This window comes from Ruegeria sp. BI7, assembly GCF_056537925.1.
Map to the genome: position 1 here is coordinate 1 of NZ_JBQFSK010000003.1, position 110,856 is coordinate 110,856.

Here is a 110,856-nt window from a genome sequence, read left to right on the forward strand (position 1 = left end):
CACCCATAATCCCCAGCGGATACTGAACAGGCATCTCCCACCCAGCAAAATCAACCAGCTTGCCTCCCAACTCAACATGGAGATCGTAGAGAGGAGTGCGTTTCGGTTCGGTGCTCATAATCCGGGCCTTTCGAATGCCGTTTTGAAAGATCACCGTGCGGTCTGCAATGGCAACCCTTTTACAATCAACACCAAGGTTCCCGGGACGCTATTGCGAGTCAACAGGATTTGCCATGATAGCCGATACAAAGCGTATACAGCCGCATGCAGCGGCCTTGTATCGTATAGGAAACTATTTTCCGTTGGGCAACAATCACATCGCGAAATCGCGGGTCTGAAAACGAACACGCAAAACCTTTGACGAAGGTCGGTTTTTGCCCGCCCCCTGACAAACGCCTCTGGCCCCTATCCAAATCCTGCCCTAAGACTTCGCCCAAGAGGAATTGCAATGTCACATATTACACTGGTGCGTCACGGACAGGCCAACACCACCGCACGGGATGAAGAAAGCTATGACAGGCTCAGCGATCTGGGTCATCAGCAGGCCCGCTGGCTTGGGGCGCACCTGCAGGATACACGCGCCCATTACCCGCGGGTCTATTGCGGCACGTTGCAGCGACATGTGGAAACTGCGGCCAGCATGGGCTTGCCTGACCCAATCCAGGACGCACGCCTGAATGAGATCGAGTATTTCACCATCGCGCAGCTATATGAACAGCAGCACGGCGTGGCGATCCCCACCGACCGAGAGGGCTTTGTCGAACATCTGCCCCGCACCTTTGCCGCCTGGGCCCGGGGTGAGATCACGGATACGCCCGAAACCTTTGCCGAGTTCGAAACCCGTGTCTCGGACGCTTTGCGCGAGATTGGAACCGAGGGCGGGCCGGCCATCGTTGTGACCTCGGGCGGGTTGATTTCGATGGTGGTACGGCAAGCGATGGGTCTGGATATCCCGGCGATGGCACGGGTGGCGTTGGCCATCATGAACACGTCGCTGCATCGCCTGCACCCGATCGGCGCGCAGCTAAGCCCGGTTCTGTTCAATGCGGTGCCGCACCTGGACTCGCCCGACAGGCAATACGCGCAAACCCACCTTTGACCTCGGAGGCCTTTATGATGCAGCTATACTATGCCCCCCGCACAATCTCGGTCGCTGTTGCCATTGCGTTGGAAGAGGCCGAGCTGGAGTATGAAGCGATCCAACTGGACTTTGCCGGCGGTGAGCAGACAAAACCGGCTTATAAACAAATCAACCCAAAAGGCCGCGTTCCGGCATTGGTGGTTGATGGTGGTATACTGACGGAAACTGGCGCCTTGTTAGAATATATCGCCGTCAAAGCGCCCGAGGCTGGGTTGGTGCCCAAAGATCCGGTCATGGCCGCCCGGATGCGCGAGGTGATGTATTATCTGGCCTCGACCATGCATGTGAACCACGCGCACAAATTGCGCGGCGCCCGCTGGGCCGACAAGATATCCAGCTGGAAAGACATGACGGACAAGGTTCCACAGACGATGACCGCGTCCTGCGACTATATCTCTTCCAACGGGTTGCGCGGGCCGTTTGTATTGGGCGAGGCCGTCTCGCTGGCAGATGCTTATCTTTATGTGGTTTGCAGTTGGCTGGAAGTCGACGGCGTCGACGTCTCGGCCTTTCCCAAAATTCTGACCTTCCGTGCGGCGATGGAGGCACGTTCTTCGGTTCAGGCGGTGCGCGCCGCCGGAATGCTCTGACAAAAGGATAACGCATGACACATCTTTGGGTCCGGGCAGAACAGCGCCCGAATGAGGAACGGGTCGGGCTGACCCCCGAAGGCGCCGCTGATCTGATCGCAGCCGGCATCCGCGTGACGGTTGAGGAAAGTTCCGTGCGCGCAATCCCGATTGATGGCTACAGTGAGGTCGGATGCGAGATCGCGCCCGAAAACTCCTGGCCCCGGGCACCACTGGATGCGATCATCTTCGGCCTCAAGGAACTGCCTGAAGACGGTACGCCCCTGCCCCACCGCCACATCATGTTCGGCCACGCCTATAAGGGTCAGCATTCAGGCCGTGCGCTGCTTGCGCGGTTCAAGGCCGGCGGCGGAACGCTCTATGATCTGGAATATCTGGTGAACGAAGCCGGCCGCCGCGTCGCCGCCTTCGGCTATTGGGCTGGATATGCGGGCGCTGCAGTGACGCTCAAGACCTGGGCAGCGCAGCAACGAGGTCAGCAATGCCCGCCGGTCGGTGTGTATGCCAGCAAAGACGCGCTGAACGCAGAGTTGCTGACTGAATTGGATGCAACGGGCGCAACTCGCCCCCGCGCCATTGTCATTGGCGCTCTGGGCCGAGTGGGCACCGGGGCTGCAGACTTATGCGAGGCCATGGGGGTCAGCGTTACCAAATGGGACATGGCCGAAACGTCTAGCGGCGGACCGTTCCCGGAAATCCTTGACCACAATCTGTTCCTGAACTGCATCTTTGCGCGCCCCGGCACCCCGGTCTTCGTACCGCGTGAGGCTTTGACCGCGCCGCGCAAGCTGACCGCTATTGGCGATGTGGCCTGCGACCCCGATAGCGATTACAACCCGGTGCCCGTTTATGACCGTGCAACCTCCTGGGACGCCCCTGCCCTGCGTGTGGCGACTGATCCGGTGATGGACGTGATGGCCATCGACAACCTTCCGTCAATGCTGCCGGTCGAAAGCTCGCAAGATTATGCCGCGCAATTGCTGCCTTTGTTGCTGACCCTGACCAATCTGAACGCCGGTGTCTGGGGCCGGGCGGCGGCGACCTATAACACTCATATCGAAGGATTCTGAGCGATGACGATTCATTGGTGTGGCACCGGCCTGTCGGCCATCCCCGGCCTGCGCCGCCTGATTGAAGGCGGGCACAAGGTCACCGTCTGGAACCGGACCATCGAAAAAGCCAAGGCCGAGGTCGGTGACCTGACCGACGACATCCACGCCTTTGACATCGATGCGCTGGGTGCGGTGCTGGAAAAGGGCGACGTGATCGTCTCGATGCTGCCGGGTGACTGGCACGTGCCGCTGGCCGAACTGGCCATCGCGAAACAGGCCAATTTCGTCTCCTCGTCTTATATCGCGCCCGAGATGCGTGCGCTGGACGACAAGGCCCGCGAAGCCGGTGTGGCACTGGTGAATGAGGTCGGGCTGGACCCAGGCATAGACCACTTGATGGCGCATGCACTGGTCGATGACTACCGCGCCTCGGACGCGTTCGATGCACAGAACCACCTGAGTTTCATTTCGTATTGCGGTGGCATTCCGAAGAACCCCAACCCGTTCCGTTACAAATTCAGCTGGTCGCCGCTTGGTGTGCTCAAGGCGCTGCGTTCGCCGTCCAAGTCGATCCGCGATTACGCCCCGCTGGACGTGGCCCGCCCCTGGGACGCAATCACCAGCTATATCGCGCCGCTGCCGACGCCCGAAAGCTTTGAGGTCTACCCCAACCGCGACTCGATCCCGTTCATGCAGCAGTACCACTTTGAAAAGCACTGGCCGGTCAAGGAATTTGTCCGCGGCACCCTGCGCCTGAACGGCTGGGCCGATGCGTGGTCTGATGTATTCCGCGAAATCGAAACCCTCTCCGGCCCCGAAGGTGACGCGCGCTTGAAAGAGATGTCAGACCAGTTCTGGGAAGAAAACGCCTATGACGAGGGCGAACCCGACCGCGTGGTCCTTTGCGTCGGACTGAAGGCGGAAAAAGACGGCATACCGGTATGGCACAAGACCTATGTGATGGACGCCTGGGGTGATGCGCGTGGCACCGCCATGGCGCGACTGGTGTCGATCCCGGTGTCGCTTGCGGTCGAGGCGGTCCTGAACCGCGCCATCCCAGCCGGCGTCCACGCCGCCCCCAGTGACCCGAAACTGGTACAGGACTGGATGGCCGAGATCGACACGCTGGCTCAGCATCTGCAGATCGTAGACCAGTTGAAATGAACGGCTGACACCGCCCGTTCGAGAATGGGCCGCTTAAAGGTTAAAAAAGCCACCCCGAAATATCGGAATGGCTTTTGGTTTGTCTTGCATCGCGATCGGTCAGATGTAGCGCTCGATCACGGTGTCGATATCGCTGCGGTTGATGCCCAGTTCGGCGAGTTCAGAATCGTTCAGGCGGTTCAGATCTTGTGCGGCGCGTACGATGCTGGAACTGATCGCCTGCAACCGCATCGCCCGGTCGAACAACAACACGGAACTGGCATTTATCGACTGGTCGCGATTTGGGTTAAAATCAAACATTTTCTCCTCCAAGTATTTTACGGTATTCGGCGCGGCCCGTGGATCAGTGTGCGGTGCCCGAGTAAGGCTTCTTGTGATAAACGCTCTCATAGGCGCGTTGCTTGATCTCACTGCGTGGGATGCCGATGTCTGCCAATTGACGATCACTGAGGTTTTCCAGTGCCCGAACGGATTTGGCAAAGATATCGCGGCGAAAATGTTCGACCCGTGCTTCGGCGTAATTCGAGAACAGACCGAAGAAGAGCCCCTTTTGCGGCGTAACTGTTTGTGCGTATCCCATGACTTTCTCCTTTAACTCTGAATTGCGTTTGTCGTTGAAACAGAGAAAAGGGTTCGGGGTTAAAAGCGTCGGAGGGTTGGATTAAATCCGCTTAATCTTCGCAGGACCAGACGCCGACAACATGGCACGGTCAGGTGTAATCATCTGAAATAAAATAATTTAATCAAAATCACTAATATCCAGCGCGTTTTGAACCAGAAACAAAACCGCGGCATCAAGGTCTTCACGCGCCAAAACTTGTTTGAACGACGCCGTCAATGCATCCGTTTCCCATGTCCGTACAGACAAGGCGATCCAGCCTGCCAGTTCCGCGCTGCGTTCAAGCTCAAGCTTGTAAATCTCCAGTATTTGTTCTTGCAATTCCGGCCATGTGGAACCGCCAACGGCAAGAACCTGAATTAGCTTCTGCTTATCTTCTGGCGACCAGTTCGCCTGCGCTAACGCCTGCCCAATCGCTTCTACTGCGTCTGCGCCGTCCACCTCGATCCCGGCCAGCGCCCAATCCGCTATGTTCCGGTCACCGGCACGCAACGCGGGCTGATACCGCTGTCGAACGAATGCCTGCGCGGCAGGATCGGATTGCATACCCAACAATCGAATGACAGCCGGCGCATAAGCAAGGCGATTTACATCGCGCAACTCCTGCAACAAAGACGCGGTTGTCACAACGTCCCGCACCTGTCGGGCAGTCGGATACGGTGCGCGATGAACCTCTGCAAGCGCGGCATTGCGCAACAGCCTGTCTTCATGCGTCAGATATTGGCTAAAAAAAGTGACGCGTGCAGGGTTAGCCGTCTTTCCGACGATCCAGTGTTTACCCTGAAAACGCACCGCTTCCAGAAAAGCTGCCCGCTCTTGCGTCATCAGGAAACCTTTGGACCAGGCGCTTGCGAAGCTGCGGCCTGACTTGTCCACAGATCCGCTGCCGTAGATCATCAAAACAACTCTTTCAGGGTCGACGCGGAAGGCTGATCGCGTCACGCTGTCAACCAGGAATGGGATATCCGGCAGGGTCTCTAGCTGCGCGGGCGCGCCTTTCAGCACGGAAACCGAGGCGTACTTAAAGGGATTGGTCGGCGACGGCGCAGCCAGAACAATCACACGCGCAGACAGAATACGGTCTGCAAGAGAGTATTCCGGCAATGTTGTACAAACCGAACAGGCGTTCGAAACGCGCGGAGCGGCCATGCTGGCCACGGCAAACACAAGTCCCACTAGAATACGCCAATCGAGTCGCATGGTTCGAGCATCCACCGGTTTACGGCCCTGCTGCAACTGTTCTTTGCGCCGCCGAATTGGCGGTCGGATTTGATGACCACCAGGCATGGGGAAAAGGCGCTCCGTTCAAACCGGCCTACATCAGATCGTTTTCCACGTCCTCGGCTGAAATCCCCAGCGCATCCAGACCGTTTTCTAGGTGATCCGACAGGTGTGGTGTGCCGATCAGATAATCGGCGCAGGGGGTCGAGGCCTCGGATTTTGCGGTTGCGATGGCTTCGGCCAGATCCTCGGCGAAAAAGCTTTCACGTCCGATCCACATGACAGCAACCAACTCGGCCTGCTCGTCCTCACCCATACGGTCGATAAAGGCGCGCAGTTCGCCCTCGGCGCGGTTCAATTCACGCCCCATCATGGCGACCTGAGCGATTTTTCTTGCCGAGATTTCCAACATGACCCAACTCCTCGTGTTCGCGGTTTCATCCTAGCACAACCATCCCACGGCGCCTGCGTCTTTGATCTTACGCAAACTATGCCAGCTTAAGGCTCGCGAATGCGGGAAACCGGGTGGTCGGGAATGGGGGCTGTACGAAACGGGCGGAACCGGGCCTTTTTCGCCTTCAACTTCACCGCCTGCCACAGGATCAGGAAAAACGCGCGGCGCGCACCAAAAGGTCGGCGCAGCAAAGACCACAAGATCGTGCGATTGGTCAGCGGAGCCCGCCGTCCGGTCAGGGTTGCAATCAGCCCACCATCGTCGCGCCCGTAGTCGATCCAGACACCCACCCGTTCCGGGCGATAATCAAACCGGAAGGTATAAGACCCTTCGACCTTCTGAAACGGTGAGACATGCATCAGCTTGTCCGCCACGATCCGGTCCGAGGGTCGGATCGGCGCAAAGTTGGGGGTGTGGCACAGATAGCTGTGGCGCGTGCCATAGGTGTTTGTGACCTCGGCCACCACGGCGTAAAGCTGGCCGTCAACATCAAAGCAAAACCAGAAGCTGACCGGATTGAACACATGGCCGAACACTCGCGGCTGGGTCAGCAATGTCACGTGATCCGGTTGGGTCACGCCCATCTGGTCAAACTGCTCCCGCAGCCAGGCCGCACCGCGCCCCTGCCCTGGCTCACCCCCATGGTCGCGCTCCCGCCAGTTGGTGACATTAGTCCGGTTCAGGGAAAACAGCGCCGGAGTGGCCGGATGGCTTTCCGGATCCAGCAAGATGTAGTCGACGGAATACCGAAAGGCGTTCTGGATCGCGCCCTTGCGCCCGTGAAAGGTATGGCCTGCAATATGGTCGACCGTGTTCACGCAGTTTTCTCCGATCTCCGTGCAAACCGTTCCGGCGGCATTCTTTTCCTCATGTGTTTCTATCAGATAGTACGATATTTGACGCGACCCGGATCAAAAACAGCAAATAAAGTGATCCGTCTTTGGCTGGGCCGCGTAATGTGGTTATGTTTACCGAGATCGATACCGTGACCTTGGATGAACCGGCGGCCGAAAGGCCAGCACTGAAACCTCGGCGCGCAAGCAAACGCATCAGGGGCAAGCCGGTGAACAAAGCGGATGGCAGTTGCGACACCAGAACTGAGTGGGTGAGCCACGTCAGGCGCATTCGGGACGCGAAGGATCAGGCAGCCTTTGCCGAACTGTTCCAACACTTCGCGCCACGCATCAAGGCGTTCCTGATTAAGTCAGGGTCCGACGCCGCGCTGGCCGAGGAATGCGCGCAAGAGGTGATGGCGACCTTGTGGCACAAGGCGCATCTGTTCGATCCCACTCGCGCGACCGTGGCCACTTGGGTGTTCACGATTGCAAGGAACAAGCGCATCGACGTCCTGCGCAAACAACGCCGGCCCGAACCCGAGGAGCTAGGATGGGGCCCCGAGGCGGAACCGGATCAGGACGACGTGGTCGCGCTGCAACAGGAAACCGCGCAGCTGCGCGACGCCATGGCGGCGTTGCCCGAGGCGCAAAGACAACTGATCGAAAAGGCCTATTTCGGTGATCTGAGCCATCGAGAAATCGCATCTCAGACCGGGTTGCCCTTGGGTACGATCAAATCACGGATACGGCTGGCGCTGGACCGCTTGCGCCATGCGATGAATTGAGATGACGAAGATGAGCAACGATATCAAACATCACCTGACAGACGATCTGTTGATGGCCTACGCCGCGGGCAACCTGCCCGAAGCGTTCGACCTGATGGTGGCAACTCACCTGTCCCTGTGTGACCACTGCCGCGCCCGGTCCGAAAGCTTTGACGCTGTGGGCGGATGTGTTCTGCAAGAGCAGGACAGCCCTACCAGCATGAGCGATGGGTCTCTAGCCGCAACCATGGCGCTGATCGCTCAGGGAGCCCCGATTGCAAAACCCGCACGTCCGGGATGCACGGTTCTGCCCGCGCCCTTGCAGGATTATGTCGGCGGCGATGTGAATGACATCAAATGGCGATCCATCGGCATGGGTGTAAAACAGGCGATCCTACCCACCACGAGCGAGGCCACCGCCCGCCTGCTATTCATTCCGGCCGGTGCGGCCGTGCCCGATCACAGCCACAACGGCATGGAACTGACAATGGTTCTGCAAGGCGCGTTCTCGGACGAGGTCGACCATTTCGGTCGTGGAGATGTTGAGATCGCGGATGAAAGCCTGCACCACACGCCGACGGCCGATATCTCAGAGGATTGCATCTGTCTGGCCGTGACTGACGCGCCCTTGAAGTTTACCAAGTTGATGCCGCGCCTGTTCCAGCCCTTCCTGCGCATCTGAAGTTCCGGGAATTTTGTGCTACTCTGACCCTTCAGTCGATTTGGGAGAAGTTTCATGAGAAATCATTTATTTCTAGGTGCGTTAATAACGAGCCTTGCAAGCGCCGTCTGGGCACAGCGTGCAGCGGAAGTGAAATTTGAACCCGGCAATTTCGGCACGATGGTGAATGGGGCAATTACCGGCAACGAGTATTTCGATTACATGTTGGGCGCGCAGGCTGGTCAGGAAATGTTCGCCGATCTCAAGGTCAGCGACACCAATGGCAATGGCGTGATTTACTTCAACATCCTGCCACCCGGCAGTGACGGCGTTGCGATCTACAACGGCTCTATCGATGGCAACACCGCCCGCATCGACCTGCCCGAAGACGGAGATTATACGATCCGCGTCTATCTGATGGGCAATGATCGGGATACTGATAAGACAGTCGGCTACAATCTGGATCTGTCGATCCAGTAAAGCCTAGCCTTCGGATTTGCCCAGCGGTACCACATTATTGTGGTCGTCCGGGGCAAGCTCTTCGAAATCGAAGTTGTCCAACCGCTGTGCCCGACGCCCGGCTTTTTCGGCACTGATCTTGATTTCCGAGATATCCTTGGCTGCCTGTCCGAAATGGCGATCAAGATTCGAAACACGGTCCCCCAGACGCTCCACATCCTTGTGCAACAGGCCCAGTTCCTTGCGGATTGCCCCCGCCTGTTCTCGCATACGCGCGTCTTTCAAGATCGCCCGCATCGTGTTCAGCGTCGCCATGCAGGTGGTGGGGGAAACGATCCAGACTCGCTTGCTGAAACTCTCCTGCACCAGTTCCGGGAATTTGGCGTGCAACTCGGCATATACCGCCTCGGACGGAAGAAACATAAGCGCGCCGTCGGCGGTTTCGCCGTCCAGAATGTACTTCTCGGCAATGTCGTTGATGTGTTTGCGCACCGTGCTGCGAAACATCTGCACGGCTGCTTTAAGCTCGGCGTCATTGGTCGATCCAATCAGCGCTTCATAAGCCTCTAACGGGAATTTGCTGTCGATCACAATCGGCCCCGGCGGGTTTGGCAGGTGGATCAAGCAGTCCGCACGACGCCCGTTTGACAAAGTCGCCTGCAATTGGAAGCTATCCGACGGTAATGCCTTCGAGACGATATCGTTCAGCTGAATCTCCCCAAACGCGCCGCGTGTCTGCTTGTTCGACAAGATATCCTGCAGCGACAGCACATCGCCCGACAGCTTGGTGATATTGTCCTGCGCTTTGTCGATGGCGGCCAGACGTTCCTGCAATTGTGTCAGAGACGTCGCGGTCTGTTTCGACGAGCCATGCAGCGATTCCTTCATTCGCTCCTGCATCTCGGCCAAAGCCCGAGCGGATTTCATCGCATTGTCTGCCAACCGGTCATTCATCTGCTGCTGCACCGAGGACAGGCGCGATTCAACCGTCTGGATCACCTGCACCTGCGCATTGGCCTGTGTATCCGACACATGCTGCAAACCACCGCGCAACTGTTCCTGGCCCTGCCCCAGTTGCTGCACGTGTTGACCCAAATGCGCCATCTGCCGCACCAATGGTTCTGCCATTCGGGCGGAACGGTTGGCTGCCCGCAAGGACAGGAATAGCAGCAGCAGAATCAATGCCACCACTCCACCCGCGATCAGCACCACAGGGTCGTTCAAAGCCATTTCTGTGCCAGCAATCTCGATCATGTCGCCTCGGATGTTCTTGTTTTATTCTTCATAACCCGGCGAAGCGCCGGGATCAACTGCGCCCGAACAGGCGTTCGATGTCGCTCAGCTTCAGTTCCACATAAGTGGGTCGCCCGTGATTGCACTGGCCGGAATGGGGAGTCGCCTCCATCTCGCGCAGCAGGGCATTCATTTCCTCGGCCCGCATCCGGCGGCCAGACCGGACCGAGCCATGACAGGCCACCCGGCTGAGGATTGCTTCGATCCGCGCCTGCACCGTTTGGCTTTCGCCCTGATCGGCCAGTTCATCCAGAATATCCAGGATCATTGCACGGGCATCCACTTCGCCCAGAATGGCAGGTGTTTCACGCACGGCGATGGCGCCGCCGCCAAAGGGTTCCAACGTCAGCCCAAGGCGCGACAGGTCATCCGCAACCGCCATCAAACGCGCGCAGTCGCCTTCGGACAGCTCGACGATTTCCGGGATTAGCAATGCCTGCGCGGCGACGCCGTTTTTGGTCATCTGGGTTTTTAGCTTTTCATAAACCAGCCGTTCATGCGCGGCGTGCTGATCGACGATCACCATACCATCAGCGGTCTGGGCAATGATGTAGTTCTCATGTACTTGCCCGCGCGCCGCACCTAAGGGCAGGTCCTGCATCGGGGGCTCTTCTGCTGTGGTCGAAACTGGCGGAGCCGCCTCCACGATGCTACCGCTATAATCGCGGGACAGTTCGGCAAAACCCGGCGCCTGCGCGTGAAACGCGGCCTGCCGGGCTGCGGGCGAAGGACGATCCATCTGATACACCCGGGCGGGAGTGGGCTGTGCCGGTTCGGGCCGCATCGCACCCAGCGTTGCATTTGCCACGGTCGAGGACGCTCGGTGCCCCGCCTCGGCCAACGCATGCCGCAAGGCCGAGACGATTAGCCCCCGCGCCACGCCGGGATCGCGGAACCGAACCTCGGACTTTGCAGGGTGAACATTTACATCCACCAGCATCGGGTCACAGTCGACAAACAATGCGGCCGCCGGATGCCGGTCACGGCTGAGGAAATCGAAATAGGCCGCCCGCAGCGCACCGGCCAGCATCTTGTCACGCACGGGACGGCCGTTGACGAAGAGATACTGCGCCACTGCTGCGCCACGCGAATAGGTCGGCAAGGCAGCATAGCCATACAGGCGAATGCCTTCGCGCGTGGCATCGATCTGCAATGCGTTCTCGGCAAACTCGCGCCCGATCACGCGGGCCAGACGGGCGTGCAACGCATCAAACAGATCGCCATTTTCGCGATCGGCGCGAAAGGTCACGCGACCCTCACCCCCGCCCGAGACATCGCGCAGCGTAAAAGTGATGGCGGGCTCGGCCATGGCCAGACGTTTGACCGTATCGGTGATCGCCTGCGCCTCGGCCCGGTCGGTGCGCATGAATTTCAGCCGAGCGGGCGTGGCAAAGAACAAATCCCTCAGCTCGACCACCGTGCCTGCACGCAAGGCGGCGGGTTTCACCGCCTCCATCTTGCCACCAGATACATATATCTGGGCCGCATCTGACCCCGGCACCCGACTGGTGATGTTCAGCCGCCCAACCGCACCCAGCGACGGCAGCGCCTCGCCCCGGAAGCCGAACGTGTGAATGTTCAGCAGATCCGACCCGTCGATCTTGGATGTCGCGTGGCGCGAAAGGGCCAGCGGCAGATCATCCGCCGAAATCCCGCACCCATCATCCGTGACGCGAATCAACGTCTTGCCACCATCAGCGATATCGATGGCGATCCGAGTCGATCCGGCGTCGATGGCGTTTTCCACCAGTTCTTTAACAGCCGAGGCGGGGCGTTCCACCACCTCACCCGCAGCGATGCGGTTGATTGCAGCATCGTCAAGTTGACGGATTACGGGGCGGATTTCGCTGATATTGGGGTTTGCCTGCACCATACCACCAGACCTAGCATATGCGCACACGATTCTGCCACTGATTTGGCAGTCCTATTTTTAGGAGGGAGGGGGCGTTCGAACAATCGCGCTGTGCCGATGTCAACAGACGGCAAACCTTGCCACGATTGTCCGAACGATCCAAGTGAGTGGTGGTCATTCAGAAATTTATTGCGGCGGGCCTAACACGAAACGCGGCGCGACAATCATTAACTCTGTCCTCGCTGGGCGTCTGGGCGAATTTCAGCCGACCCCTCGCATTGACCAACAGCGGGAAAGCGCCGTGTCAAGTGGCTTGGGGCGCTCCGGCGCGGGAGCGGCACGGGCCCCACAATGCGGCGCAGGCCAGGATCAGGCCGGACATGGTTGCGATCATCCCCGCCGCGCTGACCGCATCCGTACTGCCCAACCAAAGCGGCCCGTAGCCCGCCAGCACATAGCCCGATATTGCCGACACGCTGGCGAAAATGACGCTCCAGGCGATTTGGGTTTCCAGCCGATTTGTCATCATCCGCGCCGCCGCCGGGGGGCAAATGAACATGGCGATCACGATAATTGACCCCACTGCATCAAAAGCGGCCACGGCCGATATTGCAGCCACGATCACCAACGCCATACCCAGCGCGCCGGTGCGAATGCCGATGGTGCGTGCGAAGCCTTCGTCGAAGGTCGAAATTTTCAGCGGGCGCCAAAACAGCCAGATGAACAGGACCACCCCGACCAGCGTCAGCGCAATCCGCGGCAGCTCCGGCGGCAGCCCGGCCAAAGCCGTCAGGTCCAACAGCGATGACCAGCCCACAGCATCCAGCCAGATCAGACTTTCCAGATTGCCATACAGCGCATGTTCCACGTCCAGATGCACGGTCGAGGTATCGGTCTGCTCCAGCAGCAGCACGCCGCCTGCGAACATGGTGGTGAAAACAACGCCCATCGCAGCACCGGGTTCAATCTGGCCCAGCCGCCGGATCGCCTCGATCATCACAACGGCAACAATGGCTGCACCCGCCGCGCCCAGCATCATGGGCCAGGTCGAGATCGCTCCGGTCAGCAGAAAGGCCACAACGATGCCGGGCAGCACCACGTGGCTGATTGCGTCCCCAATTAGGGCTTGTTTGCGAAGTACAAGAAAATTCCCCGGCAGGGCGCAGGCGATGGCGGCGAAGATCCCGATCAACAGAGGCGTCAGGGACAGGGGGACAAATTCTTCTCCGCTCATGGCTGGACCTCCTGCGGGCCACCGATCAGGCGGTCGATATCCGCGATCTGATCGCGGGTAAGCACCGTTTCGATATCGCGCAGCCCGTCATAAAGCGCCGCCGTCGCCTCATGCGCCTGATCCGCGCGCACGATTTCCCACCGTTTTTCGTCGCGCAACGCCTTGGCGGCACGGGCTTTACCAGCCTCGGTAGCAACGCCATCGGCGCGGGCAAAGCCAGCGCGTTTCAACAAGCGCAGAGTCAGCGGTTCATAGATTTTCTGACCTTGCGCCAGCGCCAGCAATCCTTGGCGGATATGCACCCGACGCTGGAATCTCAGATGTTGCAACACCGCCGCCAGAACACCGCGAACAGGTGCAAACAGTAGGGACAGCGCGAAAAAGCCAAAACTGACCAGCACAATGATCGGACCGGTTGGCAAGTTCGGCGCCGAGGCCGACAGGGCCGCGCCCAGATACCCGGCCAAGCCACCCGCCAAACCAGCGAGCAAAACAACTCGGTCCGAGCGGTCGGTCCAGAACCGCGCGGTCACGGGCGGTATGATCAGCAATGCCACAATCAGGATCAGCCCGACGATCTTCAACCCGACAACGGTGACGGCCATCACCAATCCCATCATCGCCAGATCAATCCGATGCACTGGCAGACCCCGTGCGGCGGCATATTCCGGGTCAAACGCCACCATGGTCATCGGACGGCGGATGATCATCACCAGAACAAGCGTCGATGCCCCGCCAATCGCAATGATCAGCGCATCCGCCCACAACATCCCGGCAGTGGAGCCCAGCAAGAACCCTTCGAGCCCCGCCTGACGACCAACGCCCATGGTTTGAATCACGGTCAGCAGTACGATGCCAAATCCGAAGAAAACGGACAGTACCGCCCCAATAGCTGCGTCTTCGGCCAGCCGCGTGCCCCGGGTCAGCCAATTCATACACAGCAGACCAATCCAGGCCGAGATCGCCGATCCGGCAAGCAGACCGATCAGATTGCGTCCATCGCCGCCAAAAGCTACCAGCACCATGAAGGCCAGGCACACGCCGGGCAGGGTCGCATGGCTGATCGCATCGCTGACCAGCGCGCGTTTGCGCAGAAACAGGAAAGTGCCGGTCACCCCGGCGGATACGCCCAGCAAGGTCGCACCAATAGCAACCAGCGTGGCGTTATAGCCAAGCTGCAGGCTCAGAGCATCCCAAAGCATGATTTACCCCAGCGCGCGTGAGATCTGGTCGATCTGCGCGGTGGCCAGACGGCCCCCATAGGCCGATTGCAGGGTTTCGGCGGTAAAGGCCTCGGCCACTGTTCCCTCGGCCACCTTACGGGTGTTGATCAGGAAGACGTGGTCGAAATAATCGGTAACGGTGGCCAGATCGTGATGCACGACAACGACGGTCTTGCCCGCCTCTTTCAGCGATTTCAAAACCGCGATGATGGCCTTTTCTGTGGCCGCATCGACCCCGGCAAAAGGTTCGTCCAACAGGTAAAGATCAGCCTCTTGCGCCAGGGCGCGGGCCAGAAACACCCTCTGTTGTTGCCCGCCCGAAAGCTGACCAATCTGACGATCCGCGAAATCGCGCATCCCAACGCGGTTCAGGCAATCCATGGCGCAGGCCCTATGCCGAGCGCGCACCCGGCCCAACAGGCCCAGTTGCCGCGACAGGCCCATCAGGACCACATCAATCACGCGAGTGGGAAAATCCCAATCCACACTTGCGCGCTGCGGCACATAGGCGATGCGGGCGCGCTGTTTCTCCAAAGGTTCACCAAAGACCGAGACCTGCCCGGACAAGGGTGAGACAATCCCCAGCGCCGCCTTGAGCAGGGTCGATTTTCCCGCGCCATTTGGCCCGATGATCGCTGTCATCGCGCCGGGCCGCACCGTCATATCAACGGAAAACACCGCCGGTTTCTGACCGTATGAGACGGTCAAGCCGCGAATGGCCAGGGGGCTTTCATCGATATCCTGCCCCGCAACCGAGACACCCTGATCAGCGGCCAGTTCCAGCATCATTTAAAACCCCGCCGACAGTTTGCCGCTCATGCCGCGATCCGGCACTTCCGCGCCCAGCGCCCCGGCGATGACGGTGATGTTGTGATCCAGCATCCCGATATATGTGCCCTCATAAGTGCCGGGCTCACCCATCGCGTCAGAATAGAGCTCTCCGCCGACACCGACCTCATGCCCCTTGGCTGCGGCCCCTTCAATCAGCGCCCGCATCGACCGGTCCGAAACCGAGCTTTCCACGAATACCGCCGTCAGTTGCTGATCCACCAGCGTATCGACCAACTCTCCGATCCGGTTCAGGCCGGCCTCGGACTGGGTTGAGATGCCCTGAATGCCCATCACCTCATAGCCGTAAGCCGCGCCGAAATAGCCAAAGGCGTCATGCGCGGTGACCAGCACGCGGTTATTTTCGGGAACAGCTGCAAGCGACTGATTGGCATAGGTGGTCAGCGCATCAAGCTCGGCCAAATGCGCTTCCGCATTAGCGGCAAAAATATCCGCCGCTTCGGGGCGCGCTGCGGTCAGGGCCTCTTGCACCTCAACCACCACATCACGCCACAGGGTCGGGCTCATCCACACATGCGGGTCGTATTTGTCGGCATAATCGTCATGCCCACGCAGTTTGGACTTGTCGATCCCTTCAGCCACGGCCACCACAGTGCGTTTGCGGCCGAGGTCATGGAAGAAATCTTCCATCTGCGCTTCCAGATATAGACCGTGCCACAGGATCAGGTCCGCACGGGTCATCGCAACGATATCGCTGCGGGTCTGGCGATAGGCATGCGGATCGACTCCTGGACCCATCAGGCCCTTCACCTCGACCTGGTCTCCGCCCACCTGACGCGCGGCGTCAGCAATCATACCGGTGGTTGCGACCACTTTCAGTGGTGTCTCGGCCAGTGGTGTCTCGGCCCAAGCCGTCAGAGGCAAAGCAGCCGCAAATGCCAGCGCTGCAAGAAAGCTGCGACGAATCATAGTCAGATCCCGATTTGGTGTCCTGTTGAGAATGAATATGCGAACCATTCGCAACTAAGTCAACGCTATTGCGAATTATTCGCAAGAAAATGCCTATTTTTGTCCATTTGGTCAAAAAATTTGCAGATCGAACCTTGCTGCACCTTCCCTTTACGTGCGGCTCGTGCGATTTTGGCGCAAACCTCCCAAAGGACGTGACTATGGATACGCAGAGCTCAGAAAGCCCCGTGCGCACGGCGCATCTGCCGCAAGTGACCGAACCCAGAAACCCCGGCATGGATCTTGATCTGGATTGGGTACGCGCCGTGCAGGCCAATACCTCGGCCATCGAACGCCGGGCCGCGACGCTGCCCGGTCGTCGCTCGGTTAAAAAAGAGTATCAGTCCGCGTGGCTGTTGAAGGCGATCACCATGATCGACCTGACCACCTTGTCCGGCGATGACACCGTGGGCCGGGTGCGACGCCTGTGCGCCAAGGCGCGTCAACCGGTGGCACCTTCGGTATTGCAGGCGCTGGACATGCCGCCGATCACCACCGGGGCTGTCTGCGTCTACCACGACATGATCGGCACGGCGGTTGAGGCGCTGAAAGGCACCGGCATTCCGGTTGCGGCTGTGTCAACCGGTTTCCCGGCGGGCCTTTCGCCGTTCCACCTGCGTGTAGCCGAAATCGAAGAAAGCGTAAAAGCTGGCGCCGAAGAGATCGACATCGTCATCTCGCGCCGCCACGTGCTGTCCGGAGATTGGCAGGCGCTGTATGATGAGATGAAAGCCTTTCGCGTGGCTTGCGGTGATGCGCATGTAAAGGCCATCCTTGCCACCGGAGAGCTGGGCAGCCTGCGCAACGTCGCGCGCGCCTCGCTGGTCTGCATGATGGCCGGGGCGGACTTCATCAAGACCTCAACCGGCAAGGAAAGCGTCAACGCCACCCTGCCCGTGTCGCTGGTGATGATCCGCGCGATCCGCGACTATTATGACCGCACCGGGTATCGCGTTGGCTATAAGCCTGCGGGTGGCATCTCGAAAGCAAAGGACGCGCTGGTTTACCTGTCGCTGATCAAGGATGAGCTGGGCGACCGCTGGTTGCAACCGGACCTGTACCGCTTTGGCGCGTCGTCCTTGTTGGGCGATATCGAACGGCAATTGGAACACTATGTGACCGGAGCCTATTCGGCCGGTTACCGTCACTCGATGGGCTGAGGACAGAACAATGACAGTCAAAGAGATTTTCGAGACCATGGACTACGGCCCCGCCCCCGAAAGCGCCGCCGAGGCACTGGCCTGGCTAGTCGATCAGGGTGATAAGTTCGGTCACTATATCGACGGCGCCTTCACCAAGCCCGGCAAAGGGTTCGAAAGCCGCAACCCCGCGACCGGAGAGGTGCTGGCCAAGCTGACCCAAGCCAAACAGGCCGATGTGGACGCAGCCGTTGCCGCCGCCCGCAAGGCGCAACCGAAATGGGAAAAGCTGGGCGGTGCGGGCCGTGCGCGATACCTCTATGCCATTGCGCGGCTGTTGCAGAAACACGCGCGCCTGTTTGCCGTGCTGGAAAGCCTCGACAACGGCAAGCCGATCCGGGAATCGCGCGACATCGACATCCCGTTGGCGCAGCGGCATTTCTACTACCACGCGGGCATGGCGCAGCTGATGGAAAGCGAGCTGCCCGATGTGCAGGCGTTGGGTGTGTGCGGGCAGATCATTCCGTGGAACTTCCCGCTTCTGATGTTGGCATGGAAAATCGCCCCTGCGATCGCGATGGGCAACACCGTGGTTCTGAAACCGGCTGAATACACCTCGCTGACCGCGCTGCTGTTCGCTGATATCTGCTCCCAGGCCGGTTTGCCGAAAGGCGTGGTCAACATCGTCACCGGCGACGGTGCCGTGGGCGAAATGATCGTTTCCGCAGACGTGGACAAGATCGCCTTTACCGGCTCGACCGTTGTGGGCCGTCGCATCCGCGAAGCCACTGCGGGCTCAGGCAAAGAACTGACTCTGGAGCTGGGAGGCAAGTCCGCTTACGTCGTCTTTGACGACGCCGATATCGATTCAGCCATTGAAGGTCTGGTCGACGCGATCTGGTTCAACCAAGGCCAAGTCTGCTGCGCAGGCTCGCGCCTGTTGGTGCAGGAAGGCATCGCCGACCGCTTCCACGAGAAACTGCGCGCGCGGATGGACAAGCTGCGCATTGGCGACCCGCTAGACAAATGTATCGACGTGGGCGCGGTGGTGGACCCGGTTCAGTTGCAGACCATCAAGAGCATGGTCGAAAGCAACACCGCCGGTCACGTTCATCAGGCGGCCTGCGACCTGCCCGCGAACGGGTGCTATTACCCACCGACGCTGATCTCGGGGCTCGAAACCTCGGACCCGCTGATGCAGGAAGAAATTTTTGGCCCGGTACTGGTATCGTCCACCTTCCGCACTCCGGAAGAGGCGGTCGAGCTGGCCAACAACACCCGCTACGGGCTAGCCGCGACGGTCTGGACCGAGAATGTGAACCTTGCACTGGATATTGCGCCCAAACTGGTCGCGGGCGTGGTTTGGGTCAATGCCACCAACCTGTTCGATGCTGCCGCCGGATTCGGCGGTGTACGCGAAAGCGGCTTTGGCCGTGAAGGCGGTTGGGAAGGTCTGGCGGCCTATACCAAGCCCAAGGGCAAGGTCAAACCGCTGGCCAAGGTTGAGGCGACCCTGGGCGAAGGTGCTCCGGTTGATCCCATCGACCGCACCGCCAAGATGTATGTCGGCGGCAAGCAGGCAAGACCCGATAGTGGCTATTCCAAGCCTGTCTGGGGTAAATCCGGCCTTTTGGGCCATGTGGGCCTGGCCAACCGCAAAGACGTCCGCAACGCGGTTGAGGCTGCGGCGGGCGCCAAGGGCTGGTCTAAAACCACCGGCCATCTACGGGCGCAGATCTTGTATTATATTGGTGAAAACCTGTCGGCCCGTGCTGATGAATTCGCGGCTCGTCTCGATGCCATGACCGGTAAGAAGGATGGTGCGAAAGAGGTCGAGGCCTCGATCCAGCGCCTGTTCACCGCTGCCGCCTGGGCGGACAAATATGACGGTCAAGTGCATGGCGTTCCGATCCGGGGCGTTGCCATTGCCATGAAAGAGTCCGTTGGCGTCATCGGCGCGCTGTGCGCGGATGAGGCACCTTTGCTGGGTCTGGTCTCGGCCATGGCCCCGGCGATCGCTATGGGTAACCGGACAGTTCTGGTCGCGTCCGAGCCCTATCCGCTGACAGCAACCGACTTCTACCAGATTCTTGAAACGTCCGACGTGCCCGCAGGTGTGGTCAACATCCTGACCGGCAGCCACGTGGAACTGGCGAAACCGCTGGCCTCACACCTGAACGTCGATGCGGTCTGGTCGTTCTCGTCAACTGATCTTTCACAAGAGATCGAAGTCGTTTCGGCCGGAAATTTGAAACGGACCTGGGTCAATAACGCGACGGCATTTGATTGGGGCGTGGACCATTCGCGCCGCTTCCTGCAGGCTGCAACCGAAGTGAAAAACATCTGGGTGCCCTACGGCGAGTAGGGCTCCCGTTTTAGGGAGGCCTACATGGACTTTTCAGGACAGACCGTCATCGTCATTGGCGGCACCAGCGGCATCAACCGCGGCATTGCCGAGGCGTTCGCGGCCTCGGGGGCCAATCTGGCCGTTGCCAGCCGGTCGCAGGACAAGGTGGATGACACGCTTGCCGCGCTAAAAGAGGCCGGCGCAGCCGAAGTAGTTGGCGCAGCCTTTGATGTGCGCGATGCGCAGGCAGTGGCGGACGGGCTGAAGCAATTCCATGACGCTTTGGGTGATTTCGACGTTCTGGTCTCTGGCGCGGCGGGGAATTTCCCGGCCCTGACCTCCGAGATGTCGGTCAATGCGTTCAAGACCGTGGTGGATATCGACCTGATGGGCACCGTTCATGTGATGAAGGGGGCCTATCCTTACCTCAAACGCCCCGGCGCCAGCATCATCAATATCTCGGCCCCACAGGCGTTTCTGCCCTACGAAGGGCAAGCCCATGTTTGCGCGGCCAAAGCCGGGGTCGATCAGATCACTCGCACCCTGTCGATGGAATGGGGGGGCGAAGGCATCCGCGTGAACTCGGTGGTTCCAGGATTTATTGAAGGAACTGAAGGCGCACGGCGTCTGGCACCAACGGAAAACGCCCACGAGGAACTGCGCCGCGATGTGCCGCTGGGGCGTTGGGGAAATACACAGGATGTAGCCAATGCCTGCCTGTTCCTCAGCTCGGACATGGCCAGCTATATCAGTGGCGCAGTTCTGTCCGTTGATGGCGCGCTGTATCAGCGCGGGTCCGGCAAGTTCGGGCAGATGATGGGGCAGATGCTGCGCAGCGCAGCGGGGAAAAAGGGCTGAGCGTTGTTCAGCCCCCTTTGATCAGTTTGTGGTTTCCAAACCTTCGGGTTTGCCGACAACAGTGAAATGCAGCCCCTGGGGGTCCAGCAATTCACTGGCCACGCGGTTCACCTCGTCCAACGTCACCGCGTTCACCTTGTCGTTGCGGGTGGCGATATAGTCGATGGGCAGGTTTTCCATCTGCATACCGACCATGATCCCGGCGATCGGGCCATTGCCATCGAACCGCAGCGGATAAGCTCCGGTCAAATAGGTCTTGGCGTCGTCCAGCTCTTTTTGAGTCACACCTTCGGTCGCGGCACGCGCCCACTGGTCGCGGATCACCTCGACCGCTTCGGCGATGCGGTCATTGGCCGAGGACACCGAGCCCAGATAGACCGAAGCCAGATCCTTGGGTACCAGATAGGTCGCGACGCCATAGGTCAGGCCACGCTTTTCGCGCACTTCCTGCATCAGGCGGCTCTCAAAACCACCGCCACCCAAAATGTGGTTCAGAACAAAAGCGGCAAAGAAATCCGGGTCGTCCCGGTCGATCCCCGCGTGGCCGAACAGGGCCACGGATTGCGGCGTATCAAACTCGACCACGCTGACGCCGCCGGGGATGTCCACGTCAGCTCGGCCCGGAATGGGTTTGCCCGCCTCGGGCAGATCCGCCAGCAACGTGTCCAGTAACGCGCCCAGCTCATCGGGGGTGATATCGCCCACCGCACCGACATAGAGGCGGTCCTTGGCGAACACATTGTCATAGGCGGTGACCACATCATCACGGCTCAAAGCGCTGACGCTTTCGATCGTGCCTTTGCCCTCGGACCCATAGGGGTGATCGCCATATGCCATCTGTGCAAAATTGCGCCCGGCAATGTCATTGGGGTCAGTTTGGTCCGAGCGCAGCCCGGACAGAATCTGCGCCTTCACGCGCTCAACCGCGTCTTCATCGAACCGAGGCTCGTGGATCGTGGTGCGCAACAAGTCGATGACTTCGCCCCGGTTCTCAGTCAGAAATTGCGCGGAAATCGAAACGGAATCATCCGACGCATTGTACCGGAACGAGGCCGCCAGTGATTCCAACTCGCGCGCGTAGGTGCGGGCGTCCATGTCACCTGCGCCTTCCTCGATCAGACCGCTCATCAGATAGATGGCGCCGCGTTTGCCGGGTTCGTCCAGCGACGTGCCACCGCGAAAACGTAGTTCCAGCGCGGTGAAGGGGATCGAGTGATCCTCGACCAGCCATGCGGTGATACCGCCGGGTGAGGTGACCTCTTCGATCTCGATCTCAGCCCATGCGGGCAGCGCGACGACAAAGGCGACCAAGGTTGCAAAAATCCGTTTCATTGCGTCACCTCATCGTCGCGCATCAGCCATCCGGTGACCGACGCCTCGGGCTGCAGAACTTCCCGGGCGGCGGCGATGATTTCTTCCCCGGTCACGGCCTGCAGGATATCGGGCCACGCCTGTACATCCTCGACCGTCAAGCCGCTGGTCAGGGCGCGGCCATAGCGGTTGCCGATCCCGTCCACATTATCGCGCGCATAAGTCTGGGCGGCGCGCAGCTGCATCTTGATCCGGTCAAGGTCTTCTTCGTTCACACCTTCAGCGATGAAGTCGGCGACGGCTTGATCCATGGCTTCTTCGGCTTCTTGCAGCGACACGCCCTGGGCCGGGACGACCAGCAGATCAAAGGTCGTGTCGTCCAGCGAGACGCCGCGATAGAAGGCACCCGTATAAACGACCTTTTGCTGTTCGAATTGCAGTTTTTCGTTCAGGTAGGACGTGGTGCTGCCCCCCAGCAATTCGGCCAGCAGGAACAGCGCGGCGGCTTTTTCCTGCGCACCGGCATCCCGTTCGGGCGCGAGATAGCTGCGCTGGACATAAGGCTGCGAAACACGCGCGTCCTTGAAGGTCAGGCGACGTTCGGCCGATTGTGGCGGTTCCTGCGAACGTACGCGTTCAGGCAAGTCCGGGTTGGCGGGGATAACGCCATAATACTGTTCGGCCAGAGTTTTGACCTCATCCGGCTCCACATCGCCGGTCACCACCAGAATGGCGTTATTGGGCGCGTAATGGGTCTGATAGAAGGACAGCGCATCCTCCATGTCCAGCGTCTCCATCTCGTGCTTCCAGCCGATGATCGGCACGCCGTAACGATGGTTAAGGTACTGAGACGCGCTCATCTGCTCGCCAAAAAGCGCCCGCGGGCTGTTTTCGGTACGCTGGTTGCGTTCTTCAAGGATCACGTCACGCTCGGTTGCGATATCCTCTTCGCTCAGGCGGATATTGCGCATCCGGTCCGCTTCCATCCGCATCATCAACTCCAACCGGTCGGCAGCTACGCGCTGAAAATAGGCAGTGTAGTCATACGAGGTGAAAGCATTGTCATTGCCACCATTGGCGGCGACGGTAGCGGAGAACTCGCCCGGTGCCAGCGTATCGGTACCCTTGAACAGCAGATGCTCCAGGAAATGCGCCACGCCGGACGAACCAACAGGCTCATCCGCAGATCCGGCGCGATACCAGACCATGTGCTGCACGACCGGGGCGCGGTGATCTTCGATCACAACGACATCCATGCCGTTATCCAGCGTGAAAGTGGTAACCGCCTCGTGCCCTTCCTTGGCAAGCAAAGGGGTGGCGGCGAACAGGGCGGCAGATAATGCCAGGGCCCGAACCATGGGGCGTCCTCCGTTTCGTTTGATGGTGTTCAAACTACGGTTGTGGTGCGCAGGTTCAAGGGTGATGACGGAAAGTTAAGATTTATTCATCAGCCGGTGGGGCCGAGGGCGTCTCAATCCCGGCCTGACGCGCTGCTTCGTTCTGTCGATTGGCATCAAGTGCTTCGCGACTGTAAACCTGCGAATAGCGGTCTATCTTGAACAGGCGCAGACGGGTCAAGCGGCCCTGCTTTCTGCGAAACTCGGCGTCTTCGGTGTCGACGACCTGGCGCGTGTTGGACGGTACGCCATAGCGGCTTGAGGCCGTCACCAGCGCGCCATCAGATGCAGGAATTGCAGCATTCGGGTTCAACGCCGCTTCGCTGCCGCCCAGCGCCACCACGGCATCCGCCTTGGGGTTTGGGTCGGTAAGGTTGGAACCGCCCGGTGTGGGCGCAGGCAGGAACTTATAGTCCTTGGGCTGGGTCAGCGGTTTGACCGGCATGACCGAAAACTCATCCGGTCCGTCCCCCGGTGCCTCAAGATGGCGCAAACCGATATCCGAGCACCCGGCAACCGCAAAGGCCAATGTCACAGCAAAAATGGAACGCGGCAACCGCATCAGAGTCTCCAGCCAGTTTCAGGCGCTTTTATCGCATATCACCCGGCGCGTCACGAGGGCTTTTTGCCATCGAACAACACAAGTCCGAAAGCACCCGCAAAGATGAACACATCGGCCAGGTTGAAAACAAACGGATTGTTGAGGCCGCAACAGGACATGTTCAAGAAATCCAGAACATAGCCGTACAGCACCCGATCCACCACATTCCCAAGCGCGCCACCAATCAGCAACCCGCCGCAAAACAACATCAGCTTGGACGGGGTTGTCCGCATCAGCCAGATCAGCACGCCAATCGCAACAGCCAGCGAGATGCCGATCAGCACCCAACGCGCGGTGTCGCTGTCGCCTTGGAACAGGCCGAAATTGATGCCCCGATTCTCACCGTATTTGAACACCAAGAGCGGCGGCAGCACATCGATATTGCCCTCGGCCACACGCATCACGTGAACGACCAGATACTTACTGATCTGGTCGATCGTAAACGCGGCCAGCGCGGCCCAGAGCAGAATACGAGAGCGCATCAGTGGCGGAAGTGGCGCATGCCGGTGAATACCATTGCCAATCCGGCCTCATCCGCGGCCGCGATCACCTCGTCATCACGCATTGAACCGCCCGGCTGGATGACACAGGTCGCACCAGCCTCAGCGGCTTCCATCAGCCCGTCAGGGAAGGGGAAGAATGCATCAGACGCAACGGCCGAGCCGATGGTGAGCGGCTGCGGCAAGCCGAGCGCGTCGGCCATGCGTTCGGCCTTCTTGGCGGCAATCATGGCAGAGTCCAAGCGGCTCATCTGGCCTGCACCAACGCCGACAGTCGCGCCATCTTTCACGTAAACGATGGCGTTGGACTTAACGTGTTTCGCCACTTTCCAGGCAAACAGCAGGTCGCGCATCTGCTCTTCGGTCGGCGCCTTTTTGGTGACGACCTTCAGATCGTCCATGCCGACAAAACCATTGTCCTTGTCCTGCACCAGCAGACCGCCTGCTACCTGACGCACGGTCTTGCCGCCTGCGGTCACGTCCGGCAGAGCTTCGGTGGTCAGCAGGCGCAGGTTCTTCTTGGCCGCGAAGATCGCTTTGGCCTCATCCGAAGCACCGGGGGCGATCACGACTTCGGTGAAAATCCCGGTGATTTCCTGTGCGGTTTCCGTGTCGAGCGGTTGGTTCAGCGCCACGATCCCACCAAATGCCGAAGTACGATCGCAATCGAATGCCGACTTATACGCGTCCAGCAAGGTCGCGCCTGTAGCTACGCCGCAAGGGTTGGCGTGTTTGATAATCGCACAGGCCGCACCTTTTGCAGGATCGAACTCAGCCACCAGTTCAAACGCTGCGTCGGTGTCGTTGATATTGTTATAGCTCAGCTCCTTGCCCTGGTGCTGAACGGCGGTCGCCACACCCGGACGGTTGGTTCCATCAGTGTAGAAAGCCGCCTGTTGATGACTGTTCTCACCATAGCGCAGGGTCTGTTTCAGTTCACCGGCAAAGGCGCGGCGCTTGGGCGCATCAAGCTGCAGTGCGTCGGCCATCCAATTCGAAACCGCGGTGTCGTACGCTGCGGTCCGGGCGTAAGCCTTTTGCGCCAGCCACTGGCGGAAACCGTAGGATGTCTTGCCGTAATTCTCTTCCAACTGGTCCAGGAGCGAAGAGTAATCCTCGACATCCACAACAACGTTCACAAAGGCATGGTTCTTGGAGGCCGCACGGATCATCGCAGGGCCGCCAATATCGATGTTCTCGATGCACTCGTCATAACCTGCGCCTTTGGCCACCGTCGCCTCGAACGGATAGAGGTTCACAACCAGCAAGTCGATCGCGCCAATACCATGTTCATTCATCGCAGCCACGTGGCCGTCGTTGTCGCGCAGCGCCAGCAGGCCGCCATGCACCATCGGGTGCAGAGTCTTGACCCGACCATCCATCATTTCGGGGAAACCGGTGATCTCGCTGACATCCTTCACCTCAAGCCCTGCATCACGCAGCGCCTTGGCCGTACCGCCGGTCGACAGGAGCTCGACCCCGCGCTCGGCCAGCGCCTTTCCCAGCTCGATCAATCCGGTCTTGTCGGAAACGGAAAGCAACGCGCGGCGCACGGGGTGAAGATCAGTCATGGGTCCAAAGGTCCTTTTGGCGTCAGTCAAACTCGGGCTCGTCCCGGTGCAGATCGCGCACGGCATAGGCTGTATCCTGTGCCTTGCTCAGCGTCCACCGGGTGCGGGTCGCATACTCCATTGCGCGCCCGGATAGAACGATCTGTTTTGTCGCGCGTGGCTTTAAACGGCCTTTTTCAAGGTAAACGCTTGGTTGAACAGATAATTTTCCAACGCCATCATGGCGGAAAATCCAAATTTCACCGCTTTTGAGCGCCATCGACACCGCCGCGCCACCCAAATCAATGGCCGCATCCACGTCTGGATGCAGGTGAAACCGGATATCAAACCCGATCCCGTTCAGGCCCGAAGCGTCCAGCGCCCGGTCAAACTGCCGCTTGGCCTTGTCGGTAGCAGTCAGCAGAATATCCTCGCCCGTCAGTTCTCGCCCATCAAATCGCAGCTCGAATGTACGCGCATGGGTCAGACCGAACACTTTGGTATAGCCGTCATGCCCGACCATAAAGCGGGTGCCTTCGAATGCCTCTTCGAAATCAATCGGCACGTCTTGCGGTGCATCGACCAAAGCCTCTCGTTCACTTCCATTCCCCGCTGGTGCCAAACGCGCGCTAGAATAGCCATCCAGGCACAGGGTCGAATGCGAAGGTGTTGCGCGCCCGGCTCGCCGCCATTCCGTTCCGAAACTTTCGCCTGATCCGCAATTCACAATCAGTGGCCGCCGCCCCGAAGTTAGCTCAAACGCTAGTGTCGAGGCATGGGCATTATAAGATGCAGCCCCCTTGGGCGGCACGTTAGCATCGACGATCACGCTGGTCCGGGCCGCGTAAAGCCGTGCAAACCCCATCGCCAACCCAGTTGCGTGTTGCGGGCGAACCCCGCTTTGAGCCAACGCCTGATCCAGCCGCCCTTCGATCCCGCGCCCGCCGCCATGAAAGCGGGCCAATGCGCCGTCTGAATGGCGCAGGCTGCGCAGCGTCGGCGCCATGCGTTTGATCGCATCGGCCTGCGCGCCGGGGGTGCCCCGCCCCTGATCGCTCAGCGCGGCCGAGGTCCAGGACAGCAGGGTAAACACCTCAAGCAACTCTTCAGGGTTGCGGGTGGAAATACCGCCCTGCGCGTCGATCTGCCGTTCGCATTCCTTTGCCAGGGCGCGCAGGGCCGGGTCAGCCATCTGCTCCAACCCTTTCAGCGCCAGTCCGGCCTGAACCAGACCGGCCAGAGCCTCGAACCGGGGCAGGCCTGGCGTGGCCGCTTTCCAGCGTTTGGACAGGAACCAGGTTTGCTGCGCCAACGCGCGAAAGAACACAGCGCTCTGCTTGTCATCCATTCCACGCAGAAGGAAGACGGCGTGGTTGATCCAGCGCATCACCCGTCGGCCGGTCAGATCGGGTGCCCAGCCAGGCCCTTGCCCGCGGCCATGCGCGTCGATCCAACCCCACACCCAACGCTGCGCCTTTTCCCGCGCCCGCATATCGCCGACGGCGGCCAGATCATCCAGCCAGGCAAAACCGTGGCGCTCATTGTCAAAGCCGGTGCTGGGCGCGGTCACGTCCCACAGGCCGGTATCCTGTGCCTCGACCAGATACCCGGCAAACAGCAGATTTCCAGCGACCAGCTGCCGCCCCCGGGCAAACGATCCTACAGTACGCGGTTCAGGCTCGGTGACGAAGCCAGCAGCGGCCTTGCGCCGCTGGCTGAGCCGCGCATACAGACGGTTCTGAAACCGCGTCCACCGGTTTGTCATGGTATCTGAGTTTGACATGACGCTCGTTACTCTGCCTCTCACGCTCTGCTGGCGCCTGAGACCCAACGATAGACCGGTGTGATCGTCAAGTCATCGAAAAGCGTGCCATCAGGCTGATTTGTTCAGGCAGGCGATATAGAACCCGTCCATGCCACCGCGATCCGCCCAATAATCGGGCCGCAGACGCAGGCCACCTTCTTCGGTGATCCAGCTTTGATCCACCCCGGTCACGTCCAGCGCGGTGCGGTCGATGCTCATGTCAGGATATTGTTCCAGCGCCTCTTCGATCTGCACCTCGCCTTCGTCAGGCAACAGGGAACAGGTGCAATAGACCAACCGTCCACCGGGTTTCAGCAGGGTCCAGACATGGGCCAGCATCTGCGCCTGCAATTCAATCAACCCGCCGAATTCCGAGCCGTCCTTGGCAAAGGGCAGGTCCGGGTGGCGCCGAATGGTTCCGGTGGCCGAACAGGGTGCGTCCAACAGAATCGCGTCATACTGGCCCTGATGCTCCAGCGCATCACCAGCGATGACTTGCGCTTGTAAGCCAGTGCGTTTGAGGTTCTCGCGTACTCGCTCCAGTCGGGGCTCCGAAATATCCAGAGCCGTCACCTTGGCCCCGGCTGCCGCCATTTGCAGCGTCTTGCCGCCGGGTGCAGCACACAGATCCAGCACGGATTCCCCGGGCTTTGGTGCCAATACACGCACCGGCAAAGCCGCCGCCGCGTCCTGCACCCACCAGTCGCCCCGATCAAACCCCGGCAGGTTTGAGACCTGCCCCGCATCCTGCATACGCATCGACCCGGTCGGCAGTGCCTCACCCGGTCCCGTGGCCCCCGGTTTCAGTGAGAGGTCCAGCGGTGCGCCAGTGAAATGCGCCTGCTCCATGCCTGCAACGGCATCAGTGCCCCAGGCCATGATCAGCGGCTCGCGCAGCCAGTCCGGCAGGCGCGGCACCCGCATCTTGGGCCAGGCTTCCGGCCCTTCGGCGGCAACCTTGCGCAGCACAGCGTTAACCAACCCCTTGAGCCGGCCATGTTTGCGCGACCGCCCCACAATTTCGACCATCGAGTTCACGACACCATGCGCGGCCTCACCCTGGCACAGCTCAACCGCGCCCAGGCGCAGCGCGTTATAGACGGTCAGAGCAGGCGTCCTATTAAGGTGATTGTCCAGAAGACGGTCAGCTCGTTCCAAACCGCGCAGGGTTTGCAAGGTCAAACGCTGCGCCCGCGCGCGATCCTCGGGGGCCAGTCGATCCAGCGCGCCTGCGGCCAGGCATTCGGACAACAGCCGCCCCTCACCCAATATCTGATCCAACAGATAGATCGCGCTGCGTCGCGCCGCTGTTGCGTTGTCGGACATGAAACCGCCTTTGATGTGACTCTCGTCCGCATTGCCAAAGGCGGACGGGGGCGTATATCAAGCCCGTGCCCGGAAAGGAACCCGATGTCATGCCCGACACCACGAATGACGACCACAAAGACCTGCCCCCCGCCGCCCTGCGCGCCCTGGCCGAGGCGGAAGAACGCCGCAGCAAGGCCGAGGCAGAAGAAAAAGAGATGCCCAAGGAACTGGGCGGGCGCGACGGCCTTGATCCGGCCCGCTATGGCGATTGGGAAAAAAAGGGCATCGCCGTCGATTTCTGATTGATCAGCCCTGAAGGGCCTGCAGAAAATCGGCAATCAGGGCACGCTGTTTTTTCGATTTGACCCGCTCTTCGGGCCAAGTCAGCCAATAGCCGTCTTTGGTCTGCAGATCGGGCAGATCCAGCCGACACAGCCGACCGGCCAGCAAATCCGCACTGGCCAGCGGCACCGAGCCTAGCACCACCCCAATCCCCTGCCGGGCCGCCGAAATGGCATGTTCCATCGAATCGAAACTGATCTGTGAAGGCGGCATCTCGCCATGCCCCGTCTTACGCGCCCAGTCCCGCCACGCCGGGCGCTCGCCACGCAGCTCAATCAGCGGCACCCCCCATTTTACACCGGGCGCGGCCATCGGCACCAGAACCTCGCGGGCGATCAGGGCCGCATCCCGACCGGGCCAGGCCCCACGCCCATAGCGGATTTGCAACCAGGTCCGCTCCTCATCCAAGGACGACCGGCGCGCCACCGAGTCGGTCATCACCCGCACATTGGGTCGCGTTTCCTGAAACCGGGCAAGCCCAGGCAGAACCAGCGCGTGGATGTTCGAAGACAGGCCCGCGACGCGCAGCTCTTGCGGGGATTTGCCAAACAAATCTTCGGTGTTGCGCTCCAACGCCTGCAGACTCTCTTGCACCAGCGGCAGATAGCTTTCGCCTTCAACCGTCAGTGACACACCTCGTGCCTCGCGCACGAACAGGGACCGGCCCAGCCAAGCCTCCAGGTTACCGATCCGCTGACTGACGGCTGCCTGTGTCAGCCCAAACTCTCGGGCGGCGGCGGAAAAACCACCCAACCGACCGGCGGCCTCGAACACGCGCAGCCAATCCAGCGGTGGCAATCCGATTTTTTTCTTTGCCATAAGATTTTCCAAGCCTCAGCCGAAAGAAGGATTAATTGTGTTAATGCCACAAGAGGCGTATCTGCTCAATCAAAGCCCGCGCTGAACAGGAGATCCCCATGCTGCGCACTGCCAATCACGATACTTCGGTTGTGACTGTTGAATTTGACACCGGAACGCAGGCCCGTTTCCACGCCATCTGGCTGCGTGATAACGCGCTGGACCCGGAAACACGTGCGCCCGGAAACGGTCAGCGTCTGATCACCATAAGCGACATTCCCGTCGATATTTCAGTCAGCTCCGCCGAGATCAGCAATGGCGATCTAACGGTCACTTTCCAGCCCGAAGACAAGACCGTGACCTTCCCCGCCGATTGGCTGGCCGATCACGTCTATGATTGCGCCCGGTCCTTAGAAACAGGCCGTGTCGCACATGGCATCACCACGTGGGAACGCGGCATCGAAGCGCCAAGTGCTGATTGGGGTGAAGTCCACGCCAATCCCGCCGCCAAGCGCGGCTGGCTGGCTGCAGTGGCTAAGTTCGGTTTTGCCAAGCTGACCGGCGGCCCGACTGAGCCGGAATCACTGCTGAAGGTGGCCGATCTGTTCGGCTACGTCCGCGAAACCAACTATGGCCCCTATTTTGAGGTTCGGACCGAGGTAAACCCGACCAACCTAGCCTATACTGGCCTTGGTCTTCAGGCGCATACCGACAACCCCTATCGTGACCCGGTGCCGACGCTGCAAATCCTCTATTGTCTGGAAAACAGCGCCGAAGGTGGCGATTCCATTGTAGTCGATGGTTTCCGTGCCGCCGAAAAACTGCGCGATCAGAACCCCGAAGGCTTCGCCCTGCTGGCAGGCTATCCCGCGCGATTTGAATACAAAGGTTCGGACGGCATCTGCCTGCGGTCTCGCCGCCCAATGATCGAGTTGTCGCCGGACGGTGAGCTAGTCGGCATCCGCTTCAACAATCGGTCTTCCGCCCCGTTTGTTGACGTGCCATTCGATCAGATGGAAGCCTACTATGCTGCCTATCGCCAACTTGGCGAGATCATCGACGATCCGGCCATGGGCGTGTCGTTCAAGCTGGAACCGGGTGAAAGTTTCATCGTCGACAACACCCGCGTCCTACACGCGCGGCTGGGCTATTCCGGCGCAGGATCGCGTTGGCTACAAGGCTGCTATGCCGACAAGGATGGATTGCTGTCGACGCTCGCGGCGATGGACATGGCGCAACCGGAGGCAGCGGAATGAAACCCGATTTCTCAACCCTCAACCGCGACAACATCGTGGCCTTTATCGGGGATATCTTCGACCGTCGTGGTGGCGAGGAATACCTGGGTGAACCGGTCACGATGGCAGAACACATGCTGCAAGGTGCCACAATTGCCGAACAGAACGGCCAGTCCGAGGAAATCATCGTTGGCGCGCTGCTGCACGATATCGGCCATTTCACATCCGAGTTCGGCACCTATCACCCCGACGATACCGAGGATCGCCACCACGAGGATGCGGGGGCCGAAGTTCTGGAACAGTTCTTCCCGTCAGTCATCACCGATTGCTGCCGCTATCATGTGGCGGCCAAACGGTATCTCTGTGCCACCAAGCCTGACTATTTCAACCGTCTGTCCACGGCTTCGGTCCATACACTGGAACTGCAGGGCGGACCAATGAACGCCAAAGAAGTCGCGGAATTCGAGGCGAACCCGAACTTGAAAGAGATCATTCAGGTCCGCTATCTGGACGAAGCGGGCAAGCGCGCAGACATGGAAACGCCCGATTTCATCCATTTCGCGCCGATGGTGCAACGCATGGTCGACAAACATCTGGGGGCGGCATGAACGCCCCCGAATATATCTTTGAGGCCAGTTCAAAGCCGTCCCTGCCCTGGCATGAGGTGCCCCTGATCCGGGCCACAGACGCGTCGGTCAAGGGCTATGGCTGTCTGGTCGATGACCCGGACGGCTTCAAGATCGAAATCTCTCGCTGGCCCCAACAGGGCTGGCGCCCCATCGACGAGGGCACCGGCGATGAAGGTGGCTGGGTTGAAGGCACGTTCAAATGCGACTGGCAGGGCGACGTGCTGTATGGTGAGAACGAGGCGGTTAAAGGCCACTATGTTCTGGGCTGGTCCGCCGACCCGCAACAGGCACAGACCGACCAGAAAACCGCGCCGCGTGATCAAGTGCTGCTGTGGCATATGAACTATCACCCAGACGGCGGACAGATGTTCTGGCCGTTGGACAACAAGCCCTTCATCGTTCCCGCTGCGCTGCCCGGGGACAATTTGACCCCCGAAAAGGTGGTCGCGTTCTGGTGTGACGGCTCGCGAGGCCTCTATATCCACCCCGGCATCTGGCATGAGGGGATTTTCCCCGTCGAAGACAATCAACGGTTCCTCGACCGCCAGGGCCGGGTCCACGCCCGTGTCAGCGCCGATATCGGCAAAGAATTCGGCGTTTATCTGGCCTGCCCACTGCGTGAAGATAAGGTGAAGGATCTGTAACTGCACCTCAGGAAGCCCGTCTTCAGAAACCCTTAACCCTTAGCCGAAACATCTGTGATACTCTGATGCCACGTCCAACAGGCACGGGAGGTATCCGATGGGATGGAACAGGCGCAAAGTTGTCCAGCTGGGAACCGCAGCAACGGTCGGAACCTTGTTGCCGCGCATGGCAACAGCAGCGGAAGACCAGAATGCGGCGTTCGAACAGGAATTCAGCACGACGCTCGATCATCTGAGAAAAACATTCTCGGGGCTTGGGCTCAACGAAGCGGCGCCACTGTCCATTGCTTCCGGGCACGATGACTATAACGCGGGGCTGCGGCACGATTTTGACCAATCCGCGCTGCCCTCGAACGCTTTTGTCATTCAACCGTTGGCTCGGGTTGCCGATGTCAGTGAGAAATCTCGTGCGGACGTGTTGCCACTATTTCATGAGGTCGGCTGCCATCCCTCAGACGCAGACGGTCAAGCCACGACGCGTCTGATGATGCGCATTCTGACCGAAGCCTTCGATCTTGACCCCGCCCGCATTGCCTTTGTCAGCGTGCCGCAGTCCGAGGATATGCGCACGGTGCTGGACGAGATGGCCCTACCCTTTACCGAAAAAGTGCTGCTGCGCGATGAGGCTGAGGCCCTGGCCGCCCGCGATGCCTCGGGCTTTTTCTTTCCTGATCCGTTTGGCGATGCCTACATCGTGACGATGGGCGTCTATTACCGCGTCGGTGATACGGATGAACTCGCCCCCACGGCCTATCCTCCGTCCGCCAACTGGACCGAGATCGGCGAGATCGTGATCGGAGGTGAGGCCGCGCCACTTGCCATTTCCATCGGGGCCGAGCGCCTGACCTATGCCCGGACCGGCCAGTACCCGACATGGGATCAACGATTGGGGCTGCTCTTTGCAACGGCAGAACAGGATGGTGCAGAACCGCCCGGTCTGGCCGCATTCCGCTAATCGGGGTTACAGCCCCAGCACATCCACCATGTCATACTGGCCGGGGGCCTTGCCCTGCCCCCATAGCGCTGCCTTTAGGGCACCGCGAGCAAAGATGGCGCGGTCGGTGGCCAGATGGCGCAGAACGATGCGTTCTCCGGGGGCGGCGAACAGCACGTCATGCTCGCCGACGATGTCGCCACCGCGAATGGCGTGGAATCCGATGTCTCCGCGTTTACGGGCCCCAGTGATCCCGTCGCGGCCCCGGTCGGACACGTCGGCCAGATTGACACCGCGCCCTTCGGCGGCGGCCTCACCCAGCATCAGCGCAGTGCCTGAGGGCGCATCGACCTTGTGGTGATGGTGCCCTTCAATCACTTCGATGTCGAAATCCTCATCCAGCGCGGCGGCAACTTTCTTGGTCAGTTGCACAAGCAAATTGACCCCAAGGCTCATGTTCCCGGCCCGCACGATAACGGCATGGCGCGAAGCTGGCTCCAGCGCTGCGATCTGCTCATCCGACATGCCGGTGGTGCCGATCACGTGCACGCAGCGCGCCTGCGCGGCCAGCGCGGCAAATTCCAGCGTCGCTTCGGGTGCTGTGAAATCGATCACCGCCTGCGCCTGCGCAAATGCCTCAAGCGGGTCATCGGTCACGGTGACGCCCAGCGCTTGACCGCCCATGGCCGTGCCCACGTCCTGACCGATCCAATCATGGCCTGTACGCTCGACCACACCGACCAAACGCGCCTGATCGCTGTCGGTGACGGTCTTGATCAGCATCTGCCCCATACGGCCCGAAGCCCCTGTGATTACGATCCCCGGAATATGGGTCATTGCGCTGGTCCTTTCTAAAGTCGGCTCAAAGCCTCCTACCCGGTTCGCGCCCGCTTGGCAAAGCCCAGCTTTGCGCTTAGATCGGGGATATGGCAAAGAACAAATTCCACGATGGCCCCGGCCCCTCCCAACGACAGCTGCGCGTCGGCGAACTGATCCGACGCACCCTGTCCGAGGTTCTGGCGCGCGGAGATGTCCACGACCCCGACCTTAACCGCATGTCGATCACTGTAGGTGAGGTGCGCACCTCGCCCGATCTGAAGATCGCCACCGCCTATGTGCTGCCCCTTGGAGGCAAAGGGCAGGAAGATGTGATCGAACTGCTCGCTCGCAACAAGGGCGAGTTGCGGCGCGTGATCGGCAAAAAGCTCAACCTTAAGTTTTCGCCCGATCTGCGGTTCCGTCTGGATGATACTTTCGATCGTCTGGACGACACCCGCCGCATGTTCAATCAGGACGCGGTGCGCCGCGATCTGGACGAGTGATCCGCACACTGGTCACGTTGGGCGCGGTTTTCTGGGCCGCGCAGGCCGGCGCGGTCACCTGCGAAAAGCTGACCCACGGGAATAAGCGGTATACCGTTTGCGAGGTGGACGCCGCCAATGAAGACCTGCGCCTGTTTCTGAACGACGAAAATGACGACCTGCTGGGGCATTTCTCATCGGTGAACGAGGCGCTTGAACCCAGTGGAAAGCGTCTGGCCTTTGGGATGAACGCCGGTATGTATCACGACGACCGCTCGCCCGTCGGCCACTATGTCGAAGAGGGCGAAGAGGTCATGCGCGTGATCCCGAATCCCGGCCCCGGCAATTTCGGCCTGCTGCCCAACGGCGTGTTCTGCATCCGCGACGGTCGTGCCGATGTGTTCGAGACGCTGGATTTCGTCGAACAGGCCCCCGACTGCCGGTTTGCCACCCAATCCGGCCCGATGCTGGTGATCGACGGAGAGCTGCATCCGCGCTTTCTGCCTGACTCGACCTCGCTCTATGTGCGCAACGGGGTGGGCACCAGCGCCGATGGCACGCGGGCGGTGTTCGCAATCTCGGATGACTACGTCACTTTTCATGAATTCGGCAGCCTTTTCCGCGACGTGCTGGAAACGCCGAATGCGCTGTTCTTCGATGGCAATATCTCACGCATGTACGACCGGGCCAGCAACCGCTCGGACGTTGGCTTTTCGCTGGGACCAATGGTGGGTGTGGTCGAAGACACACCGGGAAATTGACAGGACCCGGGTGATCCGTTAGGTCGCGCGCCTCAGCAAAGGGCAAGGTGCAAGATGGGACGTAAACGCAAGGGTCGCGACATTTCCGGCTGGCTGGTGGTGGACAAGCCTGCGGGCATGACCTCGACCGCAGTGGTCAACAAGGTACGCTGGGCGATGGACGCGAAAAAAGCGGGCCATGCAGGCACGCTGGACCCCGAAGCGACCGGTGTTCTGGCCGTGGCATTGGGGGAGGCGACCAAGACCGTTCCCTACATCACCGACGCGCTGAAAGCCTACACATTCACCGTGCGTCTGGGTCAGGCCACCAATACCGACGATGCCGAGGGCGAAGTGATTGCACAAAGCGATGCGCGCCCCTCGGATGAGGATATCAAACAGGCGCTGGCCCCTTTTTTGGGTGAGATCATGCAGGTTCCGCCCAAGTTCTCGGCCGTGAAAATCGACGGGCAGCGCGCTTATAAGCTGGCCCGCGATGGCGAGGATGTGGAGCTGACCGCCCGCCCCCTATGGGTTGAGGAACTGATCCTCGTCGACCGCCCCGATGAAGATCACGTCGTACTGGAAATGACCTGTGGCAAAGGCGGTTATGTCCGCTCGATCGCCCGCGATCTGGGGGCGGCACTGGGATGCCACGGCCACGTCAAGGTCCTCCGCCGCATCTGGTCCGGCCCGTTTGAGGCCGAGGACGGTTTGAGCATCGAACAAATCGACGAAATGGCCAAGACAACCGCGTTGGACGAGTATCTGCATCCGCTGGAAACCGGTCTGTCGGATCTGCCCGAACTGAAATGTACCCCCGAAGGGGCCACTCGCCTGCGCAACGGCAACCCGGGCATGGTTCTGGCCTCGGACGTGGAATACGGCGACGAGGCATGGGCCTCGCTGGATGGCAAGGCTGTGGCCGTGGGCATCTATAAATCCGGCGAATTGCACCCCAGCCGGGTGTTCGTCGCCTGAGCCACGTGTTAGGCGAAGGGCATGATCACCCGAACGCATACCAAGGGCGACGCGCCCTCGACCGCCATTTATTCCGATTGCGAGAAGTATCGCTATAGCCTGACCCGCATCTGGGACCCAGAGGGATGCAAGGCGCTGTTCGTGATGCTGAACCCCTCAACCGCGACCGAGGTGCAGAACGACCCCACCGTCGAACGCTGTGAACGGCGGGCGCGGGCGTTGGGGTTCGGGGCGTTTCAGGTCACCAACATCTTTGCGTGGCGCGACACAGATCCGCGCAAGATGCGCGCCGCCACCGATCCAGTGGGGCCTGCGAATGACGCGGCGATTCTGGACGGCGTCGAATGGGCCGATCAGGTCATTGCCGCCTGGGGCACCCATGGTGCGCATCTGGATCGCGGCCCAGCGGTGGAAACCTTGCTGCGCGGCACCGGCCAACCACTGTTTCACCTGGGGCTGACCAAGGGCGGACACCCGAAACACCCGCTCTATATCGCCTATACTCAACAACCCGAACCGTGGTGACAAAAGGTTAACCACGAGATCAGCTTGGCTTTGACCAAGTGCTTGACCGCATGAGACATTTACCCTCGGGGCAGTACGTTTACGGAGGGTTCCCATGTTTCTGATCGGATTCCTAAGTCTGGCCGCTGTCGGTGGCGCAGCCTTTGCCATGAGCGACGCGTTTGTCCCCGAAAACACGCCCGAAGATGAAGACAGCATTGACGATCAGCCTGACGAGGTCTCTGACGGCAAGTACCTTGAGATCGACGAAACCGACGAAGACCCGACCACGCCCCAAGACAACGCGGAAGAACAGGAACCATCGACCGGAACCATCCTGTCCGAATTCGAAGGCGATCTGGTCATTGCCGGAACCGAAGAGGCGGATGTGCTGACCGGTCAGGACGGGGACGACCAAGTCAATGGATATAGTGGGGATGACACCATCGACGGCGGTTCCGGCAATGACGTGCTGTTCGCCGGTGAAGGGGCGGATTTCGTGTCAGGAGGCGCGGGCGACGATATTCTGCATGGCGAGGATGAGGATGACCTGCTGACCGGGGGTGAAGACGATGACATGCTTTATGGTCATTCCGGCGCAGATCAGCTGGAAGGGAGCGAGGGTGAAGATACGCTCTATGGCGGGCAGGACGATGACACGTTGGACGGTGGTGAAGGCGATGATGCACTGCACGGCGGGTATGGCGACGACATACTGGACGGCGGCACGGGTGAGGATGTTCTTTTTGGCGGCGACGGCGACGACATATTGAACGGCGAAGAAGAAGTAGACGCTGTCGATTTCCTGAACGGCGGCGCTGGCGAGGATACGATTCTGGCCGATAGCGGCGACATCGTCACCGGCGGCGACGGCGCGGATGAGATTATCCTGACCCCCGAAGCCGAGGATGAAGCGGTGACCGTGATGGATTTCCAACCCGGTCAGGACAAGCTGTTTGTATCATGGGATGGTCAGGAAGACCCCGACATTCAGATCGAAACTGACGCTGAAAACGAGAATCTCACACATGTGCTGATCGACGGGCAGGATGTGGCGCAGCTGCTGGGGGCCGAAGGGATGACCGCCGACGACATTCAGCTAATCTCTGAGATCGATCTGGCACAGCTGACTGCATTGGGCTGAGCCCGAAGAATCTTTTTGCCATTCGTCAAAAATACGCTTATACGCGCGCATCCGCATCGGAATCGGTGCGGTTTTCTCCATGGGCCTGTGCTGGACGACATCCCGGCCTGCGCCATCAACTCTAACCTTTTAAAGGAGACCCCGATGTCGATTACTGCCGCTGAAAAAGCACGCGTTATGAAAGAATTCGCAACCAAGGACGGCGACACCGGTTCGCCAGAAGTTCAGGTTGCCATCCTGACCTCGCGCATCACCACCCTGACCGAGCACTTCAAGACCCATAAGAAAGACAACCACGGTCGTCGCGGTCTGCTGAAAATGGTCGCCCAGCGCCGTAAGCTGCTGGACTACCTGAAGGGTAAGGAAGAAGCACGCTATCAGGACCTGATCAAAAAGCTGGGCATCCGCCGCTAAGTTCGGACTGTACAGCTGGTACAATTCAGACGCCCGCCTTTTTGGCGGGCGTTTTTTATTTTACCCTTGCCAGTGATGGTAAAGCGCATGAATCGCGAACGTGCTGAAACGAATACAGTTTTTCTTTACACTTCGCCAACCTTAGCGTCGGAACACACTTTCCCGATGCCGCGAAATGACCTAATTGCGGCCTTGATTGAACCCCCGCACATGGATTTTGTGTCCGCGTAAGATTTTGGACCGAAAAAAATTAAATGACAGACTTCAGCATCAGTGGTGGTGGCTCCACCGACTTTACAGATACGTCCCCTGGTGGCGGATTCGTTATTGACTTCGATAGTCTGGACAACAGTTTCAGTCTTCAGATCAATGACGTCGATCTGTTTGTCGGCGGGCCTGCCGGAGCCCCAAATGAGCTTCAATTTCAGATACCTGGAACCGCGGGCCAAACGGTTCAGTTTGCTGACGGTGACAGGTATGAGATCGACACACCTGCCGTTTGGCAGCTGGGAAACACGAATGGGGAGCCCGTCGTCCGGTTAGAGGTAAATCCGGACGGAACCATCGCGCTGTTTGGTGTGAAGGTGAACAACGGGCCGCTGGAACCGCTGGCGCTGTTCAATGGATTGACCGTAAACACCGATGCAATTGCTGCGGCTTGGAATGATAGCGGGCAAAACGAAATTGACATCAACCAGTCACAAACGGGCCCAACAAACGCAAGCGGCGAGTTTGTGGACGTGCTATGCTTTGCGTCCGGAACCTTTATTGAAACGCTTCATGGTCCAAGGCGGGTCGAGGACCTGCAAGTGTCAGATCAGGTTCTGACCTATGATCATGGCCATAAACCTATCCGATGGATCGGGTCACGCTGTCTCAGCAACGCTGAACTTGAGGCCCAGCCGAGACTTAAACCGATTTTGATCCGCGCTGGTGCCTTGGGGCCAGGATACCCCAAGCAGGATCTTGTCGTCTCACCACAGCATCGTGTTCTTGTTTCCTCAACGGTCGCTCTGCGCATGTTTGATTGTAAGGATATCTTGATCCCGGCGAACAAGCTTCTTCCGCTTGACGGTGTTGAGACATTGGAAAACACATCAGACGGGGTGGTGTATTTCCATCTTCTGTTCGATACGCATGAAATCATCTGGTCCAACGGCACACCAACGGAAAGCCTTTTTACAGGGCCAGAAGCCATAAAATCAGTCTCGGAAGAGGCCCGGCAAGAGATAATGGATTTGTTTCCCGGATGCGGCGACCCGCAGGTTCAAGCGCTGTCGGCACGTTATATTCCCCAAAAGGGCAAACAAATGCGAAAGCTTGTCCAGCGGCATCAGAGCAATCAAAAACCTCTGTTCGGCGAATTCCCCGCTTAGAATTCTTCTGTTTGATAGCAAAACAAAGCTTTCAGATTTTAGGCCGAGAACCGACCTAAGGCGCAACAAAAAAACGCCCGCCTGATGGCGAGCGCTTCCGTTGTGTCAGGGATTACCTCACATCTTCGCCTTCTCCGACTTCAGTGCCAGCCACAGGCAGTAGCACATAATCAGAACCACCAGCGTGAAGGGGATACCTGTCGACACCGCTGCGCCTTGCAAGGCGGCAAGGCCACCGCCCAGCAGCAATGCGATGGCGACCAGACCTTCGAGCGTACACCAGAACACGCGCTGGATGACGGGGGCGTCCATCTTGCCGCCCGCCGTGATCGTGTCGATCACCAGCGAACCCGAGTCCGACGAGGTCACAAAGAACACCACGATCAGGACCAGCGCAATTGGGGCCACGATGCTATACAGTGGCAGCTCTTTCAGGAAGCCGAACAGCGCGCCTTCGGGGGCATAACTGTCGATCACCGTGGCGCGAACACCTTCCGCTCCGCCTGCGTTCAGCATGTCGATGGCTGCACCGCCAAATGTCGACATCCACAGGGCGCAAACCGCTGTCGGCGCAAGCAGGGCGCAGATGACGAATTCACGTACCGTGCGGCCCTTCGAGATACGGGCAATAAACATGCCCACAAACGGTGACCATGCGATCCACCACGCCCAGTAGAAGGTGGTCCAGCCATGGAAGTAGCTGGTATCCTCACGTCCGAACGGGTTGGACAGCGCTGGAAGGTGCAGCACATAATCCGTCATCACGTTGAAATACCGTGAGATGGCTGTGCCAATTCCAGTGACAACAATGACGAAAATGAACAGCCCTACGGCCATGATCATGTTGATCTCACTCAGCCGTTTGACGCCTGCATCCATACCCATCAGGACCGAGCCCAGTGCAATCATGGTGATGCCAATAATAAGCAGGACAACGACGGTCGGGCTGGATTCGATGCCGAACACTTCGTACAGCCCCGCCGCAACCTGCTGCGCGCCCAGACCCAATGATGTGGTCAGGCCGAACAGGGTGGCAAAGACGGCCAGCGTATCGATGAAATGGCCCCACCAGCCCCAGACTCGCTCACCCAGGATTGGGTAGAACGCAGACCGAAGGGTCAACGGCAGGCCCAGGTTGTAGCTGAAGATCGCAAGGCTAAGACCCACTGCGGCGTAAACCGCCCAACCTTCAAGACCCCAGTGGTGAATGGTACCAACGACACCAGCATATTCATTTCCGGGTACCGCGATATCAATGCCTAGTGGCACGGCATTACCGTCCTCGGCAAAGTTGTAATAGACCGGCTCCATCACTCCAAAGAACAGCAGACCGATGCCGATGCCAGCGGCGAACATCATCGCGATCCAACCTGCATAGGAATAATCGGGCTTGGCATCTTTGCCGCCGATCCGAACCTTGCCCACGGGCAGGATGATCAGCACCAGGCAGAACAGCGTGATCGCATCCACGGACAGGACCAGGAACCAATCAAACGTGCTTGTCAGCCAGGGCCGGAGCCAGCCAAAGAACGTCGCTGCGGCCTCTTGGTTGGCTAAGGCGATCAGAACAAAGGCAAAGATCAGGATACTTGAGATCAGAAAGACCGGGTTGTGGATATCCAGACCGAAGGGCCGGACGTTATCCTGTCCAAGCTCATATTCGGTCTCGAAATCGTAGATCCGTGGATCCGGATCCAGCATTTTCTTGGTTTGTGCCATTCGACTTTCCCTCAGTTTGCTGCGTGCAAACGCCAAGGTCTTCGGTCGGTGGACGGCAAGTTTTTTGGTTTTCCCTTGGCGCGTTTCCCGTCATGTCGACCGCGAGTCTTCTGGTAAGAGCTTACACGATCATCAAAATTTCGCAAAATCCACGCAATTTTAGGGGTTTTACTGCCAAAAACGAAAAAATCGGGCAATTAATCCTGTAACGGCGCCCCACGGGTTTTACGACTGCCCGCCGCGCGCAACCGGTCCTTGAGGGTTGGCGTCCAGGTGGATTGACCTTCTTTGTTTTCCAGCGTCTCGACTAGATCGGCATCCAACCGGAACGTGGCGCGCATCGACACCAACCCGTCAACAACGTTCATCACTTGATCCGTAGGATCAATGACTAGTTTCCCGGTCAGGCGCACCGGTTCATGCGTATAGGCCGGTGTCCAGCCGTTGCGCAATTTCACCCGGATCATCTGGTTCGGCGCGGGTGGTGGCAGGTGACTGCACATGCCGGGCTTAGGCACCAGATAAGCCACCGATTGGCCATCTTCATCCGATGGCGCAGGAATGGCATAACCCATCAGGGTCACCGTCTGACCGTCAAGACCCGGATTGCCGCTTGTGTTGGCCTTGTTTCGGCGCTCGGACACGTTTTCGCGCTGGGACAGCAGCCAGTCGACGTCAATCTGGTCGGCGGCAAGGGCATCTTCGGTTTCCATCAGAAGTGTTTGCCATTTCTGGCGGTCTTCCGCGCTGCCGACGTCTTGCTGCAATCTGCTGCGCAGGCGGACCGCGAATAACAGATCATCAAATTGCTCGGGGGTAAGCGCGCGAAACGGGTCGTCAAAGTTCTGGACCGACGGGTCCGGCAGCGCGGCCCAATCCAACGCAGCACCTGGCGCAGCCGAAACCGGGCCGATGAAACCCAGCAATGCCAGCGGTATAATCTTTAGCCAGGCCGTCATCTGCATTCTCCGCCCGAAACCCGAAATGCCCCCGTACCTTAGCGGCCTGTACCACCCCAGGTCCATGCCGGCATCATCACGAATTCAGCAGGGCGGCAGACCGCCAACCCGGTTCGGTTTCGCTTTCCTTTGGGCGCAATCTCATGTATGCGCGCGATATCTGAGACGTTGTGCCCTGACCCTGGCACTCAGACGAAAGTTAAAATGGGGTCGGCGGCAATGGGGCCGCCATGCAAACGGGAGACCCGGAGGGCCGGGAGCGCTCCCATCTAGGATACGCATATGTTTGATGTAACAAAGAAATCTATGCAGTGGGGCGAAGAGACGCTGACACTGGAAACCGGCAAAGTTGCCCGTCAGGCGGACGGCAGCGTGATTGCCACGCTGGGCGAGACCAGTGTCATGGCAAACGTGACCTTTGCGCGGGCACAAAAACCCGGTCAGGACTTTTTCCCGCTGACCGTGCATTATCAGGAAAAATACTATGCCGCCGGTAAGGTTCCGGGTGGCTTCTTCAAGCGCGAGGCGCGCCCGACCGAGAAAGAGACGCTGACCGCGCGTCTGATCGACCGTCCGATCCGCCCGCTGTTCGTTGACGGCTTCAAAAACGAAGTTCTGGTGATGTGCACCGTCCTCAGCCACGATCTGGTCAACGATCCCGACATCGTTGCGATGATCGCTGCCTCGGCTGCTCTGACCATTTCCGGCGCGCCGTTCCGCGGCCCGATCGCCGGTGCCCGCGTTGGTTTCGAGGATGGCGAATACGTTCTGAACCCGACCGTCGACGACATGCAGGACCTGCGCCTGAACCCTGAACAGCGTCTTGACCTGGTTGTTGCCGGCACCAAAGACGCCGTGATGATGGTGGAATCGGAAGCCTATGAGCTGTCCGAAGCGGAAATGCTGGGCGCGGTTAACTTCGCGCATGAGCAGATCCAGCCGGTCATCGACCTGATCATCTCGCTGGCTGAGGAAGCCGCGAAAGAGCCGTTCGATTTTCAAGCCCCGGACTACTCCGAGCTGTCCGCTGCCGTTAAGGCCGCCGGTGAAGAGCAGATGCGCGCTGCCTTCGCGATCACCGACAAGCAGGAGCGCACCGCTGCTGTTGCCGCTGCCCGTGAAGCGATCAAGGAAGCGCTGACCGAGGAACAGCTGGAAGACGGCAACCTCGGTTCCGCGATGAAAAAGCTGGAAGCAGGTATTCTGCGCGGCGACGTCGTCAAAGGCGGCAAGCGGATCGACGGTCGTTCGACCACCGATATCCGTTCGATCGTTGCGGAAACCTCGATGCTGCCGCGTACGCACGGTTCCGCCCTGTTCACCCGTGGTGAGACACAGGCGCTGGCCGTGACCACGCTGGGCACCGGCGACGACGAACAGTTCATCGACGCGCTGCACGGCAACTTCAAATCGAACTTCCTGCTGCACTACAACTTCCCTCCGTATTCGGTAGGTGAAGTCGGCCGCGTTGGTGGCCCCGGCCGTCGTGAGATTGGCCACGGCAAGCTGGCATGGCGCGCTTTGCAGGCGGTTCTGCCTGCGGCGACCGACTTCCCCTACACGATCCGCATCGTGTCGGAGATCACCGAATCCAACGGCTCCAGCTCGATGGCGTCGGTCTGCGGCGGTTCGCTGTCGATGATGGATGCGGGCGTTCCGCTGAAAGCACCGGTTGCCGGTGTGGCCATGGGTCTGATCCTGGAAGATGACGGCGAATACGCCATCCTGTCAGACATTCTGGGTGACGAAGACCACCTGGGCGACATGGACTTCAAAGTGGCGGGTACCGAAAACGGCATCACCTCGCTGCAGATGGACATCAAGGTTGCGGGCATCACACCCGAGATCATGGAGAAAGCCCTGGCGCAAGCCAAGGACGGCCGGATGCACATCCTGGGTGAGATGGGCAAAGCCCTGTCCGAGACCAACGAATTCTCGGTCCACGCCCCGCGCATCGAGACCATGAACATCCCGACCGACAAGATCCGTGAAGTGATCGGCTCGGGCGGTAAGGTCATCCGCGAAATCGTTGAGGTTTCAGGTGCCAAGGTCGACATCAACGATGACGGTGTGATCAAGATCGCCTCGCCCGATGGTGAATCGATCAAGAAGGCCTATGAGATGATCCACTCGATCGTCGCTGAGCCGGAAGAAGGTCAGATCTACACCGGTAAAGTGGTCAAGATCGTCGACTTCGGTGCCTTTGTAAACTTCTTTGGCAAGCGCGACGGTCTGGTCCACGTGTCCCAGATCGAAAACCGCCGCCTGAACCATCCGTCAGATGTTCTGAAGGAAGGTCAGGAAGTGAAAGTCAAGCTGCTGGGCTTTGACGATCGCGGCAAGGTGCGCCTGTCGATGAAAGTGGTCGATCAGGAAACCGGTGAAGAGATCGTTCCCGAGAAGAAAGAAAAGAAAGAAGAAAGCGCAGAGTAATCTGCCTTTCTATTTCGAACAGGAAAGACCCCGGTTTAAGCCGGGGTCTTTTTTTGTTTGGGCTGCCCTTGAAACGTCCTCGAACCATGGCGACAGTTAAAGAGTTCTTCTGTGAGGCAATGCAATGATCCTGGAAATTCGTCATTACACGCTGAAACCCGGCCTCCGGGAGGAATTTATTGCGTTTTTTGAAAAACATAACCGCTCTGCTCTGCGCGATGCAGGCATGCTTGTTTTTGGGCCACTCCGCGATCTGGAGGATGCCAACAAAGTACACTGGATGCGCGCTTTCCCCTCTTTGGAAGCAAGAGAGCGGTTAAAGAATGACTTCTACGAAGGGCCAGTCTGGCACGAGCAGATCGAGCCCATCGCAATGTCAATGATTGCCCATTACGAGGCAGAACTGACCGAGACAACCAACGGGTTCGAGACATTCAAAGGCGCTCGAACACTCGATATGTAGTGCGAACTGCGCCGCAATTCGGGTTTTGGACAAATGCGGCGCTGCTCGACAATCAGTGCGCCACCCCTGTCGGCCCGTGCTTCATGACATGCCACTGACCGTAGCTGTCGTTCAGGTCCAGTTTGATCGCCGCGTCTGCCTTGGTCGACGCGCTGCCGATCTCGGCCAGGGTGAATTCGATACCGCCGGGGATATCGATCCGTACGCGATGCGGGCCACCGCCATGCGGTGCCTGAATCGGTTCGCCGGAAGATTTCAGCACATCCCCGATGGTGACCTGGGCCGTACGCCCGTCCATGTCCATCTCAAAATCAATCGGCACATACAGAGTCTCGTGAACGTTGTCGCACATCGTACGGAAAACATGCCAGTGGGTCGCCATTTCCTCGGTCTCTTCGCCGTGAAAGACCTTTTCCAATGCGGCGCGTTGGGCGTCCGAGGCACTTGGATCGATGATCACCTGCATCTCACCGCCGCCCTCGAAAATGGGACCCGGCCAGGCATAGATAAGAGCGGCCTTCGTACCACTTAGATCCGTGTCGCCAAAATGCCCCTTTGAAACTTCCAACACTTCAAACCCGCGGCAATGGCCATGGGTTGGCAATTCTTCGAACTGGCAAGGGCATGCATACCCGCAGTTGCAGTTCCCAAAAGCATCGCCTTCAATGTACCAATCAGTAAAACCCATCGTCTTCTCCTGTTATGCACAGTCTGAAAATCCCGACGTCGTTGGTCGCATGCCTGTAGATTATTCCCCCGACAACACCCTACCACAAATTGGTTGCGTTCAGAACCGTAAGGCCTAAATGCCCTTGTTTCGTTGAAATTGCGGCGTAAACCTTGGTTTAAACCCGCCAGTTTCAACCAAAATCCAATCGCAGCAGCCGGGGGCCATCCCCAGTTCGATCGCATCGACGCAATGCACAAAAGGAGATGCGATATGGAAACCTTCAAGATGCTGACACTGACCGGCCTGATCGTAACTGCCCCGGCCCTGGCTCTGGCCAACGTAGGGCTTGGCGACAAACTGGGAACCAGCGAGGCCGAAATCCGGTCGACCCTAGAGGCGCAGGGGTACCAGATTGAAGAGATCGAATTCGAAGATGGTGAGATCGAGGTTGAACTCAGCAAGGATGGCGTGGAAACTGAACTGGTCCTGACCGAAACGGATGGCGAGGTGACCGCCATCGAAATCGAAAAAGACGACGACTGACCGCGCGATATCAAAGGAGCGCCATGAAGCTCTCACAGACGTCTTTACTCTGGCTCCTTCTGGTGGTGCAGGCCCTCTGCGCCGCCTTTTTCTTGACCGACGCAGTCCTGGATTGGACCGGAGGCGAAAGTGCCGGGTTCCGCCATCTGCACGGGTTTGAACTGGTCCTGTCGCTGGCGCTGATGGGGGGACTGGCCGCAACCATTACCCTGATACGCACGCAAAATCGGCGCGTGCGCGAAATGCAGCGTCAGCTTGGCGTGGCGCAGGGTGCCTTTGCCCAAATCATCGACAACCAGTTCAGCGAATGGCAACTCAGCGACGCTGAACGTGATGTCGCGCTGCTGTCCATCAAAGGGCTGTCCATCGCAGAAATCGCAGAACTCAGGCAGACCAAAGAAGGGACGATCAAGGCACAAAGCGCAGCGATTTATCGTAAGGCAGATGTCACGGGGCGGCTTCAACTGCTCAGTTTCTTTGTCGAAGAGCTTTTGACCGCCCCCCTGATGAACGAGGCCAAAGCGCCCAAGCCCAGAAAAGATCAAATCTGAAATTCAAGGCGGATTTATTCACTCACACCGTGCAAATAACCTGTGACTCAACGTGAAGCTCCCGCGCCTTCTTTTCGCGCCTCAATTGCCCACATGTGCCTTGTACCCAATTCGGAACAAAGGACATGGTTATGGTTTCTCGTCTCATTCTCGCCTCGGCGGCCCTGACGGTCAGCGCGTCGGCACTGGCTGCCCAAAGCCTGACTGATGGCCTTTATATTCAAGGCTTCGCAGGCTACAGCCAATTGCAAGACAGCGACTTCGGCGGCACGGTCAACGGATCGCCACAATCCGTGGACACCGATTTTGACGCGGGCTATGGGCTGGGTATCGCCGTTGGCAAGGAAATTCCACAATGGTCTAATGACCGCATCGGCACCCGGGTCGAACTGGAATTGTCCTACCGCGACAACGACGTGGACGGCGTCAATTTCTCGGGCAACGGTCCCGGAAATGAGGGGAATACATCGGGCGATATCACGCAGACCTCGCTGTTTGGCAATGTGCTATTCGACATCAAGCAAAACAGCGCTTTCACACCCTATGTGGGTCTGGGTCTTGGCGTAACCTATTCCGATATCGACATCTCTTACGGGCCGGGCGTGCGGCTGGACGACAGTGAGACGAACTTTGCAGCCCAAGTCATCGCCGGCGTGGCTTATGAGGTCAACGAAACCACTGCATTAACCCTCGATACCCGCTATTCTCGCACCTTCGGCGTCTCAACCAACCGCGTGGCACCCAACGGAGCCTCTACCGGCTCTGTCGAGGACGATATCGACACGTTCAGCGTCAATGTCGGCGTGCGCTACGGGTTCTGAGTGCGCACGGGGGCAGAGTTTCTATCCGGTTCCTCTTCCCCCGCATGGTCCCGTGTTCTATGCACGGGATCATGCGATCTTTTATAATCCATATGTCCTCAAGCACTGCCCGGCGACCCAATGCCGACAAGCTGTGCGCCGATCTGCCAAATGCCGAACTGTTCGAGGCCGTGAATGGCCGTGATCCTGAACAGATCGCCGGTGTTCAGCTTCATCCCGGCAATCTGCACCGCCCGCATTACCCCTTTCCCCTCCGTCCGGCTGAAATCGGCGTGTTCGAAAGCCATCGCCGCATCTGGCGCAAGCTGGTCGATGAAGAAATTGATCTGGCCATCATCACCGAAGATGACCTGCGTATCGACCCCGCCCGCATGGCCGAGACGCTCAAGGTTCTGGCCCCGATCGCCACACCCGACCATTATATCCGCATTCCGGTAAAGCAGCGCGAGGTCCCGGTTCAGACTCTGGCCGAACAGAACGGGCTTCGGCTGATCCTGCCCAAGGTGATCGGGTTGCAATGCGTCTGTCAGATGGTGGGTCGACACGCGGCCAAACGATTGCTTGCCGCCACCGAACAGATTGACCGCCCGGTAGATACCTTCATGCAAATGCACTGGCTGACCGGCCAACCCATCCACGCCCTGCTGGGCAGTGGTAATCAAGAGGTGGCGCGCGAAATCGGTGGGTCGACCATCCAAACCAAACCGCCGCTGTCGGATAAACTGACCCGCGAATTCAAACGCGCAGCTTATCGGGCAAAGCTGCACCTGCACCCGCAGCGCCCGTGTACTTCATCTGGCTGAAGATACCTTCGGGAGAAGTACGCCGTTAGGCGCGAGGGGGGCAGACAGCCCCCCGGACCCGGTGCCGCCTTACGACGGTGCCTTGGTCTTGCGCAGATAGGGAAAGATCGTTTCGAACTCGCCGAACTTTTCTTTCGCTTCGTCGTTGGACACGGCGGGAGGGATGATCACGTCTTCACCCGGCACCCAGTTGGCAGGCGTGGCAACGCCCTTGGCCGACATCTGCAATCCGTCCAGCGCGCGCAGAATCTCGGCAAAGTTCCGGCCCACGGTCATCGGATAGGTCATCGAAAGTTTCAGCTGCTTGTCCGGCCCGATAATAAAGACCGAGCGCACCGTGGCGCTGTCTGCAGGCGTGCGACCGTCGGGCAGATACGCCTCGGCTGGCAGCATGTCGAACGCCTTGGACACCGCCAGCCCGTCATCGGCGATGATCGGAAAGCCGGGGTTGGCGTTGCCGTAAGCCTCGATGTCTTTTTTCCACTTCTTGTGATCCTCGACCCCGTCGACCGACACGCCCAGAACCTTGGTATTGCGGGCCGCCCATTCGTCATTCAGCTGCGCCACAGCCGAAAACTCGGTGGTGCAAACAGGAGTAAAATCTTTGGGGTGCGAAAACAGGATCGCCCAGCTGTCACCGATCCAATCATGGAACTGAATGGTACCCTGATCCGTCTCTGCAGTGAAGTTTGGAACCGTGTCGTTGATGCGCAAACCCATGGCGAATCTCCTTTGTTGTGAAAAACCCGAGTCGATTGCCGTAAACCTAAACACTTTGCGCGATTGTTAAACCACATAAGGGCGTCAAATAATTTGATCAAATTTTTCCTTGCCGTGCCCTTGCCTCGGTGACAGAGTGGCCGCGATTCCCGGCTTCGGGCTGTTGGCACAGGAGGATGCGCCATGATCGAAAAACGCGATTTCTATATCAACGGTCAGTGGGTCGCCCCCTCGGCGGTCAATGACTTTCACGTGATCAACCCCTCGTCCGAGGAACCCTGCGCGGTGATCTCGTTGGGCGCGCAGGCCGATACGGATGCCGCAGTCGCTACGGCCAAGGCGGCTCTGCCCAGCTGGATGGCCACTCCTGTTGCGGAACGGATCGCACTGATGGAGAAGCTCGTTGAGGTCTACCAGACCCGCTCGGAAGATCTGGCGCAGGCCATGTCGCTTGAGATGGGCGCGCCACTGGATATGTCGCGCAGTTCGCAGACAGGTGCGGGAATCTATCACCTCAAGAACTTCATCCGCGCTGCAAAGGATTTCCAATTCGAACGCCCGCTGGGCGATCATGCCCCCAATGACCGCATCATTCACGAGGCAGTCGGCGTTGCGGCCCTGATCACACCGTGGAACTGGCCGATGAACCAGATCACGCTCAAGGTCGGCGCGGCGGCAATTGCGGGTTGCACAATGGTGCTGAAACCGTCCGAGCAAAGCCCGCTGAACGCGATGATCTTTGCCGAGATGATGGACGCTGCAGGATTCCCGCCCGGCGTGTTCAACCTGGTGAACGGCGATGGGATGGGCGTCGGCTCGCAACTTTCGGCACACCCAGATGTGGATATGGTCAGCTTTACCGGATCGACCCGTGCCGGAACCGCGATTTCCAAGGCTGCAGCCGAAACGCTGAAGAAAGTGCATCTGGAACTGGGCGGCAAAGGCGCGAACGTAATCTTTGCCGATGCCGATGAAAAGGCGGTCAAACGGGGTGTGCTGCACATGATGAACAACACCGGCCAAAGCTGCAACGCGCCCAGCCGCATGCTGGTCCAGCGCCCGATCTATGATCAGGCAGTGGAGATTGCGGCAGAGGTAGCCAACAAAGTCACCGTTGGTCCCGCGCTTGAGGAAGGTCGCCATATCGGCCCTGTGGTGAACGAGGTGCAATGGACCAAGATTCAGGACCTGATCCAACAGGGCATTGATGAGGGCGCGCGTCTGGTTGCTGGCGGCACCGGACGGCCCGAGGGTTTGAACAAGGGCTACTACGTCCGCCCCACCGTCTTTGCCGACGCCAATAATCAGATGACTATCGCGCGTGAAGAAATCTTTGGCCCGGTCCTGACCATGATGCCCTTCGACACCGAAGAAGAGGCCATCGAGATCGCCAATGACACGCCTTATGGTCTGACCAACTATGTCCAGACACAAGACCCCGCGCGCGCCAATCGTATGGCGCGGGTGCTGCGGTCGGGCATGGTTGAAATGAATGGCCAGTCACGCAGTGCCGGATCACCGTTTGGTGGGATGAAGCAATCCGGCAATGGGCGCGAAGGCGGCGTTTGGGGCTTGGAGGACTTTCTGGAAGTCAAATCCGTCGGTGGCTGGGCTACCGAGTAATCAAGTTTGATTAATCCAATTGTGAGGCACCTTACGGTGCCTCGCTCTGTTTTCAGGCTTCCGCCTGTGCAGCCTCATAGGCCAGCATGGCGCGTTTGACCGGCAGGCCCCAATGGTAGCCGCCCAAACCGCCAGATTTCCGCAGCGCCCGGTGGCAGGGGATCAGCCAGCTGACCGGGTTGCGCCCCACAGCCGTGCCAACCGCACGCACCGCTTGCGGGGACCCTACCCGCTGCGCGATCTCGGAATAGGTGGTGACCTGGCCTGATGGGATGTGCATCAAAGCCTCCCAAACTTTGATCTGCAGGGGTGAGCCGATCAGGTAGAGCGGTGTCGGCTCCAACCGATCACTGACCGATCCAAACGCGCTCAGTACCCAGGGGCGCAGGCGCATAGGGTCCTCGACAAAGTCCGCCTGTGGCCAGCGCGACAGCATATCCTCCATCGCGTCTTCTTCACCGGTCTCGGCGCCGAAGGCCATGCCGCAAATGCCTTTGTCGGTGCCCATCACCAGCGCCGGACCAAAGGGGCTTTCGAACCAGCCCCAATAAATCGTCAGTCCTGCCCCTTTGCGGGCATATTCGCCGGGGCTCATGGATTCCCATTTCAGGAACAGATCGTGCAGACGGCCAGAGCCGGACAGACCGACATTGTGGGCGGTTTCCAACGTCGTGAACCGTTCGCGCAGCAGCGCTTTGGCGTGGCCCAGTGTCAGGTATTGCTGATACCGTTTCGGCGATACCCCGGTCCAGCGCGAGAACAGGCGCTGGAAATGCGCCGGGCTCATGTCCATCTGGCGGGCCAGCTCATCCAGGCTGAGGGGCTCACCGCCCTGATCAATCAACTCAATCGCGCGCCGCATGACGTTATAATGATAGCCGGACTCAGCGTTCTGGATGTTCATATCGCACCTCCTTCGTTGCATTGATCTTAATCCCTCAGACGCAATCAGAGCGACCCGGAACATGCGCAACCGCCCATCAGTTTGTCGAAAAGGCCATGCTTTGGTAACTTGCGCCATTTCTGGAGCTTGCCAATGTCGTCAATTGATGCCTTTCGCCTGTCCGAAGCAGCAGCACGTAAATATCAGGATCACTCGGTACCCGCGATGTTCGCTCCATTGGCAGAAGCCACAGTAAAGCGGCTGGATTTGCCAACGGACGGACATGTACTGGACGTTGCCTGCGGAACCGGAGCGTTAACGCGGGTCATTATAGAGCATTTGCCCGGACAAGGCCGTGTTGTCGGGACGGATCTGAACCAATCAATGATTGATATCGCTCAATCCATGACCACGCAGACGGACCATAGGGTGGAATGGGTTGCGTCCGATGTTTCGGTACTGCCCTTTGACGCTCAGAGTTTTGATCTGGTTTGCGTCCAACAGGGGTTGCAATTCTTCCCGGATAAACCTGCGGCACTGTCCGAAATATTCCGGGTGCTCAAATCGGGCGGGCGCCTGAGCCTAACATGCTGGCGCGCTATCTCTCCCTTCAACGACGCGCTTGCCGAAGCATTGGCAACGCATGTCAGTGACGACGCGGCACAAAAGGCTCGCGCACCCTTTTCGTTCCGGGACGGAGACGTGATCACCTCTTTGCTGCGAGACGCCGGTTTCTCGATCACCTCGCATGACAGCATCGTTCTGCAACGTCGGTTTGAAGACCTGAGCGCTCAGGTACTCGCGTTACCGGTCGAGCTAGACATGCGTGCCAAAGGAGAGGCCGTGATTGACCAGGTATTAGAAGACATTGCCGCCCGGCTTGCGCCTTATGTGCAGGACGGCGTGTTTATCGTGCCGCAGGAGGCACATTTCTTTGTCGCAACCCGACCCTGACGCTCTTTACCCTGTGGCCCGCACACGGCATTAAGGCCCGGATGGCAAAACAACTCGATTATCACACGATCCGCGAGATCTTTACGCGTTTCCATGACGCCGACCCCGAACCCAAGGGCGAGCTGGAGCATGTGAACGTCTACACCTTGGTCGTAGCCGTAGCGCTGTCTGCGCAGGCGACGGACGCGGGCGTCAACAAAGCCACACGCGCGTTGTTCAAGGTTGCCGACACCCCGCAAAAGATGCTGGATCTGGGCGAAGACGGCCTGATCGAACATATCAAGACCATCGGCCTGTTCCGGCAAAAGGCCAAGAACGTCATCAAGCTCAGCCGTATTCTGGTTGAAGACTATGGCGGCGAGGTGCCCAATTCCCGTGCGGCACTGCAATCGCTGCCGGGGGTGGGGCGCAAGACGGCGAATGTGGTGCTGAACATGTGGTGGCGCTATCCGGCGCAGGCGGTGGACACCCATATCTTTCGTGTCGGCAATCGCAGCGGCATCTGCCCGGGCAAAAACGTGGACGCGGTCGAGCGTGCCATCGAAGACAACATTCCAACCGATTTCCAGCTGCATGCACATCACTGGCTGATCCTGCATGGCCGCTATCACTGTAAGGCGCGCAAACCCATGTGCGGCACCTGTATCATCCGCGATCTCTGCGAATTTGAGGACAAGAACCTATGAAAACCTACCAGCTTGTTGGCATCGGAAACGCCGTTGTGGACGTGATTTCCCAGGCCGATGACAGTTTCCTGGAACTGATGGGCATCGAAAAAGGCATCATGCAGCTGATCGAACAGGAACGCGGCGAGGTGCTGTATGCCTCGATGGAAGGTCGGGTTCAGACGCCGGGCGGGTCTGTGGCAAATACCATCGCCGGGGCCGGCGCACTGGGGCTGGATGCCGCGTTTATCGGACGAGTGCATGATGACGCGCTGGGCCGGTTCTATGCGGATGCGATGAACGAGGATGGCGTGGATTTCGTGAACCCGCCGGTGCCGGGTGGCGAACTGCCGACCTCGCGCTCAATGATCTTTGTCTCGCCCGATGGGGAACGGTCGATGAATACCTATTTGGGGATTTCGTCCGAGTTGTCCTCGGCGGACGTCTCTGCTGACGTGGCAGGCAACAGCCAGCTTATGTTCCTTGAGGGGTATCTGTTCGACAAGGAAAAGGGCAAGGCGGCGTTTCTTGAGGCTGCGCGAAACTGTCACAAAGGCGGCGGAATGGCGGGCATCGCTATTTCGGACCCGTTCTGTGTGGAACGTCACCGCGTCGATTTCCTGCTGCTGATCGAGAACGAGCTGGATTTCGTCATCGGCAACGAGGCCGAGATCAAGTCGCTGTTCGAAACCGACGATCTGGAGGAGGCGCTGGCAAAGACCGCCGCGATCTGCCCTCTGGTCGTGTGTACCCGGTCGGGTGACGGGGTAACGGTTCTGTATGACTGCCAACGCACCGATGTTCCGGTGGAAAAGGTGGTGCCGGTGGACGCGACCGGCGCGGGCGACCAGTTTGCCGCCGGATTCCTGTATGGCTTGGCCACCGGTCGCGATTATGAGACCTGCGCCCGCATCGGCAATGTCTGCGCCCGCGAAGTGATCAGCCATATCGGCCCAAGGCCCGAAGCAAATATGCAGGAACTGCTGCGCGCCGAAGGCTTGCTGTAAAAAGTCAGGACCGGACAGAGGGCATCGCATGAAAATAGCTGCGCTGACGATGGTGTACCGCGACTATGAAATGCTAGCGCGCTGGTGCAACTATTACGGCGACATGCTGGGCCGCGAAAACCTTTTTATCGTCTCTCATGGTGCCGACCCACGGCACCGTGAGATTGCCCAAGGGTGCAACTGCATCACTGTCCCAAGGGAGCCCGTTGCGAATTTCGACACGTGGCGGTTCGAAATGCTGCATCGCTTCGTTCAGTTTCTGTCCAGTTCTTATGATTGGGTCATTCGCACGGATTCGGATGAGTTCATTGTCGCGGACAGGGCATATGGAACCGTGCCCGAGATCCTGCAGCGTCAGGAGGTTCCGTTCGCCTTTGCCCTCGGCCTTGAGGTTTTCCAACACGAAAGCGAAAAGGAACTGACGCCAGACCCTATCACCACCCAGCGGCACTATGGTCTGGTTCTTGCCAGGTATTCCAAGGCGTTTGCGGTACGAAATGGCATGCGGCTGGAAAACCATGGGGTTCACATAAACCCTCGAGGGTCATCTTCCTACACTGTAAACATGCCTGAAGGGCTATATTTGCTGCACATGCGGATGTGTTCGAACGCCGTGCATCAGGCCCATCGTGACCGAAAGATCATGATGAAGAACGCGCCGCGTTCGTGGAAGAATCTGGACAAGTGGGAACGGATTATTCTTGACCACATTGCTTTGGGTCAGGTCGAAGATAGCGATGCTCATCTAAGTCACGTCCGGAACGTTCAAAGCAATCGCCACAGACCGGCCTGGTATCGGCGCGGTATCCTTTTGCCTGTTGTGACACCCGACATGAACCGCGTCGTGGAACTCCCGCAGGGTATTCTCGGCCAGGTGTGATCGGAAGATCGTGCTATGAACCGGCCGCGTCGTTCAGCCGCCAATCGTAATCATACGCCCTGACCCGCTGTGTTTGCTGCAGTCGGGCCCGCAAGTCGGGATCGGCGACCGTTCGAATATAGGACAGCACGGCCTGTTCATTTGGTCCAAAATCTTCGCGGAACCAGATGTAGATTTTTGACAGGACAGGCCTCCCGTGATCATTGAACCGCACTCCGCGCGGATCATTGACATAGGCACGCTCGGCCGCGGCAAAGTCCTGCTCCAAGGTCTCGGCCTGCCAAGCGCGGCTCATCAGATTGGGACAACCCACGGCCGCGCAGTTCAACGCATAATGGATCCGGGGCTCATCATATGTGGGTCGGATGATGCGATGCTCGATATCGTTCAGGGTTAGCGTCTGCCCCGCCACCTCAACCAGAGGCCGGTTCCAGGGGCCGATCGACAGCGGCCCGTCTTTGATGTCGCGGATCGAGGCGACGGGATAGTTTTCAAGAACCACATCCACCGTCACCGCATTATAGAGATTGATCCAATAGGCCAGCTGCTGATCGCGGGTCAGTTGCATCGGATCCACGGCTTGCAAATCGGTCAGATAACCATCCAGCCGCGCCCGGTCGGCCTGCGTCACCTGCCTATAAGCCAGCCGATTTACACCTTGCGCATCCGGCGCGACATAACGGGACAGGAAAGCCGTCCAATCACCGTGATCAACCCGTTGTCCGGGCAGTGGCGCATAGCTGGTCAAGGTCTGCCCCGGCAAGGTCTCAGGCGCGGGCAGCGCCAGACGCTCAACACTGGCGCAGGCGGCCAGCAAAGGCAGCAGCAGGATCAGCAGGTATCTCATGACGCGTCCTTCCGGGTCTGGCGCAGGGCCCGCATTTGACCCTTGAGCCGCTTCAGCGGGGCAAGCGAGGGGTCGCCAAGCTCGGGCAGATCCGGCCCACCAGACAGGCGCGGCACGGCGGCGTTCCACCAGCTTGGGCCGGTCGGGCCTTCGATCCGGTCCGGCCTGGCCAGATGCATATCGCGCTGCGCATTGTGTACACACATCGACAGCGGTCCGTTGGCCGTCGCGACCATGAACACGCATGAGGCGCAGCGATCCTCCTCAAGCGCATCCGCCGCCATGAAGTTATGGATGAACACGGCCTGCCGCCGCACCGGGCCGCGCAGCAGCCCTGATCCCAGACGCACCACGCTTAACGCCAGATGACCAAGCGCCCGCGAGGCCAGAAGCGGGTGCCGCCAGATCATGCGCCGCAGTTTGGGGCGGATGCGGATATGCGCGTCCTGTTTGTCGTCCACGCCCTCAAGCGCGGCGATCACCCGATGCACCAGCCGCCGGTTCGACAGCAACGAGACCGCGCGCCCTCCGGCGGTGACCACACTGGCATAACGATTGCATTTGGAATGCCCAATGGCAGCAGTGTCGAAATGCAGCGGCGTGCCGTAGCCTGCTTCGATCGCGCGCGTCACACTGTCCTGCGTGATCGCATCGGGCCGCACGCGCATAACACCGCGCCCGGTATCGGCCTGCATCTGGAACGACACAAAAGCAACCTCGGGGCGGTCACGCAGAAACCGGGCCAATTTCGGTATCTCGCCGAAATTGCCGCCAAACACGGTGGTATTGAACAGGATACGCAACCCCAACCCGCGCGCGCGGCGGATGTAGGCGCGGCGCACGGTGTTCAGTTCGACCTCGGTGCTGAACCCTTTTCGTTCCTGGGTCAGGTCGACGTGAAAGGCGACATCATCCAACCCTGCCGCTGCCAGCCGCGTCAGAAAAGCCCGGCTGGCGCGGATACCGTTGGTCATCAGGCAGGACCGCATGCCCAGACGGCGGATCTCGCGGCACAGGGCCTCAAGATCCTCGACCTTGCGCAGGGTCGGGTCACCGCCCGTCAGTTGTACCGAGACACCTTTGCCATAGTGGCTGCGGATCGTGGCGAGCCGTGCAAACAGAACCGAAAGCGGTGGGTCAAAGGTCATCTCGGCCCGGTCCGAGAGGTAGCATAGCGTGCAATCCAGATTGCAGTGCTGGGTGACCTCAAGCGCGACGCAGGCGATGGGGTAAAACCGCCCCGCTGTCTGTCCCGCACCAAATTCACCGCAACTTAGCAAACCACCACGCAAGGGGGCACGACGGTCGGTGCCTGTGAACTTGCGTCCGGCGGGGACAATGGCGGGCTGGGGATGCGCGGTGTCTTTCATACGCACCAAGCTAGAGAGGGCTCGGACATGCGGCCACGCCCTCTCACGCCAACGTGCGGGCCGGTGAACGATCAGCCGCAGCAGCCACCGGATTGTTTCACTTCGGTCGCCGACGGAGCCTCGTTCACATTCGCACCCCGACCCAGCCAGGTGCGTTCGGCCAGATAGAAATCGGTGAAGCGGTCGTGAAAGTCGTCGGACACGGATTTCTGCGGAATGCCCGTGGCCTGTAGGGCCCGCTGCCACGCTTTCACCTTGGGATAATCGGCCAGCATGTCGTGCCCACTGTAATCGGCGACAATCGCAGCGCGGTGCAACAAGGGCAGCCATGCCATATCGACATTGCCCAGCGTTTCACCTGCAAAGAACGGACCATCGCCCAGTTGTTTTTCCGCCTTGGCAAAGGCGGCGTTCAATTTGGTCACGCGTTCACCAAATACCGCGCTGTCCGCACTTTGCATGGTGCTGCACTGAACCAGATAGTGTTTGCTGGCCTGATAGCTCCACGCTCGGTTCAAGGCGCGCTGTTCGGGCGTCAGATCGGGTTGCAGCGGGGTAGCGACTTCATCAAGATATTCAGCGATTGCGTCTGACTCGAACAGCGGCGTGCCGCCTTCGGTCACCAGCACGGGCACCTGGCCGGTTGGCGACAGCTCAAGAAACCAATCGGGCTTGTCGCTGAGGCTGATGAAGTCGATTTGATAGGGCATCTGCTTGGCCTCAAGCAACGCCGTGACGCGCTGAACGAAAGGGCAAATTTTAAAGCTGATGATACGGATCATTGGTCTTTCCTTTTGGTTGCTTCACCTGTCAGACGAAGCCCACGCCAAAAAGACGACGATCAGATCAACATTTTCTGCAATTGCTGGATTTTTCCTGCACGTCCGAGATGTTTCCCCGCACATCCATCGAAATATTGCAGCAGTCTTCAAACGCCTTGCGCAACTCGGACCGACCATTTTGAACGCGTGACTTGAGGGTCGAATAGGACAGCCCATGCGCCTGTGCATAATCGCGTTGTGACATGCCATTGATGTCTATGGCCATCAACATATCTGCGGTCTCGGCGGGCAGACCCCGAATGAAGGGTTCGACACAGCCTTCAAGATCCTGACGGGTTTCGGGATCATCGCGATGATACCACAGGTCATCCGGATGCGCCTGCGCACGGCCCGCTTTGCGATAGTGGTCAATGATAGTGCGATCCGCCGTCTGAAACAGCCACGGCTGCAGCTTGGCCGGATCTTTCAAATCAGGCAGGCCGGTGAAGACCTTGACCGAAATCTCTTGCAGCAGGTCATCCACATCCGCCGCATTAGACACGCGCGAATGCAAAAACGCCTTTAGACGAGCGCGATATTTCGGCCAAATATCTTCGATCTGCATGCTGGTTTATGACAGGTAATCGGCGAACGCGTCCACCACCTGCTCATAGACCTCACGCTTGAAGGGCACGATTTCCGGGATCAGCTTGCCGGGGTCTTGCCATTTCCAGCGGGTGAATTCCGGGTGCTCGGTTGCGATATTGATCTGATCGTCGCGGCCGGTAAAGCGCAGCAGGAACCATTTCTGTTCCTGCCCGCGAAAACGGCCTTTCCAGATATTGGGCACAATCTCATGCGGCAGGTCATAAGGAAGCCAGCCATCGGTCTCGGCCACCACCTTGACCAGATCAGCGGTCACGCCTGTTTCTTCCCATAGCTCACGCAAGGCAGCATCGCGGGGGTTCTCACCCTTGTCCACCCCACCCTGCGGCATCTGCCACGCGTCCTTATGGCGGTCATTACGCTGGCCGACAAAAATCTTGCCGTCGGCATTCATCAGCATCAACCCGACGCAGGGGCGATAGGGCAGTTTGGCGATTTCTTCGGGGGTCATGCGTGGCCTCATGGGGATGTTCAGGCAACCTCTAACAAGCGCCGCGAGGTCCGCAAAGGGGGTGACGTTAGGTTTCGCGTGACAAAGATTACGCGCGCGTCAATTTAGGTTGCAAATTCGTGAGGGAGAGTTTCGCCATGACTGCGTACCCAAACATGCTGGCCCCGCTGGATCTGGGTTTTACCACGTTGAAGAATCGCGTGCTGATGGGTTCGATGCATACAGGGCTTGAGGAAACCGGCGACTGGAACCGCGTGGCCGAGTTCTATGCCGACCGTGCGCGGGGTGGCGTGGCACTGATGGTGACGGGCGGGATTGGCCCGAACCTTGAAGGCTCGGTCATGCCGGGTGCGTCAATGATGACCAACGACAAAGAAGTGGCGAACCATTCCATCGTGACGCAGCGGGTACACGAAGCAGGCGGCAAGATCGCGATGCAGATCCTGCACGCGGGCCGCTATGCCTATGGCCCGAAATGTGTAGCACCCAGCCCTGTGAAGTCTCCGATCTCGCCGTTTCCGCCAAACGAGTTGGACGAAGACGGCATCGAGAAACAGATCAGCGATATCGTCAACGCTGCCCGATTGGCCCAGAAGGCAGGCTATGACGGGGTCGAGATCATGGGCTCTGAAGGGTATTTCCTGAATCAGTTCCTTGTAACCCACACCAACAAGCGCACCGATCGTTGGGGCGGGTCGTATGAGAACCGGATGCGCCTGCCCATCGAAGTCGTACGCCGCACGCGCGAGGCGGTGGGAACGGACTTCATCATCATCTACCGCCTGTCGATGATTGACCTGATCCCCAACGGCTCGACCCATGATGAGGTGGTGGAATTAGCGCGGCGGGTCGAACAGGCCGGTGCGACGATCATCAACACCGGCATCGGTTGGCACGAGGCACGGATTCCGACGATTGCGACCAGTGTTCCCCGCGCCGCCTTTGCGTGGGTGACCAAAAAGCTGATGGGCAAGGTCTCGATCCCCGTGATCACCTCAAACCGGATCAATACACCGGCAGTGGCAGAAGAGGTTTTGGCGACAGGCTGCGCCGATATGGTCTCAATGGCCCGCCCAATGCTGGCGGATGCGGATTTCGTGAACAAAGCGATTGCCGGGGACAGCGCCAAGATCGCGCCTTGTATCGCCTGCAACCAGGCCTGCCTGGATCACACGTTCAGCGGCAAGCTGACCTCATGCCTGGTTAACCCGCGCGCCTGCCACGAGACCGAGTTGGAGATTGCCAAGGCAGATACGGTCAAGACGGTGGCTATTGTCGGTGCTGGCCCGGCTGGTCTATCCACCGCCATGACCGCCGCCCAGCGCGGCCATGAGGTCACCCTGTTCGACCGCGCCAGTGAAATTGGCGGTCAGCTGAACATGGCCAAACAGGTACCGGGTAAAGAAGAGTTCTGGGGCCTGGTCGACTGGTACCGCACCATGATGGCTGATCTGGGTGTGAAGGTGGAACTGAACCGCGAGATTAGTGCCGATGACCTGACCGGTTTTGACGAGGTGATCATCGCCACCGGTGTTACCCCTCGCGATCCGCAGATACCGGGACAGGATCGGGACAACGTCCTCAGCTATATCGACGTGCTGCGCAACAAGGCCGAGGTCGGCGCGTCTGTCGCCGTGATCGGCGCAGGCGGCATTGGTTTTGATGTGTCCGAATTCCTGATTGAAGACGGGCATAGCCCCACAACCGACCTGCCCGTCTGGATGAAGGAATGGGGTGTGACCGACCCCGAGGATCACCGCTCGGGCCTGGCCCCCGAAGGCCCGCAGCCCGAGGCTCCCAAGCGGCAGATCGCCCTGTTGCAGCGCAAGAAGCAGGCACACGGCAAAGGGCTGGGCAAAACTACGGGATGGATTCACCGCGCAACGCTAAAGATGAAAAACGTCAATTTCGTAGGCGGCGTGAACTATGAACGCATCGACGAGGACGGCCTGCATGTAACCTTTGGCGAAGAACGCGCTGATCCGACTGTCATCCCAGCGGATACGATTGTTCTGTGTTCTGGTCAGGTGTCTGAACGCTGCCTTGCCGACGCGCTGATCGATCGCGGCATCACCCCGCACGTGATTGGTGGCGCGGATGTAGCGGCAGAGCTGGACGCCAAGCGGGCGATCAATCAGGGCACACGGTTGGCGGCTAGCCTCTGAGCTCGTACAAAGGTTACTCGGAAAGCGCGAGCTTGACGCCCAGCGCACCAAACGCGGTTGAGAAACACCGCTTGATCCAGGCCATGACGGATGGTCGGTGAATGACATAATCCCGCGCCAGCGCCGCGCAGGCTCCGTATCCAACAAAGACCACAAAGGTCAGTGCCATGAAGGCAAGGGCGAGCTTGATCAGTCCCAGCCCTGCGTTCGCCGTACCTGCCGGTAAAAACTGTGGCAGGAAGGCCAGAAAGAACAAGGATAGTTTGGGGTTCAGAACATTGATCAAAGTTCCGGTCACCGCGACTTTGACGTGGCTTACCGAGGATTTCTCGGCATTGACCTCCAATGCGCCGCCATCTTTGAGAATCCCCCAAGCCATATAAAACAGATAAAGGACACCCAGATACTTGATGAGCTGAAACGCCAGCGCGCTGGTATGCAAAAGCGCGGCAAGCCCGATGATACTGGCAAGTGCTGCCGGAACGATTCCAATTGTACATCCAACTGCGGCCGCAAGGCTGGCGCGAAAACCGCGCCCAAGACCAACGGCCAGCGTGTATATCACACCGGTCCCCGGCAATAGCACCACAATTAGGGATGTCAGAAAAAACTCAAGCGACATGCCGCCTCCAACTTGTTCCGAGGCAGAGTTTCCGACAATCAAATTAATGTAAACCGTTTTCGCTGGCAGTTCTGGTGACTACTCCACCGTAATCGTAATCACCTCGGACACAATTGGCGTTGTATGCGGCACGTGGCCTGCATCGCCCAACACCAGTTGCAGCGTGTGTTCACCGGGGGCAAGGTCCAGCGTCACTTCGGTCTGACCGCCACCAAAATGCAGGTGATTGTCGTCTGCGGGCAAACCATAGGCCAACTCATCCGCGCCGTCTTCGCCCTCACCTAGCGGTGGGCGGTCAATCAGCAAATGATGGTGACCGGTGTTTTCCTTCTCGGTCCCAGCCGGGGCCACGCCCATGCCGCTAAGACCAAAGACCACCGTCACAGGGGACTTGACGGTATCCCCGTCCGCCAGATTGACGAAATAAACCTTTGCTTCGGGGTTGGATGGCGTTTCTCCACCGGCCAACGCAAGGGTTGCGGACAGGCACAGGGCAGCAAGGGCGAAAAAGGCTTTCATGATCTCCTCCGTGGTCACAAATTTGCCATTCTCATCTTAGCATATTCGCGCCAATGCCCCTAAACCCTTTGTCTTTTTTGGGGTGTAGTCACCTTGGAAACTATTGTTTCCGCGTTTCCCATCTGCAAACGATAGCAATTAAATCCCTGATATTATCCCATGTCTGCCCCGTTTCCGCCCAGATTGGGCGCCAAAGTCAGGCAGAGACAAAACGCCGGGGAACGAGTATGGACCGACTGACCGAAATGGAAGCCTTTGCCAATGTGGTGGATCAGGGTGGGTTCACCGATGCGGCCAAGAAGATGGGTATTTCCAAATCTGCAGTATCAAAGCATGTATCAAGCCTAGAGGCACGGCTGGGCGCACGATTGCTGAACCGTACCACGCGTCGGGTATCCCCGACCGAGATCGGGCTGGCCTATTACGACCGCGCGCGCCGCGTACTGAATGACGCGGGCGAAGCGGATGCGCTGGTCACCTCAATGCAATCGGCACCTTCTGGCCTGCTGCGAATCAGCGTGGCGACGGATTTCGGGGTGAACCATCTGTCGCCGGTGCTGTCGGACTTTTTGGCCGCGTACCCGGATATCACCGTGAATATGGTTCTGAACAACCGTTACGTGGAATTGATTTCCGAAGGCTTCGACGTCGCCGTACGCATTGGTGAGCTTGAGGACAGCACCCTGCGCGCACGTAAACTGACCGAAACCGTGAAACGGATGGTTGCCGCGCCCAGCTATATCGAGAAATTCGGTCGTCCGCAGAAAATCGACGATCTGAATGAACACAAGCTGCTGCATTACTCGAGCCAATCCTCGGGCAATGTCTGGAGGTTGACGGCACCGTCAGGTGAAAAAAGACAAGTGCGCACCGCCGGTTGGCTCAGCGTGAATGACGGTCAGTCGCTGTTGAACGCCGCGATCTCGGGGCTGGGGATCGCATATCTGCCCAGCTACCTGTATGCCGAAGCGCTGAAATCCGGCGAGGTACTGGATGCGATGCCGTCATTGCCCGATGAGGTGCAGGGTATCTATGCCGTCTATCCACCCGGCCGCTTCACGCAGCCCAAAGTACGCGCGTTCATCGATTTCCTGGTTCAGTCCTTTGCGGAAAAAGGCCTGATGGATTGGGTGGACTGACCCGATGCTCAACAGGCGGAACAAATGAATACAGCTATTCAGACCGAGAATAGCACCGAGCACGCCGATGGCGACGCACGTCCTGCATCGTCAACAGGGTCAAAAACGCCCCCGGTTTCAGCCGTAAGCGAAATCACTGGCCTGATTGGCGTAGTCGGCCTTTTTGCAGCAACATTGGCAGCCGTCTATTTCGACACGCCGTTGTTGCAGTCCATTCAGTTGTTGTTGGCGGGTGCCGCGCTTCCGATGATTGTGTCGTCTATCCTGCTGGACAAGGCCCATTTGCGCGCCTCAACAGGATTGGATTATGGGCTGAGGAGGCACTCTTCAGATGTTGTCTCAATCACGGTAACAAAGACCCTGGGCCTTGGGGCGACCTTTTTCGTCATCGCCATGGCCTACCAGATCATTCCGACCTACGACTCGTCGAAATACGAGCTGGTTCGCGCACTGACCCTTGCGTGGTTTCCTATAATTTGGATTCTGTCCCCAGCTTATATTGCCTTCACCACCCGCCACATGGTCGAGCCGCGCGACGAACTTTGGCACTTTGGTAAGCTGATCACCCTGCAGCTTTCCGTCGTGGATTCTGACAAGATCAAAGACCATTGCAGGACATGGCTGGTCAAAGGGTTTTTCCTGGCCTTCATGATCACCATCCTACCGCAGATCGTCAGTTTCGTGACCAACGCGGATCTAGAGAGCTTTTTTGCCGATCCAGTGTCGCTCATCCTGCTCTTGATCCAGGTTTCCTTTCTTGTGGATGTGTGCATCGGGTCGATTGGCTATGTCTGCACGTTCCGGGTTCTCGATTCACATATTAGAACTGCGAACCCGTATCTGTCTGCCTGGGTCGCTGCGCTGGTGTGTTATCCCCCCTTCGCGTTGATGACCGCTGGCGGCCCGCTCGACTATCGCGCAGGCACGCAATCATGGACGGATTGGCTGTCGGATCAGCCTGTGCTTTTGATTGTTTGGGGCGGCGTAATTCTGTTGCTTGCCATAATCTATGCCTGGGCAACCGCTGCGTTCGGGCTTCGTTTTTCGAACCTGACCCATCGCGGGATTATCACGACCGGGCCGTTTCGCTATTCCAAGCATCCTGCCTATCTGTCCAAAAACATCATGTGGTGGATGCTTTACATGCCATTTCTTTCGGCCGTCGGACCAGCGGCCGCCCTTCAAAGCTGCATTTTGTTGTTGGGGGTGAATGCACTGTATTACGCGCGCGCTAAGACGGAAGAAAAGCACCTTATGACCGACGAAGACTATCACGCCTATGCTGACTGGATCGCGGAAAATGGCCTGATTGCGCGCTTGCGAAATCAACGTCGCAGTCAGAAACCCTGACGGTCAGAGCCAACCGAAGGCGATTAGTCTAAGAACAACCACAGATCGTCTTCGTTTTGTCGACAAATCGTCTCTATTGCCAGTGATAGTGCAAGTAACAGGAAATATCTCCCCCGGTGAACCTCGACGGCCCGCGCATCAGTGCGGGTCTTTTTTTCTTGATTGTCTTTTAGAAACGCTCGACCCAAGGACGCAAGGTCAGCTCGTTGCTCCAGGCGGATCGGTCCTGATGTACCAAATGCATGTATTCCCGCGCGATGGCGTCCGGGTCCAACATGCTGTCGGGATTGTCCGTGGCCTCAACCCGTTCCGGACGGGACGCATTGCGGATGCCACCGTCGATATTGACCCACGCCACGTGGATGCCTTTGGGGTGCAACTCGCGCGCCATGGATTGCGCCAATCCGCGTTGTGCAAATTTGCCCATGGCAAAGGGTGCGGACAGCGGAAAGCCTTTGACCCCAGCCGAGGCACCGGTGAACAGAATCGTTCCGCGCCGGTTGTCCCGCATCGGCTGGTCCAGCATGCGGCGGGCAGCGGCCTGCCCTAACAAAAAGGCCCCGTGGGCCGTTACTTCAACCGCCATGCGTACCGTTTCGGGGTCCAGATCGGTGATGGGACCACGCTGCCGGGCCGAGGGGTTGTAACAGGCCACACGCAATTCACCCGGCAGATCGGCGACCAACGCCGCCACGCCCGTGGCATCCGTACCGTCCAGCTGATGAAGCGTCGCACCCGTTTCGGCAGCTAGTGGTTCCAGTTTCGCGATATCGCGCGCGGTCAAGTGCAGCGCATATCCATCCCGCGCCAAGGCCCGCGTGAATGAGGCCGACAGGCCTGCCCCCGCGCCGATGATCAATGCCTGAGGGGTTTGTGTCTGATCGGCCATGGCGGGCTCCTTCACTCTTGGTCCTCTCACTGACCTAAGTCGGTGCGATCAATTGACCAGCAATACGGCCTCAACCCGGCGATTCAGGTCGCGCCCTTCGGCGGTCGCGTTTGACGTCAACGGCGCCAGATACCCAATCCCCCGCGCCTCAAGCCGGTCGGCGGCAACCCCATGCGCCTCGATCAGGCGGGTTCGCACCGCTTGCGCCCGACCCGTGCTAACCGAGATATTAGCATCCAGCGCGCCGGTATCATCTGTGTGGCCCACCAACGCCAGCCGCGTACCCGGATTGTCGGCCAAATACCCGGCAATCAAATCCAGAGAGGCAAAGGGCCCGTCACCCAGCGTGATCTCACCGGTACGGAAATGCAGGTCGTCCAGAATCACATGCCCGTTCTGGGCCAATTCGCTCAGCAGGCCGTCCGTGGCGTTGACCGTTTCCTCGATCACCAGCGGCGGCGGAGCAGCGACACCAACCGGGGTGACACGGATCATCTGCACATAGCCGCTGGGCGGGTTGCGGCTGACCAGCAGGCTCAGCACCTCATCCCCGCGCGTGGCAGCCAAGAAGCGGTAATCCTGGATCGAGACATACATGTCGGGGGTCGGCACCACCTCGGTTCCGAAGCGAAAGTCGAACCCGCCGCAGTTCCGAGCCTCGCATTCGAACAAGACCTCATAGCCCTGCGCGATGATCTGTTCACGCAATGGCGCCAACAATTGCAACGTGGTGCTAGAGCCCGATTGCACACGCCATGTGATGCGCTCAACCTGCCCTTCGACGTGGCGCACGGGCAGGCTGCCATCGGCAAAGGGACCAGTTGGCAGATCGTAACTGTCCAAGGGGCTGACACGGTCGCTGAGCTGGCGCGCGCCGCTAGGCAGGGTCAGGTCTTGCGCGGCAAGCGGTCCGGCCAGCAACAACAGGATCAGTAAGGCAATTCGGGTCATCGGGCCTGCGCGTGATATTCGTCATTCGGGGCCATGGCCGTAGCACTGGCAACCCGGTTCGACATGTTGAAAAATCCGGTGACATTGGCAAGGTCCCAGATATCCCGGTCTGTCAGCCCGACATCCCGTAGGTGTTGGCGATCGGGCTCTTCGATCTCGGCGCTGGAAGTCGTCATTTTGGCGGCGAAATCCAGCAGCGCGCGCTGTCGCGGGTCCAGTGGCGCCACACGGTAGTTCATCACCAGCATCTCACCCAGTTGTGGATCGCCCGACAATTGCCGCACCGCTGCGCCATGGGCCACAAGGCAGTAAAAGCACTTGTTGATCGCCGAAACGACCACGGCGATCATTTCCCGTTCCAGCTTGCTCAGCCCACTGTCGCCAAGCATCAGATCGTTATACGTCGCGGTAAATGCGTTCAGCTTGTCGATATCAAACGCATAGGCCCGCAGCACATTCGGTACAAAGCCCAGCTTTTCCACACAGATATCAAAATACTTCTGCGTCTCGGGCGGCAGCGGGTCCACCATCGGCAAATTCAGCGCGGTGGGCATATTCTGGTCGGTCACGTCAGGCTCTCTCCTTGGACAAGCTGACGGTAGTGGTATTCGCCGACAATCTCCATCCCAAGTGCGTGATAAAGCCCGTTGGCTGCCGCGTTCGCCTTGGTGCAGATCACGCTGAGTGTTTCGGCACCGTTTTCCTGTGCCCAAAAGGCTGCGGCGCGCATCGCCCAGGCACCCAACCCGTGTCGCCGGTGCTGCGGCAGAACCTCAAGCGCGTGAACCATCGCAACACCGTCTTGAATTGCGACAAATACAGTACCGGCGGGCTGATCGTCGCGGCGCAGCAGTAGCCCGGTTTTCGGGCTCTTCGCCCGCTCCATCACCGCAACACGTGCCGGACCAATTCCACCCTGCGCCCAAATCTCGCGCATAATCGCAAGGGGTTCCGGTGTTGGAAAGACCATCACGCGCGGGATCGGTGTATCCGTCAGGTGATCAGTTGGGCAGGCATAGATGTTAACCGGATCCAGAACCTCATACCCGCACGCGGCAAGCTGAGCATCCAATGCCTCATCCCCCGGACGCAGACAGAACAGGCGCTTTTGCCCCATTGCCTGCATTGCAGCCTCGGCAGCGCTGATATCAGCTTCGGTCACCGGGCCCAGTGCACTGGCCGCTGACACCCGCGATCCGCCGCCCTGCCCTTGTCGCAGCTGAAACGGCCCCAGCCGTTCATAGCCCGCAGCGGGCCAGGTGCCGTCAACGATGTCGGACCAGTTGACGCTCACAGATCAAGCTCTTTCGCCAACCGGGTGACAGCCGCGTCGATCCGTGCCCCGTCTGTGCCGCGCACAACCACGTTCGCCCCAAACACGCCGTTGATCTGGTACGGGTAGCTGCCGATGGACAGGTCCGAGAAATCTTCAGCTAAGGCGGACAGCGGTCCCGCGATATCACCCTCACCACGTTCTACGCGCAGGGTTTGCGACAACAACGGGCTGCCACCGGTCAGGCCGGGCAACACGCTGGCAACCATCGCCTGAAACACCGAGGGCACCCCGGCCATCACATGCACGTTCTGAATGGTGAACCCCGGCGCGGTCGAAACCGGATTGTCGATCAGCGCCGCCCCGTCCGGAATGCGCGCCATACGCAGGCGGGCCGCGTTCAACTCCTGCCCGGATTTGTCATAGCGGGCCTGCAACAAAGCGCGCGCATCCTCGCGCACGTCGATAGGCGTGTCGAACGCACGGGCAATGCTGTCGGCGGTGATATCGTCATGGGTCGGGCCGATCCCACCGCTGGTAAAGACATTGTCATAGGCTTCCGACAACGCCTTGACCGCCGTTTCAATGGCGGATGCGTCGTCGCTGACAATGCGCACCTCTTTCAGATCGATGCCATGTTTGGTCAGTTCACCGGCGAGGTAATGCATATTCGCATCTCGGGTGCGGCCTGAAAGGATTTCATCCCCGATCACCAGCATTGCAGCGGTTGGATTGGCCATGGCGCGTGCCTCCCTCTTGATCGACCTTTGGGGCAGGTATAGGCCCTGAGGCATGAAATTTGAAACCCCCCTTGTCCCCGCCCGCCTGATCCGACGCTACAAACGCTTCCTGGCCGATTGCACGTTGGAGGACGGGCGCGAGGTGACCGCACACTGCGCCAATCCAGGCTCAATGATGGGTCTGGCGGAGCCGGGTGAGAAAATCTGGCTTGAGCCCAATGACGACCCGAAGAAGAAACTGAAATACGGCTGGCGTTTGGTCGATCATGAAAATGGACACTTTACCGGGGTCGACACCTCGGTTCCCAACAAAGCCCTGCGCGCGGCACTGGAAGCTGGTGAGATTCTGGAACTTGCGGCCTACAGGACCGTCCGCCCCGAGGTGAAATACGGCGAAAACAGCCGCATCGACTTTTTATTGACCCAACCGGGCCTGCCAGATGCCTATGTCGAGGTCAAAAGCGTCACCCTGTCTCGCCAACCGGGACTGGCCGAGTTCCCGGACAGCGTCACTGCGCGCGGCACAAAACATCTGGGCGAATTGGCGGAGATGGCGGCGCAGGGGCACCGCGCGATCATGCTGTATCTGGTGCAGCGCACCGATTGCGACCGGTTCGCGCTGGCCGCGGATATCGACCCAGCCTACGCGGCCGCGTTCGAGATCGCGCGGGGGCAAGGGGTCGAGCGGCTGATTTACGGCACGCGCATTGCACCCACCGAAATCACGGTCGGCGAAAGGATTCGGGCGCAACCCGGATAAGGCCGGATTTTATCTGTTGCGCCCGTTGCCATTTCCCGGTCCGCGCGTTTGACTATACCCGGGTCACCCGCACCAACGATTTACCCACCAGTCAGGGGAACGCACTTGGAGTCCAATCAAGAAAAGCTAGTTGCCTTGCGGCAAGATTTTCACCGCTTTCCGGAACTTGGGTTCGATGAGACACGTACCAAGGCCAAAGTAGCGGAATTTCTGCGCGATCTCGGATTAGACGTTCACGAGGGCGTCGGCGTCGTGGGGGTGTTGAAAGCGGGTACAGGCAACCGGGCCGTCGGGCTGCGCGCTGATATGGATGCCCTGCCGATTCATGAGACCAGCCAGCACGATTACCCCTCGGAGACCGACGGCGTGATGCATGCCTGTGGGCATGACGGCCACATGACCATGTTGCTTGGCGCCGCGCAAGAACTGGCTGCTGATCCCGGTTTCGATGGCACCATAGTTTTTTTGTTCCAGCCCAATGAAGAACATGGGCTCGGCGCGCGGGCGATGATTGATGAAGGGATTCTGGAACAGTTTCCGGTGGACGAGATCTATGCCATTCACAACCTTCCCGGTGCCCCTGTCGGGCAGATATCGACGCGGACCGGGTTGATCTGTTCCTCAGAAAGCCTGTTCGAGATTGCCATCACCGGTCAGGGGGGTCATGCCTCGATGCCGCAAGCAGGGCGCGATGCGATCACCATTGGCGCGGACATGGTGCAGGCATTGCAGACCATCGTATCGCGCAAACTTGCCCCCGGTGCCGGGGCGGTGGTGTCAGTGACCGAGTTTCTGACCGATGGGCAGCGCAATGTTCTGCCGGGACATGCGACCTTGAAAGGCGACGTACGCGCCCGCAGCCCCGAAGACCGCATCACTATCGAGGGCCTGATGCGCGAAATCGCACGCGGTGTGGCCATCGCGCACGGGGTCTCGGTCGATGTCACGTTCAACACGGAATTCATCGAAACAATTAATGCCGAGGAACCCACACAGGCCGTTGTTCGAACCGCACGATCCATCGGCGCCGACACCATCCCCGACCGCCAGCCCATGAGCTTTTCCGAAGATTTCGCCCATTTCAGCGCGGCCGTTCCGGGCTGTTTTCTGCTGATGGGGAATGGCGAAACCGGACCGCATGGGCAACCGCTGCACTCCAGCGATTACGATTTCAATGATGAATTGCTGCTCTTGGGGGTCGATTTCTGGACTGCGCTTGCGCGCGATCGTTTGCCCGCAAGGGATTGAACCGAAGCGGCCACAATGGATAAGGGCGCAATAGGTTTCAGGCTTGCTGTTCCTCAGCATCGCCCGGCGCATCCAGAAACTCTGCCCACAACTCGGCATCCAGTCCGTTCACAAACGGCTCGAACTCATCTGTCACCGCCTGCCAGCCCCCGACCGAGGCGGCATTGACCGGCTTGCGCGCCTGTAGGTTACTGGCCGTCTTAATCGCATTCGGGGACTTGTCCGGTGACAGCATCGCGTCCTCAAAGGACAGATCGCAGATCTGAGCCAGTTCTTTTGCGGTTTCTTCCAGATTGCCTACCAACGTCTCGTACCGAACGTCGTGAATGCGCCCGGGCAGTACCTTGTGCCAGTGCCGCATATAGCGCTGATACCGGTTGGCCTCGGCCGCCATCCAGTCCAGGTCATGGGTGAAATACAACCCGCCCGCGCCAAAATTCGCGCGCCACATGGACAGCGCGACATCGCGCGGGTCTCGCAGCACGTTAAAAATCACGGCATTGGGGAAAGCTTGCGCAATCTCACCCAAAAAAGCGTAGTTGCCCGGTGCTTTGTCCACAAAAGCCACTGCGCCATTTGTCAATGAAGGCAGCTTACCCATGTAGAAATCGGCCAGATTATGAGCCTCGCGCCATTCGGGTGGTTGCGCTTCGGCCTGTCTGGCCCATTGGTGTACTGATGCCAGCTCACCCAAACCCTGAACAGCAGAGTGACGGCCCAGAATACGCTCGACCAGCGTGGTGCCCGACCGGGGTAGACCAACCACAAAAATCGGCCGGGTACTGCCCTTGGATGGTTTGGGCTGGGCAGCGGGCAATGGCGCAGCCAGCCGTTTATCGCATTCCTGCACGCTGCGTTCTTCCCAAGAGTCAAACCCCGCACGCTGCATCAAATGAGCCTCAGACAGGTGCTGCATTTCAAGCGGTGTGTTCTTTTCGCGGCGTGCCAGGCTGGCCGCAGCAAAGCATACCATCACAGCATCCTTAGGGTTTGGCACGCCGCGCTCCAGCGCAGCTGCGATCTGCGTCTTCAGCGTTGCGGCATCCTCGAAGGTCAGGTTGGGCAACCCCGCCATCATCTCAAGCGCCTCGGGGTGACCAGGCGCTTGCACCAGGGCTGTGCGTAGGTTCTTTAACACCTCGCCAAGCTGGCCCAAACCCAACTGAGATCTGGCAAGACGCAACAGGCCGGGAAGAAACCGCGGGTTTTTTCGAACCAGCGTATTCAACATGTCTACAGCACTATCCCATTGCTGCAACGCGTCCAGAATGTCCGCCTTCAGAATTTGCGCATTCACATTGGCGGGTTCGCGCTTCAGGACTTGTTCGATGGCTACAAGGGCCATTTCCGCTTCTTGCTCTTGCAGCAGGGCCAACGCCTGAATGAACAGCTGCGCCGGGCTGAGAGGACCACGTGCGCTGATTTTTTCCAAAAACTTCAAGGCAGTAGCCGGTTCGCCGCCTTGAATCAAGCTCAGGCCATAGTTCTGGATCAGTTCGGCATTGCCGGGGTCCAGCCGCCAAGCGCGTTCAAAATACATCTGGGCCTGCTTGAAGTTCTGCTGCTGAATTGCGCACAGACCGGCAATTCGGGGCAACGCCGCAGCCTTAGGCCATTTCTTGGCCGCCTTGGTGGCGCGTTTAAAGGCCTGATCCAGCCGACCAGCCTGGAGAAGCGCGCTGATATTGGTGATCTCGGCCCTCAACTGGTCTGCTTTTCTTTGCATTTGCACGCCTTCTCCTGTTTCGCGCACCCGCGCAGCCTTGCTTTGTGCTAGTTGAAAATTACCTGAGGGTCTATATGCGATCAGGTACCAGACCGGGCGCGGACTTGACATTACGACCCAACGCCCTCTGGTACTTTCTGCACAAGCAGCGTAAAAGGAGTGCTGCGCGAAACATTTGGAGCCTCGCATCCATGAAAGAACATCGTGGCCGTCTGACCAAGGATGGCATCCGCATCTATGAACAGGGTGACTTTGCCGGCATGCACGCGGCAGGGGCACTGGCGGCGCGGATACTCGACGATATTGCGGATCATGTCTTTCCCGGCCAAACAACCGGTGAGATCGACCGCCTGATCACTCAGATGGTCGAGGATGCAGGCGCAACGTCGGCCACCATAGGCTACAAGGGCTATCAGCACGCAAGCTGTATCAGCGTGAATCATGTGGTCTGCCACGGCATCCCAGGCGACAAGCGCCTGAAGGATGGCGACATCCTGAATATCGACGTTACCGTCATCGTTGACGGCTGGTTCGGCGATACTTCGCGCATGTTCGTGGCCGGTAAACTGCCCCGCAAGGCAGAGCGTCTGATTCAGGTGACCCATGATGCGCTGTTCAAAGGCATTGAGATGGTCAAGCCGGGCAACACCTTCGGCGATATCGGCCACGCGATTCAGGCTTATGTCGAGGCGCACCGGATGAGCGTTGTCCGCGATTTCTGTGGCCACGGGTTGGGTCGTGTGTTCCACGCCCCGCCCAACGTGCTGCACTATGGCCGTCCGGGGACTGGAGCGAAGCTGGAAGAAGGCATGTTCTTCACCATCGAGCCGATGGTCAATCTGGGCCGCCCCGAGACCAAAACGCTGGCCGATGACTGGACCGCCGTGACCCGTGACAAGTCACTGTCGGCGCAGTTCGAACATTCGGTGGGTGTCACGGCAGATGGGGTTGAGATCTTTACCCTGTCACCGGGCAACAAGTTTCACCCAACCTATTCGTCCAGATTGACGGCCTGATCGCGCAATAGCTTCAGCAGCAATGTCTCATCCCGCCACGGCGTCACTGCGTCGTGAATGAATACCGGTGCGCGCATGGGATTGCGTTCGGGGCCGGTAGTCGATTCCGTATCCTTTGAAAGGGTCCAGATCGGGGGATTTAAGGTACGGTCCATGCCCCGAATGCTAGCACGTCCAGGTCAGATTCCCAAAAGCGTCGGAACCTCGGCCATATCGGTAAAGACTTCGGCCCCAAGTTCCGCCAGCTTCTCGCCCTGCCCATGCGGCGCGTAGGCCAGACAGCGCATGCCCGCGCGTTTGGCTGCCATTACGCCGTTCTGGCTGTCTTCGATCACCACTGGTGCGGTGGCCCCGAATTGATCGGCGGCCGTCTGGAACATGACCGGATCAGGCTTGGCGGTTCCCAAGACATGGGCGGAGTACATTGCGCCGCTAAAACGCTCCCACAAACCGTTCTGGCCCAGAGTAATCTGCATTTTGTCGGGACTTCCATTTGACGCCACACAGAAGGGGATGCCCTTAGCATCCAGCGCGGTCAGCAGTTCCGGAATACCCGAAACCAGTTCCACGCCCTGCCGCAAACGATCATAGGTTTCTGCATAAACCTCATCGACCCAATCTTCGGGCAAGTTTGCGCCCAGCGCGCGGGCCTTGTCGCGCACTCCGGTCATTGTCCCCCCAAGAAAGAACGCAACACTGTCTTCCAGCGTCAAGTTCAACCCATACCGTCCAAGATTGTCGACCAGCACCTGATTGGACAGCGGTTCACTGTCCACAAGAACACCGTCGCAATCGAAAATGACCAGATCGTGCATGCCTGCCCTCTTTGTTTTGCACTGTGCCTAGCCAACCGTGCGCGCAGGTGCAAACCGGGTGTCAGCAGAACCTTGCCCGCAGGGTTTCAGCCTGAAACATTTCGCCACATCAACGAGATATGCGTGTCACCGTATTTCCGGCTGTCCTGCAGGTCGAACCCCTGCGGCGCTGCCATGGGGCTGTTTTCCTCCCACACGATCAGCGCGTCGTCGGCAATCCAGCCATGGGACAGGGCAGCGATGGCCTTTTGCCCCATGGATTTTCCATAAGGCGGATCCAGAAAGATCAGATCATAGGGCGCACCCGGATTTTCGCCCAGCCGCGTGGCGTCCCGGCGGATCAAGGTGGTGCGATCGGCGCTGCGGGTCAGGTCGATATTCTTGCGGATCAGCCCCTGCGCCACCCGCCCGTCATCCACAAAGGTCACCTGTGCAGCGCCACGCGACAGCGCCTCAAGCCCCAGCGCGCCGGTTCCGGCAAACAGGTCCAGAACGCGCAGCCCATCAAAGTCGATCTGATGACCCAACACGTTGAACAGGCTTTCGCGCACCCGGTCGGTGGTGGGGCGCAAATGAGCGCCCGCATCCCCTTTGCCGATCGACGCCAAGGCCCGGCCCCGGAACTCTCCGGCGATGATCCTCACGCCTTGAGCAGCGGTTTCAGATCCGCGTCAGGGTCGGCGACCACGGCCGGATCAGCGGTTTTGCCCGCCTCAATCAGGCGCTTGCCAACCATATACGCGCGAGGATCATTCATCGCGTCAACGGCGATCAGCTGATCGCCGTTGTAGTACCAGAAGGACACGGTCTGACCGTCACCCTGACGGGTCACCACGCGGTCATAGCCGGTGTTCAGGCCCGCGATCTGCAGTTTGACGTCATACTGATCCGACCAGAACCACGGCGTCGCCACATAGTCCTTGGCCGCGCCCAGCATGTTCTGGGCCACGATCTCGGCCTGATCAATCGCGTTCGGCACGCTTTCCAGACGAATACGGGCATCGCCATGTGGGAAGGACGCGCAGTCGCCTGCCGCCCAGATAGCCGGATCAGAGGTTCGACCATGCGCATCGGTCTTGATGCCGTTCTCCAACTCAAGCCCTGCAATCTCGGCCAGTTGGGTTGATGGGACGATGCCCACACCAACGACAACAAAATCGACCTTGATCTCGGTGCCGTCGGTCAGAACCGCACCAACCACCTTGCCGTTGTCGCCCACCAGACGATCCAGCCCGACACCTTCGCGGATATCGGCGCCATATTCACTGTGCAATGCGCGGAAGTAATCGCTGGTCTCGGGCGCGGCGACCCGTTGCAGGATGCGGTCGGCCATCTCGACCAAAGTCACCTTGACCCCGCGCTTGGCGCAGACAGCCGCGGCCTCAAGCCCGATATAGCCGCCGCCCACGATCAGGGCGCGCGCGCCATCTTTCACGCGGGGCTCCATCTCGTCGATATGGGCCAGATCGCGTACTACGTGGACACCTTCAAGATCACCGCCAATCGCGGCAGGCAGGTAGCGCGGGTCCGACCCGGTGGTCAGGGCCAGTTCGTCATATGCGATGACCTCATCCCCCACGGTCACGGTTTTGGCCTGCGGATCAATCGCCGTCACGCGCTGACCCAAACGTAGGGTGATATTGTTCTCGGCGTAGAAGCTTTCGGGCCGCAGGAACAGGCGCTCCAGCTCCATTTCACCCAGCAGATAAGCCTTGGACAGCGGCGGGCGCTGATAAGGCAGATGCGGCTCGGCCCCTATCAGAGTGACGTCCCCTTCGAACCCGTCTTTGCGCAGCCTGGCAACAAGCGACGACCCCGCCTGCCCGGCACCGATGACGACAATATGGCTCATGTTCCTCCCACCGTGTCGAATTCCCGTGGTCTCATCCACGCGACCACCTATATTGCGGCTGAGCCCGACTCTGCAAATCCAAACGACAGGAGCTTAAAAAATGATTTCAACAGGTGAGACACTGCCCGACGCCACACTGACGCAACTGGGCGCAGACGGCCCCGAAGAGGTGCGGATTTCAGACAAAACCAAAGGGCGCAAAGTGGTGATCTTTGCGGTGCCCGGAGCATACACGCCGACCTGCAGTTCGGCCCATGTGCCCAGCTTCATTCGCACCAAAGACCAGTTTACCGCCAATGGCGTGGATGAGATCATCTGCGTTTCGGTCAACGACCCGTTCGTGATGAAAGCCTGGGGCGAGGCCACCGGCGCAACTGATGCAGGTCTGACCATGCTGGGCGATGCCTCGGCCGAGTTCACCAAGGCCATCGGCATGGAATTCGATGCCCCGCCCGCCGGGTTGTATTCCCGGTCAAAGCGCTATGCCATGCTGGTCGAAGACGGCAAAGTGACTGCTCTGAACCTGGAAGAAAGCCCTGGTGCTTGCGAGATTTCGGCAGGCGAGAGCCTGCTGGACGCGATCTGAATCTGCGCGCGGCCCCGGGTCACCTCGGGGCCTTGAACGCTATTTAACTTGATGCAACGTCCTGATCCGCCAATAGTTGTGGCATACAATCAGGGAGTTCATTGATGAAACTGAAGGTATTCACCCTATTACTGGGCACGGCGGGGGCACTGGCCGCCTGCGGCCCAGCGCCCACCCCTCAGCAACAGGCAGCGCGACAGCACGAAATCGCATGCCTCAGCGGATCACTGGGCGGAGCGCTGATTGGCGGCGCAATCGGCAACCAATTCGGTGGCGGGTCAGGAAAATCCATCCTGACAGCGGCGGGCGCAGCCGCCGGTGCCATTGAAGGCAACAGATACGCATGCTGAGGAGAGCCAAGATGACACGTGGAATATTGATTGCTGCGGTCCTTGTACTGGGCGGCGCGGCCACGGCTGAAACCGTCAGAGGGCTGCACGAAAAAGAACTGAGAGCCATCGACAAAAACAATGACGGCTTCCTGTCCCGCGATGAGTACAATGACTTTTCCGATTATGCCTATCAGGCAATGGATGAAGACAAGGACGGTTCGGTGGGATTGGAAGAGGCAAAGCCGCATCTGGGCTTAGAACAATTTCGGAAAGTTGATCGCAACAATGACAACTTTATCTCACGGCCGGAATACGACGCACAGATGGGCGACGATTTTGAGGCCGCCGACAAAAACCAGAACGGCATCCTGGATTGAAACAAGCGCCCCGCAACGTGCAGGGCGTTTCTGGCAAAGGTGAGCCATGTACAAATGGGGATTTCTTGCCGCTTTCGGACTGCTTGCAGCCTGCGATGCGCCGCAGGCTCCGGTCGTGACCGGACCGGACGGGCAGGAACGCATTCAGATCAACACATCCGGGTTGACCTGCTATAACACCAAGTGTCTGGACATTAACCCGGCTGCGCGCAGTGTCCGTCAGATCGGAAACCGGACAACCGGTATTCCGCGCGACATCGATGTCAGCAGTGGCACCGTAACACCCGCCGAGTTCGAGCAGATGGGCATAACCGCGTCGCTTGCAGGCGGGGTTGGCTCAGGCAACCGTTAGCACAGACTGTCCATCTTGCGCGCCAGCTTGGCGTCCAACGCCGAAATGCCGCCGACGTCATGGGTGGCCAGCGTCACCTCGACGGTGCGATAGACGTTGGACCATTCGGGGTGGTGATTCCACTTTTCGGCAAAAATCGCCACCTGCGTCATCCAGCCAAAGGCATGCACGAAATCTTCGAAGATAAAGGTCTTGGTGATCGCATCCCGGTCTTCAACCATGGTCCAGCCGTTGTTGAACAGCGGGTCCAGAAGCGGTCCGCGGGTCTCGGGCGACAATAGTTCGGTCATTGCTGTTCCTCCGGGTTCGATTTCCTGAACGGGCCGTATTCCGTCAGAATCTCAATCTCTTGTCCCACTGCGTGGGCCTCGGCGTCCAGGTATTTTTTGATCGCATCGGCAAAGCCGGGGTCGGCGACCCAATGCAAGCTATACGTGCGCATGGGAAGATAGCCCCGCGCCAACTTGTGTTCGCCTTGCGCACCGGCCTCAACACGGGCCAATCCTTCGGCAATGGCAAAGTCGATCGCCCTATAGTAGCACAATTCAAAATGCAGGCAGGGGTGATGTTCGACGCAGCCCCAATAGCGGCCATAAAGCGTTTCGCGCCCAATAAAATTTAGTGCCCCTGCAATCGGATAGCCATCCCTCTCTGCCAGAACCAACGCCATATCATCCGTCATGGTTTCCTGAGCGATATCAAAGAATTGTCGCGTCAGGTAAGGCGATCCCCACTTCCGCGCGCCGGTATCCTGATAGAACCGCCAGAACGCATCCCAATGTTCAGGGCGCAGATCATCACCGGAATAGGTGTGAATTTCTCCGCCAAATTCACAGGCCTGCGCGCGTTCCTTACGGATATTCTTGCGCTTGCGCGAGGACAGCGCGGCCAGAAACCCATCAAAATCCACATATTGGTCGTTAAGCCAGTGAAACTGCTGTGATTGACGCAGCAACAGACCCATCTGTTCGCCCGCCAGCGCTTCGTCCTCGGTGCAGAACGTGGCATGAACCGAAGACACCCGGTTATCGGCTGCAATCTGCACGGCCCCTTGCACCAGGGCCGACATGCCCGGCACCTCGTAGCCCGGTCGCACCAGAAACCGCCGCCCGGTGGCCGGAGTGAACGGTACCGCGATCTGCAGTTTGGGGTAATACCGCCCGCCTGCGTTTTCATAAGCATGGGCCCAGCTGTGGTCGAAGATGTATTCGCCTTGACTGTGCAATTTGGCGTACATCGGCGCGGCCGCGATCAGCATCCCATCCAGATATGCGGTCAGGTATTGCGGTTGCCAGCCAGTTCCCGGCCCAACCGAACCGCTGTTTTCCAGCGCCAGCAGGAATCGATGCGTGGTAAAGGGATCAAGCGGCTGACCACCGTCGGCGGCCTCGGGGCAGGCGCAGGCATCCCATTCGGTCGCAGAAATCTGCGAAAGCGATCTCAGAACCTGAACTTCGATTTGCGCCTGATCCATGTGCCCTCCGCGTCTGATCTTTATCTGTGACACCGAGGGGCAGGTTCAACCCGGATGTGGCGCCAAATACCCTTCGAAGGTCACGTTATCGGCAACCGTTCGGGCCTGAGCTTCTTGCTCGGCCGAGCGTACGGTCCAACACAGAACCGGCACGCCGCGCGCCTTCAGTTCGGCCACGCGGGGGCGGGACAGATCGGCGACCTCATGGCTGATAAAGCTGGCGCCGACCCTGTCGAAATCGGGTATGTCGCGCAGGTGATCGCAGACCTTCTGCGGCAGCAGCTCGACCTTGGGCTGGTAAGAACAGGTCACCAACCCGCGCGGCAGATGGGGGGCAAGACGCGCCAGTTCGGCCACGCTGTTGGGATTGAAAGACATCAAGGCCACTGGCCCGTCATAACCCTGCAAGGCCCGTACCGCGTCGGCCTCAAGTGATCCGACATTGGAACCCATCGCGCCGTCCTGATCCTTGAACTCGATCAGCAAGGGAACCTTGCCGTCCACCTGTGCAAGCACGTCGTCCAGCGTCGGAATACCATCATCAGCATGCAGCAGCTGTGTCGCCTGCGCCTGTGTCGCTGTCACCTGCTGAATAGGGCCGGGCTGCCCGGTCAGGCGTGTCATGTCGTAATCATGAAACACCATTGCCCGACTGTCCGAGGTCCGCTGCAAATCAATCTCGATCCCATACCCGGCCTCGACAGCCGCACGGATGGCCGCCCGGCTGTTTTCCGGGCGGTTTTCCGAAAGGTCATGCAGCGCCCGATGCGCAATCGGGGCCTGCAGGAATACAGACGGCAAAGGCGGTGTCATTGAACCTCGAAAATACCTTCGATTTCGACGGCCACGCCCAGCGGCAGTGCCGCGGCGCTGACGGCCGAGCGGGAATGACGGCCAGCCTCACCCAGGGCTTCGACAAGGAAATCCGACGCCCCGTTGATCACCTGTGGCTGCGCTGTGAAATCAGCGGTCGAGTTCACGAAACCAGTCAGCTTGATCACGCGCACCAGTTTGTTGATGTCACCGCCACAGGCTGCCTTGACCTGCGCCAGCAGATTGATGGCGCAAACCTTTGCCGCCGCGGCACCAGCTTCGATTTCCATGTCATCGCCCAGCTTGCCGGTGATCAGATCGTCATCCTTGGAAATCTGGCCCGAGACATAGACGATGTTGCCCACCCGAACGAAGGGTACATAGTTCGCCGCCGGCGCAGGCGCGTCCGGTAGGTTGACGCCCAGGCTTTCCAGTTTTGCTGCGATGCTCATGAAGTTTCCTCCCAATCTTTGAGTCGGGGCGAAGCTAACCGGGAAGACCGGGATCGGAAAGTACGAAAACGGGGATAGACGACCCAGAGCGGTCAGCGTAACTCTTCCTATGCCGAACAGTTGAACCTGTACCACTTTACGTAAGTACGTCGCACAGGTTAAACGCTTTTTGTTTCATACTGGTTGCGAAACGTATATGTGACATCGGATTGGGCCATGCTATGTGGCCACGGGCAGTATTGATTGACAGTTCGGGCGTGTGGAACCCGAACGTTTAGGAGTGGCAAAGACCGTGTTGAGCAGACCCCGCCTGAAGCACCTTATCGTCATGTCCGTGATGGCATTCCTTAGCGCCTGCGCCACGCGACCGCCGGAGGGGACCCCGTCGAATGAGGTGTTCGATCCCTATGAGAACACCAACCGGGGCATTCACAAATTCAACCTGGGCGTTGACCGGTTTCTGTTCCGTCCGGCCTCGAAAGGCTATGTCAAGATCGTACCCGATCCGATGGTGACAAGCTTTAACCATTTCGCTGAAAACCTGACGATGCCCGGGCAGGCGCTGGACTACCTGTTGCAAGGCAATGTCAAACAATCTGGCAACGCTTTGCTGCGCTTTGTGGTCAATACCACTGTGGGCGGCTTGGGCCTGTCTGACCCCGCTGCCGAGTTGAACCTGCCGCCGGTGGATACCGATTTCGGCGAGACCCTGCATGTTTGGGGCGTTGGCGAGGGCGCTTATGTCGAGCTGCCTTTCTATGGCCCGTCAACCCAACGGGATGCGATTGGTGTTGTGGTCAATCTATTCTCGAATCCGATCAATTTCACACCGGTCCGTCCGGTGGACAATATCGGCGTATATGCCGAGGTCGTCCGCCGCATGGGTGATCGGGGCCGGTTCTCGGATACGGTGGATTCAATCCTGTATGAAAGCGCCGACAGCTATGCGCAGGCACAGACAATTTACATCCAAAACCGCCGCTTTGAACTGGCACGCGACGATGAGGACGCCTATCTGGGTCTGTACGATGACCCTTATGCAGATATCGGGACTGACCCAGTCAGGGACCCCTACCTAGACCCCTACGAGGACCCCTATGCCGAATAACCATCTGAACCGACGCGGCTTTATCGCCACCGGCCTGGCCGGTTTGGCGCTATCCGCCCTGCCCGCTTTTGCCCAGACCGAAGCCAGCGCCAAGGCGTTGGTTGTCAGTGTCGTGGACGATATCAACCGCGTGATCGCCTCGGGTAAATCTGAAAAGGCGATGATCCGCGATTTTGAAAAGATCTTCGTGCAATATGCCGACGTGCCAATCATGGCGCGCTATGTGCTGGGGGCCGATGGCCGATCAGCCAGCCCGTCGCAAATCAAGCAATTCACTAGTGCATTTCAGGGCTATATTTCCAACAAATATGGCCGCCGCTTCCGCGAATTCATTGGCGGTCAGGTCACTGTTCGCAATGCCCGCAAGATTAAGGCAGGATACGAGGTGCGCACCTCGGTCAAGCTGCAGGGCTCTTCCCCGTTCGAAGTAACCTTCCTGGTGTCGGACAAATCGGGCCGCGACAAGTTCTTCAACATGTTCATCGAAGGGGTGAATATGCTGCTGACCGAGCGGACCGAGATCGGCGCAATGCTGGATGCGCGCGGCGGCGATCTGAACCGTCTGATCAAGGATATGAAACGGAACAGGGTCGGCTGATCCGGTTCACAAATTGAAAAAAGCCGCGCGATTGGGTTCGCGCGGCTTTTTTGTTTAGTTCAGCCGTTCGCCAGTTTCCTTGGCGAAATAGGACACCTTGCTCATGTCAAAGGCCAGGTTCAACATCTTGCCCGCCTGCGCGCTGGTTTCCGCGTGCAGCCGCGCAGTAACCTGTTTGCCGCCCAGTTCCGAGACTACATAAGTATCAGCCCCCGCCGGTTCGACCATGTCGACCATACAGGAGGCCTCTTGCACACCATCACCGGCACGGAACCCCGCCTCGGCAATGTCTTCGGGGCGTAGGCCCAGAATCACATCCTCGGGCAGTGACAGATCGCGGGCATCGTTCAGAACCAGTGTCTCGCCCGTTTCACGTGCAATGGCGATCTGCGTGCCCGGGCCGGTCTTTGACGCTTGCGCCGGGATCAGGTTCATCGCCGGTGAGCCCATGAAATCAGCCACAAACAGATTGGCCGGGTTGTTGTAGATTTCAGCCGGGCTGCCGATCTGCTGCACGATTCCACCTTTGAGAACCACGATCTTGGTCGCCAGCGTCATCGCCTCGATCTGGTCATGGGTCACGTAGACGATCGAGGCATCCAGCGTCTGATGCAGTTTCTTGATCTCGGTTCGCATCTCGACCCGCAGCTTCGCGTCAAGGTTCGACAGCGGCTCGTCAAACAGAAACAGTTTGGGATCGCGCACCAGTGCCCGGCCCATCGCCACCCGCTGACGCTGACCGCCTGACAATTGGCTGGGGCGGCGGTTCAGCAGCGGTTCGATCTGCAGCAACGAGGCAACCTCGTTCAGCTTGGCCTCCTGCGTCGCCTGATCGACCCCGCGTACCTTCATGCCAAAGGTGATGTTCTTGGCCACCGACATGGTCGGATACAGGGCATAAGACTGGAACACCATCGCGATGTCGCGATCCTTGGGGCTGACATGGGTCATGTCCTTGCCCCCGATGGATAGCGTACCACCGGTGATTTCCTCCAGCCCCGCAATACAGTTCAGCAGGGTGGACTTGCCGCAACCCGAGGGGCCGACCAGCACCAGGAAATCACCCGGTTCGATCGAAATGTTGATGTCCTTCAGAACCTCGGTTGCGCCGTAATTCTTGTACAGATTGTTAATATCGAGGATGGGAGCCATGGGTTATCCCTTCACTGAGCCAGCGGTCAGACCGCGGATGAAATACTTACCGGCGACGACATAAACGAGCAGCGTCGGTAACCCCGCGATGATCGCGGCGGCCATGTCGACGTTGTACTCTTTGACGCCGGTGGTGGAGTTTACGATGTTGTTGAGCGCCACGGTCACGGGCTGCGTCCCCGCCTGGCTGAACGACACGCCGAACAGGAAGTCATTCCAGATCTGCGTGAACTGCCAGATCACGGTCACCACGATGATGGGCAGCGACAGCGGTAGGAAGATCGACCAGAATATCCGCAGGAATCCGGCCCCATCGACCCGGGCCGCCTTGGTCAGCTCGGCCGGAATGGTGACATAGTAATTGCGGAAAAACAGTGTGGTGAAACCGAGGCCATAAATCACGTGGACGAAGATCAGACCCGGAATGGTCCCGGCGATCCCCATCATGCCCAGCAGACGCGCCATCGGCAGCAGCACAACCTGAAACGGGATGAAGCAACCAAACAGCATCAGCGAGAAGATGATATTAGCGCCTTTGAACCGCCATTGCGCCACGACATAGCCATTCAGCGCGCCCAGTAGGGTCGAAAGGGCCACCGCAGGCACCGCGATCAGGACCGAGTTCCAGAAGTACGGCCGCAGCCCTTCACACTGGATACCGGTGCAAGCCCCGGACCACGCGGTTTTCCAGGCGTCAAAGCTGACCTCACGCGGCAGCGAGATCAGGCTGCCTGTGCGAATTTCCTCAAGGCTTTTAAGCGACGTGGTCAACATCACGAAAAGCGGCATCAGGTAATACAGCGCAAACAGGCCCAGCAGGACATACAGCAACCAGCGCAAGGCGATCTTGCCCGTGGCGCTTTGGGTGCGGGTTTGGGTTTGGGGCATCGACAGATCAGTCATTTTTCGCCCTCAGCTCTGAGTAAAGATAGGGAACCACGATGGCAAAGACGACAAGCATCATGATCATCGCGGAGGATGCCGCCTGACCGATATCGCCGCGCGAAAACGCCATGGCATACATGTAAGTGGCAGGCAGATCGGTCGCGTAGCCCGGACCGCCGCCTGTCAGGGCGATGACCAGGTCAAAGCTCTTGATCGCAAGGTGGGCCAGCACGATGAACGCCGACAGGAAGATCGGAGCCATCGACGGGATGATGATCGCCGTATAGATGCGCCAAGTGGGAATACCATCGACCTGCGCGGCCTTGATGATTTCGCCATCCACAGACCGCAGACCTGCCAGAAACAACGCCATAACAAAGCCCGAGCTCTGCCAGATAGCAGCGATTACGATCGTATAGATCGCGTAATCGGGGTTCACCAGCCAGTCGAACTCGAAATTCGGAAAGCCCCAACCCTGCACCATGGATTCAATGCCCAACCCGGGGTTCAAAATCCACTTCCAAGCCGTGCCAGTCACGATCATCGACAGCGCCATAGGGTACAGGTAAATCGTCCGGATCGCACCTTCGACGCGGATCTTCTGATCCAGCAGGATGGCCAGCAACAGTCCCAGCACCATCGCAATCACGATGAACAGCGCGCCAAAGATATACAGGTTGTTGATTGCCGTATCCCAGCGGGGTGAGTCGAACAGGCGTTCATACTGGATGAATCCCTTGATCTCGTATTTCGGCAACAGTTTCGATCGGGTCAGTGACACCCAGGCCGTCCATCCGATAAAGCCGTAGACAAAGATCAATACGGCAATGAACGACGGTGCCAGCACCACCTTGGGAAGGTGGTTTTCCAGCCATTCGGACATTTTTTCCTCCGGGAGAAAAGAGGTTCTGCCCCGTCAGTATAGGGGCAGAACCGGTTCGGATCAGTAGCTGTTGGCCACTGCGTCCGCCAGTTGCTGAACCGCGTCAGCCGAGGACATTTCCGAGTTGAAATGAGCGGTCACAACGTCAGTGATTGCGCCGGACTGCGATCCGCGCAGCGCCATACCGTGGGCATAGGACGGCAACAGCGAACCAGCTGCCGAGGTCGACCCCATGTCTTCGGCCGACAGATTGGCGCAGATGTCAAAGTCATCCAGCGCCACGTCGGTGCGAGCAGGGATCGAGCCCTTGTTCAGGTTGAACACTTTCTGGAAGTTCGGTGCGACGATCAGCTTGGCCAGCAGATCCTGACCGGCTTTCTTGTCGTCACCGTCCACGTTGAACATGGCAAAGCTGTCGACGTTGTACAGATAGCCGTCGCCGGGGGTCGAGGCGCACAGGAAGTCTTCGCCGGGCTTCTTGCCAGCCGCCAGGAATTCACCCTTGGCCCAGTCGCCCATGATCTGGAAAGCGGCCTCGCCATTCATCACCATCGCGGTGGCCAGGTTCCAGTCACGACCCGAGAAGTTCTCGTCCACGTAACCGCGCATCATACGCATCTGGTCAAACACCTGAACCATCGTGTCCGAGGTCAGGGCTTCGGGGTCCAGATCAACCAGTGCTTTCTGATAGAACTCGGGGCCGCCGATACCCAGCACAACGGCTTCGAACACAGTGGCGTCCTGCCACGACTGACCACCATGGGCCAGAGGGATAACACCGGCATCCATCAACTTGGTCGCAGCGGCGTTGAACTCATCCCAAGTGGTCGGCATCTCGATGCCATTTGCGGCCAGAACATCAGCATTGGCCCAGATCCAGTCTACGCGATGTACGTTCACTGGTGCGGCGCACCATGTGCCCTCGCACTTCATGTGACCTGCGATAGATGCGGGCAGCACATCCGCCCAGCCTTCGGCGTCGGCCACGGATGAGATATCGGCCAGAACGCCCTCTTCGTACCATTCCTGAATTGCGGGGCCTTTCAGCTGAACTGCGGTCGGCGCGTTTCCGGCCAGCACCCGGGCACGCAACGCGGTCATGGCCGCGTCACCGCCACCACCAGCAACCGGCATATCGGTCCAGGTTCCGCCATTCGACGCGAACTCTTCCTGCAGTACGGCGACCGACTTGGCCTCACCACCCGACGTCCACCAATGCAGAACCTCGGCCTGCGGCTCGGCCAGAACCGACGACCCGGCCACAACGGCCAATGTCGAAACGGTGGCGAATGCAAAATGCTTCATTGTCTGTCTCCTCCCTAGAGAACTTAGTGACTGCTGATGCAGCGATGCCCGTTATTCTGAGACCAGTTCGCCATCTGGCAACGCTGAATCCGCGCCAAAGTCAGGCAACCACCCAAAAATTCACCGCTTTTGTTACAGCGTGTTACGTTGACATTGAATCTGTTTCCGTTCGTTACAATGGATGATGTCGGAGGAGCAGAAACTGGGAGGACAAACCGCGTGAGCATTCCGCGACTTTTGGTGGTGGATGACGACCCTGAAATGCGGTCGATGATGACCCAATTCCTGCATCAGAACGGGTTCGTCGCCCTGCCCGCCAGTTCCGAGGCTGAAATCCGCAACCATCTGACAGCGGGACGGATCGACCTGATCCTGCTGGATGTGATGCTTGGGGATGAGAACGGAGTCGAGATCTGCGCCCGCCTGCGGGCTGAACAGGATGTGCCGATCATTCTGGTTTCGGCCCTGTCAGCCGACCATCAGCGCATGGCGGGGTACGAGGTCGGGGCCGACGACTATATCGCCAAGCCTTTCAACCCGCAGCTGATGCTAGCGCGGGTTCGTGCTGTGATGCAACGCGCCCGGCGTACGCCGTCGCTGGCCTATCGCCGCCGCACACATAGCTTTCGGTTCAACGACTGGGTCTATGACGGCAAGCGGGATGAGGTGCATTCGCCCGAGGGTTATCTGGTTCCCCTGTCACAACGGGAAACTGCGCTGCTCAAGGTTTTGCTGGCCAACCCGCATATCCCCCTGACCCGGGATGAGATCGCCGCTGCGCTGGACGTCACCGGCAGCGCCGACAAACCCGAGGCGCAGGGTCGCGCCATCGACATGCTGGTTGGTCGGTTGCGTTCGAAAATCGAGGTCAACCCGAAAGACCCGCAGATGCTGCGTACCGAACGCGGGGTCGGCTATGTCTTTGCGGCCGAAGTGTCGGTGGAAGAGGACGCATGACCGTGCGCGCCCCGCGCCTGCGCAGCCTGGGCTGGATCTGGACAGGGGCCGCCTTTGCCTCGGGGCTTCTCTCCGCCGGGCTGTGGTTTTCTTCGGCCCGCGCCTGGGATGACTTTCTGACACGCGCCTATGTCGCAGGGTTTTCCGTCTATGAAGAGCTGCGGGTCAGCAAAATCCCGCCGCCGGGGATCACGATCACCCCCTTGCCCCCCGAAGCTGCGCAGTTGGCCGATGCCGGGCGGTTCGAGCAACTGCCCGGCCTGTCGGATCGCAGCTTTGTCACCAACCTGTCGATCCTGACCGACAACACCGCCCCCCTGGCCGGGCGCGAACTGACGCTGGCGGTGATGTCCGACCGGCTGGTTTATCCGGTGTCTGATCTTCTGTCCCGCGTTGACCAGACCGGGGCCGAGAAGATGGGCAATCTGACCCGCCTTCTGGCCACCTATTGCAGCGAGCCAATCCTGGTCGCCCGGTTCGGACACAGGGGCTGGCAGCAGGTGGACGGCACCGATATCTGGGGTTGCAAGGCCGCCCCTGCCGACCTGCGCCTGCCCGCCATTCTGGCCGCCATCGTGGCTTTGGCGGTCATCCTGACATCGATCGGCAATGTCTCGGACAGTTTCACCCGGTTTTCCAACGCCCTGCGCGGCCGCAAGCGCCGTGGCGGGCCGAGCAGCTATGATGCCGACGGCCCGGCGGAACTGCGCGACATCGTGTCAGCCGTGAACGACCATCTGGATGCAGAGCGCATGCAGCTTGAAAAACGCGCTACCGTTCTGTCTGGTGTCAGTCACGATCTTGGCACCCCTGCCACGCGTGTTCGCCTGCGCGCGGCCCTGATTGCCGATGACGAACTGCGCGAAAAGCTTGAGGCCGATGTGGATCAGATGACGGGCATGATCGAAAGCGTGCTGACTTACACACGCTCGGAACTCAGCGTTGAAGACCCCCGTCAGATTTCCCTGACCGCGCTGGTCGAGTCTGTAGTCGCTGATTATCAGGACATGGACCTGCCGGTGACCCTGAAGAAAATCGCCCCGGTCGCAGTCGAAGGCGCGCCATCGGTCTTCATGTCCCGACGCGGGCATGGATCCTTGCCCGAGACACGGCGGATGCTGGTGATGGGGCGGCCAATCTCTCTGAAACGGGCGTTAACAAATCTGATCGACAACGCCCTGAAATACGGCCGCCATGCCGAGGTGCAGCTGGAAACCGACGCCCGCACCGCGACCATCACGGTCGAGGACAAGGGTGCCGATCTGTCCGTCACTGATATTGAAAACCTGATGGCACCGTTCCGGCGCGGGTCGAACACCGGATCCTCAGACGGGTTCGGTCTGGGCCTGACTATCGTGGCCACAATTGCCGAACAGCATGGGGGCACCCTCAGCTTCGAGGCCGGGGATCAGGGCTTGCGTGCGCGGTTGCAAATCACCCGGCAGTGATATCTCATGTCATATAGCTGCGCACCAACGCGCCAGCGATCAGAGACCATCCATCCGCAATAACAAAAAACGCCAGCTTGAATGGCAGCGATACCGTCGCAGGCGGCACCATCATCATTCCCATCGACATCAGCACCGCCGCCACAACCAGATCAATGATCAGAAATGGCAGGAAAATCAGAAAGCCGATCTGAAAGGCGCGTGCAATCTCGGACAGCATGAAGGACGGCATCAGGATCGATAGCGGCGCCTCGGGCGTCAGGGCGATAGCGTCACCGTCAGGTCGCAAGGCCGCCATCGCGTGAAACGTATCCGGGTCCAGCCGCGCGGTCATAAAGGCTCGGAAGGGTTGAATGGCAATCTGCAACGCGGGTTCGACCGCCATGGTTTCTTCGACCATCGGTCGAATACCGGTGGCCCAGGCCTCGGAAAATACGGGCTCCATGATGAAGTAAGTCAGGAACATCGCCAGGCTGACGATCAGCATGTTCGGTGGCGATTGCTGCAATCCGATCCCTTGACGCAGAATGGCCAGAACGGTGATCAGAAACGGAAAACAGGTGACCATGATCGCCAGCCCAGGTGCCAGGCTGAGGATCGTGATCAGAAGGATCAGCTGGATGGTCCGCGCCGAGATCGACCCCCCCTCGCCCAATGACAGCGACAGCTCTTGCGCCGCAGCCAGGGACGGGGACAGTGTCGCCAGCGCAACAACCAACCAAAGCAGAAGCCGCATCAACCGATCCCGTTCTGCAAATCCGCAATCTCTGTCAGGCGCACAGCAAGCTGCCCGGCCTGATCGCCCTCCATCTCCTCCAGCAGGCCGCGGGCGACCAGTTGGTCTCCGACATACAGGTCGACCGGGTCCTCGATCCGCTTGTCCAGCGTCAGCACGGCGTTCTCACCCATGTTCAGCAGGTCGCGGATCAGCGGGCGCGCACGCCCGACCGAGACCGTTACCTCAATCGGAACCGCCTCGAACGGATTGGCTTTTTCGGGTTTCGGAGTTTGGGGATCATTCATGGTTCACTGCCTCTTTTGCCTCAAATAAATATGCGTCAAATGCCCCCGCGACCGCGGCGAGCAGACCGCTGCAATCCACCTCACGCTGGGTTGTACCGACCTGCAACCGGGCCTGTCCTGGCTCTAACGAGGGGTCTTCGATCACGCGAGTGGGTGAGGACAGTTCCTGCGGCAGCAGGGCCTCTACCCCAGCCGCGCGGCCCTTGGGCACGAAGATTTGCATCGGCTGGCCAATCTGTTCCCGCGCCATTTCGGTCAGCTGTTCGGCCAACCGGACAGCAAAACCGCGATCCAGCGTTTCGGGCAGGACAGTGTCCACCAGGCTCTGGAACATCGGGTCCAGCGACAATGTCATGCGGGTGACAGCCTCATGATAAGTAAAGGACATGTCCTCCAACGATCTGGCCAGCCCGTCTGAGACCTGACCTCGGCTTTGTTCTTGCGCCTGAAGCGCGTCTTCCCAACCGGCGCTATAGCCTTGCTCGAACGCTGCCAGCCGCTGTTCCTCCAGCGCGTCCTCGTCCAGCAGGTGCAGCTTGCCGTCCCCAGCTTGCAGCGTGAAATCCTCAAGAAGATGAGCAATCGACATCAGACACGCTCCTCACCTTCTTCAAGCCAGCTGCGCAGGATCTCGACGGTCTCTTCCTTTTTATCGCCGATCATAGCCCGCAATCGGTCGACCGGATCAGCGCCCGCCTGCGCGGCCAGCGCCGGGACGTAGCCAGCGGCAGTCTGGCCCGGCAGCGCGCTAAATTGTCCGTTTTCGTCAGTCGCTATCTCGCCGGTCAGAATGGCCTCGGGCTCAGGAGGTGCCCCGGCGGGCAGCAAGGCCGGGGCCATCGCCGGTTTGGTCAGGATGGGACGGATCACGAAGAGCCCAAGCACCAGCGAGACAATCGCCAACACTGCCATCTGGATCAGCGACATCGCGTCGAAATGAACCTTTTGCCAGATCGAGGCCGCTGCCAATGTGCCCTGCGGCTCTACCACCGGCAGGTCCAGCGATTTCAGGGTGATGACGTCCCCGCGTTCGGCGTCGAACCCCACGGCCGAGGCCACAAGCTCCTTCAAGGCCTCCATCTCGGATTCGGGCATCGGCTCAAATGTCTCGACTCCGGTCGCATCCACGGACCGTGTGCCGTTGACCAGAACCGCAACCGTCAGACGCTTGATCGCACCGGGGGCATTGTGGACTTCGAATTCGGTTTCCGAGACCTCGTAATTCACCCGTTCCCGCGTCTGCGTCGCGTTCGAATTCGATTCGTCCCCACCCGCGCCATCGCCATCCGGCAGGTTCGACGCCACGGTGACATCGGCGGATTGATTGCGGGCGCTGTCCGAGCGTTCCTCGACATCAGTGCTGATGGCAACGCGGCCATTGGGGTCAAAACGGCGTTCGCGGATGGATTCGGTCTTGGTCACGGTGTCGACGCTGACCTCAACCACAGCATTGCCCGTGCCGACGCGCGCCTCGACCAATCGCATCACACGCTCGCGCAACTGGCGCGCCTTGTCATCTGCCGTATCCGCAGCGACTGCGGTCTCCTGCGCGCCGATCACCGCCCCGTTCGAATCGACCACGGTGACATTCTCAGGCGCCAGACCACTGACGGCAGACGCCACAAGAAACCGGATCGCCTTGGCCTGATCGGATGTGATCTGCGCCCCTGACGGCACCAGATAGACCGAGGCCGTCGGCGCCACGCTGCGCTGAAACGGGTTGTTCGATCCGTTGGCAATATGAACCCGTGCCTGGCTGACATGAGGGCTGCCAACGATGGTTCGGGCCAGCTCACCTTCTTTTGCGCGCCAATAGGCGGCATCGAACATCTGCGAGGTGGTGCCAAACCCGCTAAGTGAATCCAGCAGCTCATAGCCTTGATTGCCGTTGGCGGGCATCCCCTCGCTGGCGAGTGTCATGCGCAGCTCATCTCGCTGTGATCCGGGCACGTAGATCGAGCCGCCCCGAATCTCATAAGGCACCCCGCGCTGATCCAGCGAGCGGACGACATCCCCCGCCGCGCCACTTTCCAGCCCGGCATAAAGCAAGGTCATCGACGGCGCCGTGACCAGTCGCGACATCGCAAGAACCCCAAGAAAAACCAGCACTACTGCACCGGCGACGATGATTTGTTTACGCCTGTCCAAACTTGCCCAGACAGTTCCGATCTGCTGCACGATCACCTCCGACTCGCCGACATTCTGCCCGGCGCATCCCTTGTTTGAACGATTGCCCTTAACAATCGGTTAGTCCCTGCCGGGTTATGACGATTGCAGAACGGACAAATGAGGACGTCATGACTGACGCGACTGCAGAACAGGCAGAAGTACCAAAAAAATCTGGGAAAAAAGGGATGATCATAGGGGTGATTCTGGCCGTGGCCGGGGCGGCTGGTGGCTATTTCCTGACCACCTCCGGGTTGCTTCCTTTTGGTGGCAAGCCCGCAATGGAAGACGTCAAGGAAACGGATAAGGGCAAGGCTGTAAAGGCCCTGCCGCAAGTGGGATTCATCGATCTGCCGCCGGTGATCGTGTCGGTGAACGCAGGCGACTCGCGGCATCTGAAATTTCACGCTCAGCTTGAGGTGAACAGCGAATACGCCGCCGATGTCGAAAAGATGAAACCCCGAATCATGGACATCCTGAACGGGTATCTACGCGCGGTCGAAGTCTCGGACCTTGAAGATTCTCTGGCCCTGATGCGCATCCGCGGCCATCTGCTGCGCCGCATTGAAATCGTCGTCGGAGAAGGCCGCGTGCGCGACGTTCTCGTGATGGAATTCGTTTTGAACTAGGAGGCGAAATTGGAGCTGATTGCAGATATTTTGCTGGTCGCCGGCGCGCTGGGTGCGGGTCTGTATTGTTTCGTGCTGTCCCGACGGCTGAAACGCTTCACCGATCTGGAAAAAGGCGTGGGCGGCGCGGTTGCTGTTCTATCGACCCAGGCGGATGAGCTTAAGAAATCCCTGGGTGCCGCACGAGCAGCCTCGGACCAGTCCGGTGCGGAATTGAAAGAGCTGACGCAGCGGGCCGAATCGGTGGCGCAACGGTTAGAGCTGATGATGGCTTCGATGCACGACGTCGTTCCATCGCAAGACAAACCCGACCAGTCGACCGACACCGAAGAAGATATCAGCGCCGCACCCGAGGAACAGGCGGAATCCGCCGTGGCTGAGTTAGATGAAGTCGCTGAAACGATCGCAGCGCCCGAGAAGCCAAAAAAGGACGCGACCGCCCCAAAACCGGCCAAGCGGCCGGGCGGCTTGATGTTCTTCCGCCACGATCGCTCTCAGGGTGAGGCCGCATCATGACCCGCCGGAAAGCCGATAGGCGCCCAAAAGGTGGCGTGCTGGCCGTCATCTCTTTGCTGATGATCGGGTCTGCCGCGATTCGTCTTGGGCTGGAAGCAGGACCAGCGTTGGCAAAAACTGCCGAACCTTATGCTCCCAAAGTCAAACACGCACAGGCCGATCTGCCCGGCGCACAGGTCCTGCTGACCGAACTGCTGCGCCGGGAAGAAGCGCTGAAAAAGCGCGAGGCAGCAGCGCTTGACAAGGAAAAGGCATTGGCCATCGCCGATCAGGCGATCGAGACGCGACTGGTTGCCCTGCAAGAGGCCGAAGAGGCCCTGCGCGCGACGCTCGCCATTGCCGAAAAAGCTGCCGAGACCGATCTGACGCGCCTGACGGATGTCTATCAAAGCATGAAACCCAAGGACGCCGCAGCGTTGTTTGAGACGATGGACCCAAGCTTTGCCGCCGGATTCCTGTCTCGCATGCCGCCCGATGCGGCTGCTGGTGTTCTGGCCGGGCTGCGCCCCGAAGCCGCCTATACCATCAGCGTCATAATGGCAGGCCGCAACGCCGCCGCCCCACAGGAATAAAACTCTAACCCCGCACAGGATTTTGCTGGAGATCACCCATGATCGGAATAATCGGAATTGTCGTCATTTTCGCCATGGTGTTCGGCGGTTATCTGGCTGCGGGCGGCAAAATGACCATCATTTTGAAATCGCTTCCTTTTGAGATGATGATGATCGGCGGTGCCGCTGTTGGCGCTTTCCTGATCAGCAATGACATGAGCGCCGTCAAACACACCCTCAAAGACATGGGCAAAGTGTTCAAAGGACCAAAATGGAAACCTGAGGACTACCGCGACCTGCTGTGCCTGCTGTTTTCGCTGATCCGTATTGCCAAGGCCAACCCGGTCGAGGTGGAACAACATATCGAAGACCCGGAAAATTCATCTCTGTTCTCGGCTTACCCGAAAATTCAGGCAGATAAAGAGGCCGTTGACCTGATCTGCGATACGATGCGCGCCGCCTCGATGAACTATGATGATCCGCATCAGGTGGAAGAAGTTCTTGAAAAGCGGATGGAGGCGAACTTCCACTATGCGATGCATTCCAGCCACGCCTTGCAGACGGTTGCGGATGGCCTACCCGCCTTGGGCATCGTTGCGGCGGTTCTTGGCGTGATCAAGACGATGGGCTCGATTGACCAGCCCCCCGAAGTGCTGGGTAAATTGATCGGCGGCGCCCTGGTGGGGACCTTTCTTGGGGTGTTTCTGGCTTATGGCCTGGTCGGACCTTTCGCGGGCAAACTGAAAGCTGTCGTCGAAGAAGACAACCACTTCTACCAGCTGATTAAAGAAGTGTTGGTCGCCAATCTGCACAACCACAACGCTGCCATGTGCATTGAGGTTGGGCGTCAGAACACCCCAACCCACAACCGCCCTGATTTCACCGAGTTGGAAAAAGCGTTGAAAGAACTCAAACAGGCGGCCGCATGACCCGGTTTGCATTCTTATTCTCGGCGTTCATCGCCGGGGCCAGCGGAGCCGCAGCGCAAGATCTGACGGTGCGCTCGGGTGAGCATGAAGGTTATACCAGATTGGTGGTTCAAGTGCCTCAAGACACCGATTGGGTTCTGAAACAGACAAAAAACGGCGCACGCCTGAGCGTCGCGCTGAAGGATGTGACATACCGAACCGAGTCCGTTTTCCAACGCCTGGCGCAAAACCGACTTGCTGCGATTTCGCAGGCCGAACCAGGCGGCGCACTGGAACTGGAGTTCGGTTGCGATTGTGTTGCTTCGGCCTTTCTTTTCAAAAGTACGATGATTGTGATTGATATCGCGCCGGGCACCTTCCTGCCGCCGCTCACCATTGATATTCCGGCCCCGGTCCTGCCCAAAGCCCCAAAAGAAATCAAAACGACAGGCCCGGAGCAGACCATTGATGCACTGGCCCTGCCGCTGTTGAACCTCAACGCAAACGGATTCGAAGACCAGCTTTCGACCCGGCTGCTGCAGGGGGCAGACCGCGGAATCATTGATCTGAACATTGCGCCGGCGGGGCCACGCGCACCCAACGGAAATCAAAGCCTGTTTTTGCCAGCCGATGTTGAATTGAATGTTCAAGTGACTTCGATTTTGGACGGTTTGAACGGGCTTTTGGGTCCGGATGTTCCAAAAGTGGAACGGCGCCCACCCTGCGTATCCAGCGCCGAGCTGGCTTTTGACCATTGGTCTGACGAGCGTCCGTTTCCAGAACAAGCCGCACAGCTTCGATCAGAACTGTACCAAGAATTCGATACCATCGACAAAGAGAGCGCGCTGAAACTGGCGAAACTGTACGCGCATTCCGGGTTTGGCGCCGAAGCGATCCGGGCGTTGGACCTGCTGGACGAGCGATCTTTGGAAACCGAACACATCGCGGCCATTGCCCGTGTTCTGGATGATGGGCCGCTGATCGAAGACAATCCGTTCCAGGGCTTGCAGCGTTGCGAAGGCGATGCGGCTTTGTGGGCGGCGCTGAGTGAAGGCGACTTGCAAGGCGACGCCAATCTAACGGCTATTGAACAGTCTTTTGCCCGCTTACCGGACCATCTGCGGCGCCATGTCGGCCCGGCCTTGTCGGACATTCTGGTAGACGGGGACGAGTTAGAAGCCGCCCGGCGGATCTTGCGCTCGGTCGATCGCGTCAAGACGCAAACCAGCGCAAATGTCGCGCAGGCAAAGGCCAAGGTTGCAGCGGCCGAAGGTGACGCCCCCCGGACCGAAGCCTTGCTGACTGAAGCGATCGAAGCGTCAGACGCCACGCTTGAGGCGCCGTTGGCACTGGCCCGACTGGTCGACAAACGTTGGGTGGAACGTGGCGCAATCTCTCCTCAGGAACTGGATCTGGCGGAATCCTACACGATTGAGTTTCGCCGTTCTGACATCGGCCCCCTGATGAAACAAACCCATATGGTCGCGCTAAGCCTGAGTCAGGAATTCGATGCCTCTCTGGATTTGTTGACAGAGCTGTCAGAGGATGCGGAATCCGCGGACGCTCTGAACCGTGCGGTGCTTATCCTGACCGAACGCGCTGATGATGCGACCTTTTTGCGCCGCGTCCTGATCTTGTCACATAAGCATTCCCAAAATCTGACAACCGACACAGCCATTGCCGTTGCTGACCGACTGGCAAAGCTTGGGTTTTCACAACATGCATACGCACTAGCAAAGCGTCCTCAGGACAGACTGAGGCGGGGTGAGCGTGCCCGTCTGCGGGCCAAAGCCGCGCTATTGGATCAGCGTCCGCATCAAGCGATGCTGGAACTGGACGATGATCAGACGGACACAGCGATTATGCTGCGGACTGAAGCCCTGATTGCAGCAGAGGATTTTGCGGCGGCGGGTGATCTGATGCGCGACTCAGGTCGTGAGGATGAAGCAAACCGCTTGTTCTGGCTGGCCGATCTACCAGAGCAAGTGAATTTGGAAAATCACACCAAATTCGATCAGGTCGTCCAGACATCCCAAGGTCTAACAGGCGCACCGGCCCGACTTCCTGAAACGCCCCTGGCCGACGCGGAGAACCTATTGAGGGACAGCATGGAAACCCGCAACAGGATTGCGGAGTTGTTTACCATATTGAGTCAGCCGTGAATACGGCTCTAACGCGGACACTTTCCTGATTTTTGTCGACACGCGCGACGTAAACGACACATTTTCTAAGGATCAAATATCAACGGAGACAAGTCAGACATCCGAGAGTCCGGCGCGACCCAGCCCAAAATTGCATCCCGAATTGCCGCAGCCCGGGTCGGGCCGATGACTGGCGTTGCGAATTCCGAGTACTTGGTGATCACTTCTTCGCGGCTGATGGGGGCCTCGGGACCGCCTCGGGCGTGGACATCTCCAGAATCGAAAATCTGCCCATCTGAGGTTTCGATACTGACATCGGCCCAACGACCCTTGGGGAAGCGGGCATTGTGACGATCACTCTCGGCCACGTGAATAAAGGGTATCAGCGCGGCCACTGCCGGGTCAGAAAGACCGGAACCGGAAATATGCTCGACCCCGATCCGACCGTAAAGCGCCTGCACGGCCACCGCGAAAGGCAACGAATACTGTGCCTGAGAGGTCGTGTCCGGCATTCCGGCATACAGGCAAGCACCCTGATGGAATGTGTTGATCTGAATAGACCGGATTTGCGCATGAGACAGGTCATTGTCCCGCATTACCGCCCGGACACCGTCGATTGCGGCATGGGCCCAACGGCAGATTGGGTAGGGTTTCACGTATTGATGCTCGACCTGCCAAAACTGGCCTAGATCGGCCCAATGAGGCGCGGCGATTTCTGCCTCGATCGTGATGGCGGGGGCACCGGTAAAGCCACGTTCGGCCAGAATAGCGGCTGAAACTCCGACAAGCGCACCCCAACCCGATCCGTCATGCAGCATCGTGGGGTTGGCTATCTCGCGCATCATCTGGCTGCGGGGACCGTGATATTCGGCGATACCCATCGCCTGCCGCATCTGATCCTGCGAATGGCCGCGCAGACGGGCGGCCATCGCGACTACGCCCAACGCGTTCCATGCACCTGACGTATGGTAGTCACTGACCGAGGCATGCAGCGACAACCCCGCGCGCCCGGCAATTTCATAGCCGGTGATCACCGTCGCCAGTGCTTCGGGGCCCGTCAGATCCGGGCGATGGGCGGCCATGGCGATCAGTGCGGGCAAAACCACGACACCAATATGCCCCTTAGTCGGGTTATAGCCGTCATGTCCATCCAGGTTATCCGTCTGGGTCGCCGCCGCATAAGCCGCCCCGGCCATGCTGACCGGACGCCCGTCGAACATCATCCGGGCGCTGTAGTCCGGATCAGAGCTACCATAGAGCAGGGCCGCCGTGTCGCGTGCGATCACCCCGGCCTCCATCGGGCCAGAGGCGATCAGGATGCCCATCGTATCCAGCATCATCAGCGCAGCCGCTTCCTTGGCGCTGTCGGGCATCTGATCGGCAGATCGGTTCAGGGCAAAATCTGCAACGCGGGCAAAAGTTCCGGTCATGAGACGCCTTCGACGACCGGCTGAATATCACGTAATTTGAGACCTTTGGGATCGAATGGCGGTTCTGAGAGGATTCTGGCGCTGTGCGGCTTGCCCAGAATGTAGATTTCGACCGTATCGCCGGGTCCGGCCACCTTGGGGTCGGCATACCCAACGGCCAGGGACTTGCCCACCGAATAGCCATAGGCACCCGAGGTCACCCGGCCCACAGGCGTACCATCTGGCATGAATATCGGCTCACCTCCGGTGGCATCAGCGTCAACGGCATCAACCTCAAAGATCGAAAGCATTTCGCGGGCAGAATTATCTTTGATGGACAGATAGGCGTCTTTGTTCAGGAAATCCTTGTCCAGTTTGATCAGGCCGGCCAACCCGACCTCTTGCGGCCAGTATTCCTGAGAATACTCCCGTCCCCACGAGCCGTAGCCTTTTTCGATGCGCAGCGATCCCAACGCGCGACCGCCAACCGGGCCACCGTTCAGCTCTTTCGCCGCATTCAAAAGCGCGGAATAGAGCCTGATTTGATCGGATTCGGCGCAGTGTAGCTCCCACCCCAGATCACCGGTGAACGAAACGCGGATGGCCAGACAGGTCACCCCGGCCACTTCGATGGGCTGGGACCGCATAAAGCGGAACGCCTCGTTCGAAAGGTCCGCGTTGGTCAGCCGTTGCAGCAGATCGCGCGATTTTGGCCCGGCCACGTTGAAGCCAGCGATACGATTAGTGGCAACTTCCAACGTGGTACTTTCGGGCAGTTCAACCATGTTGAAGAAGCGCTGATGATAGCGTTCCGCCATGCCAGAGCCGATCATCATATACTCATCCTCGGCCACCTTGGTGATGGTGAAATCACCGGCCACGCCACCCCGGACCGAGATCAGTGGCGTCAGGCAGGACCGTCCCACTTCGGTCGGCACCCGATTAGCCACCAGACGATCCAACCAGTCATACGCGCCTGGCCCTTTGATCACGTAGTTTGCGAAGTTCGAGATATCGATGACGCCCACATGATCACGCAGCATCTGTACCTCTCGTCCCACAGGCTGCCACCAGTTCTGACGCGTGAACCCGTTGGTTTCGACCGCGCCGGGCTGATCGGCGAACCAAAGCGGGTGTTCCCAACCACAGTTCAGGCCAAAGACGCAGCCCATTTCCTTCTGCATCTCGTAAGCGGGGCGCACACGGGCGGGACGGCCAGCGCTGCGTTCTTCGTTCGGGAAATGGATGGCAAATCGATGGGTATAGACATCTTCGACCCGCGCCTTGGTGAATTTCTTATCGGCCCAGTCGCCGAACCGCGCCAGATCCCAGGCGAACATGTCATATTGCGGCTCGCCCTCGACCATCCATTGCGCCGCCAACAGCCCGAGGCCACCGGATTGCGAGAAGCCGGGGATGATACCGGTACAGCAGAAATAGTTCTTCAGTTCTGGCACCGGCCCCCAGATCGCGTTGCTGTCCGGCGACCAGATCATCGGGCCGTTGATCACCCGTTTGACCCCGGCTGTTGCCGCCACCGGCACACGTTCGGTAGCGCGGATCACGTTCTCCATGATCCGATCCAGATCGTCGGGGAACAGGTCATGCGCGAAGTCCAGCGGCGTGCCGTTTTCGGCCCAGAACCGCATGTCTTTCTCATAGGCTCCGATCAGCAGGCCGTTTCCTTCCTGACGGAAATAATACTCACCATCCCGATCGGCGATCGAGGGCAGGCGACGGCCCAGTTCCGCAACCTCGTCAATCGCCTCGGTCACGAAATACTGGTGCTCGGTCGGTTGCAGCGGCAGTTCAATCCCGGCCAGCGCCGCGACTTCTCGCCCCCACAGACCCCCGGCATTGACCACCCACTGCGTGTGGATATCACCCTTTTCGGTGCGCACGATCCACGAGCCATCAGATTTCTGTTCAGTCCCTATTACAGGGCAAAACCGCTCAATCGTTGCCCCCATCGCGCGCGCCCCTGCGGCGTAGGCGTGAGTCACACCCGACGGATCGACGTTGCCGCCATCTGGTTCAAACATGATACAGCGGATATCGTCGAACTGCGCCAGCGGATGCAGTTCCATCGCCTGTTCGCAGCTGATCTCATAGAAGTTCAGGCCGTAGAATTTTGCCTTGGCCTCTTGCAGGCGCAGCTGGTGTTCGCGGTCCTCGGTCTGCGCCAGATACAGCGAGCCCGACTGGAACACGCCGCAGCCCTGTCCGGTTTCCTTTTCCAGCTCTTTATACAGGTTCATCGTATAATGCTGGATACGGGTGATGTTGTTGTTGTCGTGCAGCCCATGAATATTCGCCGCCGCATGCCAGGTCGAACCCGAGGTCAGCTCATCCCGCTCCAGCAGCACCGCGTCGGTCCAGCCGAGCTTGGCCAGATGATAAAGGATCGAGCAGCCGACAAGACCTCCTCCGATCACAACGGCCTGGGTGTGGGTTTTCATGGGTGTGACCTCCTGCTGGCGGGCGCATGAACCGCACCCTGTCAGGAAAGTCAGCCACAGGTCAAAGGTGGCTTATGCTCTGTTCCCGACGCGAAATGTCGGGAACAGAGTATTCTCGGTATGAATAATTTTCACGCAGAGATGAGTTAATACGGTGCCTCGACATCGTTCATTGAGACATAAACCGTCTTCATCTCGCTGAAATGGTTGATCGCCAGTTTCGAATTCTCACGTCCGACACCCGACATTTTCGACCCTCCAAACGGTGCCTCGACCGGAGCAAGGTTGTAGGTGTTGATATAACAGGTGCCCGCCTCGAACCCGGCCACAATGCGGTGGGCGCGGGTCAGGTCGTTGGTGAACACACCGGCGGCCAAGCCGAATTCTGTGTCGTTGGCGCGGGCCAGTACCTCTTCCTCGGTGTCGAAATCCAGCACCGACATGACCGGGCCAAAGATTTCTTCGCGCGCGATGGTCATATCATCGGTGACATCGGCAAAAACAGTAGGCTGCATATAGAACCCGTCACCTTCGATGCGCTCACCGCCAAAGACCAGCCGTGCGCCCTCGGCCTTGCCCTTTTCGATATAACCCAGCGCGATGTTCATCTGGTTTTCGCTGACCATGGGGCCGAAATTGACCTCTTCATCTAGCGGATCGCCGATTTTCGCCGTTGCCAGACGTTCGGACAGACGGTTCAGGAAGGTCTCTCTGATGCCTTTCTGCACGAACACGCGGGTGCCGTTGGAACAGACCTGACCCGAGGAATAGAAATTGCCCAAAATCGCACCCGACACGGCGTTTTCGATATCGGCGTCATCGAACACGATCATTGGGGACTTGCCGCCCAATTCCATGGTCACGTGTTTCATGCCATCCGCCGCGGCGGCATAGACCTTGCGGCCCGTCGGAACGGAGCCGGTCAGCGATACTTTGGCCACGCGCGGGTCGGTCACCAGTGACGCACCTACATCGCCATAGCCCTGCACCACGTTGTAGACGCCTTTGGGCGCGCCGGCTTCGGTCAGAATCTCGGCCACCTTCAAGGCCGACAGGGGCGTGGTCTCAGAGGGTTTGAACACCATCGTGTTGCCGCAGGCCAGCGCAGGGGCGCCCTTCCAGCAAGCGATCTGGGTCGGATAGTTCCACGCACCGATTCCGATGCAGACACCCAGCGCCTCGCGGATGGTGTAGACGAAATCGCCACCACCCAGCGGGATATGCTCACCCGTCAGCGACGCCGTCAGCCCACCGAAATATTCCAGCGCATCCGCGCCACTGGTTGCATCGGCCACCAAGGTCTCTTGCAGTGGTTTTCCGGTGTCGTGGGTTTCGAGGATCGACAGCTCACGATTACGCTCACGCATGATATCGGCGGCGCGGCGCAGAACCCGGCCACGTTCAGTTCCGGACATCGCGGCCCATTCCGCTTGCGCCGCTTTGGCACTGATTAGAGCCTGATTTACAATCTCTGGCGTGGCGGAATGCAGCCGCGCGATGACCTCGCCAGTGGCCGGGTAGATGACGTCGATGGGGGCGCCATTGGTGTCTTCGACATATTCGCCATTGATGAAATGGCTGGCCTTAGGCTGAAACTTCATGCCGCGTCCTTTTCTTGATTGCACCCGCGTCGGGCAAAGAGCGTTATCCGCGGATTTAGCTTTTATTGATTGGTCAGTCAATAAAAGCCGTAACAGGCAATATCCCGCCGAGTCGCAGCCCCCTCTCTTGAAATTAAAAGTTAATGTTCCATTTATGTTCTACATAGTCAGGGGAACATCCGATGACCCAGAACTTGCGAAATTCCGCCCCAAGCGGCCCGACAAACGACTATCACCTGCTGCCCGTCACGGACCGGCAGATGCGCTTTGCCCGCGCTATTGCGGAACAGTCGGCGCTGGAAATCCCGGTCGAAGCACAACGTGACCGCCGATCAATGTCAGCCTGGATTTCGGCACATAAACCACACGATCCGTCACCTTTTGCCAATTATCCCACAGGCAAGCAGGTCGCCTTTGCCGAACGGATTTCGCGCAGCAAACGCAGGCCAATCCCGTCTGAGTGTTTTCGCGACAAATACGCAATGTCCCAGTGGATCGACCACAACAAGTGACCGTTCAATTCTGGCTGTGTCCGCGCGCGTAAATGCCCACGGCCGCCGCTACGAACAGGCCCAGCAGGATATACCCAGTGATCGCCTCAGCCACGGCCAGCCCGCGGCACAGGCCTGCGGGATGCAGGTCTCCGAACCCAACCGTCGTGAATGTGACATATGAGAAATACAAAACGTCTGACGGCCCTTTGGCCCCGACCACACACAGATCGTTATACCCGAACGAGCCGTAAACGGCTGCGAACAAGAAAGGCACGACCTGAATAAAGGAGATCCCCATCAGCAACAGCTGGCGCTTTGGGGATTTCACCTGGGTCATGTAGTACCAGGTCTGCGACACCAGCCAGATCGTCAACCCTACGGTTGTTGCAGTCCCTATTTTGTCGCCAGCAGTGGTCTCGCTCAGCCGCGACAGGCCATACCAGGCAACAAAGCTGACGACCACCAGACCCAGGGCCGCGACCAAAGTCGATTTCCACTCATCCAGAGTTGTCGGGTCGCGGTGCATTAAACCTCCGATACGGTGATGCAGGTTCAATGATCGACATTCCGACCCGCGCCTGCAACCTTATTTATCAGAGAGTTAGTCGGCGCCCAGATGCTCTTGCCCGCGCTGACGCGCCAGACCGATCTGCTTTTGCCGCTCACGGAACCGCATTTTGTCGGCTTCAGAGGTTTCGTTAACACACCGATGGCAGGACACGCCATGTTCGTATTCAGGGCGCTTCATATCCTCGGGCAGAATCGGACGGCGGCAACCGTGGCACAGGTTATGCGGCCCCTCGACCAGCCCGTGCCCAACGGACACACGGTTGTCGAACACAAAGCACTCGCCCTGCCAGGTGCTGTCATCAGCTGGCATTTCCTCAAGATAGCGCAGGATGCCGCCCTTCAGGTGATACACATCCTCAACCCCCTGCCCCAGCAGGAAGTTGGTGGATTTCTCACAGCGAATACCACCGGTGCAGAACATGGCGACGCGCTTGTTGTGGAACCGCTCTTTGTTCTCTTCCCACCAAGCCGGGAACTCACGGAAACTGGCCGTTTCAGGGTCTATTGCGCCCTCAAACGTGCCAATCGCCACCTCATAATCGTTGCGGGTGTCGATCACCACCACGTCGTCCGAGCGGATCAGATCGTTCCAATCCTCAGGCTCGACATAGTTGCCGACACGGGCGCGCGGATCGATATCCGGCTGCCCCATGGTCACGATCTCTTTTTTCAAGCGCACCTTCATCTTGCCAAAAGGCGGGTGATCGGCGGTGGCCTCTTTCCAGTCCAGATCGGCACAGCCGGGCAGCGCTTTGATATGCGCCAGCACCGCATCGATCCCGGCGCGGGGGCCGGCAATAGTGCCATTGATCCCCTCTTGCGCCAGCAGCAATGTGCCTTTGACAGATTGCGTACGGCACAGGTCCAACAAAGGCTCGCGCAGGGCAGCGTGATCCTGGAAACGGGTGAAGTGATAAAGAGCAGCGATGGTATACATGCGCGCGGTCTAAACCTGACGCAACAGAGTCGCAAGGGATCGAATTGACGCTTCGCAGCCAGATTGACGATTGGGCCTGCGCGCCCTACCGATAGAGCAACCTGAGGAGAAACCGCGATGACCCACGCCCTGCTTGTGATCGACGTCCAGAACGATTTCTGCCCCGGCGGCGCGCTGGCCGTACCCGGAGGGGATGAGATCGTGGCCCCGATCAACGCCATGATGGACGAATTCGATGCCGTGATCCTGACGCAGGACTGGCATCCGGCGGGTCATTCGTCCTTCGCCGGGTCGCATGACGACAAGAACCCGTTTGACATGACGGAAATGCACTACGGCCCGCAGGTACTTTGGCCGGATCACTGCGTTCAGGGAACCGAGGGCGCCAATTTCCATCCGGATCTGAACACCCATGCGGATCTTGTCCTTCGCAAGGGCTTTCGTAGCGGTATCGACAGCTACTCGGCGTTTTTCGAAAATGACCAGAAAACACCAACAGGGTTGGAGGGGTATCTTAAGTCGCGCGGAATCACGAAACTGACGCTCGTCGGCTTGGCCACTGATTTTTGTGTGTACTATTCCGCAATCGACGCAGCACGTCTGGGTTTTGACGTCACGGTCCGAATGGATGCGTGCCGAGCTATCGATATGGATGGATCACTGGCCGCTGCTGAAACCGCAATGCGGGAAGCCGGCGTTATCCTGGCCTAGGGGGCAGACCCCTCGGACGCCAGGTATCTCAGCACGACAATCACAACCACGGCCAGACCAAGCGCAAACCCGATACGCCCCTGAACCGAGCGTCGTTTTGGTTTGACCACATCAGGCGCTTGAGAGCTTGGCGTCAATTCCTGCAACTCGCGCGTGGCATTTGCCCGGGGGCGTGCCCGCCTTACGTCGTCCAGGAAATGCCAAAAGTCGAAATCACCACAATATTCCCCCTGAACACCCATATTGCGGATATTCGAAAACAGCCGTTTCAGGATGCGTTCACGATCCGGTGCATCTTCGGACAGGAAATAACCATGTGGAAGGCTGCCACCCTTGGATTCCAGGCTGAAGCCCGATTCCAGAAAAATACGACGAATCTTGGGGGATGCACTGTGCAAGGCCTCAACAGTCTGAGTATTGCGAAAGGTCGCGCGAACGGCGCGGTGGCCCGTCACGGCAGCCATGCCATGTTCCGGATCCACTTCATCAGGCGCAATCGCTACAATATCAAAGTCGTACTCGAGACCCATTCACCAACTAAACCTTGTTCTTCCAACCCCTTCTTTTCACTAACCAATGAAAAGATCACACAATATGCTCGATTTGTGACCTCACCTTGTCATTGTCTTCAATCTAGCGACTCTTGCCAATCCATGCACCTATTGATCTAACAACGGAAATCGCAGGAGTTCCAGCATGGTCGATATTGCGACGCGCGTGTACAATCATAAATGGAAGATTGACCCGATTGTACGGTCTTTAATCGACACAGACTTCTACAAACTGCTGATGTGCCAGTCAGTGTTTCGAAATAAGCCCCAAACGGATGTGGTTTTTTCGCTGATCAACCGGTCGAATCACATTCCTCTGGCCAATCTGATCGACGAAGGCGAACTGCGCGAACAGCTGGATCACATCCGGTCGCTGAGCCTCAGCCGGGGTGAAAGCACCTGGCTGCGCGGCAATATGTTCTATGGGAAACGGCAAATGTTCCGCTCGGATTTCATGGAGTGGTTCGAGAATCTGCGCCTGCCGCCCTACCACCTTGAGCGCAAAGGCGATCAGTATGAACTGACCTTCGAGGGCAAATGGCACGAGGTCATGCTGTGGGAAATCCCGGCGCTTGCGGTGCTGATGGAGCTGCGATCCCGGGCCGTTCTGAACAATATGCGCCGGTTCGAACTGCAGGTGCTTTATGCCCGCGCCATGACCCGCGTTTGGGAAAAAATCGATCAATTGCGCAGCATCGATGGGCTGGGCATTGCTGATTTCGGCACCCGTCGGCGGCATTCCTTCCTGTGGCAGGACTGGTGCGTGCAGGCGATGATCGAAGGGTTGGGGCCCGCGTTTACCGGCACCTCGAACTGCCTGATCGCGATGCGGCGCGAGGTTGAGGCGATCGGCACCAATGCCCATGAACTGCCCATGGTCTATTCCGCGCTGGCGGAATCCGACACCGAACTGGCGCAGGCCCCCTATGACGTCCTCAGCGACTGGCACGAGGAACATGACGGCAACCTGCGCATCATTCTGCCCGATACCTATGGCACGCAGGGCTTTTTGGACAATGCGCCGGATTGGCTGGCGGGATGGACCGGTATTCGTGTCGACAGCGGAGATCCGGCGACAGGTGCCGAGATTGCCATCAACTGGTGGAAATCGCGCGGTGAGGACCCGCTGCAAAAGCGGGTAATCTTCTCGGACGGGCTGGACGTGGACAAAATCCACGAACTACACAGCCAGTTCGCTCATCGCACGAAGGTCTCGTTTGGTTGGGGCACCTTGCTGACCAATGATTTCCGTGGACTTGTCCCGAATGACGCACTGGCACCGTTCTCGCTGGTCTGCAAGGCGGTGTCCGCCAATGGCCGACCAACCGTGAAACTGTCCGACAACCCGGAAAAAGCGATGGGCCCAAAGGATGAGATCGAGCGCTATAAGCGCGTCTTCGGTGTGGGTGCGCAACAGTCGATCGAAGTGATTGTTTAGACCCTAACCATGGTAAGCCGCTACTGTTTTCACCTGCGAGAACCCAAACAGCGCCTCGAACCCCTTTTCGCGGCCATGACCGGACTTGCCGACACCGCCAAACGGCAACTCTACCCCGCCCCCCGCACCATAATTGTTAATGAACACCTGTCCCGAACGCAGCTGTTTCGCCAACCGCATCTGCCGCGCACCGTCGCGGGTCCAGATGCTGGCAACCAACCCGTATTCGGTGGCGTTGGCGATCTGAACCGCCTCCTCCTCGGTTTCAAAGGGGATCAGAACCTGCACCGGTCCAAAAATTTCATCCCGAGCCAGAAGGTGATCTGACGGGACATCGGCAAAAAGGGTTGGCTGCACATATGCCCCCTCGCCGGGGGCATGATCTACGATACGCCCTTGTCCTGCGATGTTGAGGTCGGCGCCTTTGGCTAAAAACCCCTCGACGATCTGTTTCTGACGGGCCGAGATCAGGGGGCCGACCCGCAAATCTTCGGGTGCTGGACCAACAGTCAGATCGGCATAGGCGGTTGCCATGCGGGTTTTGACCTGCTCATACACCCCACGCTGCACCAGAATACGGGACGAGGCCGAGCAGGTCTGCCCGGCATTCTGAATACCCGCGTTCACCAGAAACGGCAGTGCGGCATCAAGATCGGCATCGTCAAATACCAGCTGGGGCGATTTACCGCCCAGTTCCAGCGTCACCGGCACCACGTTGCGCCCCGCTGCCTGTTGCACCAGCGCGCCGGTGGCAACTGACCCTGTGAATGAGATATGCTGCACGCCTGGATGCGTTGACAATGCCGCCCCGGCCTCGGCCCCCAACCCCGGCACCACGTTCAGCGCTCCGGCGGGTAGGCCCGCCTGTTGCGCCAGATGGGCAAAGGCAAGCGCAGTCAAACACGCCTCTTCCGCTGGCTTCAGCACGCAGGCGTTACCCATCGCCAAAGCTGCCCCGACAGAGCGGCCAATGATCTGCATCGGATAGTTCCACGGCACTATATGCCCGGTCACCCCGTGCGGTTCGCGCAGCGTGTACACGGTGTAGCCGTCCAGATAGGGGATCGTCTCGCCCATCACCTTGTCCGCCGCGCCGCCGTAGAATTCGCAGTACCGCGCCAACGCCACGGCATCCGCACGGGCCTGTGTCAGCGGTTTTCCTACATCCATCGCCTCAAGCTGCGCCAAGTCCTCTACGCGCTCCAAAACCAGTTGGCCAAGTCGGGTCAGGACGCGGCCGCGCTCCAACGCCGTCTTTCGCCCCCAATCCCCATCCAACGCCGTTTGGGCGGCCTGCACAGCGGCATCTATATCTGGGGCACTCGCGCGGGCAATCCGGCAGATCTCGGATCCGTCAGACGGATTGATCATCGAAATCGTCTGCTGTGACGCAGGCGCGACCCAATCGCCGCCGATCAGGCAAAGGCCGGGATTGAACCAGAGAGAATTGGGCATTTTGGCCTCCATATCGACTCTAACAAAGGAATTACGCGACATTTGCACCGATACCGGGCAAGATCGGTGCGGCATCGATCAGGGTCCGAGTGTAAGCGTGCCGCGGGGAAGAGAATACCTGTTCGGTCTCACCCTGTTCAACAATTCTGCCCGCCTGCATCACCATCACCCGGTCCGTGATTGTCCGTACGACACTTAGATCATGGCTGATGAACAAGTAAGTCAGGTTGTAGGTGGCACACAGCTCGGCCAGCAGATCCAGAATCTGTGCCCGGACCGATACATCCAAGGCCGAGACCGGCTCATCAAACACGATCAGTTCGGGGCGAATGATCAAGGCGCGGGCAATGGCAATCCGCTGTCGTTGCCCGCCCGAGAATTCATGGATGTATTTGTTCGCATCATCCGGGCTGAGGCCCACGGCGGTCAGCATTTCGGCGATACGGTCTTGCCTCTCTGTGCCGGTGGGCGGGGATTCCAACAGGTGAAACGGCTCGGTGATCAGGCGGGCGACGCGGTGGCGCGGGTTGAAACTGCCATAGGGGTCCTGAAACACCACCTGCATCTTACGTCGCACAGCGGGGTTCGGCTTGTGACCGGCAAAGACAGGTTGGTTGTCCAGTCTGATTTCGCCGCTTTGCACCTCTTCCAAGCCAAGAATTGCCCGTGTTAGGGTCGATTTTCCGCATCCCGACTCTCCGACCAACCCCAACCGCTCACCCCGGTTCAGCGTAAAGCTGACGTCATCTACTGCGCGATGTTGCCCTGCCTTTGCGAACAAGCTGTTTCTCGGCAGACGATAGTCCCGAACAACATTTTTTACCTCGAGCAGCGGTCGAGGTTCTGGCGGTTCAGGCAGCGAAACCTGATGCCCCGAGGCCTGAAACAGCTTCCGTGTATAGGGGTGCTGCATATTGTTCAGCAGGTCAATGGTTGCACCGCTTTCGACCACCTCTCCATGGCGCATCACGACGATTTGGTCGGCCATGTCTGCCACCACCGCCAGATCGTGCGTGATCATCAGCAGCCCCATGCCATATTCGCGCGCCAGCCCTTTGAGCAGGTCGAGTATCTGCGCCTGCGTCGTCACATCCAGCGCGGTTGTCGGCTCATCCGCGATCAACAATTTGGGGCGCAGTGCGATTGCCATGGCGATTACCACACGCTGCCGTTGACCGCCGGACAATTCATGCGGGTATCGCGACAGCGGGAAACGGTCAGGTGGCAGGCCAACGCGGCTCAGAACCTCGTGTGCACGGGCCAACGCCTTGGTGCGCGGCATGGCCTTGTGGATCAGAATGGTCTCGATCACCTGATCGCCAATGGTTTTGACCGGGTTCAAGGCGGTCATGGGTTCCTGAAACACCATCCCAATTTTGGCCCCGCGCAGGGCGCACATTTCGCGTTCAGACTGTTTCAGCAGATTCCGACGTCCCAGCCAGATCGCGCCTTCTGTCTTTGCGCCACTTGGCAGCAAATGCATCACGGCCAGCGCGGTCAGCGA

117 protein-coding genes and 1 pseudogene (1 of these 118 only partly in view) are annotated in these 110,856 nt (G+C 59.0%); 55 read left to right on the forward strand and 63 right to left on the reverse strand.

The features are described from left to right. A pseudogene (gene gcvT, locus ACR0JB_RS09430) lies at positions 1-118 on the reverse strand (glycine cleavage system aminomethyltransferase GcvT); the annotation flags it as partial. Between the two features lie 330 nt (positions 119-448). On the opposite strand from gcvT, the gene ACR0JB_RS09435 reads away from it, so the two are divergent. The 4 genes from ACR0JB_RS09435 to ACR0JB_RS09450 are packed head-to-tail and all read left to right on the forward strand — an operon-like array spanning position 449 to position 3,947. Continuing rightward, entirely contained in the window at positions 449-1,099 is a 651-nt protein-coding gene (locus ACR0JB_RS09435; RefSeq protein WP_170396491.1) for a histidine phosphatase family protein, read from the forward strand. Between the two features lie 17 nt (positions 1,100-1,116). Next, the gene (locus ACR0JB_RS09440; protein WP_170396993.1) at positions 1,117-1,731 is read left to right on the forward strand and encodes a glutathione S-transferase family protein; all 615 of its coding nucleotides are present in this window, start codon (positions 1,117-1,119) and stop codon (positions 1,729-1,731) included. A 14-nt stretch (positions 1,732-1,745) separates the two neighbouring features. Next, positions 1,746-2,801, forward strand: a complete 1,056-nt coding sequence (locus ACR0JB_RS09445) for a saccharopine dehydrogenase (RefSeq protein ID WP_480789867.1) — start codon at positions 1,746-1,748, stop codon at positions 2,799-2,801. 3 nt (positions 2,802-2,804) lie between these two features. Continuing rightward, positions 2,805-3,947, forward strand: coding sequence for a saccharopine dehydrogenase family protein (locus ACR0JB_RS09450; RefSeq protein WP_170396495.1), 1,143 nt, complete (start codon positions 2,805-2,807; stop codon positions 3,945-3,947). A gap of 99 nt (positions 3,948-4,046) precedes the next feature. Here the strand turns inward: ACR0JB_RS09450 and ACR0JB_RS09455 are convergent, their stop codons facing one another. The 5 genes from ACR0JB_RS09455 to ACR0JB_RS09475 form a co-directional block, all read right to left on the reverse strand. Continuing rightward, positions 4,047-4,247, reverse strand: a complete 201-nt coding sequence (locus tag ACR0JB_RS09455; RefSeq protein ID WP_170349834.1) for a DUF1127 domain-containing protein — start codon at positions 4,245-4,247, stop codon at positions 4,047-4,049. Between the two features lie 43 nt (positions 4,248-4,290). Further along, positions 4,291-4,527, reverse strand: a complete 237-nt coding sequence (locus ACR0JB_RS09460) for a DUF1127 domain-containing protein (protein WP_170349833.1) — start codon at positions 4,525-4,527, stop codon at positions 4,291-4,293. A 159-nt stretch (positions 4,528-4,686) separates the two neighbouring features. Further along, positions 4,687-5,766, reverse strand: coding sequence for a hypothetical protein (locus ACR0JB_RS09465; RefSeq protein ID WP_170396497.1), 1,080 nt, complete (start codon positions 5,764-5,766; stop codon positions 4,687-4,689). A 115-nt stretch (positions 5,767-5,881) separates the two neighbouring features. Next, a complete protein-coding gene (locus tag ACR0JB_RS09470; RefSeq protein WP_170326413.1) occupies positions 5,882-6,199 on the reverse strand; it encodes a DUF3775 domain-containing protein in 318 nt (105 codons plus the stop codon). Between the two features lie 86 nt (positions 6,200-6,285). Then, positions 6,286-7,059 (reverse strand): DUF1365 domain-containing protein, encoded by a 774-nt coding sequence (locus ACR0JB_RS09475; protein ID WP_170396499.1) that lies wholly within the window; start codon positions 7,057-7,059, stop codon positions 6,286-6,288. 146 nt (positions 7,060-7,205) lie between these two features. Between ACR0JB_RS09475 and ACR0JB_RS09480 the strand changes: the two genes are divergently transcribed. Genes ACR0JB_RS09480 through ACR0JB_RS09490 form a run of 3 tightly spaced genes read left to right on the forward strand, consistent with a single transcriptional unit; the run spans position 7,206 to position 8,982 of the window. Next, entirely contained in the window at positions 7,206-7,862 is a 657-nt protein-coding gene (locus tag ACR0JB_RS09480) for a sigma-70 family RNA polymerase sigma factor (RefSeq protein WP_170396995.1), read from the forward strand. Positions 7,863-7,872: 10 nt separating this feature from the next. Then, on the forward strand, positions 7,873-8,523 hold the full coding sequence (locus ACR0JB_RS09485; protein ID WP_217354377.1) for a ChrR family anti-sigma-E factor: 651 nt from the start codon (positions 7,873-7,875) through the stop codon (positions 8,521-8,523). A 54-nt stretch (positions 8,524-8,577) separates the two neighbouring features. Beyond that, on the forward strand, positions 8,578-8,982 hold the full coding sequence (locus tag ACR0JB_RS09490; protein ID WP_170360683.1) for a hypothetical protein: 405 nt from the start codon (positions 8,578-8,580) through the stop codon (positions 8,980-8,982). A gap of 3 nt (positions 8,983-8,985) precedes the next feature. On the opposite strand, the gene ACR0JB_RS09495 is transcribed toward ACR0JB_RS09490, so the two are convergent. The 6 genes from ACR0JB_RS09495 to ACR0JB_RS09520 form a co-directional block, all read right to left on the reverse strand. Further along, positions 8,986-10,215 (reverse strand): DNA recombination protein RmuC, encoded by a 1,230-nt coding sequence (locus tag ACR0JB_RS09495; RefSeq protein ID WP_170396503.1) that lies wholly within the window; start codon positions 10,213-10,215, stop codon positions 8,986-8,988. 52 nt (positions 10,216-10,267) lie between these two features. Beyond that, the gene (mutL, locus tag ACR0JB_RS09500) at positions 10,268-12,127 is read right to left on the reverse strand and encodes a DNA mismatch repair endonuclease MutL (RefSeq protein WP_170396505.1); all 1,860 of its coding nucleotides are present in this window, start codon (positions 12,125-12,127) and stop codon (positions 10,268-10,270) included. A gap of 283 nt (positions 12,128-12,410) precedes the next feature. Then, complete coding sequence (locus tag ACR0JB_RS09505; protein ID WP_170349825.1) at positions 12,411-13,340, reverse strand: metal ABC transporter permease; 930 nt, start codon at positions 13,338-13,340, stop codon at positions 12,411-12,413. After that, positions 13,337-14,542, reverse strand: a complete 1,206-nt coding sequence (locus ACR0JB_RS09510; RefSeq protein ID WP_170396507.1) for a metal ABC transporter permease — start codon at positions 14,540-14,542, stop codon at positions 13,337-13,339. The genes ACR0JB_RS09505 and ACR0JB_RS09510 overlap by 4 nt, the downstream gene beginning before the upstream one ends. Positions 14,543-14,545: 3 nt before the next feature. After that, on the reverse strand, positions 14,546-15,349 hold the full coding sequence (locus ACR0JB_RS09515) for a metal ABC transporter ATP-binding protein (RefSeq protein ID WP_170396998.1): 804 nt from the start codon (positions 15,347-15,349) through the stop codon (positions 14,546-14,548). Between the two features lie 3 nt (positions 15,350-15,352). Beyond that, complete coding sequence (locus tag ACR0JB_RS09520; protein WP_170396509.1) at positions 15,353-16,321, reverse strand: metal ABC transporter solute-binding protein, Zn/Mn family; 969 nt, start codon at positions 16,319-16,321, stop codon at positions 15,353-15,355. Positions 16,322-16,521: 200 nt separating this feature from the next. Here ACR0JB_RS09520 and deoC point away from each other — a divergent pair, with 200 nt between their 5' ends. Genes deoC through ACR0JB_RS09535 form a run of 3 tightly spaced genes read left to right on the forward strand, consistent with a single transcriptional unit; the run spans position 16,522 to position 20,704 of the window. Continuing rightward, entirely contained in the window at positions 16,522-17,520 is a 999-nt protein-coding gene (gene deoC, locus ACR0JB_RS09525) for a deoxyribose-phosphate aldolase (protein WP_170396511.1), read from the forward strand. A 10-nt stretch (positions 17,521-17,530) separates the two neighbouring features. Continuing rightward, entirely contained in the window at positions 17,531-19,864 is a 2,334-nt protein-coding gene (locus tag ACR0JB_RS09530) for an aldehyde dehydrogenase family protein (RefSeq protein ID WP_170506173.1), read from the forward strand. A gap of 24 nt (positions 19,865-19,888) precedes the next feature. Then, a complete protein-coding gene (locus ACR0JB_RS09535; RefSeq protein WP_170506176.1) occupies positions 19,889-20,704 on the forward strand; it encodes an SDR family oxidoreductase in 816 nt (271 codons plus the stop codon). 21 nt (positions 20,705-20,725) lie between these two features. Here the strand turns inward: ACR0JB_RS09535 and ACR0JB_RS09540 are convergent, their stop codons facing one another. The 7 genes from ACR0JB_RS09540 to ACR0JB_RS09570 form a co-directional block, all read right to left on the reverse strand. Beyond that, positions 20,726-22,036: a M16 family metallopeptidase gene (locus ACR0JB_RS09540; protein ID WP_170506178.1), complete on the reverse strand. Its 1,311-nt coding sequence runs from the start codon at positions 22,034-22,036 to the stop codon at positions 20,726-20,728. After that, on the reverse strand, positions 22,033-23,373 hold the full coding sequence (locus ACR0JB_RS09545) for a M16 family metallopeptidase (protein ID WP_170349818.1): 1,341 nt from the start codon (positions 23,371-23,373) through the stop codon (positions 22,033-22,035). The genes ACR0JB_RS09540 and ACR0JB_RS09545 overlap by 4 nt, the downstream gene beginning before the upstream one ends. Before the next feature lie 82 nt (positions 23,374-23,455). After that, on the reverse strand, positions 23,456-23,974 hold the full coding sequence (locus tag ACR0JB_RS09550) for a DUF3035 domain-containing protein (protein WP_170349817.1): 519 nt from the start codon (positions 23,972-23,974) through the stop codon (positions 23,456-23,458). A gap of 50 nt (positions 23,975-24,024) precedes the next feature. After that, positions 24,025-24,495, reverse strand: coding sequence for a signal peptidase II (lspA, locus tag ACR0JB_RS09555; RefSeq protein WP_170396519.1), 471 nt, complete (start codon positions 24,493-24,495; stop codon positions 24,025-24,027). Next, positions 24,495-26,084, reverse strand: a complete 1,590-nt coding sequence (gene purH, locus ACR0JB_RS09560) for a bifunctional phosphoribosylaminoimidazolecarboxamide formyltransferase/IMP cyclohydrolase (protein ID WP_170396521.1) — start codon at positions 26,082-26,084, stop codon at positions 24,495-24,497. Before purH ends, lspA begins: the two co-directional genes overlap by 1 nt. Positions 26,085-26,106: 22 nt before the next feature. After that, positions 26,107-27,846, reverse strand: coding sequence for a heparinase II/III family protein (locus ACR0JB_RS09565; RefSeq protein WP_170396523.1), 1,740 nt, complete (start codon positions 27,844-27,846; stop codon positions 26,107-26,109). Between the two features lie 90 nt (positions 27,847-27,936). Continuing rightward, complete coding sequence (locus ACR0JB_RS09570) at positions 27,937-29,193, reverse strand: RsmB/NOP family class I SAM-dependent RNA methyltransferase (RefSeq protein WP_480789868.1); 1,257 nt, start codon at positions 29,191-29,193, stop codon at positions 27,937-27,939. Between the two features lie 89 nt (positions 29,194-29,282). Here ACR0JB_RS09570 and ACR0JB_RS09575 point away from each other — a divergent pair, with 89 nt between their 5' ends. Next, positions 29,283-29,477, forward strand: a complete 195-nt coding sequence (locus ACR0JB_RS09575) for a DUF1674 domain-containing protein (protein ID WP_480789869.1) — start codon at positions 29,283-29,285, stop codon at positions 29,475-29,477. Between the two features lie 4 nt (positions 29,478-29,481). On the opposite strand, the gene ACR0JB_RS09580 is transcribed toward ACR0JB_RS09575, so the two are convergent. Next, positions 29,482-30,336 carry a LysR family transcriptional regulator gene (locus ACR0JB_RS09580; RefSeq protein ID WP_170396529.1) on the reverse strand — a complete coding sequence of 285 codons (855 nt, stop codon included), beginning with the start codon at positions 30,334-30,336 and terminating at the stop codon, positions 29,482-29,484. A gap of 98 nt (positions 30,337-30,434) precedes the next feature. Here ACR0JB_RS09580 and tmpA point away from each other — a divergent pair, with 98 nt between their 5' ends. From tmpA to ACR0JB_RS09600, 4 genes are all read left to right on the forward strand, one after another. Next, positions 30,435-31,571, forward strand: coding sequence for a 2-trimethylaminoethylphosphonate dioxygenase (tmpA, locus tag ACR0JB_RS09585; RefSeq protein WP_170349810.1), 1,137 nt, complete (start codon positions 30,435-30,437; stop codon positions 31,569-31,571). After that, positions 31,568-32,158: a (R)-1-hydroxy-2-trimethylaminoethylphosphonate oxygenase gene (gene tmpB, locus ACR0JB_RS09590; RefSeq protein WP_170506192.1), complete on the forward strand. Its 591-nt coding sequence runs from the start codon at positions 31,568-31,570 to the stop codon at positions 32,156-32,158. Before tmpA ends, tmpB begins: the two co-directional genes overlap by 4 nt. Further along, positions 32,155-32,823 (forward strand): ureidoglycolate lyase, encoded by a 669-nt coding sequence (locus tag ACR0JB_RS09595; protein WP_170396534.1) that lies wholly within the window; start codon positions 32,155-32,157, stop codon positions 32,821-32,823. Before tmpB ends, ACR0JB_RS09595 begins: the two co-directional genes overlap by 4 nt. A gap of 97 nt (positions 32,824-32,920) precedes the next feature. Beyond that, complete coding sequence (locus tag ACR0JB_RS09600; protein WP_480789870.1) at positions 32,921-33,778, forward strand: hypothetical protein; 858 nt, start codon at positions 32,921-32,923, stop codon at positions 33,776-33,778. A 6-nt stretch (positions 33,779-33,784) separates the two neighbouring features. Here the strand turns inward: ACR0JB_RS09600 and dapB are convergent, their stop codons facing one another. Then, on the reverse strand, positions 33,785-34,594 hold the full coding sequence (gene dapB / locus ACR0JB_RS09605; RefSeq protein WP_170376179.1) for a 4-hydroxy-tetrahydrodipicolinate reductase: 810 nt from the start codon (positions 34,592-34,594) through the stop codon (positions 33,785-33,787). Positions 34,595-34,683: 89 nt separating this feature from the next. On the opposite strand from dapB, the gene rbfA reads away from it, so the two are divergent. From rbfA to ACR0JB_RS09640, 7 genes are all read left to right on the forward strand, one after another. After that, positions 34,684-35,079 (forward strand): 30S ribosome-binding factor RbfA, encoded by a 396-nt coding sequence (gene rbfA, locus ACR0JB_RS09610; RefSeq protein ID WP_170349805.1) that lies wholly within the window; start codon positions 34,684-34,686, stop codon positions 35,077-35,079. Further along, entirely contained in the window at positions 35,076-35,819 is a 744-nt protein-coding gene (locus ACR0JB_RS09615; RefSeq protein WP_170396538.1) for a phosphodiester glycosidase family protein, read from the forward strand. Before rbfA ends, ACR0JB_RS09615 begins: the two co-directional genes overlap by 4 nt. 54 nt (positions 35,820-35,873) lie before the next feature. Next, positions 35,874-36,779, forward strand: a complete 906-nt coding sequence (truB, locus tag ACR0JB_RS09620) for a tRNA pseudouridine(55) synthase TruB (RefSeq protein ID WP_170396540.1) — start codon at positions 35,874-35,876, stop codon at positions 36,777-36,779. 21 nt (positions 36,780-36,800) lie between these two features. After that, complete coding sequence (locus ACR0JB_RS09625) at positions 36,801-37,304, forward strand: DUF1643 domain-containing protein (protein ID WP_170360724.1); 504 nt, start codon at positions 36,801-36,803, stop codon at positions 37,302-37,304. 94 nt (positions 37,305-37,398) lie between these two features. Continuing rightward, a complete protein-coding gene (locus tag ACR0JB_RS09630; RefSeq protein ID WP_480789871.1) occupies positions 37,399-38,427 on the forward strand; it encodes a calcium-binding protein in 1,029 nt (342 codons plus the stop codon). A gap of 144 nt (positions 38,428-38,571) precedes the next feature. Next, the gene (gene rpsO / locus ACR0JB_RS09635; RefSeq protein WP_008757925.1) at positions 38,572-38,841 is read left to right on the forward strand and encodes a 30S ribosomal protein S15; all 270 of its coding nucleotides are present in this window, start codon (positions 38,572-38,574) and stop codon (positions 38,839-38,841) included. Positions 38,842-39,095: 254 nt separating this feature from the next. Further along, positions 39,096-40,217, forward strand: coding sequence for a Hint domain-containing protein (locus ACR0JB_RS09640; protein WP_170396545.1), 1,122 nt, complete (start codon positions 39,096-39,098; stop codon positions 40,215-40,217). Positions 40,218-40,334: 117 nt separating this feature from the next. On the opposite strand, the gene ACR0JB_RS09645 is transcribed toward ACR0JB_RS09640, so the two are convergent. Beyond that, entirely contained in the window at positions 40,335-41,936 is a 1,602-nt protein-coding gene (locus ACR0JB_RS09645; protein WP_170376187.1) for a BCCT family transporter, read from the reverse strand. A 197-nt stretch (positions 41,937-42,133) separates the two neighbouring features. Next, a complete protein-coding gene (locus ACR0JB_RS09650) occupies positions 42,134-42,895 on the reverse strand; it encodes a DUF3299 domain-containing protein (RefSeq protein ID WP_170396547.1) in 762 nt (253 codons plus the stop codon). A 282-nt stretch (positions 42,896-43,177) separates the two neighbouring features. On the opposite strand from ACR0JB_RS09650, the gene pnp reads away from it, so the two are divergent. Further along, a complete protein-coding gene (gene pnp, locus ACR0JB_RS09655) occupies positions 43,178-45,328 on the forward strand; it encodes a polyribonucleotide nucleotidyltransferase (RefSeq protein ID WP_170396549.1) in 2,151 nt (716 codons plus the stop codon). 124 nt (positions 45,329-45,452) lie between these two features. Continuing rightward, positions 45,453-45,791, forward strand: a complete 339-nt coding sequence (locus tag ACR0JB_RS09660) for an NIPSNAP family protein (protein WP_170349796.1) — start codon at positions 45,453-45,455, stop codon at positions 45,789-45,791. Positions 45,792-45,843: 52 nt separating this feature from the next. Here the strand turns inward: ACR0JB_RS09660 and ACR0JB_RS09665 are convergent, their stop codons facing one another. Then, positions 45,844-46,479: a DUF1326 domain-containing protein gene (locus ACR0JB_RS09665; protein ID WP_170360738.1), complete on the reverse strand. Its 636-nt coding sequence runs from the start codon at positions 46,477-46,479 to the stop codon at positions 45,844-45,846. Positions 46,480-46,731: 252 nt separating this feature from the next. On the opposite strand from ACR0JB_RS09665, the gene ACR0JB_RS09670 reads away from it, so the two are divergent. The 4 genes from ACR0JB_RS09670 (at position 46,732) to ACR0JB_RS09685 (ending at position 49,179) form a co-directional block, all read left to right on the forward strand. Next, positions 46,732-47,004, forward strand: a complete 273-nt coding sequence (locus ACR0JB_RS09670; RefSeq protein ID WP_170349794.1) for a PepSY domain-containing protein — start codon at positions 46,732-46,734, stop codon at positions 47,002-47,004. 23 nt (positions 47,005-47,027) lie between these two features. Further along, positions 47,028-47,555, forward strand: a complete 528-nt coding sequence (locus ACR0JB_RS09675; protein WP_170349793.1) for a helix-turn-helix transcriptional regulator — start codon at positions 47,028-47,030, stop codon at positions 47,553-47,555. Between the two features lie 131 nt (positions 47,556-47,686). After that, complete coding sequence (locus ACR0JB_RS09680; protein WP_480789872.1) at positions 47,687-48,376, forward strand: outer membrane protein; 690 nt, start codon at positions 47,687-47,689, stop codon at positions 48,374-48,376. Between the two features lie 71 nt (positions 48,377-48,447). Beyond that, the gene (locus tag ACR0JB_RS09685) at positions 48,448-49,179 is read left to right on the forward strand and encodes a glycosyltransferase family 25 protein (protein ID WP_170396553.1); all 732 of its coding nucleotides are present in this window, start codon (positions 48,448-48,450) and stop codon (positions 49,177-49,179) included. 69 nt (positions 49,180-49,248) lie between these two features. Here the strand turns inward: ACR0JB_RS09685 and ACR0JB_RS09690 are convergent, their stop codons facing one another. After that, positions 49,249-49,899, reverse strand: a complete 651-nt coding sequence (locus tag ACR0JB_RS09690; protein ID WP_170360748.1) for a peroxiredoxin — start codon at positions 49,897-49,899, stop codon at positions 49,249-49,251. Between the two features lie 183 nt (positions 49,900-50,082). On the opposite strand from ACR0JB_RS09690, the gene ACR0JB_RS09695 reads away from it, so the two are divergent. Then, positions 50,083-51,522: an aldehyde dehydrogenase family protein gene (locus ACR0JB_RS09695; RefSeq protein WP_170396555.1), complete on the forward strand. Its 1,440-nt coding sequence runs from the start codon at positions 50,083-50,085 to the stop codon at positions 51,520-51,522. A gap of 52 nt (positions 51,523-51,574) precedes the next feature. On the opposite strand, the gene ACR0JB_RS09700 is transcribed toward ACR0JB_RS09695, so the two are convergent. Further along, positions 51,575-52,426, reverse strand: coding sequence for a methylated-DNA--[protein]-cysteine S-methyltransferase (locus ACR0JB_RS09700; RefSeq protein ID WP_170396557.1), 852 nt, complete (start codon positions 52,424-52,426; stop codon positions 51,575-51,577). A 132-nt stretch (positions 52,427-52,558) separates the two neighbouring features. Between ACR0JB_RS09700 and ACR0JB_RS09705 the strand changes: the two genes are divergently transcribed. From ACR0JB_RS09705 to ACR0JB_RS09720, 4 genes are read left to right on the forward strand one after another with little or no spacing between them, the layout of a single operon-like run. Next, complete coding sequence (locus tag ACR0JB_RS09705; protein WP_480789873.1) at positions 52,559-53,359, forward strand: class I SAM-dependent methyltransferase; 801 nt, start codon at positions 52,559-52,561, stop codon at positions 53,357-53,359. Positions 53,360-53,400: 41 nt separating this feature from the next. Then, on the forward strand, positions 53,401-54,045 hold the full coding sequence (gene nth, locus ACR0JB_RS09710; protein WP_170349787.1) for an endonuclease III: 645 nt from the start codon (positions 53,401-53,403) through the stop codon (positions 54,043-54,045). Then, positions 54,042-55,031 carry an adenosine kinase gene (locus ACR0JB_RS09715; RefSeq protein ID WP_480789874.1) on the forward strand — a complete coding sequence of 330 codons (990 nt, stop codon included), beginning with the start codon at positions 54,042-54,044 and terminating at the stop codon, positions 55,029-55,031. The genes nth and ACR0JB_RS09715 overlap by 4 nt, the downstream gene beginning before the upstream one ends. Before the next feature lie 28 nt (positions 55,032-55,059). Beyond that, positions 55,060-55,911 carry a glycosyltransferase family 2 protein gene (locus ACR0JB_RS09720; protein WP_170396563.1) on the forward strand — a complete coding sequence of 284 codons (852 nt, stop codon included), beginning with the start codon at positions 55,060-55,062 and terminating at the stop codon, positions 55,909-55,911. A 13-nt stretch (positions 55,912-55,924) separates the two neighbouring features. Here ACR0JB_RS09720 and ACR0JB_RS09725 read toward each other — a convergent pair whose 3' ends face one another. From ACR0JB_RS09725 to ACR0JB_RS09745, 5 genes are all read right to left on the reverse strand, one after another. Then, a complete protein-coding gene (locus tag ACR0JB_RS09725; RefSeq protein WP_170506213.1) occupies positions 55,925-56,758 on the reverse strand; it encodes a DUF547 domain-containing protein in 834 nt (277 codons plus the stop codon). Continuing rightward, positions 56,755-58,128, reverse strand: coding sequence for a radical SAM protein (locus ACR0JB_RS09730; RefSeq protein ID WP_170396567.1), 1,374 nt, complete (start codon positions 58,126-58,128; stop codon positions 56,755-56,757). Before ACR0JB_RS09730 ends, ACR0JB_RS09725 begins: the two co-directional genes overlap by 4 nt. Positions 58,129-58,199: 71 nt before the next feature. Beyond that, on the reverse strand, positions 58,200-58,910 hold the full coding sequence (locus ACR0JB_RS09735; RefSeq protein ID WP_170376213.1) for a glutathione S-transferase family protein: 711 nt from the start codon (positions 58,908-58,910) through the stop codon (positions 58,200-58,202). Positions 58,911-58,974: 64 nt separating this feature from the next. Beyond that, positions 58,975-59,514: an RNA polymerase sigma factor SigZ gene (gene sigZ, locus ACR0JB_RS09740; RefSeq protein WP_170396569.1), complete on the reverse strand. Its 540-nt coding sequence runs from the start codon at positions 59,512-59,514 to the stop codon at positions 58,975-58,977. 6 nt (positions 59,515-59,520) lie between these two features. Next, positions 59,521-60,006: an RNA pyrophosphohydrolase gene (locus tag ACR0JB_RS09745; RefSeq protein ID WP_170396571.1), complete on the reverse strand. Its 486-nt coding sequence runs from the start codon at positions 60,004-60,006 to the stop codon at positions 59,521-59,523. Between the two features lie 137 nt (positions 60,007-60,143). On the opposite strand from ACR0JB_RS09745, the gene ACR0JB_RS09750 reads away from it, so the two are divergent. After that, positions 60,144-62,171, forward strand: a complete 2,028-nt coding sequence (locus ACR0JB_RS09750) for a 2,4-dienoyl-CoA reductase FMN-binding domain-containing protein (protein WP_480789875.1) — start codon at positions 60,144-60,146, stop codon at positions 62,169-62,171. Between the two features lie 13 nt (positions 62,172-62,184). Here ACR0JB_RS09750 and ACR0JB_RS09755 read toward each other — a convergent pair whose 3' ends face one another. Further along, on the reverse strand, positions 62,185-62,793 hold the full coding sequence (locus ACR0JB_RS09755) for a LysE family translocator (protein WP_170396573.1): 609 nt from the start codon (positions 62,791-62,793) through the stop codon (positions 62,185-62,187). 78 nt (positions 62,794-62,871) lie between these two features. Continuing rightward, the gene (locus ACR0JB_RS09760) at positions 62,872-63,312 is read right to left on the reverse strand and encodes a DUF4399 domain-containing protein (protein ID WP_170360769.1); all 441 of its coding nucleotides are present in this window, start codon (positions 63,310-63,312) and stop codon (positions 62,872-62,874) included. A gap of 227 nt (positions 63,313-63,539) precedes the next feature. Here ACR0JB_RS09760 and ACR0JB_RS09765 point away from each other — a divergent pair, with 227 nt between their 5' ends. Both ACR0JB_RS09765 and ACR0JB_RS09770 read left to right on the forward strand, forming a co-directional pair. Continuing rightward, positions 63,540-64,451 (forward strand): LysR family transcriptional regulator, encoded by a 912-nt coding sequence (locus ACR0JB_RS09765; RefSeq protein WP_170349776.1) that lies wholly within the window; start codon positions 63,540-63,542, stop codon positions 64,449-64,451. A 24-nt stretch (positions 64,452-64,475) separates the two neighbouring features. Continuing rightward, positions 64,476-65,801, forward strand: coding sequence for a methyltransferase family protein (locus ACR0JB_RS09770; RefSeq protein WP_226689098.1), 1,326 nt, complete (start codon positions 64,476-64,478; stop codon positions 65,799-65,801). A 169-nt stretch (positions 65,802-65,970) separates the two neighbouring features. Here ACR0JB_RS09770 and ACR0JB_RS09775 read toward each other — a convergent pair whose 3' ends face one another. Genes ACR0JB_RS09775 through ACR0JB_RS09795 form a run of 5 tightly spaced genes read right to left on the reverse strand, consistent with a single transcriptional unit; the run spans position 65,971 to position 69,654 of the window. Beyond that, positions 65,971-66,690 (reverse strand): SDR family NAD(P)-dependent oxidoreductase, encoded by a 720-nt coding sequence (locus ACR0JB_RS09775; protein ID WP_480789876.1) that lies wholly within the window; start codon positions 66,688-66,690, stop codon positions 65,971-65,973. Between the two features lie 48 nt (positions 66,691-66,738). Next, positions 66,739-67,641, reverse strand: coding sequence for an OmpA family protein (locus tag ACR0JB_RS09780; RefSeq protein WP_480789877.1), 903 nt, complete (start codon positions 67,639-67,641; stop codon positions 66,739-66,741). Then, complete coding sequence (locus tag ACR0JB_RS09785) at positions 67,638-68,210, reverse strand: peroxidase-related enzyme (protein ID WP_170549945.1); 573 nt, start codon at positions 68,208-68,210, stop codon at positions 67,638-67,640. The genes ACR0JB_RS09780 and ACR0JB_RS09785 overlap by 4 nt, the downstream gene beginning before the upstream one ends. Then, positions 68,207-68,935, reverse strand: coding sequence for a GNAT family N-acetyltransferase (locus ACR0JB_RS09790; protein ID WP_170506234.1), 729 nt, complete (start codon positions 68,933-68,935; stop codon positions 68,207-68,209). The genes ACR0JB_RS09785 and ACR0JB_RS09790 overlap by 4 nt, the downstream gene beginning before the upstream one ends. Then, the gene (locus ACR0JB_RS09795) at positions 68,932-69,654 is read right to left on the reverse strand and encodes a competence/damage-inducible protein A (RefSeq protein WP_170349770.1); all 723 of its coding nucleotides are present in this window, start codon (positions 69,652-69,654) and stop codon (positions 68,932-68,934) included. The genes ACR0JB_RS09790 and ACR0JB_RS09795 overlap by 4 nt, the downstream gene beginning before the upstream one ends. A 52-nt stretch (positions 69,655-69,706) precedes the next feature. Between ACR0JB_RS09795 and sfsA the strand changes: the two genes are divergently transcribed. Beyond that, positions 69,707-70,414 carry a DNA/RNA nuclease SfsA gene (sfsA, locus tag ACR0JB_RS09800; protein WP_480789878.1) on the forward strand — a complete coding sequence of 236 codons (708 nt, stop codon included), beginning with the start codon at positions 69,707-69,709 and terminating at the stop codon, positions 70,412-70,414. 105 nt (positions 70,415-70,519) lie between these two features. After that, the gene (locus ACR0JB_RS09805) at positions 70,520-71,662 is read left to right on the forward strand and encodes an amidohydrolase (protein ID WP_170396581.1); all 1,143 of its coding nucleotides are present in this window, start codon (positions 70,520-70,522) and stop codon (positions 71,660-71,662) included. A gap of 37 nt (positions 71,663-71,699) precedes the next feature. Here the strand turns inward: ACR0JB_RS09805 and ACR0JB_RS09810 are convergent, their stop codons facing one another. After that, positions 71,700-73,388, reverse strand: a complete 1,689-nt coding sequence (locus ACR0JB_RS09810; RefSeq protein WP_480789879.1) for a tetratricopeptide repeat-containing sulfotransferase family protein — start codon at positions 73,386-73,388, stop codon at positions 71,700-71,702. 191 nt (positions 73,389-73,579) lie between these two features. On the opposite strand from ACR0JB_RS09810, the gene map reads away from it, so the two are divergent. After that, on the forward strand, positions 73,580-74,404 hold the full coding sequence (gene map / locus ACR0JB_RS09815; RefSeq protein WP_480789880.1) for a type I methionyl aminopeptidase: 825 nt from the start codon (positions 73,580-73,582) through the stop codon (positions 74,402-74,404). On the opposite strand, the gene ACR0JB_RS09820 is transcribed toward map, so the two are convergent. The 4 genes from ACR0JB_RS09820 to ACR0JB_RS09835 all read right to left on the reverse strand — a co-directional run bounded on the left by ACR0JB_RS09820 (position 74,380) and on the right by ACR0JB_RS09835 (position 77,071). After that, entirely contained in the window at positions 74,380-74,559 is a 180-nt protein-coding gene (locus ACR0JB_RS09820; protein ID WP_480789881.1) for a hypothetical protein, read from the reverse strand. The genes map and ACR0JB_RS09820 overlap by 25 nt on opposite strands. A gap of 24 nt (positions 74,560-74,583) precedes the next feature. Continuing rightward, entirely contained in the window at positions 74,584-75,219 is a 636-nt protein-coding gene (locus ACR0JB_RS09825; protein WP_480705526.1) for an HAD family hydrolase, read from the reverse strand. A gap of 86 nt (positions 75,220-75,305) precedes the next feature. Beyond that, positions 75,306-75,863: a 16S rRNA (guanine(966)-N(2))-methyltransferase RsmD gene (gene rsmD / locus ACR0JB_RS09830; protein WP_480789882.1), complete on the reverse strand. Its 558-nt coding sequence runs from the start codon at positions 75,861-75,863 to the stop codon at positions 75,306-75,308. Beyond that, positions 75,860-77,071: an NAD(P)/FAD-dependent oxidoreductase gene (locus ACR0JB_RS09835; RefSeq protein ID WP_480789883.1), complete on the reverse strand. Its 1,212-nt coding sequence runs from the start codon at positions 77,069-77,071 to the stop codon at positions 75,860-75,862. Before ACR0JB_RS09835 ends, rsmD begins: the two co-directional genes overlap by 4 nt. 100 nt (positions 77,072-77,171) lie before the next feature. On the opposite strand from ACR0JB_RS09835, the gene ACR0JB_RS09840 reads away from it, so the two are divergent. From ACR0JB_RS09840 to ACR0JB_RS09855, 4 genes are all read left to right on the forward strand, one after another. Beyond that, on the forward strand, positions 77,172-77,657 hold the full coding sequence (locus ACR0JB_RS09840; protein ID WP_480789884.1) for a redoxin family protein: 486 nt from the start codon (positions 77,172-77,174) through the stop codon (positions 77,655-77,657). Positions 77,658-77,761: 104 nt separating this feature from the next. Further along, positions 77,762-78,007 (forward strand): glycine zipper 2TM domain-containing protein, encoded by a 246-nt coding sequence (locus ACR0JB_RS09845; RefSeq protein WP_058282649.1) that lies wholly within the window; start codon positions 77,762-77,764, stop codon positions 78,005-78,007. Positions 78,008-78,018: 11 nt separating this feature from the next. Beyond that, a complete protein-coding gene (locus tag ACR0JB_RS09850; RefSeq protein ID WP_254442411.1) occupies positions 78,019-78,366 on the forward strand; it encodes an EF-hand domain-containing protein in 348 nt (115 codons plus the stop codon). A 46-nt stretch (positions 78,367-78,412) separates the two neighbouring features. Then, on the forward strand, positions 78,413-78,718 hold the full coding sequence (locus ACR0JB_RS09855) for a hypothetical protein (protein WP_170577898.1): 306 nt from the start codon (positions 78,413-78,415) through the stop codon (positions 78,716-78,718). Here the strand turns inward: ACR0JB_RS09855 and ACR0JB_RS09860 are convergent. The 4 genes from ACR0JB_RS09860 to ACR0JB_RS09875 are packed head-to-tail and all read right to left on the reverse strand — an operon-like array spanning position 78,715 to position 81,457. Beyond that, the gene (locus tag ACR0JB_RS09860) at positions 78,715-79,008 is read right to left on the reverse strand and encodes a 4a-hydroxytetrahydrobiopterin dehydratase (protein ID WP_170396597.1); all 294 of its coding nucleotides are present in this window, start codon (positions 79,006-79,008) and stop codon (positions 78,715-78,717) included. The two genes, ACR0JB_RS09855 and ACR0JB_RS09860, sit on opposite strands and share 4 nt — an antisense overlap. Beyond that, complete coding sequence (locus tag ACR0JB_RS09865; RefSeq protein WP_480789885.1) at positions 79,005-80,192, reverse strand: GNAT family N-acetyltransferase; 1,188 nt, start codon at positions 80,190-80,192, stop codon at positions 79,005-79,007. Before ACR0JB_RS09865 ends, ACR0JB_RS09860 begins: the two co-directional genes overlap by 4 nt. Before the next feature lie 45 nt (positions 80,193-80,237). Continuing rightward, positions 80,238-81,005, reverse strand: coding sequence for a glycerophosphodiester phosphodiesterase family protein (locus ACR0JB_RS09870; protein WP_170506251.1), 768 nt, complete (start codon positions 81,003-81,005; stop codon positions 80,238-80,240). Beyond that, positions 81,002-81,457 carry a RidA family protein gene (locus tag ACR0JB_RS09875; protein ID WP_170396603.1) on the reverse strand — a complete coding sequence of 152 codons (456 nt, stop codon included), beginning with the start codon at positions 81,455-81,457 and terminating at the stop codon, positions 81,002-81,004. The genes ACR0JB_RS09870 and ACR0JB_RS09875 overlap by 4 nt, the downstream gene beginning before the upstream one ends. Positions 81,458-81,785: 328 nt before the next feature. On the opposite strand from ACR0JB_RS09875, the gene ACR0JB_RS09880 reads away from it, so the two are divergent. Together ACR0JB_RS09880 and ACR0JB_RS09885 are read left to right on the forward strand one after the other, a co-directional pair. Continuing rightward, complete coding sequence (locus tag ACR0JB_RS09880; RefSeq protein WP_170349851.1) at positions 81,786-82,565, forward strand: MlaA family lipoprotein; 780 nt, start codon at positions 81,786-81,788, stop codon at positions 82,563-82,565. After that, on the forward strand, positions 82,555-83,163 hold the full coding sequence (locus tag ACR0JB_RS09885) for an MlaC/ttg2D family ABC transporter substrate-binding protein (protein WP_170396605.1): 609 nt from the start codon (positions 82,555-82,557) through the stop codon (positions 83,161-83,163). Before ACR0JB_RS09880 ends, ACR0JB_RS09885 begins: the two co-directional genes overlap by 11 nt. 54 nt (positions 83,164-83,217) lie before the next feature. Here the strand turns inward: ACR0JB_RS09885 and ACR0JB_RS09890 are convergent, their stop codons facing one another. Genes ACR0JB_RS09890 through ACR0JB_RS09905 form a run of 4 tightly spaced genes read right to left on the reverse strand, consistent with a single transcriptional unit; the run spans position 83,218 to position 87,388 of the window. Next, positions 83,218-84,315 carry an ABC transporter ATP-binding protein gene (locus ACR0JB_RS09890; protein ID WP_170349754.1) on the reverse strand — a complete coding sequence of 366 codons (1,098 nt, stop codon included), beginning with the start codon at positions 84,313-84,315 and terminating at the stop codon, positions 83,218-83,220. 3 nt (positions 84,316-84,318) lie between these two features. Further along, positions 84,319-85,218, reverse strand: coding sequence for a carbohydrate ABC transporter permease (locus ACR0JB_RS09895; protein WP_170349753.1), 900 nt, complete (start codon positions 85,216-85,218; stop codon positions 84,319-84,321). Further along, positions 85,211-86,083, reverse strand: coding sequence for a carbohydrate ABC transporter permease (locus tag ACR0JB_RS09900; protein ID WP_039543053.1), 873 nt, complete (start codon positions 86,081-86,083; stop codon positions 85,211-85,213). The genes ACR0JB_RS09895 and ACR0JB_RS09900 overlap by 8 nt, the downstream gene beginning before the upstream one ends. Positions 86,084-86,143: 60 nt before the next feature. Continuing rightward, positions 86,144-87,388: an ABC transporter substrate-binding protein gene (locus ACR0JB_RS09905; protein ID WP_170396607.1), complete on the reverse strand. Its 1,245-nt coding sequence runs from the start codon at positions 87,386-87,388 to the stop codon at positions 86,144-86,146. Between the two features lie 219 nt (positions 87,389-87,607). Between ACR0JB_RS09905 and ACR0JB_RS09910 the strand changes: the two genes are divergently transcribed. Both ACR0JB_RS09910 and ACR0JB_RS09915 read left to right on the forward strand, forming a co-directional pair. Further along, complete coding sequence (locus tag ACR0JB_RS09910) at positions 87,608-88,345, forward strand: response regulator transcription factor (RefSeq protein ID WP_170396609.1); 738 nt, start codon at positions 87,608-87,610, stop codon at positions 88,343-88,345. Continuing rightward, positions 88,342-89,793 (forward strand): sensor histidine kinase, encoded by a 1,452-nt coding sequence (locus tag ACR0JB_RS09915; protein ID WP_170396611.1) that lies wholly within the window; start codon positions 88,342-88,344, stop codon positions 89,791-89,793. The genes ACR0JB_RS09910 and ACR0JB_RS09915 overlap by 4 nt, the downstream gene beginning before the upstream one ends. A 4-nt stretch (positions 89,794-89,797) precedes the next feature. On the opposite strand, the gene fliP is transcribed toward ACR0JB_RS09915, so the two are convergent. Genes fliP through fliF form a run of 4 tightly spaced genes read right to left on the reverse strand, consistent with a single transcriptional unit; the run spans position 89,798 to position 92,994 of the window. Continuing rightward, on the reverse strand, positions 89,798-90,529 hold the full coding sequence (gene fliP / locus ACR0JB_RS09920; RefSeq protein WP_170396613.1) for a flagellar type III secretion system pore protein FliP: 732 nt from the start codon (positions 90,527-90,529) through the stop codon (positions 89,798-89,800). Continuing rightward, positions 90,529-90,816, reverse strand: coding sequence for a FliM/FliN family flagellar motor switch protein (locus tag ACR0JB_RS09925; RefSeq protein WP_170360799.1), 288 nt, complete (start codon positions 90,814-90,816; stop codon positions 90,529-90,531). Before ACR0JB_RS09925 ends, fliP begins: the two co-directional genes overlap by 1 nt. Then, positions 90,809-91,405 (reverse strand): FliH/SctL family protein, encoded by a 597-nt coding sequence (locus ACR0JB_RS09930; protein ID WP_170396615.1) that lies wholly within the window; start codon positions 91,403-91,405, stop codon positions 90,809-90,811. The genes ACR0JB_RS09925 and ACR0JB_RS09930 overlap by 8 nt, the downstream gene beginning before the upstream one ends. Continuing rightward, positions 91,405-92,994 carry a flagellar basal-body MS-ring/collar protein FliF gene (fliF, locus tag ACR0JB_RS09935; RefSeq protein ID WP_480789886.1) on the reverse strand — a complete coding sequence of 530 codons (1,590 nt, stop codon included), beginning with the start codon at positions 92,992-92,994 and terminating at the stop codon, positions 91,405-91,407. The genes ACR0JB_RS09930 and fliF overlap by 1 nt, the downstream gene beginning before the upstream one ends. Before the next feature lie 119 nt (positions 92,995-93,113). On the opposite strand from fliF, the gene ACR0JB_RS09940 reads away from it, so the two are divergent. From ACR0JB_RS09940 to ACR0JB_RS09960, 5 genes are read left to right on the forward strand one after another with little or no spacing between them, the layout of a single operon-like run. After that, on the forward strand, positions 93,114-93,611 hold the full coding sequence (locus ACR0JB_RS09940; RefSeq protein ID WP_480647717.1) for a flagellar basal body-associated FliL family protein: 498 nt from the start codon (positions 93,114-93,116) through the stop codon (positions 93,609-93,611). Positions 93,612-93,620: 9 nt separating this feature from the next. Further along, positions 93,621-94,127, forward strand: a complete 507-nt coding sequence (locus tag ACR0JB_RS09945) for a DUF6468 domain-containing protein (RefSeq protein ID WP_170396621.1) — start codon at positions 93,621-93,623, stop codon at positions 94,125-94,127. Beyond that, positions 94,124-94,699 carry a MotE family protein gene (locus ACR0JB_RS09950; protein WP_170550004.1) on the forward strand — a complete coding sequence of 192 codons (576 nt, stop codon included), beginning with the start codon at positions 94,124-94,126 and terminating at the stop codon, positions 94,697-94,699. The genes ACR0JB_RS09945 and ACR0JB_RS09950 overlap by 4 nt, the downstream gene beginning before the upstream one ends. Positions 94,700-94,737: 38 nt before the next feature. Continuing rightward, complete coding sequence (motA, locus tag ACR0JB_RS09955) at positions 94,738-95,607, forward strand: flagellar motor stator protein MotA (protein ID WP_480789887.1); 870 nt, start codon at positions 94,738-94,740, stop codon at positions 95,605-95,607. Then, positions 95,604-97,748, forward strand: coding sequence for a hypothetical protein (locus ACR0JB_RS09960; RefSeq protein ID WP_480789888.1), 2,145 nt, complete (start codon positions 95,604-95,606; stop codon positions 97,746-97,748). The genes motA and ACR0JB_RS09960 overlap by 4 nt, the downstream gene beginning before the upstream one ends. 65 nt (positions 97,749-97,813) lie before the next feature. Here the strand turns inward: ACR0JB_RS09960 and ACR0JB_RS09965 are convergent, their stop codons facing one another. The 3 genes from ACR0JB_RS09965 to betB all read right to left on the reverse strand — a co-directional run bounded on the left by ACR0JB_RS09965 (position 97,814) and on the right by betB (position 103,196). Beyond that, the gene (locus ACR0JB_RS09965) at positions 97,814-99,157 is read right to left on the reverse strand and encodes an MmgE/PrpD family protein (RefSeq protein ID WP_170396628.1); all 1,344 of its coding nucleotides are present in this window, start codon (positions 99,155-99,157) and stop codon (positions 97,814-97,816) included. Further along, positions 99,154-101,595: a GcvT family protein gene (locus ACR0JB_RS09970; protein WP_170506259.1), complete on the reverse strand. Its 2,442-nt coding sequence runs from the start codon at positions 101,593-101,595 to the stop codon at positions 99,154-99,156. Before ACR0JB_RS09970 ends, ACR0JB_RS09965 begins: the two co-directional genes overlap by 4 nt. A 146-nt stretch (positions 101,596-101,741) precedes the next feature. Continuing rightward, entirely contained in the window at positions 101,742-103,196 is a 1,455-nt protein-coding gene (betB, locus tag ACR0JB_RS09975) for a betaine-aldehyde dehydrogenase (protein WP_480789889.1), read from the reverse strand. Positions 103,197-103,378: 182 nt separating this feature from the next. On the opposite strand from betB, the gene ACR0JB_RS09980 reads away from it, so the two are divergent. Further along, positions 103,379-103,708 carry a hypothetical protein gene (locus tag ACR0JB_RS09980; RefSeq protein WP_170360821.1) on the forward strand — a complete coding sequence of 110 codons (330 nt, stop codon included), beginning with the start codon at positions 103,379-103,381 and terminating at the stop codon, positions 103,706-103,708. 4 nt (positions 103,709-103,712) lie between these two features. Here ACR0JB_RS09980 and ACR0JB_RS09985 read toward each other — a convergent pair whose 3' ends face one another. Beyond that, a complete protein-coding gene (locus tag ACR0JB_RS09985) occupies positions 103,713-104,216 on the reverse strand; it encodes a potassium channel family protein (RefSeq protein ID WP_170349735.1) in 504 nt (167 codons plus the stop codon). Between the two features lie 75 nt (positions 104,217-104,291). Continuing rightward, positions 104,292-105,197 (reverse strand): oxygen-dependent tRNA uridine(34) hydroxylase TrhO, encoded by a 906-nt coding sequence (gene trhO / locus ACR0JB_RS09990; RefSeq protein WP_170396635.1) that lies wholly within the window; start codon positions 105,195-105,197, stop codon positions 104,292-104,294. A gap of 117 nt (positions 105,198-105,314) precedes the next feature. On the opposite strand from trhO, the gene pncA reads away from it, so the two are divergent. Then, complete coding sequence (gene pncA, locus ACR0JB_RS09995; RefSeq protein WP_170349733.1) at positions 105,315-105,908, forward strand: bifunctional nicotinamidase/pyrazinamidase; 594 nt, start codon at positions 105,315-105,317, stop codon at positions 105,906-105,908. Here the strand turns inward: pncA and ACR0JB_RS10000 are convergent. After that, positions 105,905-106,438: a hypothetical protein gene (locus tag ACR0JB_RS10000; protein ID WP_480789890.1), complete on the reverse strand. Its 534-nt coding sequence runs from the start codon at positions 106,436-106,438 to the stop codon at positions 105,905-105,907. The two genes, pncA and ACR0JB_RS10000, sit on opposite strands and share 4 nt — an antisense overlap. A gap of 166 nt (positions 106,439-106,604) precedes the next feature. Here ACR0JB_RS10000 and pncB point away from each other — a divergent pair, with 166 nt between their 5' ends. Further along, positions 106,605-107,897 (forward strand): nicotinate phosphoribosyltransferase, encoded by a 1,293-nt coding sequence (pncB, locus tag ACR0JB_RS10005; RefSeq protein WP_170396637.1) that lies wholly within the window; start codon positions 106,605-106,607, stop codon positions 107,895-107,897. Between the two features lie 3 nt (positions 107,898-107,900). On the opposite strand, the gene ACR0JB_RS10010 is transcribed toward pncB, so the two are convergent. Both ACR0JB_RS10010 and ACR0JB_RS10015 read right to left on the reverse strand, forming a co-directional pair. Next, on the reverse strand, positions 107,901-109,352 hold the full coding sequence (locus ACR0JB_RS10010; RefSeq protein WP_170376288.1) for an aldehyde dehydrogenase family protein: 1,452 nt from the start codon (positions 109,350-109,352) through the stop codon (positions 107,901-107,903). A gap of 31 nt (positions 109,353-109,383) precedes the next feature. After that, positions 109,384-110,856: the 3' portion of an ABC transporter ATP-binding protein gene (locus tag ACR0JB_RS10015; protein ID WP_480789891.1), read on the reverse strand. The gene runs 126 nt beyond the window's last position; only the last 1,473 of its 1,599 coding nucleotides appear in the window; its start codon lies beyond the right edge, outside the window; the stop codon is at positions 109,384-109,386.

Excerpts from the sequence above, each read along its gene's own strand:
- ACR0JB_RS09435 (WP_170396491.1), top strand. The coding sequence starts at position 449 with ATGTCACATATTACACTGGTGCGTCACGGACAGGCCAACACCACCGCA.
- ACR0JB_RS09440 (WP_170396993.1), top strand. The coding sequence starts at position 1,117 with ATGCAGCTATACTATGCCCCCCGCACAATCTCGGTCGCTGTTGCCATT.
- ACR0JB_RS09445 (WP_480789867.1), top strand. The coding sequence starts at position 1,746 with ATGACACATCTTTGGGTCCGGGCAGAACAGCGCCCGAATGAGGAACGG.
- ACR0JB_RS09450 (WP_170396495.1), top strand. The coding sequence starts at position 2,805 with ATGACGATTCATTGGTGTGGCACCGGCCTGTCGGCCATCCCCGGCCTG.
- ACR0JB_RS09455 (WP_170349834.1), bottom strand. The coding sequence starts at position 4,247 with ATGTTTGATTTTAACCCAAATCGCGACCAGTCGATAAATGCCAGTTCC.
- ACR0JB_RS09460 (WP_170349833.1), bottom strand. The coding sequence starts at position 4,527 with ATGGGATACGCACAAACAGTTACGCCGCAAAAGGGGCTCTTCTTCGGT.
- ACR0JB_RS09465 (WP_170396497.1), bottom strand. The coding sequence starts at position 5,766 with ATGCGACTCGATTGGCGTATTCTAGTGGGACTTGTGTTTGCCGTGGCC.
- ACR0JB_RS09470 (WP_170326413.1), bottom strand. The coding sequence starts at position 6,199 with ATGTTGGAAATCTCGGCAAGAAAAATCGCTCAGGTCGCCATGATGGGG.
- ACR0JB_RS09480 (WP_170396995.1), top strand. The coding sequence starts at position 7,206 with ATGTTTACCGAGATCGATACCGTGACCTTGGATGAACCGGCGGCCGAA.
- ACR0JB_RS09485 (WP_217354377.1), top strand. The coding sequence starts at position 7,873 with ATGAGCAACGATATCAAACATCACCTGACAGACGATCTGTTGATGGCC.
- ACR0JB_RS09490 (WP_170360683.1), top strand. The coding sequence starts at position 8,578 with ATGAGAAATCATTTATTTCTAGGTGCGTTAATAACGAGCCTTGCAAGC.
- ACR0JB_RS09495 (WP_170396503.1), bottom strand. The coding sequence starts at position 10,215 with ATGATCGAGATTGCTGGCACAGAAATGGCTTTGAACGACCCTGTGGTG.
- mutL (WP_170396505.1), bottom strand. The coding sequence starts at position 12,127 with ATGGTGCAGGCAAACCCCAATATCAGCGAAATCCGCCCCGTAATCCGT.
- ACR0JB_RS09505 (WP_170349825.1), bottom strand. The coding sequence starts at position 13,340 with ATGAGCGGAGAAGAATTTGTCCCCCTGTCCCTGACGCCTCTGTTGATC.
- ACR0JB_RS09510 (WP_170396507.1), bottom strand. The coding sequence starts at position 14,542 with ATGCTTTGGGATGCTCTGAGCCTGCAGCTTGGCTATAACGCCACGCTG.
- ACR0JB_RS09515 (WP_170396998.1), bottom strand. The coding sequence starts at position 15,349 with ATGCTGGAACTGGCCGCTGATCAGGGTGTCTCGGTTGCGGGGCAGGAT.
- ACR0JB_RS09520 (WP_170396509.1), bottom strand. The coding sequence starts at position 16,321 with ATGATTCGTCGCAGCTTTCTTGCAGCGCTGGCATTTGCGGCTGCTTTG.
- deoC (WP_170396511.1), top strand. The coding sequence starts at position 16,522 with ATGGATACGCAGAGCTCAGAAAGCCCCGTGCGCACGGCGCATCTGCCG.
- ACR0JB_RS09530 (WP_170506173.1), top strand. The coding sequence starts at position 17,531 with ATGACAGTCAAAGAGATTTTCGAGACCATGGACTACGGCCCCGCCCCC.
- ACR0JB_RS09535 (WP_170506176.1), top strand. The coding sequence starts at position 19,889 with ATGGACTTTTCAGGACAGACCGTCATCGTCATTGGCGGCACCAGCGGC.
- ACR0JB_RS09540 (WP_170506178.1), bottom strand. The coding sequence starts at position 22,036 with ATGAAACGGATTTTTGCAACCTTGGTCGCCTTTGTCGTCGCGCTGCCC.
- ACR0JB_RS09545 (WP_170349818.1), bottom strand. The coding sequence starts at position 23,373 with ATGGTTCGGGCCCTGGCATTATCTGCCGCCCTGTTCGCCGCCACCCCT.
- ACR0JB_RS09550 (WP_170349817.1), bottom strand. The coding sequence starts at position 23,974 with ATGCGGTTGCCGCGTTCCATTTTTGCTGTGACATTGGCCTTTGCGGTT.
- lspA (WP_170396519.1), bottom strand. The coding sequence starts at position 24,495 with ATGCGCTCTCGTATTCTGCTCTGGGCCGCGCTGGCCGCGTTTACGATC.
- purH (WP_170396521.1), bottom strand. The coding sequence starts at position 26,084 with ATGACTGATCTTCACCCCGTGCGCCGCGCGTTGCTTTCCGTTTCCGAC.
- ACR0JB_RS09565 (WP_170396523.1), bottom strand. The coding sequence starts at position 27,846 with ATGTCAAACTCAGATACCATGACAAACCGGTGGACGCGGTTTCAGAAC.
- ACR0JB_RS09570 (WP_480789868.1), bottom strand. The coding sequence starts at position 29,193 with ATGTCCGACAACGCAACAGCGGCGCGACGCAGCGCGATCTATCTGTTG.
- ACR0JB_RS09575 (WP_480789869.1), top strand. The coding sequence starts at position 29,283 with ATGCCCGACACCACGAATGACGACCACAAAGACCTGCCCCCCGCCGCC.
- ACR0JB_RS09580 (WP_170396529.1), bottom strand. The coding sequence starts at position 30,336 with ATGGCAAAGAAAAAAATCGGATTGCCACCGCTGGATTGGCTGCGCGTG.
- tmpA (WP_170349810.1), top strand. The coding sequence starts at position 30,435 with ATGCTGCGCACTGCCAATCACGATACTTCGGTTGTGACTGTTGAATTT.
- tmpB (WP_170506192.1), top strand. The coding sequence starts at position 31,568 with ATGAAACCCGATTTCTCAACCCTCAACCGCGACAACATCGTGGCCTTT.
- ACR0JB_RS09595 (WP_170396534.1), top strand. The coding sequence starts at position 32,155 with ATGAACGCCCCCGAATATATCTTTGAGGCCAGTTCAAAGCCGTCCCTG.
- ACR0JB_RS09600 (WP_480789870.1), top strand. The coding sequence starts at position 32,921 with ATGGGATGGAACAGGCGCAAAGTTGTCCAGCTGGGAACCGCAGCAACG.
- dapB (WP_170376179.1), bottom strand. The coding sequence starts at position 34,594 with ATGACCCATATTCCGGGGATCGTAATCACAGGGGCTTCGGGCCGTATG.
- rbfA (WP_170349805.1), top strand. The coding sequence starts at position 34,684 with ATGGCAAAGAACAAATTCCACGATGGCCCCGGCCCCTCCCAACGACAG.
- truB (WP_170396540.1), top strand. The coding sequence starts at position 35,874 with ATGGGACGTAAACGCAAGGGTCGCGACATTTCCGGCTGGCTGGTGGTG.
- ACR0JB_RS09625 (WP_170360724.1), top strand. The coding sequence starts at position 36,801 with ATGATCACCCGAACGCATACCAAGGGCGACGCGCCCTCGACCGCCATT.
- ACR0JB_RS09630 (WP_480789871.1), top strand. The coding sequence starts at position 37,399 with ATGTTTCTGATCGGATTCCTAAGTCTGGCCGCTGTCGGTGGCGCAGCC.
- rpsO (WP_008757925.1), top strand. The coding sequence starts at position 38,572 with ATGTCGATTACTGCCGCTGAAAAAGCACGCGTTATGAAAGAATTCGCA.
- ACR0JB_RS09640 (WP_170396545.1), top strand. The coding sequence starts at position 39,096 with ATGACAGACTTCAGCATCAGTGGTGGTGGCTCCACCGACTTTACAGAT.
- ACR0JB_RS09645 (WP_170376187.1), bottom strand. The coding sequence starts at position 41,936 with ATGGCACAAACCAAGAAAATGCTGGATCCGGATCCACGGATCTACGAT.
- ACR0JB_RS09650 (WP_170396547.1), bottom strand. The coding sequence starts at position 42,895 with ATGACGGCCTGGCTAAAGATTATACCGCTGGCATTGCTGGGTTTCATC.
- pnp (WP_170396549.1), top strand. The coding sequence starts at position 43,178 with ATGTTTGATGTAACAAAGAAATCTATGCAGTGGGGCGAAGAGACGCTG.
- ACR0JB_RS09660 (WP_170349796.1), top strand. The coding sequence starts at position 45,453 with ATGATCCTGGAAATTCGTCATTACACGCTGAAACCCGGCCTCCGGGAG.
- ACR0JB_RS09665 (WP_170360738.1), bottom strand. The coding sequence starts at position 46,479 with ATGGGTTTTACTGATTGGTACATTGAAGGCGATGCTTTTGGGAACTGC.
- ACR0JB_RS09670 (WP_170349794.1), top strand. The coding sequence starts at position 46,732 with ATGGAAACCTTCAAGATGCTGACACTGACCGGCCTGATCGTAACTGCC.
- ACR0JB_RS09675 (WP_170349793.1), top strand. The coding sequence starts at position 47,028 with ATGAAGCTCTCACAGACGTCTTTACTCTGGCTCCTTCTGGTGGTGCAG.
- ACR0JB_RS09680 (WP_480789872.1), top strand. The coding sequence starts at position 47,687 with ATGGTTTCTCGTCTCATTCTCGCCTCGGCGGCCCTGACGGTCAGCGCG.
- ACR0JB_RS09685 (WP_170396553.1), top strand. The coding sequence starts at position 48,448 with ATGCGATCTTTTATAATCCATATGTCCTCAAGCACTGCCCGGCGACCC.
- ACR0JB_RS09690 (WP_170360748.1), bottom strand. The coding sequence starts at position 49,899 with ATGGGTTTGCGCATCAACGACACGGTTCCAAACTTCACTGCAGAGACG.
- ACR0JB_RS09695 (WP_170396555.1), top strand. The coding sequence starts at position 50,083 with ATGATCGAAAAACGCGATTTCTATATCAACGGTCAGTGGGTCGCCCCC.
- ACR0JB_RS09700 (WP_170396557.1), bottom strand. The coding sequence starts at position 52,426 with ATGAACATCCAGAACGCTGAGTCCGGCTATCATTATAACGTCATGCGG.
- ACR0JB_RS09705 (WP_480789873.1), top strand. The coding sequence starts at position 52,559 with ATGTCGTCAATTGATGCCTTTCGCCTGTCCGAAGCAGCAGCACGTAAA.
- nth (WP_170349787.1), top strand. The coding sequence starts at position 53,401 with ATGGCAAAACAACTCGATTATCACACGATCCGCGAGATCTTTACGCGT.
- ACR0JB_RS09715 (WP_480789874.1), top strand. The coding sequence starts at position 54,042 with ATGAAAACCTACCAGCTTGTTGGCATCGGAAACGCCGTTGTGGACGTG.
- ACR0JB_RS09720 (WP_170396563.1), top strand. The coding sequence starts at position 55,060 with ATGAAAATAGCTGCGCTGACGATGGTGTACCGCGACTATGAAATGCTA.
- ACR0JB_RS09725 (WP_170506213.1), bottom strand. The coding sequence starts at position 56,758 with ATGAGATACCTGCTGATCCTGCTGCTGCCTTTGCTGGCCGCCTGCGCC.
- ACR0JB_RS09730 (WP_170396567.1), bottom strand. The coding sequence starts at position 58,128 with ATGAAAGACACCGCGCATCCCCAGCCCGCCATTGTCCCCGCCGGACGC.
- ACR0JB_RS09735 (WP_170376213.1), bottom strand. The coding sequence starts at position 58,910 with ATGATCCGTATCATCAGCTTTAAAATTTGCCCTTTCGTTCAGCGCGTC.
- sigZ (WP_170396569.1), bottom strand. The coding sequence starts at position 59,514 with ATGCAGATCGAAGATATTTGGCCGAAATATCGCGCTCGTCTAAAGGCG.
- ACR0JB_RS09745 (WP_170396571.1), bottom strand. The coding sequence starts at position 60,006 with ATGACCCCCGAAGAAATCGCCAAACTGCCCTATCGCCCCTGCGTCGGG.
- ACR0JB_RS09750 (WP_480789875.1), top strand. The coding sequence starts at position 60,144 with ATGACTGCGTACCCAAACATGCTGGCCCCGCTGGATCTGGGTTTTACC.
- ACR0JB_RS09755 (WP_170396573.1), bottom strand. The coding sequence starts at position 62,793 with ATGTCGCTTGAGTTTTTTCTGACATCCCTAATTGTGGTGCTATTGCCG.
- ACR0JB_RS09760 (WP_170360769.1), bottom strand. The coding sequence starts at position 63,312 with ATGAAAGCCTTTTTCGCCCTTGCTGCCCTGTGCCTGTCCGCAACCCTT.
- ACR0JB_RS09765 (WP_170349776.1), top strand. The coding sequence starts at position 63,540 with ATGGACCGACTGACCGAAATGGAAGCCTTTGCCAATGTGGTGGATCAG.
- ACR0JB_RS09770 (WP_226689098.1), top strand. The coding sequence starts at position 64,476 with ATGAATACAGCTATTCAGACCGAGAATAGCACCGAGCACGCCGATGGC.
- ACR0JB_RS09775 (WP_480789876.1), bottom strand. The coding sequence starts at position 66,690 with ATGGCCGATCAGACACAAACCCCTCAGGCATTGATCATCGGCGCGGGG.
- ACR0JB_RS09780 (WP_480789877.1), bottom strand. The coding sequence starts at position 67,641 with ATGACCCGAATTGCCTTACTGATCCTGTTGTTGCTGGCCGGACCGCTT.
- ACR0JB_RS09795 (WP_170349770.1), bottom strand. The coding sequence starts at position 69,654 with ATGGCCAATCCAACCGCTGCAATGCTGGTGATCGGGGATGAAATCCTT.
- sfsA (WP_480789878.1), top strand. The coding sequence starts at position 69,707 with ATGAAATTTGAAACCCCCCTTGTCCCCGCCCGCCTGATCCGACGCTAC.
- ACR0JB_RS09810 (WP_480789879.1), bottom strand. The coding sequence starts at position 73,388 with ATGCAAAGAAAAGCAGACCAGTTGAGGGCCGAGATCACCAATATCAGC.
- map (WP_480789880.1), top strand. The coding sequence starts at position 73,580 with ATGAAAGAACATCGTGGCCGTCTGACCAAGGATGGCATCCGCATCTAT.
- ACR0JB_RS09820 (WP_480789881.1), bottom strand. The coding sequence starts at position 74,559 with ATGGACCGTACCTTAAATCCCCCGATCTGGACCCTTTCAAAGGATACG.
- ACR0JB_RS09825 (WP_480705526.1), bottom strand. The coding sequence starts at position 75,219 with ATGCACGATCTGGTCATTTTCGATTGCGACGGTGTTCTTGTGGACAGT.
- ACR0JB_RS09835 (WP_480789883.1), bottom strand. The coding sequence starts at position 77,071 with ATGAGCCATATTGTCGTCATCGGTGCCGGGCAGGCGGGGTCGTCGCTT.
- ACR0JB_RS09840 (WP_480789884.1), top strand. The coding sequence starts at position 77,172 with ATGATTTCAACAGGTGAGACACTGCCCGACGCCACACTGACGCAACTG.
- ACR0JB_RS09845 (WP_058282649.1), top strand. The coding sequence starts at position 77,762 with ATGAAACTGAAGGTATTCACCCTATTACTGGGCACGGCGGGGGCACTG.
- ACR0JB_RS09850 (WP_254442411.1), top strand. The coding sequence starts at position 78,019 with ATGACACGTGGAATATTGATTGCTGCGGTCCTTGTACTGGGCGGCGCG.
- ACR0JB_RS09855 (WP_170577898.1), top strand. The coding sequence starts at position 78,413 with ATGTACAAATGGGGATTTCTTGCCGCTTTCGGACTGCTTGCAGCCTGC.
- ACR0JB_RS09860 (WP_170396597.1), bottom strand. The coding sequence starts at position 79,008 with ATGACCGAACTATTGTCGCCCGAGACCCGCGGACCGCTTCTGGACCCG.
- ACR0JB_RS09865 (WP_480789885.1), bottom strand. The coding sequence starts at position 80,192 with ATGGATCAGGCGCAAATCGAAGTTCAGGTTCTGAGATCGCTTTCGCAG.
- ACR0JB_RS09870 (WP_170506251.1), bottom strand. The coding sequence starts at position 81,005 with ATGACACCGCCTTTGCCGTCTGTATTCCTGCAGGCCCCGATTGCGCAT.
- ACR0JB_RS09875 (WP_170396603.1), bottom strand. The coding sequence starts at position 81,457 with ATGAGCATCGCAGCAAAACTGGAAAGCCTGGGCGTCAACCTACCGGAC.
- ACR0JB_RS09880 (WP_170349851.1), top strand. The coding sequence starts at position 81,786 with ATGTCCGTGATGGCATTCCTTAGCGCCTGCGCCACGCGACCGCCGGAG.
- ACR0JB_RS09885 (WP_170396605.1), top strand. The coding sequence starts at position 82,555 with ATGCCGAATAACCATCTGAACCGACGCGGCTTTATCGCCACCGGCCTG.
- ACR0JB_RS09890 (WP_170349754.1), bottom strand. The coding sequence starts at position 84,315 with ATGGCTCCCATCCTCGATATTAACAATCTGTACAAGAATTACGGCGCA.
- ACR0JB_RS09895 (WP_170349753.1), bottom strand. The coding sequence starts at position 85,218 with ATGACTGATCTGTCGATGCCCCAAACCCAAACCCGCACCCAAAGCGCC.
- ACR0JB_RS09900 (WP_039543053.1), bottom strand. The coding sequence starts at position 86,083 with ATGTCCGAATGGCTGGAAAACCACCTTCCCAAGGTGGTGCTGGCACCG.
- ACR0JB_RS09905 (WP_170396607.1), bottom strand. The coding sequence starts at position 87,388 with ATGAAGCATTTTGCATTCGCCACCGTTTCGACATTGGCCGTTGTGGCC.
- ACR0JB_RS09915 (WP_170396611.1), top strand. The coding sequence starts at position 88,342 with ATGACCGTGCGCGCCCCGCGCCTGCGCAGCCTGGGCTGGATCTGGACA.
- fliP (WP_170396613.1), bottom strand. The coding sequence starts at position 90,529 with ATGCGGCTTCTGCTTTGGTTGGTTGTTGCGCTGGCGACACTGTCCCCG.
- ACR0JB_RS09925 (WP_170360799.1), bottom strand. The coding sequence starts at position 90,816 with ATGAATGATCCCCAAACTCCGAAACCCGAAAAAGCCAATCCGTTCGAG.
- ACR0JB_RS09930 (WP_170396615.1), bottom strand. The coding sequence starts at position 91,405 with ATGTCGATTGCTCATCTTCTTGAGGATTTCACGCTGCAAGCTGGGGAC.
- ACR0JB_RS09940 (WP_480647717.1), top strand. The coding sequence starts at position 93,114 with ATGACTGACGCGACTGCAGAACAGGCAGAAGTACCAAAAAAATCTGGG.
- ACR0JB_RS09950 (WP_170550004.1), top strand. The coding sequence starts at position 94,124 with ATGACCCGCCGGAAAGCCGATAGGCGCCCAAAAGGTGGCGTGCTGGCC.
- motA (WP_480789887.1), top strand. The coding sequence starts at position 94,738 with ATGATCGGAATAATCGGAATTGTCGTCATTTTCGCCATGGTGTTCGGC.
- ACR0JB_RS09960 (WP_480789888.1), top strand. The coding sequence starts at position 95,604 with ATGACCCGGTTTGCATTCTTATTCTCGGCGTTCATCGCCGGGGCCAGC.
- ACR0JB_RS09965 (WP_170396628.1), bottom strand. The coding sequence starts at position 99,157 with ATGACCGGAACTTTTGCCCGCGTTGCAGATTTTGCCCTGAACCGATCT.
- ACR0JB_RS09970 (WP_170506259.1), bottom strand. The coding sequence starts at position 101,595 with ATGAAAACCCACACCCAGGCCGTTGTGATCGGAGGAGGTCTTGTCGGC.
- betB (WP_480789889.1), bottom strand. The coding sequence starts at position 103,196 with ATGAAGTTTCAGCCTAAGGCCAGCCATTTCATCAATGGCGAATATGTC.
- ACR0JB_RS09980 (WP_170360821.1), top strand. The coding sequence starts at position 103,379 with ATGACCCAGAACTTGCGAAATTCCGCCCCAAGCGGCCCGACAAACGAC.
- ACR0JB_RS09985 (WP_170349735.1), bottom strand. The coding sequence starts at position 104,216 with ATGCACCGCGACCCGACAACTCTGGATGAGTGGAAATCGACTTTGGTC.
- trhO (WP_170396635.1), bottom strand. The coding sequence starts at position 105,197 with ATGTATACCATCGCTGCTCTTTATCACTTCACCCGTTTCCAGGATCAC.
- pncA (WP_170349733.1), top strand. The coding sequence starts at position 105,315 with ATGACCCACGCCCTGCTTGTGATCGACGTCCAGAACGATTTCTGCCCC.
- ACR0JB_RS10000 (WP_480789890.1), bottom strand. The coding sequence starts at position 106,438 with ATGGGTCTCGAGTACGACTTTGATATTGTAGCGATTGCGCCTGATGAA.
- pncB (WP_170396637.1), top strand. The coding sequence starts at position 106,605 with ATGGTCGATATTGCGACGCGCGTGTACAATCATAAATGGAAGATTGAC.
- ACR0JB_RS10010 (WP_170376288.1), bottom strand. The coding sequence starts at position 109,352 with ATGCCCAATTCTCTCTGGTTCAATCCCGGCCTTTGCCTGATCGGCGGC.